The organism is Psychrobacter sp. AOP7-C1-14 (assembly GCF_052376135.1).
Classification (GTDB): Bacteria; Pseudomonadota; Gammaproteobacteria; order Pseudomonadales; family Moraxellaceae; genus Psychrobacter.
Genome location: NZ_JBQSVH010000001.1, coordinates 57,672 through 173,014 on the forward strand (window position 1 = coordinate 57,672; position 115,343 = coordinate 173,014).

General features: G+C 42.8%; 95 protein-coding genes (2 of these 95 cut by a window edge). 46 read left to right on the top strand and 49 right to left on the bottom strand.

The annotated features are described in order from the left end of the window. Together ACT3QN_RS00235 and ACT3QN_RS00240 are read left to right on the top strand one after the other, a co-directional pair. Nucleotides 1–159, top strand: the final stretch of a protein-coding gene (locus ACT3QN_RS00235; protein ID WP_444522034.1) for a translocation protein TolB. 1,134 nt of this gene lie to the left of the window's left edge; 159 of the gene's 1,293 nt are visible here — the last part of the coding sequence; its start codon lies off the left edge, out of view; it ends in the stop codon at nucleotides 157–159. Between the two features lie 502 nt (nucleotides 160–661). Beyond that, on the top strand, nucleotides 662–2,068 hold the full coding sequence (locus tag ACT3QN_RS00240) for a nucleobase:cation symporter-2 family protein (RefSeq protein WP_444522033.1): 1,407 nt from the start codon (nucleotides 662–664) through the stop codon (nucleotides 2,066–2,068). 150 nt (nucleotides 2,069–2,218) lie between these two features. Here the strand turns inward: ACT3QN_RS00240 and ACT3QN_RS00245 are convergent, their stop codons facing one another. Then, on the bottom strand, nucleotides 2,219–2,881 hold the full coding sequence (locus ACT3QN_RS00245; protein WP_444522032.1) for a TetR/AcrR family transcriptional regulator: 663 nt from the start codon (nucleotides 2,879–2,881) through the stop codon (nucleotides 2,219–2,221). 525 nt (nucleotides 2,882–3,406) lie between these two features. Here ACT3QN_RS00245 and uraD point away from each other — a divergent pair. From uraD to ACT3QN_RS00280, 7 genes are all read left to right on the top strand, one after another. Beyond that, nucleotides 3,407–3,928: a 2-oxo-4-hydroxy-4-carboxy-5-ureidoimidazoline decarboxylase gene (uraD, locus tag ACT3QN_RS00250; protein ID WP_444522031.1), complete on the top strand. Its 522-nt coding sequence runs from the start codon at nucleotides 3,407–3,409 to the stop codon at nucleotides 3,926–3,928. A 77-nt stretch (nucleotides 3,929–4,005) separates the two neighbouring features. Then, nucleotides 4,006–4,374 carry a hydroxyisourate hydrolase gene (gene uraH / locus ACT3QN_RS00255; protein ID WP_444519694.1) on the top strand — a complete coding sequence of 123 codons (369 nt, stop codon included), beginning with the start codon at nucleotides 4,006–4,008 and terminating at the stop codon, nucleotides 4,372–4,374. A 111-nt stretch (nucleotides 4,375–4,485) separates the two neighbouring features. Continuing rightward, a complete protein-coding gene (locus tag ACT3QN_RS00260) occupies nucleotides 4,486–5,820 on the top strand; it encodes a urate hydroxylase PuuD (RefSeq protein WP_444522030.1) in 1,335 nt (444 codons plus the stop codon). Between the two features lie 82 nt (nucleotides 5,821–5,902). After that, nucleotides 5,903–6,883 carry an allantoinase PuuE gene (gene puuE / locus ACT3QN_RS00265; RefSeq protein ID WP_444522029.1) on the top strand — a complete coding sequence of 327 codons (981 nt, stop codon included), beginning with the start codon at nucleotides 5,903–5,905 and terminating at the stop codon, nucleotides 6,881–6,883. Between the two features lie 149 nt (nucleotides 6,884–7,032). Then, on the top strand, nucleotides 7,033–8,115 hold the full coding sequence (gene alc / locus ACT3QN_RS00270) for an allantoicase (protein WP_444522131.1): 1,083 nt from the start codon (nucleotides 7,033–7,035) through the stop codon (nucleotides 8,113–8,115). Continuing rightward, on the top strand, nucleotides 8,115–8,645 hold the full coding sequence (locus tag ACT3QN_RS00275) for an ureidoglycolate lyase (protein WP_444522028.1): 531 nt from the start codon (nucleotides 8,115–8,117) through the stop codon (nucleotides 8,643–8,645). Before alc ends, ACT3QN_RS00275 begins: the two co-directional genes overlap by 1 nt. Nucleotides 8,646–9,109: 464 nt before the next feature. Continuing rightward, nucleotides 9,110–9,898: a DUF5020 family protein gene (locus ACT3QN_RS00280; RefSeq protein WP_444528709.1), complete on the top strand. Its 789-nt coding sequence runs from the start codon at nucleotides 9,110–9,112 to the stop codon at nucleotides 9,896–9,898. A 131-nt stretch (nucleotides 9,899–10,029) separates the two neighbouring features. On the opposite strand, the gene guaD is transcribed toward ACT3QN_RS00280, so the two are convergent. The 5 genes from guaD to ACT3QN_RS00305 all read right to left on the bottom strand — a co-directional run bounded on the left by guaD (nucleotide 10,030) and on the right by ACT3QN_RS00305 (nucleotide 18,421). Beyond that, the gene (guaD, locus tag ACT3QN_RS00285) at nucleotides 10,030–11,442 is read right to left on the bottom strand and encodes a guanine deaminase (RefSeq protein ID WP_444522026.1); all 1,413 of its coding nucleotides are present in this window, start codon (nucleotides 11,440–11,442) and stop codon (nucleotides 10,030–10,032) included. A gap of 82 nt (nucleotides 11,443–11,524) precedes the next feature. After that, nucleotides 11,525–12,496, bottom strand: a complete 972-nt coding sequence (locus tag ACT3QN_RS00290) for an XdhC family protein (RefSeq protein WP_444522025.1) — start codon at nucleotides 12,494–12,496, stop codon at nucleotides 11,525–11,527. Beyond that, nucleotides 12,489–15,062, bottom strand: a complete 2,574-nt coding sequence (gene xdhB, locus ACT3QN_RS00295; RefSeq protein WP_444522024.1) for a xanthine dehydrogenase molybdopterin binding subunit — start codon at nucleotides 15,060–15,062, stop codon at nucleotides 12,489–12,491. Before xdhB ends, ACT3QN_RS00290 begins: the two co-directional genes overlap by 8 nt. A 78-nt stretch (nucleotides 15,063–15,140) precedes the next feature. Then, the gene (locus ACT3QN_RS00300) at nucleotides 15,141–16,856 is read right to left on the bottom strand and encodes a xanthine dehydrogenase small subunit (RefSeq protein WP_444522023.1); all 1,716 of its coding nucleotides are present in this window, start codon (nucleotides 16,854–16,856) and stop codon (nucleotides 15,141–15,143) included. A gap of 947 nt (nucleotides 16,857–17,803) precedes the next feature. Then, nucleotides 17,804–18,421 carry a flavodoxin family protein gene (locus tag ACT3QN_RS00305; RefSeq protein ID WP_444522022.1) on the bottom strand — a complete coding sequence of 206 codons (618 nt, stop codon included), beginning with the start codon at nucleotides 18,419–18,421 and terminating at the stop codon, nucleotides 17,804–17,806. Nucleotides 18,422–19,118: 697 nt separating this feature from the next. Between ACT3QN_RS00305 and ACT3QN_RS00310 the strand changes: the two genes are divergently transcribed. Continuing rightward, a complete protein-coding gene (locus ACT3QN_RS00310; protein WP_444522021.1) occupies nucleotides 19,119–20,375 on the top strand; it encodes a YeeE/YedE family protein in 1,257 nt (418 codons plus the stop codon). 218 nt (nucleotides 20,376–20,593) lie between these two features. Here ACT3QN_RS00310 and ACT3QN_RS00315 read toward each other — a convergent pair whose 3' ends face one another. After that, nucleotides 20,594–21,472, bottom strand: a complete 879-nt coding sequence (locus tag ACT3QN_RS00315; protein WP_444522020.1) for a polyphenol oxidase family protein — start codon at nucleotides 21,470–21,472, stop codon at nucleotides 20,594–20,596. A 40-nt stretch (nucleotides 21,473–21,512) separates the two neighbouring features. Further along, complete coding sequence (locus tag ACT3QN_RS00320; protein WP_444522019.1) at nucleotides 21,513–22,748, bottom strand: RluA family pseudouridine synthase; 1,236 nt, start codon at nucleotides 22,746–22,748, stop codon at nucleotides 21,513–21,515. 756 nt (nucleotides 22,749–23,504) lie between these two features. On the opposite strand from ACT3QN_RS00320, the gene ACT3QN_RS00325 reads away from it, so the two are divergent. From ACT3QN_RS00325 to yfaE, 14 genes are all read left to right on the top strand, one after another. Further along, on the top strand, nucleotides 23,505–24,692 hold the full coding sequence (locus tag ACT3QN_RS00325) for an outer membrane protein assembly factor BamD (RefSeq protein ID WP_444522018.1): 1,188 nt from the start codon (nucleotides 23,505–23,507) through the stop codon (nucleotides 24,690–24,692). Between the two features lie 138 nt (nucleotides 24,693–24,830). After that, a complete protein-coding gene (locus ACT3QN_RS00330; RefSeq protein WP_444522017.1) occupies nucleotides 24,831–27,023 on the top strand; it encodes a DNA primase in 2,193 nt (730 codons plus the stop codon). A gap of 520 nt (nucleotides 27,024–27,543) precedes the next feature. Next, nucleotides 27,544–29,469: an RNA polymerase sigma factor RpoD gene (gene rpoD, locus ACT3QN_RS00335; RefSeq protein ID WP_444522016.1), complete on the top strand. Its 1,926-nt coding sequence runs from the start codon at nucleotides 27,544–27,546 to the stop codon at nucleotides 29,467–29,469. A 341-nt stretch (nucleotides 29,470–29,810) separates the two neighbouring features. Next, complete coding sequence (locus ACT3QN_RS00340; RefSeq protein WP_444519678.1) at nucleotides 29,811–30,254, top strand: MarR family winged helix-turn-helix transcriptional regulator; 444 nt, start codon at nucleotides 29,811–29,813, stop codon at nucleotides 30,252–30,254. 16 nt (nucleotides 30,255–30,270) lie between these two features. Further along, nucleotides 30,271–31,065: a siderophore-interacting protein gene (locus ACT3QN_RS00345; RefSeq protein WP_444522015.1), complete on the top strand. Its 795-nt coding sequence runs from the start codon at nucleotides 30,271–30,273 to the stop codon at nucleotides 31,063–31,065. A 33-nt stretch (nucleotides 31,066–31,098) separates the two neighbouring features. After that, a complete protein-coding gene (locus ACT3QN_RS00350) occupies nucleotides 31,099–31,599 on the top strand; it encodes a DUF2798 domain-containing protein (protein WP_444522014.1) in 501 nt (166 codons plus the stop codon). Between the two features lie 540 nt (nucleotides 31,600–32,139). After that, on the top strand, nucleotides 32,140–32,448 hold the full coding sequence (locus ACT3QN_RS00355) for an ArsR/SmtB family transcription factor (RefSeq protein ID WP_444519675.1): 309 nt from the start codon (nucleotides 32,140–32,142) through the stop codon (nucleotides 32,446–32,448). A 325-nt stretch (nucleotides 32,449–32,773) separates the two neighbouring features. After that, complete coding sequence (locus ACT3QN_RS00360; RefSeq protein WP_444528710.1) at nucleotides 32,774–33,700, top strand: bestrophin family protein; 927 nt, start codon at nucleotides 32,774–32,776, stop codon at nucleotides 33,698–33,700. 271 nt (nucleotides 33,701–33,971) lie between these two features. Then, nucleotides 33,972–34,262: a YbeD family protein gene (locus ACT3QN_RS00365; RefSeq protein WP_444519844.1), complete on the top strand. Its 291-nt coding sequence runs from the start codon at nucleotides 33,972–33,974 to the stop codon at nucleotides 34,260–34,262. A gap of 502 nt (nucleotides 34,263–34,764) precedes the next feature. Continuing rightward, nucleotides 34,765–37,041, top strand: a complete 2,277-nt coding sequence (nrdA, locus tag ACT3QN_RS00370; protein WP_444522012.1) for a class 1a ribonucleoside-diphosphate reductase subunit alpha — start codon at nucleotides 34,765–34,767, stop codon at nucleotides 37,039–37,041. A 131-nt stretch (nucleotides 37,042–37,172) separates the two neighbouring features. After that, nucleotides 37,173–38,693, top strand: coding sequence for an RNA-directed DNA polymerase (locus ACT3QN_RS00375; protein WP_444522011.1), 1,521 nt, complete (start codon nucleotides 37,173–37,175; stop codon nucleotides 38,691–38,693). A 336-nt stretch (nucleotides 38,694–39,029) separates the two neighbouring features. After that, nucleotides 39,030–39,401, top strand: a complete 372-nt coding sequence (locus tag ACT3QN_RS00380; protein WP_444522010.1) for a hypothetical protein — start codon at nucleotides 39,030–39,032, stop codon at nucleotides 39,399–39,401. Between the two features lie 96 nt (nucleotides 39,402–39,497). Further along, nucleotides 39,498–40,631, top strand: a complete 1,134-nt coding sequence (nrdB, locus tag ACT3QN_RS00385) for a class Ia ribonucleoside-diphosphate reductase subunit beta (RefSeq protein WP_444528711.1) — start codon at nucleotides 39,498–39,500, stop codon at nucleotides 40,629–40,631. 109 nt (nucleotides 40,632–40,740) lie between these two features. Then, nucleotides 40,741–41,010, top strand: coding sequence for a class I ribonucleotide reductase maintenance protein YfaE (gene yfaE, locus ACT3QN_RS00390; protein ID WP_444519667.1), 270 nt, complete (start codon nucleotides 40,741–40,743; stop codon nucleotides 41,008–41,010). Between the two features lie 168 nt (nucleotides 41,011–41,178). On the opposite strand, the gene ACT3QN_RS00395 is transcribed toward yfaE, so the two are convergent. Continuing rightward, the gene (locus ACT3QN_RS00395) at nucleotides 41,179–42,504 is read right to left on the bottom strand and encodes a S1C family serine protease (RefSeq protein ID WP_444522008.1); all 1,326 of its coding nucleotides are present in this window, start codon (nucleotides 42,502–42,504) and stop codon (nucleotides 41,179–41,181) included. A 347-nt stretch (nucleotides 42,505–42,851) separates the two neighbouring features. Between ACT3QN_RS00395 and ACT3QN_RS00400 the strand changes: the two genes are divergently transcribed. Together ACT3QN_RS00400 and ACT3QN_RS00405 are read left to right on the top strand one after the other, a co-directional pair. Beyond that, nucleotides 42,852–43,676 carry a Nif3-like dinuclear metal center hexameric protein gene (locus tag ACT3QN_RS00400; protein ID WP_444522007.1) on the top strand — a complete coding sequence of 275 codons (825 nt, stop codon included), beginning with the start codon at nucleotides 42,852–42,854 and terminating at the stop codon, nucleotides 43,674–43,676. A gap of 1,099 nt (nucleotides 43,677–44,775) precedes the next feature. After that, nucleotides 44,776–45,984: a transglycosylase SLT domain-containing protein gene (locus tag ACT3QN_RS00405; protein ID WP_444522006.1), complete on the top strand. Its 1,209-nt coding sequence runs from the start codon at nucleotides 44,776–44,778 to the stop codon at nucleotides 45,982–45,984. Nucleotides 45,985–46,139: 155 nt separating this feature from the next. Here ACT3QN_RS00405 and ACT3QN_RS00410 read toward each other — a convergent pair whose 3' ends face one another. From ACT3QN_RS00410 to ACT3QN_RS00420, 3 genes are all read right to left on the bottom strand, one after another. Further along, a complete protein-coding gene (locus ACT3QN_RS00410; RefSeq protein ID WP_444528712.1) occupies nucleotides 46,140–49,124 on the bottom strand; it encodes a LysM peptidoglycan-binding domain-containing protein in 2,985 nt (994 codons plus the stop codon). 244 nt (nucleotides 49,125–49,368) lie between these two features. Beyond that, a complete protein-coding gene (locus ACT3QN_RS00415; protein ID WP_444522004.1) occupies nucleotides 49,369–49,863 on the bottom strand; it encodes a hypothetical protein in 495 nt (164 codons plus the stop codon). Nucleotides 49,864–50,147: 284 nt separating this feature from the next. After that, a complete protein-coding gene (locus tag ACT3QN_RS00420; protein ID WP_444522003.1) occupies nucleotides 50,148–51,158 on the bottom strand; it encodes a CNNM domain-containing protein in 1,011 nt (336 codons plus the stop codon). On the opposite strand from ACT3QN_RS00420, the gene ACT3QN_RS00425 reads away from it, so the two are divergent. The 7 genes from ACT3QN_RS00425 to ACT3QN_RS00455 all read left to right on the top strand — a co-directional run bounded on the left by ACT3QN_RS00425 (nucleotide 51,157) and on the right by ACT3QN_RS00455 (nucleotide 58,705). Next, complete coding sequence (locus tag ACT3QN_RS00425) at nucleotides 51,157–51,354, top strand: hypothetical protein (RefSeq protein WP_444522002.1); 198 nt, start codon at nucleotides 51,157–51,159, stop codon at nucleotides 51,352–51,354. The two genes, ACT3QN_RS00420 and ACT3QN_RS00425, sit on opposite strands and share 2 nt — an antisense overlap. A 637-nt stretch (nucleotides 51,355–51,991) precedes the next feature. Next, complete coding sequence (yajC, locus tag ACT3QN_RS00430) at nucleotides 51,992–52,321, top strand: preprotein translocase subunit YajC (RefSeq protein WP_057759529.1); 330 nt, start codon at nucleotides 51,992–51,994, stop codon at nucleotides 52,319–52,321. 370 nt (nucleotides 52,322–52,691) lie between these two features. Then, nucleotides 52,692–54,569, top strand: a complete 1,878-nt coding sequence (gene secD, locus ACT3QN_RS00435) for a protein translocase subunit SecD (RefSeq protein ID WP_444519659.1) — start codon at nucleotides 52,692–52,694, stop codon at nucleotides 54,567–54,569. A gap of 9 nt (nucleotides 54,570–54,578) precedes the next feature. Next, the gene (gene secF, locus ACT3QN_RS00440; protein ID WP_444522001.1) at nucleotides 54,579–55,841 is read left to right on the top strand and encodes a protein translocase subunit SecF; all 1,263 of its coding nucleotides are present in this window, start codon (nucleotides 54,579–54,581) and stop codon (nucleotides 55,839–55,841) included. 231 nt (nucleotides 55,842–56,072) lie between these two features. Next, nucleotides 56,073–57,476, top strand: coding sequence for an MATE family efflux transporter (locus ACT3QN_RS00445; RefSeq protein ID WP_444522000.1), 1,404 nt, complete (start codon nucleotides 56,073–56,075; stop codon nucleotides 57,474–57,476). Between the two features lie 148 nt (nucleotides 57,477–57,624). After that, the gene (locus ACT3QN_RS00450; protein ID WP_444521999.1) at nucleotides 57,625–58,353 is read left to right on the top strand and encodes an AzlC family ABC transporter permease; all 729 of its coding nucleotides are present in this window, start codon (nucleotides 57,625–57,627) and stop codon (nucleotides 58,351–58,353) included. Beyond that, nucleotides 58,346–58,705, top strand: a complete 360-nt coding sequence (locus ACT3QN_RS00455; RefSeq protein WP_444521998.1) for an AzlD domain-containing protein — start codon at nucleotides 58,346–58,348, stop codon at nucleotides 58,703–58,705. The genes ACT3QN_RS00450 and ACT3QN_RS00455 overlap by 8 nt, the downstream gene beginning before the upstream one ends. 119 nt (nucleotides 58,706–58,824) lie before the next feature. Here ACT3QN_RS00455 and purF read toward each other — a convergent pair whose 3' ends face one another. The 11 genes from purF to ACT3QN_RS00510 form a co-directional block, all read right to left on the bottom strand. After that, entirely contained in the window at nucleotides 58,825–60,360 is a 1,536-nt protein-coding gene (gene purF, locus ACT3QN_RS00460) for an amidophosphoribosyltransferase (protein WP_444519654.1), read from the bottom strand. 236 nt (nucleotides 60,361–60,596) lie between these two features. Next, nucleotides 60,597–61,094: a CvpA family protein gene (locus tag ACT3QN_RS00465; protein ID WP_444521997.1), complete on the bottom strand. Its 498-nt coding sequence runs from the start codon at nucleotides 61,092–61,094 to the stop codon at nucleotides 60,597–60,599. 30 nt (nucleotides 61,095–61,124) lie between these two features. After that, nucleotides 61,125–62,159 (bottom strand): quinone-dependent dihydroorotate dehydrogenase, encoded by a 1,035-nt coding sequence (locus ACT3QN_RS00470; RefSeq protein ID WP_444521996.1) that lies wholly within the window; start codon nucleotides 62,157–62,159, stop codon nucleotides 61,125–61,127. A 215-nt stretch (nucleotides 62,160–62,374) separates the two neighbouring features. After that, the gene (locus ACT3QN_RS00475) at nucleotides 62,375–62,788 is read right to left on the bottom strand and encodes a DUF4870 family protein (protein ID WP_444521995.1); all 414 of its coding nucleotides are present in this window, start codon (nucleotides 62,786–62,788) and stop codon (nucleotides 62,375–62,377) included. A gap of 190 nt (nucleotides 62,789–62,978) precedes the next feature. Further along, nucleotides 62,979–63,551 carry a type II secretion system protein GspM gene (gene gspM, locus ACT3QN_RS00480; protein ID WP_444521994.1) on the bottom strand — a complete coding sequence of 191 codons (573 nt, stop codon included), beginning with the start codon at nucleotides 63,549–63,551 and terminating at the stop codon, nucleotides 62,979–62,981. Nucleotides 63,552–63,583: 32 nt separating this feature from the next. After that, entirely contained in the window at nucleotides 63,584–64,855 is a 1,272-nt protein-coding gene (gene gspL / locus ACT3QN_RS00485; RefSeq protein ID WP_444521993.1) for a type II secretion system protein GspL, read from the bottom strand. A 46-nt stretch (nucleotides 64,856–64,901) separates the two neighbouring features. Then, complete coding sequence (gene sixA / locus ACT3QN_RS00490; protein WP_444521992.1) at nucleotides 64,902–65,360, bottom strand: phosphohistidine phosphatase SixA; 459 nt, start codon at nucleotides 65,358–65,360, stop codon at nucleotides 64,902–64,904. Between the two features lie 56 nt (nucleotides 65,361–65,416). Next, a complete protein-coding gene (locus ACT3QN_RS00495) occupies nucleotides 65,417–66,709 on the bottom strand; it encodes an NAD(P)H-dependent glycerol-3-phosphate dehydrogenase (RefSeq protein ID WP_444521991.1) in 1,293 nt (430 codons plus the stop codon). A gap of 126 nt (nucleotides 66,710–66,835) precedes the next feature. Beyond that, nucleotides 66,836–67,495, bottom strand: coding sequence for a nitroreductase family protein (locus ACT3QN_RS00500; RefSeq protein WP_444521990.1), 660 nt, complete (start codon nucleotides 67,493–67,495; stop codon nucleotides 66,836–66,838). A 121-nt stretch (nucleotides 67,496–67,616) separates the two neighbouring features. Beyond that, complete coding sequence (zapE, locus tag ACT3QN_RS00505; RefSeq protein ID WP_444521989.1) at nucleotides 67,617–68,717, bottom strand: cell division protein ZapE; 1,101 nt, start codon at nucleotides 68,715–68,717, stop codon at nucleotides 67,617–67,619. A 122-nt stretch (nucleotides 68,718–68,839) separates the two neighbouring features. Further along, nucleotides 68,840–69,499 (bottom strand): alpha/beta hydrolase, encoded by a 660-nt coding sequence (locus ACT3QN_RS00510; protein ID WP_444521988.1) that lies wholly within the window; start codon nucleotides 69,497–69,499, stop codon nucleotides 68,840–68,842. 302 nt (nucleotides 69,500–69,801) lie between these two features. On the opposite strand from ACT3QN_RS00510, the gene ACT3QN_RS00515 reads away from it, so the two are divergent. From ACT3QN_RS00515 to xseB, 3 genes are all read left to right on the top strand, one after another. Continuing rightward, entirely contained in the window at nucleotides 69,802–70,170 is a 369-nt protein-coding gene (locus ACT3QN_RS00515; protein ID WP_444521987.1) for a hypothetical protein, read from the top strand. A gap of 223 nt (nucleotides 70,171–70,393) precedes the next feature. Beyond that, a complete protein-coding gene (gene xseA, locus ACT3QN_RS00520; RefSeq protein WP_444521986.1) occupies nucleotides 70,394–71,926 on the top strand; it encodes an exodeoxyribonuclease VII large subunit in 1,533 nt (510 codons plus the stop codon). A 55-nt stretch (nucleotides 71,927–71,981) separates the two neighbouring features. Beyond that, the gene (gene xseB / locus ACT3QN_RS00525; RefSeq protein WP_444521985.1) at nucleotides 71,982–72,227 is read left to right on the top strand and encodes an exodeoxyribonuclease VII small subunit; all 246 of its coding nucleotides are present in this window, start codon (nucleotides 71,982–71,984) and stop codon (nucleotides 72,225–72,227) included. 85 nt (nucleotides 72,228–72,312) lie between these two features. On the opposite strand, the gene pncB is transcribed toward xseB, so the two are convergent. The 4 genes from pncB to ACT3QN_RS00545 form a co-directional block, all read right to left on the bottom strand. Next, on the bottom strand, nucleotides 72,313–73,539 hold the full coding sequence (pncB, locus tag ACT3QN_RS00530; protein WP_444521984.1) for a nicotinate phosphoribosyltransferase: 1,227 nt from the start codon (nucleotides 73,537–73,539) through the stop codon (nucleotides 72,313–72,315). Between the two features lie 272 nt (nucleotides 73,540–73,811). Next, nucleotides 73,812–74,723 (bottom strand): ATP-binding cassette domain-containing protein, encoded by a 912-nt coding sequence (locus ACT3QN_RS00535; protein WP_444522130.1) that lies wholly within the window; start codon nucleotides 74,721–74,723, stop codon nucleotides 73,812–73,814. 88 nt (nucleotides 74,724–74,811) lie between these two features. Further along, nucleotides 74,812–76,740: a glycine betaine ABC transporter substrate-binding protein gene (locus tag ACT3QN_RS00540; RefSeq protein ID WP_444521983.1), complete on the bottom strand. Its 1,929-nt coding sequence runs from the start codon at nucleotides 76,738–76,740 to the stop codon at nucleotides 74,812–74,814. Nucleotides 76,741–77,181: 441 nt separating this feature from the next. Further along, a complete protein-coding gene (locus ACT3QN_RS00545) occupies nucleotides 77,182–78,666 on the bottom strand; it encodes a coniferyl aldehyde dehydrogenase (RefSeq protein WP_444521982.1) in 1,485 nt (494 codons plus the stop codon). Nucleotides 78,667–79,062: 396 nt separating this feature from the next. Between ACT3QN_RS00545 and lipB the strand changes: the two genes are divergently transcribed. The 3 genes from lipB (at nucleotide 79,063) to ACT3QN_RS00560 (ending at nucleotide 81,229) form a co-directional block, all read left to right on the top strand. Then, nucleotides 79,063–79,881 carry a lipoyl(octanoyl) transferase LipB gene (gene lipB / locus ACT3QN_RS00550; protein ID WP_444521981.1) on the top strand — a complete coding sequence of 273 codons (819 nt, stop codon included), beginning with the start codon at nucleotides 79,063–79,065 and terminating at the stop codon, nucleotides 79,879–79,881. Nucleotides 79,882–80,075: 194 nt separating this feature from the next. Further along, entirely contained in the window at nucleotides 80,076–80,606 is a 531-nt protein-coding gene (locus tag ACT3QN_RS00555) for an inorganic diphosphatase (protein ID WP_290177799.1), read from the top strand. A gap of 158 nt (nucleotides 80,607–80,764) precedes the next feature. Beyond that, entirely contained in the window at nucleotides 80,765–81,229 is a 465-nt protein-coding gene (locus ACT3QN_RS00560) for a hypothetical protein (RefSeq protein ID WP_444521980.1), read from the top strand. A 172-nt stretch (nucleotides 81,230–81,401) separates the two neighbouring features. Here ACT3QN_RS00560 and ACT3QN_RS00565 read toward each other — a convergent pair whose 3' ends face one another. From ACT3QN_RS00565 to ACT3QN_RS00585, 5 genes are all read right to left on the bottom strand, one after another. Beyond that, complete coding sequence (locus tag ACT3QN_RS00565; protein ID WP_444521979.1) at nucleotides 81,402–82,217, bottom strand: sulfite exporter TauE/SafE family protein; 816 nt, start codon at nucleotides 82,215–82,217, stop codon at nucleotides 81,402–81,404. 68 nt (nucleotides 82,218–82,285) lie between these two features. Next, the gene (locus ACT3QN_RS00570) at nucleotides 82,286–82,789 is read right to left on the bottom strand and encodes a flavin reductase (RefSeq protein ID WP_444521978.1); all 504 of its coding nucleotides are present in this window, start codon (nucleotides 82,787–82,789) and stop codon (nucleotides 82,286–82,288) included. Nucleotides 82,790–82,998: 209 nt separating this feature from the next. Then, nucleotides 82,999–84,030, bottom strand: a complete 1,032-nt coding sequence (locus ACT3QN_RS00575; RefSeq protein WP_444521977.1) for a methionine synthase — start codon at nucleotides 84,028–84,030, stop codon at nucleotides 82,999–83,001. A 28-nt stretch (nucleotides 84,031–84,058) separates the two neighbouring features. Then, a complete protein-coding gene (locus ACT3QN_RS00580; protein ID WP_444521976.1) occupies nucleotides 84,059–85,081 on the bottom strand; it encodes a DUF1852 domain-containing protein in 1,023 nt (340 codons plus the stop codon). A gap of 311 nt (nucleotides 85,082–85,392) precedes the next feature. Then, nucleotides 85,393–86,280: an SDR family NAD(P)-dependent oxidoreductase gene (locus ACT3QN_RS00585; RefSeq protein ID WP_444521975.1), complete on the bottom strand. Its 888-nt coding sequence runs from the start codon at nucleotides 86,278–86,280 to the stop codon at nucleotides 85,393–85,395. A gap of 206 nt (nucleotides 86,281–86,486) precedes the next feature. Between ACT3QN_RS00585 and ACT3QN_RS00590 the strand changes: the two genes are divergently transcribed. Further along, complete coding sequence (locus tag ACT3QN_RS00590) at nucleotides 86,487–86,846, top strand: DUF1622 domain-containing protein (protein ID WP_444521974.1); 360 nt, start codon at nucleotides 86,487–86,489, stop codon at nucleotides 86,844–86,846. 26 nt (nucleotides 86,847–86,872) lie between these two features. Here the strand turns inward: ACT3QN_RS00590 and dusB are convergent, their stop codons facing one another. From dusB to ACT3QN_RS00605, 3 genes are all read right to left on the bottom strand, one after another. Beyond that, complete coding sequence (gene dusB / locus ACT3QN_RS00595) at nucleotides 86,873–87,904, bottom strand: tRNA dihydrouridine synthase DusB (RefSeq protein ID WP_444521973.1); 1,032 nt, start codon at nucleotides 87,902–87,904, stop codon at nucleotides 86,873–86,875. Between the two features lie 120 nt (nucleotides 87,905–88,024). Beyond that, nucleotides 88,025–90,070, bottom strand: a complete 2,046-nt coding sequence (locus ACT3QN_RS00600) for a BCCT family transporter (protein WP_444521972.1) — start codon at nucleotides 90,068–90,070, stop codon at nucleotides 88,025–88,027. A 330-nt stretch (nucleotides 90,071–90,400) separates the two neighbouring features. Continuing rightward, a complete protein-coding gene (locus tag ACT3QN_RS00605) occupies nucleotides 90,401–90,844 on the bottom strand; it encodes an HIT family protein (RefSeq protein ID WP_444528713.1) in 444 nt (147 codons plus the stop codon). Nucleotides 90,845–91,077: 233 nt separating this feature from the next. On the opposite strand from ACT3QN_RS00605, the gene ACT3QN_RS00610 reads away from it, so the two are divergent. From ACT3QN_RS00610 to ACT3QN_RS00620, 3 genes are all read left to right on the top strand, one after another. Next, nucleotides 91,078–91,929: a hypothetical protein gene (locus tag ACT3QN_RS00610; RefSeq protein WP_444521970.1), complete on the top strand. Its 852-nt coding sequence runs from the start codon at nucleotides 91,078–91,080 to the stop codon at nucleotides 91,927–91,929. Nucleotides 91,930–92,135: 206 nt separating this feature from the next. Beyond that, nucleotides 92,136–94,022, top strand: coding sequence for a dihydroxy-acid dehydratase (gene ilvD / locus ACT3QN_RS00615; protein WP_444521969.1), 1,887 nt, complete (start codon nucleotides 92,136–92,138; stop codon nucleotides 94,020–94,022). A 245-nt stretch (nucleotides 94,023–94,267) separates the two neighbouring features. After that, nucleotides 94,268–95,515: a cation:proton antiporter gene (locus ACT3QN_RS00620; RefSeq protein WP_444521968.1), complete on the top strand. Its 1,248-nt coding sequence runs from the start codon at nucleotides 94,268–94,270 to the stop codon at nucleotides 95,513–95,515. A gap of 54 nt (nucleotides 95,516–95,569) precedes the next feature. Here ACT3QN_RS00620 and ACT3QN_RS00625 read toward each other — a convergent pair whose 3' ends face one another. From ACT3QN_RS00625 to ACT3QN_RS00640, 4 genes are all read right to left on the bottom strand, one after another. Further along, complete coding sequence (locus tag ACT3QN_RS00625) at nucleotides 95,570–96,994, bottom strand: serine hydrolase domain-containing protein (protein ID WP_444521967.1); 1,425 nt, start codon at nucleotides 96,992–96,994, stop codon at nucleotides 95,570–95,572. A 206-nt stretch (nucleotides 96,995–97,200) separates the two neighbouring features. Beyond that, the gene (locus ACT3QN_RS00630; RefSeq protein ID WP_444521966.1) at nucleotides 97,201–97,764 is read right to left on the bottom strand and encodes a beta-lactamase hydrolase domain-containing protein; all 564 of its coding nucleotides are present in this window, start codon (nucleotides 97,762–97,764) and stop codon (nucleotides 97,201–97,203) included. Nucleotides 97,765–97,823: 59 nt separating this feature from the next. Beyond that, entirely contained in the window at nucleotides 97,824–98,741 is a 918-nt protein-coding gene (locus ACT3QN_RS00635; RefSeq protein ID WP_444521965.1) for a MaoC family dehydratase, read from the bottom strand. Nucleotides 98,742–99,066: 325 nt separating this feature from the next. Further along, nucleotides 99,067–100,467, bottom strand: coding sequence for a 3-oxoacyl-ACP reductase (locus tag ACT3QN_RS00640; RefSeq protein ID WP_444521964.1), 1,401 nt, complete (start codon nucleotides 100,465–100,467; stop codon nucleotides 99,067–99,069). Nucleotides 100,468–101,012: 545 nt separating this feature from the next. Here ACT3QN_RS00640 and ACT3QN_RS00645 point away from each other — a divergent pair. Together ACT3QN_RS00645 and ppk2 are read left to right on the top strand one after the other, a co-directional pair. Further along, a complete protein-coding gene (locus tag ACT3QN_RS00645; RefSeq protein ID WP_444521963.1) occupies nucleotides 101,013–102,470 on the top strand; it encodes an acetyl-CoA C-acetyltransferase in 1,458 nt (485 codons plus the stop codon). Nucleotides 102,471–102,729: 259 nt separating this feature from the next. Continuing rightward, on the top strand, nucleotides 102,730–103,743 hold the full coding sequence (gene ppk2 / locus ACT3QN_RS00650; protein WP_444521962.1) for a polyphosphate kinase 2: 1,014 nt from the start codon (nucleotides 102,730–102,732) through the stop codon (nucleotides 103,741–103,743). A gap of 153 nt (nucleotides 103,744–103,896) precedes the next feature. On the opposite strand, the gene ACT3QN_RS00655 is transcribed toward ppk2, so the two are convergent. The 10 genes from ACT3QN_RS00655 to rsmG all read right to left on the bottom strand — a co-directional run bounded on the left by ACT3QN_RS00655 (nucleotide 103,897) and on the right by rsmG (nucleotide 113,879). After that, nucleotides 103,897–104,244, bottom strand: a complete 348-nt coding sequence (locus ACT3QN_RS00655; RefSeq protein ID WP_444521961.1) for a PilZ domain-containing protein — start codon at nucleotides 104,242–104,244, stop codon at nucleotides 103,897–103,899. Nucleotides 104,245–104,355: 111 nt separating this feature from the next. Continuing rightward, nucleotides 104,356–105,486 (bottom strand): DNA polymerase III subunit delta', encoded by a 1,131-nt coding sequence (locus ACT3QN_RS00660; protein WP_444521960.1) that lies wholly within the window; start codon nucleotides 105,484–105,486, stop codon nucleotides 104,356–104,358. A 104-nt stretch (nucleotides 105,487–105,590) separates the two neighbouring features. Continuing rightward, nucleotides 105,591–106,403, bottom strand: coding sequence for a 3-deoxy-manno-octulosonate cytidylyltransferase (gene kdsB, locus ACT3QN_RS00665; protein ID WP_444521959.1), 813 nt, complete (start codon nucleotides 106,401–106,403; stop codon nucleotides 105,591–105,593). A 49-nt stretch (nucleotides 106,404–106,452) separates the two neighbouring features. Then, on the bottom strand, nucleotides 106,453–107,583 hold the full coding sequence (gene lpxK / locus ACT3QN_RS00670; protein ID WP_444521958.1) for a tetraacyldisaccharide 4'-kinase: 1,131 nt from the start codon (nucleotides 107,581–107,583) through the stop codon (nucleotides 106,453–106,455). Nucleotides 107,584–107,649: 66 nt separating this feature from the next. After that, nucleotides 107,650–109,437 carry a lipid A export permease/ATP-binding protein MsbA gene (gene msbA / locus ACT3QN_RS00675; protein WP_444521957.1) on the bottom strand — a complete coding sequence of 596 codons (1,788 nt, stop codon included), beginning with the start codon at nucleotides 109,435–109,437 and terminating at the stop codon, nucleotides 107,650–107,652. A gap of 75 nt (nucleotides 109,438–109,512) precedes the next feature. Next, nucleotides 109,513–109,944, bottom strand: coding sequence for an ExbD/TolR family protein (locus tag ACT3QN_RS00680; protein WP_057759437.1), 432 nt, complete (start codon nucleotides 109,942–109,944; stop codon nucleotides 109,513–109,515). A gap of 64 nt (nucleotides 109,945–110,008) precedes the next feature. After that, nucleotides 110,009–110,734, bottom strand: a complete 726-nt coding sequence (locus ACT3QN_RS00685) for a MotA/TolQ/ExbB proton channel family protein (protein WP_444521956.1) — start codon at nucleotides 110,732–110,734, stop codon at nucleotides 110,009–110,011. Nucleotides 110,735–110,834: 100 nt separating this feature from the next. Next, entirely contained in the window at nucleotides 110,835–111,986 is a 1,152-nt protein-coding gene (locus ACT3QN_RS00690) for a ParB/RepB/Spo0J family partition protein (protein ID WP_444521955.1), read from the bottom strand. Nucleotides 111,987–112,144: 158 nt separating this feature from the next. Next, a complete protein-coding gene (locus ACT3QN_RS00695; RefSeq protein ID WP_444521954.1) occupies nucleotides 112,145–112,924 on the bottom strand; it encodes a ParA family protein in 780 nt (259 codons plus the stop codon). A 238-nt stretch (nucleotides 112,925–113,162) separates the two neighbouring features. Further along, complete coding sequence (gene rsmG / locus ACT3QN_RS00700) at nucleotides 113,163–113,879, bottom strand: 16S rRNA (guanine(527)-N(7))-methyltransferase RsmG (protein WP_444521953.1); 717 nt, start codon at nucleotides 113,877–113,879, stop codon at nucleotides 113,163–113,165. A 357-nt stretch (nucleotides 113,880–114,236) separates the two neighbouring features. Here rsmG and ACT3QN_RS00705 point away from each other — a divergent pair, with 357 nt between their 5' ends. Then, nucleotides 114,237–115,343 carry the 5' end (the start) of an AAA family ATPase gene (locus ACT3QN_RS00705; protein WP_444521952.1) on the top strand. It continues 1,734 nt past the right edge of the window, so 1,107 of the gene's 2,841 nt are visible here — the first part of the coding sequence; its start codon is at nucleotides 114,237–114,239; its stop codon lies beyond the right edge, outside the window.

The following is a 115,343-nucleotide window of genomic DNA, read 5'->3' on the forward strand; positions in this document are numbered from 1 at the left end:
GCACCAAGCTTCTCGCCAAACGATAAACGCGTCGTCTACGCATCGACTCAAGGCGGCAAAGGCGTGCTGACCATCAGGTCTCTCAATGGTGGCGAGGCGTTTGGTAAGTCAGGACAAGGCGTTATTCGCTCACCAGTATGGTCATCAAGCCCCAAATAATCTGTCATCTATTAACGTAGCCATCTTGGATGTCATGCAACAGGTATCAACTGTTAAACAAACGTTAGAAAGCCCCAACCATATTCATTATGATTGGGGCTTCTTTATGATAAAAAATAACGATTAAAGTAATAGTACAGCTTGACGCTGATTCACTTTCAATATGTGACTCCTTTCGTTTTTGACCATTCAATGTTACTTAACTCCTCCTAGTTCGTAACAAACCTGTAAACTCACTAGTACCAAAAAAAACATTGCAATGTCTTGTATTTTACATATACCCTAAATAGACCTGACTAATTGGTCAGGTTGTACAAAAATTAGCCAACATATATTAGCTATTTTATTGTTCATCTTACAGACGGATGCTTACCCTCTATTGTCTACATCGATAAAGCAGCAAGTCAAGGGTTGAGTTGAAACCTTTATCTCGTGATTTACCACATTGTCTGATATTTACAGTTAAGCGGGTGCTAAGCAGTTATTTTAGGAGGAAACCACCATGAGTGAAAACGTTCCAGAGAATACCGATTTACTGTATAGACTGCACGACCGTCCCACCCCCATTAAAGCATTTTTAGGTGCTATACAGCACGTACTTGCAGCATTTGTAGGTATCATCACCCCTTCTCTTATCATAGGTGGCACATTAGGTTTAGGCGAGCATATTCCCTATCTTCTCAGTATGTCATTGATAGTATCTGGCGTTGCAACCTTTATTCAGACTCGTAAAGTAGGCCCTGTTGGCTCCGGTCTCATGGCATTGCAAGGCACTAGCTTTGGGTTTTTAGCAGCGGTACTGACAGCAGGTTTTGTGGTAAAAAACCGCGGTGGTAGTCCTGAGGAGATCCTATCCGTTATCTTTGGCGTTTCATTTCTCGGAGCATTTGTTGAGATATTTTTAAGTCAGTTTATTACCAAACTCAAATCTTTTATGAGCCCAATTGTTACAGGCTGCGTGATTGTCACAATTGGTTTGTCATTAACTAAGGTAGGTTTGACTGACTTAGCTGGCGGATTTGGTGCTGAAGATTTTGGTAGTATTCCAAATTTATTGTTAGGCGGTAGTGTGCTGATCAGTGTCATACTTATCAGTATTATCAATAATAAAGTTATTCGCTCAAGCGCTATCTTTATTGGTTTGATGTTTGGTCTTGTCGTTGCCGTACTTATGGGACGTATCGACTTTTCGTTGGTTTCTGAAGCGGCTTTTTTCACGGTGCCGATCCCCTTTAAGTATGGCTTTGGTTTTGATTGGCAAGCTTTTATTCCTATTGCCTTTATGTACATTATTACCAGTATTGAAACCTCAGGCGATTTGACGGCTACCTCAATGATATCGGGTGAACCAATTAAAGGCCCTATCTATGAAAAGCGGATCAAAGGCGGCGTACTAGGAGATGGTGTTAACTCTCTGATTGCTGCAGTATTTAACACCTTCCCTGTGACTACTTTTAGCCAAAACAACGGTGTGATCCAAATGACGGGGATTGCCAGTCGCTACGTGGGATTCTATGTTGGTGGTCTTCTCTGCCTGATGGGACTGTTCCCTGTTCTTGGTGCTGTTTTTACGCAACTTCCTAAGCCTGTCGTTGGTGGCGTGACGCTATTGATGTTTGCGACTGTAGCAACTGCTGGTATTCGTATTTTATCTACCGTACAGTTTACTCATCGTAACGTCTTAATCATCGCCACCTCACTAGGTCTGGCAACGGGTATCGCCTTTGTTCCTGACGTGCTGTCTCAAACGCCGCAGTTTTTTCAAAATATCTTTGGTTCAGCGGTAACGATGGCAGGGATTGTGGCCATCACGCTTGATATGATTTTACCCAAAAATTACGGCGCTGAGTTCGATACCAAAGCGAAGCATACTGAAGACGGCTTAGAATCAACGCAAGAAGTGGCTTAATACTAAGCGCAAGCTAAGGCTGAATATATCGAAGGATTTAGCCATAAATGAGGTGCGATAGATGCACAGGTAGGAACAGTCTATGCACCTCGCCTATTAAACACTTCGCGTATTAAATAGGCGTCTTGTCCACTAGGTACCTTGTCATCGTTAAAGGCCACAGCCTTTTAGAATAAAAGGCACTAGAAAGTCTGCTGCACGCGCTTCATCTTCTGCGTCATATGCTGTCTTATCCATCAATCCAACAATTTCAATCTCAAATTCAGCATAACGCTGGGTAGTCGCCCAAATCAAAATCAGTAGCTGTAGAGGATCCGTAATCCCAATTTTACCTTGCTTGTGCCACTCTTTCATTACCTGTGCTTTATCGTGTACCCACTCCTTCATTGTTGTGGACATAAATTCATGTAAATGCGGTGCACCACCGATAACCTCAATGGCAAACAGTTTATGACGACTTGGATTGACAAAAGCTTGATGTAGCTTGGTACGGACAAATTTTTCGATGACTGTTTTTGGGTCGCTATCTACTGTCATGGTTACTAATCCTTCGTTCCATTCTTGAATGATAGAGCGCAGCACTGCCATGTAGAGATTCTTTTTGTTTTTAAAATAATAGTGAACATTGGCTTTAGGTAAGCCTGCTCTGTCGGCAATACCCTGCATCGTAGCGCCGCGATAGCTTTGGAGCACGAACTCTTCTTCAGCTGCCGCTAAGATAAGCGCTTGATTCTGTGCGCGAATGGCTTGTTGGCTACGGTGCGAGGGTGTATCAGTCACTAAGGCATCTTCCTTTTTATTGTTTTGAGTCATAACAGTGGTATCTCACTCTAAGGGGCAGGTTCGACAAAATAGTCACTATATTTCGCTGTGTATTCTTATATAAATACATAGATTTAATCAGCATAACCTGTGGAATAAAAATATTTCGCATAAAACAGTTGACCAACTAGTCAGGTTTTAGCAGAATGGGAACTGTAAATCAATCATGCCGTCATTAATCATTTCTTGTCAGACATTTTAGACGGCTAAAATATCAGTGTTTCTTTAGCAAATCTGTTTCATATTGTCAGTTCACTATGATCTGAAATTACACAAAGCGTATACAAATACTAATTCGGTCTGACTACGAACACATAGATTATCGGCTCTTCATTTTAAGCAAATTAATAGTTGTTGGCTTAATCAAATAAGCCAAAGCACCGAAGCAACCTTTGCTTATCAAGATTGCTGCATATACTTATCGGTTTATGCAAATGATCGTAAGGTATAAACCTTTATCAAATACTTATCGCCCAATGCGAATAATGGGCTGCCATATCAGAAAAGGATGTCATTGTGAGCTTAACCTTAGCGCAATTCAACACTCTACCTCAAGAAGAAGCCGTCACCTATCTGTTGACCTGCTGCACCAGTACCCAATGGGCACAAAATCTTGCCAATACCCGCCCCTTTGCAGACTTGGATGCACTACTAGAAAGTAGCGACGCTATCTGGCACAAGGTACAAAATGACGAGGCTAACTTATTAGAAGCCTTTGATGGGCATCCGCAAATCGGCAATGTGGCATCGCTAAAAGAAAAATATCGCAACACACAAAGTAGCGCTGCACATGAACAATCAGGCGCTAACGATGCAGCAGATGAAGTCCTCGAAGCACTTGCCAGAGGCAATCAAGATTATCTTGATAAATTTGGTTTTATTTTTATTGTCTTCGCGACAGGTAAAAGCGCACAGCAAATGCTCGACCTGCTATTAGCGCGCCTACCTAATGGTCGTGCCATTGAACTAGCAAATGCAGCTACTGAGCAAAATAAAATCACGCGTTTGCGTTTAAACAAACTGCTAGGTAGTGCTTAGACGATTAAATAATAGTCGCAGAGTTAGACTAGTATTTTTACTCGATTTATATTTTTCACAAATTCAAAGGAAGCATTATGTCTGCCACCCTATCATCACATATCTTAGACACTCATCTTGGTAAACCTGCCGCTGATATCGCCGTTACCTTACACCGAGTACAAGACAACGGTGTTAGCAAGCTATTGGCACATGGGACAACCAATAGTGATGGCCGCGTCACACCAGACGCTTGGCAGTTTGATACAGCCATCGATAGCACAGAGCGTCAGCTAAATGTTGGTCGCTATACCGTGACGTTCGATACTCAATCTTATTTTGATGCGCAGCAGCTGACAGCATTTTATCCGCAAGTGGTTATCGACTTTGTGGTAAATGATGCCAGTCATTATCACGTGCCGCTCCTGCTTAGTGCACACGGTTATAGCACTTATCGCGGATCGTAAGTTTGGGGCTGTTTAGCTATCTGCTTTGTTATTAGTTTTCAAGAAATGCTATCAAAAGAAATTACCAAGACATTTTATTAAGACATTGTCATATTAAAGGACATTTATTACATGGGCGCCTATCTTCTCGAATGGTTAAGTTTATTTTTCCGCTGGTTTCATGTTATCGCTGGGGTGGCATGGATTGGTGCATCATTTTATTTTGTGTGGCTGGATCTAAGCCTACGCAAGCCGCCGCAGTGGAAAACAGACAAAGGCATATCAGGCGATCTTTGGGCTGTCCATGGTGGTGGGTTTTATGAAATTGCCAAATACAAGCTAGAGCCAGAGGAGATGCCAAAGACGCTACATTGGTTTAAGTGGGAAGCTTATACTACTTGGCTGACGGGTGCGGCGATGATGTCTATCGTCTATTATGCCAATGCAACTGCCTACTTGATAGACCCAAGCAAAGTGCCTTTTACCAGTATTGGTGCCATTGCCACCAGCTTGCTCTTCTTGTTCGGCAGTTACTTTATTTATGAAGTTATCGTACGCAGTCACTTGGGTAAAAACGCCTTTATCTTTAGTACGCTGATTTTTATCTTACTGGTCATCGCGAGCTGGGGCTCTTACCAGTTATTTAGTGATCGCGCCTCGTTCATTCATATCGGTGCTATCTTAGGCACGGTGATGGTGGGTAACGTATTCTTCGGTATTATGCCAGCTCAGCGCGCACTCGTTGACTGTGTACGGCGCGGCGAAAAACCAGGCAAGGAAGTGGCTGAATTGGCATTACAAGCCAAGAACCGCTCACTGATGAATAACTATTTTACCCTACCGCTCATCTTTACCATGATCAGCAACCATTATCCAATGATGTATGCTCATGAAAAAGGTTGGTTGGTATTGGTCTTCGTCGGTATCATCACTGCGACTGTGCGTCATTATTTTAACCAAAAGCATTTAGGTCATAAAAAACCACGCTACTTGGTTATTCCAGCCGTATTAACCGTATTACTGATTATTTGGATGCGTCCTGAGCCAATTGAACCAGTGCCTGCTACTGCTTCAGTAGCACCTACCACGAATAAGAGCACGCCACCAGCTACAAGCGCGTCTACCGACTCAAGCACTGACACCACTGCGAATGCTAATAGCAATTCTAATAACAGTGCTAACAACGATGCAACTACTGCTGAAGCCTTACCAGTAAGCGCATCAGCAGATGACGCTATGATGGATGTCGTGCATACGCGCTGTAGCACTTGCCATGCGGTTCAGCCAACACAACAAGGCTTTGCCGCGCCGCCAGCAGGTATTATTTTGCAGACGCCAGAAGACTTAAAAATACATAAAGCTAAAATCGTCACTGCCGTACAGACTGGCTATATGCCGCTTGGTAATATTACTCAGTTGTCGGACGCAGAACGCCAACAGCTCGTGGCCTATGCCTCATCACTTTAATTGGCGATTAGAAAACAACTGTCATTTATGAGTAATATTCATATGAATATTTAAGGCTCTAAGCGATATAGGAACATAAATAATGAGCAAAAAAATTACCAGTGACTTTGATATAAGTACGTACCCGCGCGACCTAAAAGGCTATGCTGGCAACCCACCAAAAGCAAACTGGCCAGGTGGCGCAAAAATTGCTGTACAGTTTGTATTGAATATTGAAGAAGGTGCAGAAAATAGCGTTATTCATGGTGATGGACAATCAGAGCGTTTCTTATCTGATATTTTAGGCACACCAGAATTTAACAACCGTCACCAATCTATTGAGTCTGCTTTTGAGTACGGTAGCCGTGTTGGTGTGTGGCGTGTGTTAGATGTGTTTAAAGAATACGGCGTTCCCATTACCACATTTACCTGTGCGGCGGCGGCTGAAAAGACTCCGCATATCATCGAGCGTGTATTAGAAGATGGTCATGAGATTGCCAGTCATGGTCTACGTTGGATCACCTATCAGGATATGTACCGTGAGACAGAGCGCGAGCATATTCGCTGTGCTACCCAAATATTTAAACGTATGCTAGGCGGACAACCTCTTGGTTGGTATACAGGACGTGATAGTCCAAATACTCGTGAACTGGTCGCTGAACAAGGTGGATATACTTATGACTCTGACTCGTATGGTGATGAATTACCATATTGGCTCAATGTAAAAGTCCAAGATGGCAATATGATCACGCGCAAACCGCATTTAGTCATACCTTATAGTTTAGAGACCAATGACATGCGTTTTTCTTCTAGCCCAGGGTTCACCCATGCTGAACCGTTTTATCAATATCTCAAAGACAGCTTTGACACCTTGTACGAAGAAGGCGCGCATACTCCTAAAATGCTGACCATCGGCTTGCATTGCCGCATTATCGGGCGCGCAGGACGTATCAAAGCGCTAAAGCAATTTTTGCAATATATCACCAGTAAGCCTGATGTATGGATATGCCGCCGTGACGATATCGCCAAGCACTGGTACGAAAACCACCCTGCTACGTTAGACAACACTGCTAACTGGATGTAAGATGATGTATCGTCCTGATACTCATTCTACTTAACTGAGCGAATGCTAATTAGTATGAATTCATAAATAAAATAAGCCATACGTTATTAACAAACACTATCACTAAAAAAGGAATCATTGTGAGTCAAAACACTTCAGAAGTTGGACAAATTATCTCAGCAAATAATCTACCTGATACCCTGCCGACATTTACCAAAAAATCAAACGTCGCTGACAGTCGCTTGGGGGCAAAATCACTATTCGCTACCGATGATTTCTTTGCAGATAAAAGCCGTATTCTAAATCCTGATGCACCTATCTTTGTCGTGGGTAAATTTGACAACAATGGTAAATGGATGGACGGTTGGGAAACACGTCGTAAACGTCATTTGGGTTACGATTACTTGGTTATCCAACTTGCACGCCCAACCAAAATAGCCGGTCTCGATATTGACACCAGTCACTTTACGGGCAATTTTCCCTCTTCTGCCAGTGTCGACGCATTATACGCGCCCGAGCTGCTGCAGCAAAATGAAGCTGAGCTTTCTACTCTAAACAGAGAAGGCTGGGATGGTAAAAACTGGCAGGCGCTAGTGGGTATGACTCCGCTACAGGGTCACAATCATGAGCTGATCGAAATTGATAATGAGCAAACGGTAACCCATATTCGTTTGAATATTTATCCAGATGGCGGCGTTGCCCGATTACGTGTCTATGGTGACATTCAACTTGATGCTAGTCTGAACAAACAGGGCGAGATGTTAGATCTAGCAGGTGCATTAAACGGTGGCCGTGCGATTGCTAGTAACGATGCGCATTTCGGTGCTGCTAGTAACTTACTGCTACCGACTAAAGCACCTAATATGGGCGATGGTTGGGAGACTCGTCGTCGCCGTGAACCAGGTAACGATTGGAGCATTATTGCGCTAGGCCAAGCAGGTATCGTTGATTCTATCGAGATAGATACTGCTCATTTCAAAGGCAATTATCCTGATAAAGTTTCGATTCAAGCCGTCTATTCACCAAATACACCAGAGCAAACTTTAGTAACTCAGAGTATGTTTTGGGAGACCTTGCTTGAGCCACAAAAGACCAATGCTGATGACGTTCATCACTTTGGTAAAGACAAGCTTCAACTTGATAAACCCATTACTCACATTCGGGTCAATATCTTCCCAGATGGCGGTATCAGCCGTGTACGCGTGTATGGCAAGGTAGCTGAGGTTGATACTGATACTGACGAGGCAAAATAATGAGTGTCATCCTAACGGCTACGCCCTTGACCAAGGCTAATTTTGCACCATACGGCTCGGTCATCGAGCGGTATGATACCTCTGAGCAAACCGCTGACAATACTTATGAGATCAATAATGGCTACGCGGTTCGCCATCATGCACTTGCCGAAAGCAAGCTTGATGGTGGCTCAGTTGGTATGAGTATTTTTCGAGCCAAAAAACGTAATAATCCTATCGCTCTCTCCGTCATGGAATACCATCCGCTTGGAACACAGGCGTTTGTATCGATGGAAGGTCAGGATTATATCGTTGTCGTTGCTAAAGCTGGCACGCCGCCGAAAACCCCTAACGATCTAGAGGTTTTTTATGCCACGTCTCATCAAGGCGTACAGTATGATGCCAACGTTTGGCACCATCCACTTTTAGCCCTTGGGCGCGATAGTGACTTTTTAGTGATTGACCGTATCAATGGCGAGGGAAACAATTGCCATGAGATAGATATCACAGCCTGGGATGTTTTTATTAAGTTAGAAGAAGAAAGCAGCTAACCTGTTGCATTAAATAAAGTCTATTATACGAACTTAAAGCCAGCTAATAAGAATTAGCTGGCTTTTTTATAATGACTGAACTTCTAAGCCTAATTCAAAGACGCTGCTATAGAGCCCAAGTTGGGGCATACAGATGTCTATTTTGGTGCTTTTACGACTCATTCGCTCATTTGTTAGCACTGTCTTCTGAATACTTTCAGAGTTAAGAAAATTAGGCGTAAGATTTGAGCAGATTTAGGGAGTATTTTGTCTATTTTATACATCAATCATAGTGAAAATCAGTAAATGCTAGAGAGCATAGCTTTTGTAGGTTCGTGGCACGATTATTGAATACTATTTAGTAGTAAGTATAAAAACGCTATTCGTCAATGTCTACTCGAAAAACAGAACTAACCAATAGCATGCTTATTACAAAGAGGTACTTAAGATAATTCAGATTCAATGGTATATAAAGGAGTCACATTTTGTATTTTGATTTACGAACCAGCCTACTCTCTAACTCACCTAGCCGAAAGCAAACCTTCCTCAAACCGTTGTCAGTGATGACAGTTGCTATCGCCGCTTTCGGTAGCATGTCTAGTATCCATGCTGAGACGTTTTTTACTGACACAAGTATTTCCGTGCTTTATGGCAGTGATTATGAACTCGTAGAAGACGGAGAGCTGACGACCGCTACATTAGAACATGTGTCTGCGCACGACTGGGGCGGTGTGTTCTTCTTCGTTGATCGTAACCAAGGTGCTAATGATATTGAAAACAATAGATTTAGAGAAACTTACGGTGAGCTGTCTCCTACACTCAAAATGGCAACTTTTGATAATAGCTTTATTAAGCAAGTTAATTTAGCTGCTACTTATGAATTTGGCTCAAACAGTACTGGCTTTGACCAAGACAACTATTTGGTTGGTATTGGTGCCGATCTGAATGTACCTATTCCAGGAACGAAATTTGCGTCGGCTACTCTATATCACGCCTTTAATGATAATACTGACGATGATCAACAAATCACCTTAACCTATGGTTGGGAGCGCAATAATTTCGTAGTAGATGGCTTTATTGACTATTCATTTAATAATGATGATATTGAAGATAATATTCATATCAACCCACAAATTAAATACAACTTACAAGAAGTGCTCGGTATTGATAACCGTTTAGAAGTCGGTATGGAGTATAGTTATTGGAAAAATAAATACGATGTTGATGGCGTAAATCAAAACTCTCCTAGTGCATTGGTAAAATTCCATTTTTAATATATAACAGAAATTAACAATCAAAACCTCTGTTCCTGTTGGATAGAAGCAGAGGTTCGTTTATATCTAAAAGAAGCGTCACTTGCTATTAATGTAGTTGATGTGATTACAGCACTGATAGATTTTCCTATTTATGCTGATAAAGTAGATTTGCAATATCGATTCACGCCTGCGATGACTGTTTGATTAATGACTCTATCATCGCCCAACATCATCAATACAAACAGCTGCTCTTCAAGTGTCTTAGTCTGTGCCATGCGTCGCTCAAGCAATTCAGTTGCCTCCATATCGATGACCACAAAATCTGCTTCTTTATTTGTCATAAAGTTACCAATTTTATTGTCCAATAATAGTGACTGTGCATTACCCAACGTAATTTGGTATAGCCCTTGATGAGCAGATAGCTGATTGTTTTGCAGTTGTTGGATTTTGTAGGCTTCTGACAAAGTCGTCAGCATTGATAGACTCGTCCCTGCCCCGACATCAGTAGCGATACTGACACCGGTATAACTCAACGTCTTGGGTAAATCGAACAACCCACTACCCAAAAACAGATTAGACGTTGGACAATGTGATATCTGTGTACCAGTCGCACGTAGGCGCTCGTACTCTGATGTCTCAAGATAGATTCCATGCGCCAAAGTCGTACGACGACCTAGCAGTCCCATATCGTCATAGACATCCAAGTAGCCTTTATGATTAGGATAAAGCTGTTTTACAAAGGCAATCTCATCACGGTTTTCTGCTAGATGCGTCTGCAAATAAACACTTTCATAACTAGCATACAGCTCACCTGCCATTTGTAGTTGCTTGGGTGTCGAGGTAATAGCAAAGCGCGGTGTGATGGCAACATGTTGGCGTCCTCGCTCATGCCAGTTAACGATAATATTTTGGGTATCCCGAATACTTTGTTCAGCAGGCACGCACAGCTGCGCAGGTGCATTTTGGTCCATCAGCACATTGCCCGTGATCATACGGGTATTTAGCTTATGACTTTCCGTAAAAAACGCGTCTGCCGATAACGGATGACTGGTAGAGAACACCATGGCACTTGTCGTACCATTAGCCAGCAGTTGGTTTAAAAAGAACTTAGCCGTATCGTGCGCCACTTTTGGATCACCAAAATTGGCTTCAGTGACAAAGGTATAATTATTAAGCCAATCAAGTAATTGCTCACCGTAAGCGGCGATCATATCTATTTGTGGATAATGTACATGCGTATCGATAAAACCTGGCATAATCAACTTATCGCGATAGACATGTATTTTGACTGCTGGCTGGCCTACTTGCTCAGCTGTCTTAGCATACTTTGTAAGTATGGTCTCACTATGACCATACTCTACGACGCACCCTGTCACATCATCTACGACAAGCGCACCATCAGCGATATATTCAGGATAGACCCCTACACCTTCAACCACTGGTAGCAAACCTATATTCTGCTCAATCGTTGGCGTCTGTAAACGAGTAAAAGTTGTACGCTCAGCACGATCACTTTCGGTCAGATAATGCAGCAGTCGTGCTTGATAGATATGTATGGTCATTCGTAGATTCCATAATGGTTTGATAGTACTGAGCGCTTTAATGACTTAATGAAAAGTATAAAATTTATATGAAGTAAGCCGTTCAAGAAATAGCTTGATGATATTGCTGTAAGAGCTGTGCCACGATAGAAACCGCCACCGCCATTGGTTCTTTGCCACCAATTTGTTGTCCAATAGGCATGACCAACTGATTCACCAGTTGGTCACTGTAGCCACGCTGAACCAAACGATCTCTAAAACGCTTGGCTTTGGTTGCCGAGGCAATGCAACCTACGTAAGGTGCTGTGACATCTGAGCATTTATCATGAGATGATGTGGTGTCAGAAATAGTATCTAATGCCGCCCGCACTAGCTCAAAATCCACACTATGGTCATGAGTCATAACCAGAATGAAGCGCTGACCACCTTGCACGATAAATGGGCGCACAAAATCTACAGGCTCATCATCGATATGCGGGCGAATATGTGCCGGCAAATTATAACGTTTGGATTGCTTAGTATTAGATTCATCAACTAAATAACGCTCAAACATCTCTGGGCGACTGTCTACCCAATCTACCTGACATGGCAGCTCAGCAAGAATAGTCATGAGTGCTGAGGCCACATGTCCTGCCCCAAATACCAGCACTGACATCGGCGGTGTTACATTAAAGCACTCGAACATAACAGTTACGCTACCGCCGCAGCACTGTGCCAATTTTGCGCCTAGCGGGTAGTGCTTGGTATAGACCGCATCACGGCGCACCGCTTTAGAGGATGCTGCCGTGCTGTCGCCATCAATTTCAGAAACTTTTGGTTTAACTTCTTTTGAGACAGTTGCTGCAATTTCACCATTCAATAGCTGCCGTGCCGTATTGATAACGTCGTGCTCTAAACCGCCGCCGCCCAGCGTATCCACGATACTATCTTGCGTAACGATCATCTTCGCCTGTAGCGCTCGAGGAGCAGACCCATTCACAGCTACGACCGTTGCCAACACATGAGCGATACCTCGCTGCTGATATCGCGCTAGACCTTCATACCAAACAACTGGTGGTGCTAATAAATCACTCACTGTGTGCAGGACCTCTTGCCCCTGCTACATTTGGGTGCTCTATCGCATCTGGCTGCTCATCGGTCTGTTTACCTTCTACTTCTTTTGGGTCGATATCTTTAGCATGGCGCACGTCTTGCGGCATTACTTTGTCATTGTAGAGAGTACCATTTTCTTCTACACCTTCGACAAGGCTATCAACCGTATCCTTGTCTGCTTTTGTCTCTAGATCCCATGAGGTACCTTGCATATGCATTACAGCTTTTAGCACAGCTTCTGGCGTCGCAGGCATGGTCAGTTCTGGATTCTTTTTATAATCACCAAGGCTGGCGATCGCATTGTTGAGAGCACACCAAACGCTGGCTGCTAGCATAAACGGCGGCTCACCCACGGCTTTAGAGTTATAAATGGTTTGTTCTTCGTTTTTGCGATCGTACAATTTGACATTCCACTGTTTAGGCAAGTCATGCGCAGTTGGAATTTTATAATTGGCAGGGCTATCAGAGGCGAGCTTACCTTTATCATTCCAGATCAACTCTTCTGCCGTGAGCCAACCCATACCTTGCACAAAACCACCTTCAATCTGACCGATATCAATAGCCGGATTAATTGACTGCCCTGCATCATGTAGCACATCACAGCGCAATACTTTGTACTCACCTGTCAACGTATCAATCTCAACCTCAGCACAGGCAGCACCTAATGCATAGTAAAAGAATGGACGTCCCCATGCTTTAGAGCGATCATAAAATATTTTTGGCGTTTTGTAGTAGCCAGTAGAAGACAAGCTGATACGGTTCTGGTATGACAGTTGAATCATTTCCGCAAAGGTCAGCGTTTCTTTATCACCGATGTAGACATGGTTATTTTCAAAACGTATGTCTGCTTGCGCCACGTCAAAATGCTCAGCCGCAAATTCAACGATGCGCGCTTTGATGCTTAAGCAAGCGTTCTGCGCCGCCTTACCATTAATATCTGTACCTGATGATGCGGCAGTTGGTGAAGTGTTAGGCACTTTATCTGTGCGCGTCGCTGATACTTTTACCGTATCCAAATCCACATCGAACTCGTTGGCGACAATCTGGGCGATTTTGATATACAGCCCTTGCCCCATCTCTGTACCACCATGATTGAGGTGGATACTACCATCGGTATAAATATGTACCAATGCACCTGCCTGATTAAGCGTTTGCACCGTAAATGAAATACCGAATTTTACTGGCGTTAAAGCAAGACCTAAGCGTTTATCACTGCCTTTAGCAGCAGCTTGTTTGTTGGCTTGTAGGATTCGTTGACGACGATTGTCGTAATCGCAATCGTCTGCCAATTTGCCCATAATGGCCGCCAAATCAAAATGCTCGATAGTTTGACCGTAATGGGTGCTTTGACCATCTTGATATAAGTTTGCTAAACGTACTTGCAGCGGGTCCTGCCCTAAGGCATAGGCAATATGATCCATCATATATTCAGCAGTCATTAGACCTTGTGGACCACCAAACCCTCGATAAGCAGTATTGGATACCGTATGTGTCTTACAACGATGACCTGCTACGTGGGCCGCTGGATAATAGTAGGCATTGTCACAATGGAACATCGCGCGATCAACGATGGCGTCAGACAAATCTGGCGCATAACCACACAAGCCAGCCAGTTGCATATCAACGCCTAATATACGGCCAGACTCATCCAAACCGACTTCGTAGCGGTTGGCAAACTCATGACGCTTACCTGTCACGACCATATCGTCTTGTCGATCTAAGCGCATGCTGACAGGGACGTTATACTTTTTAGCGATAATACCGCATAGACATGCCCAAGCAGCAGCTTGTGTCTCTTTACCACCAAAGCCGCCACCCATACGGCGTACAACTGTGTTTACCGCGTGAAATGGTAAGTCGGTAACCTCGGCGACCAGTTGCTGTACTTCGCTTGGGTGCTGTGAAGAGGTATACACTTCTAGCCCGCCATCGTCACAAGGCACCACATAAGATACTTGGCCTTCGAGATAAAAGTGCTCCTGCCCGCGCATATGAATATGACCTTCAATGCGAATCGGCGAGTTCTCAAGCGCAGTCGCAGCATCCCCACGCTTCATAAAATGACTCGGACGCACAAAAAACTCTTGCTCTAATGCTTTATCAATACTAAGTACTGCTGGCAATGGCTCATATTCTACCACTACCTTAGTGGCAGCTTTTTTAGCAGCACGATGACTGCGCGCCACTACCACAAATAGCGTCTGTCCCACATACTCTGTGATTTCATCCACCATCAGTGGCTCACCATCAAACACCGCACCGATATCCGTCTGCGCAGGCAAGTCTTTGAAGCTTAAAACATCGATTACCCCATCCGCATCTCTGACAGCGCTTAAATCCATACTCAATATACGTGCATGGGCGTGGCTACTCTTGCCCACTGCCAGATGTAGTGTGCCTTGTGGTTTTGCAATATCATCCACATAAGTCGCCGTCCCCATTACTTGGCTGATCGCACTATCATGCTTAGCCGAGGTGCCAATTTTATTTTTTGGCGGACGTACGCGGCGAATACTATAACTGTCAAATAAGGACGAATGATGGCTCATAATGGGTCTCTTTGATTGATGCTTTTTTATTTTTGGCAAATATAAGAATTAGGCAGTATTGGCAAACAACGCTACTAGTTAAGCGGTCTCGGTCGGTCTACCTGCTACCAACTGCTTACCGCACTTCACCAGTAAACGCCGTACCACATGTGAGCGATATTCACGGCTGGCTCTGACATCAGTCATAGGCGTAACATCTGCAGACAAGACTTGTGCTGCCTTCTCAAAACTTGCAACTTCAGCCGATTGTCCAATGAGCGCTTGCTGACACCTTACAGCTAATAATGGTATGGCAGCCATGCCGCCAAGCCCAAGTTTTGCACCTTCTATCGTCATACCATCTGCTGACACATCAATTCGCGCAGCCAATAGACACGCTGAGATATCATCCTCATAGCGCTTGCTAATTTTATGAATAAATAAGTGCTGGCTGTCTTGCATCAAAGGAATATGGATAGCGACCACATAACTGCCTGCTTGCAATTTGGTCTTTTTATAATCTAAGAAAAATTCTGATAAAGGTATGATCTCATCCGTATAAATAATAGCGCCGCTATTATTTGAATCACTACTTGATTTTTCACAATTAGGCGCGCAATGACGCAGATGAATTGACGCATCTAATGCCAATAAAATCGGTGGCAAGTCACCAATCGGCGACGCGTTGGCTATATTGCCGCCAATGGTGCCCATATTACGGATTTGCGGAGAGGCAATGCGCTCAAAAACTTGCGCAAAGCTTGGAAAATACTGCTCAAGCACAGGCAACATCTGCTGATAGCTCATGCCAGCACCTAGTATTAGTGACTGGCTAGAGAACTGATCGTTATCCGCCTCTGCATTGCTCGAGTCAGAATTTGTGTCAAGTAGCGACCATGACTTTAGTGTCTCAACACCTGAAAGCTGGATAATAACCTCATGATCAACCAAATGCTGGGTTACGCTCAATCCCAAATCTGTACCGCCTGCCCAAATCGTTGCTTGTGGATTGGCTGCTAAGACTTGATTCAGCTCATCTAATGTTTTAGGCATATACAACTGTCGCCCAGCATCATTGAGTGCAGGTGTAATAGCTTTCGGTTCTTGATTTTGTAATTCGGTTGGCTCGTTGTTAGAAACTACTGACTTCTCTGTACTGCCCATTGCATCTGTCGCTAGACTGATAGTTAGGTCTTTCACCGCTGACTGCTCTGCTTCTCTCTGCTGACCGATATCGCTCATCAGTAGACCAGCTTCGATAATAGGCCTATATCCTGTGCAGCGACATAGGTTGCCAGATATCGACGCAACCACTTCATCATAGCTTAATTGCTTGGCATCGCTCCAACTCGCTGCATTTTTACTTACCTGTATACGGTTATTTTCGTAAACGCAGGCAAGTGACATCACAAACCCAGGCGTACAAAAACCGCACTGTGACCCATGACAGTCAACCATCGCTTGCTGCGCTGGATGAAGTAGTGCACGGTCTGGATGATTTTCAGGGTTATCTGCCAAGTAAGAGGCTGTCATCAGATGGTGACCATCCATAAGTGACACTAGCGTAATGCAGGAGTTAATCGTATAGAACGAAGGCGTCGCATTTTTTTCATCACCATTTTCAGTATTAAGCACTTGCTGGCTAGTATTAGGCAGACGCTGGACCATCACAGTACAAGCACCGCAATCACCACTACCACAGCCTTCCTTAGTATCCGTTTGGCCTTCATGCAATCGTAAATACTCAAGCACCGTCGTATTAGGGTTAAGTTGGGTTAACTCATGGCGTTTCCCATTTAAGTAAAAACTAATCATAGCAAGACTCGGCTAAAATAAAATAATAAAGATAAGCTTAATGCTTAAGGAATTTGGTGGCTTAAATGCTGAACGTAAGCGCTTGGTTTGTATCATGTTGCAACCGTTTAAGTACGGCTCTACTGCTTTATCACTGCTAAGGTATGTGCGGCTTTGCTTACTAGCACATTCTTATTATGCAAGAGGGTCGAATCGGGTAAAGCTCACTCTCTATACCAGATATAATTGGTTGCAAACATTAGCGTTCATCGAACAATTTTGTTAGAAAACTCGTACGTTAGGATACTTGACTATTTGGTCAGCTTTCAACATATTATCACTATTCTTATTTATAACACAACCCGTTAAAATGCCTATAGATACTATCTCACCGTTGGCTGATAATTGGTGGATAACTCAAACATAAGAAAATAGCTATACGTTTTGTAGGCTTTATTGATAGTCAGGCTACTCAATATCAGATGCTGTTTTTATAAATATTTTAAATTTAATATATGGTAAATAAAATTAGGTATTAGATAATTTGTACGACAAACAGTGAGATAACGTGCGTAAAAACAGCATCAAATACATATATCCTTTTTAAACTGCTATAGTCAGATGATTTTATATATAATGTCTGAAAATAAGCCTGACTTTTCACTGCTATGCTTCTGATGATGGGTAGTTGTGACATGTCGTTGGGCCAAAATCGTTTTTGAGATATTACTATGAAGTCATTAGCGCTTACCTATTTGCTAGTAGCAACGATGCTATTAGGGGGCTGTCAATCGTTTCAATTTGTTGACAACCCTATTCCCGTAAACCCTGCTCCTACCAAGATTGTTGCTCAATAAACAGAGCTTTGGGCTTAACTGACTGATCGCTCAATACAAATTGCCATAAAAAAAGCAGACATCGATAATGTCTGCTTTTTCGTTTAATTACTCTGTTGGCTCTAGCTGTATTTAGCGCTTAGTATCAGCTGGTTGATGCTTAATAATCGTTTTGGCCAGATGATCGCCAAACCAAATAGCAGTATCAATATCACCAGAACCCGGTGTCTCTTCAGGTGGTCCATCAAGCGACTGAGTCATTAGACCTAAAAAGCTAGAGAGACGGTTCAAATCATGAGCCTCATGACCTGTCGGCATCAATGGCAGACCAATCCAATTCATACCATGCTGCATGGCATATAAAGAAATCTGCTGCAATACGGCAAGTTTATCACCACTCAGGCCGCCCGAATTGGCAAAAGCGGCTGCCCATTTACCTTCCCATTTGCGATGATACCAACGCTTAGATGTCTCATCCATAAACGTTTTAAATTCAGCCGTCACACTACCCATATATACGGCACTACCGAAAACCAGCAAATCTGCCTGATCTAAATAATCCCAATCAACCTCATACACATCGACAGCCTTAGCTTGCGCTTCTGGCAGCTGCTGATGCGCACCTTGTACTATCGCCTCAGCGACACGCTTGGTATGCCCATAATTACTATGGAAGATAACAGCAATTGAAACATTAGGCGTGTTGTCAGTAGATATCGAGGTGTCAGACGATTTAACAGGTGTATTCATACATACTCTAATAATAAATAATTGGTTGAATAATAAAACTTATAAGATACTTGATACTTAGCCACAATCTACAGCTAGTGACTCTATTTTCATCAATAAGTACTTGGCGATAGCTTAAATTCTCGAATTGTCAGGAACTATACTAGAATCAAGCAAAGTACTTCTAAGTCAATCTAATTGGCGAAATATCAATGATAAGGAAGCAAAAATATAATCTCTGTAGGACAGCGTATACATACCAGTATATATGCGATGAACTTCATTGAATTCAAGTCTATTGTATCAGACGTATTTTTCTTTTTAAGTTATTAATTAAAGTCTATCTAACAAAAGCACACATACTATTAAACTATTTTGTATAAATAGGTAGTTCCTATTAAACACTCAAGTAGCAAGAATTATCCTTCAATGATTTATAAATCTATAATTATCAGAACTATAAGTAGCTGTTAGTATCAGGTAACATATACATCAGTTCACTTATTCCATATAATCATATAATAATTCTATTTTTTCTAATCTCATTGTGTTTACATTAATGGCAATAGGATTATGATGTACGTTTCTTACTGCTTAACCATATTAGTCGAATTAGCAGAAGTATAGTTTTTACCTCGGCAAACCTGTGTAACCATACCCATATAAATTCTTATAAAAATGATATCTGATAACATCATCGGATAAGGAAGCTATTACCTTGACTACTACTCTCGTTCAACCTGTAAACGATACAAAAGATCCTATTATCAGAGATGATCTCGCATTAGATGCGCCTCAGAAACCCTTGATTATGGGAGGCGGCATCGTAGGAGTAATAGTGCTAGCGTATCTATTAGCCACTCAGCATATCTCTCAATCACTGTTACTTTGCATAGGTCTATTGTTAGGCTATACCCTGTTTCATGCCCGTTTTGGTTTTACGTCTGCCTTTAGACGTATGATGTCCGTGGGTAACGGTCAGGCAATGCGCTCCCATATGTTAATGCTAGCAGTTGCTGTCACGCTGTTTGCACCAATCCTTGCTTATGGCACGACGCTATTTGGCGGTCCTGTCGCAGGTTACGTTGCACCATTAGGAGTCAGTCTGGTCGTAGGCGCATTTGTATTCGGTATCGGTATGCAACTCGGTGGTGGCTGTGCCTCTGGTACGCTCTACGCGGTAGGCGGTGGACGTTCTGTTATGTTCATTACCTTTATTTTCTTCATAGTAGGCGCCACGATTGGTGCTTACCACTTGCCATTCTGGACAGAAGAGATGCCCGCTTATGCGCCTTTCTCTTTAGCAACCTCTACAGGGCTGGGTTATACAGGTGCATGGCTGGTGTCGCTTGCGATATTCGGCGCCATTGCATTGGTAACATTAGTTGTTGAGAAAAAAAGAAACGCACCTAAAATGGCGCCAGTGCCTTCTGAGTCTGGCTGGAAACGAATCTTTCGTGGTTCTTGGCCACTATTTGCTGCCGCAATCGTCTTGGCGTTACTTAACGGTCTGACATTACTCACACGTGGGCAACCATGGGGCATTACGTCGGCATTTACATTGTGGGGCTCTAAAATTGCAAGCGGCTTTGGCATGGACGTGGCTAGCTGGGGCTATTGGCAAGGCGCCAATGCAGCAGCGCTTGAAGCTTCTGTATTTGCAGATTCGACCACTGTATTGAATATCGGTATCATCATTGGCGCATTTATCGCCTCTGCTGCTGGTGGTTTGTTCAAATTTACTAAGATTACTGCAGGTAACTTTGCAGCATCAGTCATTGGCGGATTGATGATGGGATATGGTGCCCGTCTAGCATTTGGTTGTAATATCGGCGCTTACTTTGGTGGTATTGCTTCTTTTAGCTTACATGGCTATATTTGGGGCATACTGGCAATGGCAGGTACGTTCTTGGCACTGTATTTACGTCCTATATTTGGCTTATCAGTGCCAAAATCTAGCGACTCCGTTTGTTAATACAGACCTTGGGTTAGTACAGATTTAGCTCTCAAATAAAAAAACAGCAGAATAATCTGCTGTTTTTTTATTGTTTATCACTTCGTTTCCATCACTCATTATTATATAGTCAAAGAAATCTAAAACAGCTACAAGGCAGCCGACCGTAGATTGTACATATAGTACATCTAGGGAGGGTAACACCGTAGCGGTTTAGTAGTTCGCTGACTATAAAGCTGCTAACGACGAACGATGACCAGTGCCATCCGACCTGTGGAAGGTTGCTGCATATGAGTCTGGCGACGATACGAGTAATAGTGTGTATCTGCATAGCTACAGTCAACAGGTAAATTATTCATAACTGTAACCCCAGTAGCTTCTAACTGCATGGCAGCCAGCTTCGGTAAATCCAGCTTTATTTTGTCATCATGAGACGGTATAGAAAATAGCGACACAAAGTCATCGATATGTGGCTGTGGCAACGTCTGATTGGCTATACACCCAGCCAATAGCTTATCGCGAACGTCTGTGTTTACTTCATAGTTTTCCTGACTGATACACACTCCTATCCAAGCTTGAATAGGGCCTGAATCGGTAAATCGGTTGACAGTTTCTTGTATGATACCGCAGGCCAATCCTTGCCAGCCTGCATGAATCGCTGCGATTTTGCCACTGGTGGGCTGATATAAAACGACAGGTACACAATCTGCCGTCATGATTGCTAGACCGCGACCATTTTGTTGACTGACCATCGCATCAGCAGACACTGGCGCCATATTCAGCGTAGTAGCATCGACATCATGAATGTTTTTACCATGAACCTGACTGACCCAATGCAAACGATTGATAGCTGCATGCTGCTCGCTTTGTGCAGACTCATCTACTAGCTGCTCATTAATAGCAGCCAATAGACTCATACGGTTATCTAACACTTTCGGTGCATTATCATTGACATGGAGGCCTAGATTTAGCTCACCGTAATTTGACTGACCCTCAAACCCTGTACGCTGGTTTTTGGTAGCAGAATCATCAATATCATCATGCGTAAAAGCGGCCGTCTGAAAAATAGCCACATCATCAATTTTCGCAATCATTGTCATCGGGAACGTATTCATCATGGCTGCTCGATCTAACCTCTCATCTAGTAAACGTTAGCGTTTACTCTTCATAATAACCGTCGCTTAGCACTTCCATGAGTTTTTGCATATCTTCAGGTAGTGGCGTCGTGACTTCAATGTCCTCCCCTGTCGTCGGATGCACGAACCCTAGTGTATAGGCGTGCAATGCTTGGCGCGGAAAATTATTAATAGCTTGGCGCTGGGCTTCTGTCAATCCAGAGCGCAACTGACGACGGCCGCCATAGACGCGGTCACCGACTAATGGATAAGTAACATGACTTAGATGCACGCGAATTTGATGCGTACGTCCAGTCTCAAGCCCGACATCTAATAGGCAGTAATTTTCGTTTAATGGTGTGACATTTAGCAGATGCGTTACTGCTTCGCGACCGGCAGTCATCACCGTCATCTTAGTACGCTGGTTACGGTGGCGGCCAATCGGCGCGTCAATACGACGATGACGAGATAAGCTTGCCTGATCCCCTGCAACCACACACTTATAGTGACGATAAACAGACTTGTCTTTTAGCTGCTCCATCAATGCCATCTGAGCAGGTTTGGTTTTACCAATCAGTAGCAATCCAGAGGTGTCTTTATCAATACGGTGCACAAGACCTGCACGCGGTAAATGATGCTGCTGAGGATAATGGTATAACAATGCATTGACCAAAGTACCGTTTTGATTACCAGCGCCAGGATGAACCACCATACCGACAGGTTTATTGATTACCAATACATCATCATCCTCATAGACGACATCGATATCTATGTTTTCTGGCTGGTCTTCGCCATGCTGCTGTAACGTCGTTGATAGATGCAATACATCATCTGCTTTGACACGGACTTTTGGTTTTTGAACACTACCGTTGTAGAGCAAACTGCCGTCAGTAATCCAGTTCTGGAGTTGCACACGCGAAAAGTCTGAAAACGCTTGTGAGGCGACCTTATCAATACGCAGACCAGCCTGATCTTCTGTGACAACATGCGTCATTTCTACAATCACTGGTACAGCTTGACCCGCTACTGGCGCTTCATCGTCGTCACCGTCCATATCGCTGTCATCAATATCATTATCATCAATGTCGCTATCGTTCAGATCATTACCATCATCGATGAGCATCTCTTCATTATCAAGAGCATCATTATGCGCTTGCTCAGTTGTTATTGTTTGACTATCAGGTAGCTCATTATTGTTCAAAACATCATTTGGCATTGGTGACTCTTGTGCTGATGAATCAGTATCTAGCGATTGATTCGGTGATAAATGGGTAGTCATGGCATCATTATTCATAGCGGATTGGTATATTGATACATGGCAAAGTCCCTGACAGTATTCTGTGAGGTGACTTCGAAAATAGTATGATAAATAGCAGTATAAAAAATTGTCGTTTTTTGATTATAGTTTTTTGCCTACAAATGGTAGATAACAACCTTCAAGGTACAAAAAAGCGGAGACAATACCGCTCTAGTGTATCATGCCGCGCGCATAAGCCCTATAGAAGTGCGTTCTATATATTGATATTTGAGCATAACTTTGGGCGGTAAGACGCATCACTTAACTCTCTAGAACATGACATTGCTGTAATTTACTGTATATTTACTCATGCTAGCGACATTCGATATCGCTCGCAACAGCCGCTCATGTTAAACTGCCTATACAATATAGATGGCGAAAAAATAGACGTAGCAAATGTTATTCTATAAAGTATAGCCATATTTTGCTGTATGCTATGGCACTGTATACGAATGCCGTATTTAGATACAGTATGAAAATAGCACTGGAGTTTGTTGGCCGTATTTGCATTCAAACCGTTTGACTATGGTTAAATGCATGTAGTCTATGACTGGCTTATTATAAAAGCGCTATGTATCAAACCCAATCTATCAGTACAATACGTCATAACAAAAACTGCATTCGATAAAAAATTTTTGCTTGTGGATCGCTGACTATTTAGCGTCATTTTTTATCACTAACCTTTTATATAGCATGATAGCGCTGCTGCTATTATGCGCCTTGTGTCGGAGAAGAAGTATGCAAGCTGTTGGCAATACGTTTATCAAACTGTCCTCAATAACTCTACTAGCGCTTAGCGTCAATCTAGTGGGTTGCCAGACTTTTAAAAACCTAACTGGCGCCGAAGAGGGTGAGGCAATAGAAACAGCTGAAAAATCAGAGCAAGGATATTATAACGAGGCTGTCGACCAGATTGACAAAGGTCATTATATCCAAGGTATTGAAGAGCTGACCAATCTACGTACATTCTACCCGACAGGACAATACGCTGAGCAAGCTTTGCTTGACATGATGTATGCGCAGTACGAAGGCGGCAAATACGAGATGGCGGCGACAAGTGCTGAGCAGTTCATCCGTCTCTACCCGTCTAACCCACAAGTCAGTTACGCCTACTATGTACGCGGCGTCGCCAATATGGAAGGCTCATCTGAGAGCCTAAAACTATTTAAGCTTAACCAAGCTGAGCGTGATACTGCATATTTGCGTATTGCCTTTGCCAATTTCCAAGAACTTATCAATAAATATCCAAATAGCCCTTATGCACCTGATGCTGCTCAGCGTATGACGTTCATCTACAATCAGTTTGCTGAGAGCGAAATGAGCGCAGCCAATTGGTATATCGAGCGTGAAGCGTATGTAGCAGCGGTTAACCGTGCTAAATGGGTTTTCCAGTACTATCCGCTTAGTGAGTCAACGCCAGATGCGCTTGCAGTATTGGCTTATAGCCATGAAAAACTTGGTCTAACCGATTTGGCAAATGAGTACAAAACGCTGTTGCAGATCAACTACCCAGAAATGCTGACCAGCAATGGTAGTGTGAAGTTAAGCACCAAACGTGATCGTACTTGGCTTAATAAAATTACCTTTGGCAAACTTGGTCGTTCGAACACGACTGACAAATCAGTCGCATCTGGCGAGTATAATGGTGCAACCAAGACGCAGATGATTCGTAATGCAGCCCAGTTAAGACTAGCAGGGACAAACACGACGTCTGCCAATACTCCAGTCGCTAACGCCCCAGTAGCAAATAATGCTGCTACGGGAAATGGTGTTAGCTTAGGCTTAGGTCTGCCTGAAGCCTCAGCTGAGCGTGTGACCAGTCAATCAAGCACTGGCTCAACTGCAAGAGAAGCCAACGTCGATCCACAAAACACCAATCCAGTCAGACGTACTACCCTTCCTAACGATGATGTAGATAGTGAATAATTAGACAGTACTAATCGAGTAAAATAACACAGTCTGCTCTATCAATAATAAGGTCAACATTATGTTGGCCTTATTTTTCTAGCAGTATATTATTAGCTTTGCCCCAACATAATCGACCTATGGTAAACTGTTTTTTGTATGAGCATTCCTAACCATATTCTTGACCAATTAAATAGCCAAGCTGACCTGATCAGCATCATTGGCAAACATACGACGCTAAAACGCGCTGGTAGCGAATATAAAGGCTGCTGCCCTTTTCACGGTGAAAAATCGCCTTCTTTTTATGTCAATCCACAAAAAAATATTTACCACTGCTTTGGTTGTAGCGTGGGTGGCAATGCCATCAGCTTTCTGCGTGACTATGAGAATTTAACGTTCATTGAGGCGGTTAATGAACTATCAAAACAAACAGGCATCGAAGTACCAAAAGAAGAACAGCAAAACGTTAGTTATCAACGTCGCGCACCCAAACCTATGACTCCACCTGTACAAAATGTGCCTAGCCCAACGCTAGAACATAGTAGAGTCAATCAAGGCAACATACATAAAGGCAACCATCAAGACAATGGCGCTCAAAGTGCCCAAAATTACATAGACCAGCCAAGTCATGATGATAATCAGGGCTACGAGAATTTTCCGCCATTAGAGGCATATGATTCAGCGGCCTACGCGATGGATGCTTACCCTTCAGAAGCCTATTCCTCAGACTATTCAGCGATCCACGCAGATGACAGCGGCTACCCGCCAGCATGGCTAACCGATACGGATACCAACGCTGGTATGCATGATGCTCATGGTATTGAGCAAAGCGATGATAAAGATGGCAATCTATATGAGTTACTAGAGCAAATTCAGCAGTTTTATCAGCATAACTTGACCACGCATCCCCATGCCAAACATTACTTTTTATCACGCGGTATCACTGAAGATATCTTTGAGACTTTTGGTCTTGGCTACGCACCATTTGGCTGGCAACATCTTGAGCATCAATTCCCGCAGGATATTGAAGGACTAAAAGCTTTAGGACTGGTACGTCAATCAGAGTCTGGACGTGACTACGACCTATTGCGCGACCGAGTCATCTTTCCAATTCGTGATAACCAAGGCCGCACTATCGGTTTTGGTGGTCGAGCCCTCGATGACGAAGTAAAGCCTAAATATATCAACTCCTCAGACTCGCCCGTCTTTCATAAGCAGCATGTACTGTATGGCTATTATGAATCGCGTCAGCAGCGCGCCGACAGCTGGCTGGTGGTCGAAGGCTATATGGATGTGATCGCTCTTTATCAAGCAGGTATCTATGGGGCAATCGCCTCGATGGGTACAGCGATTAATGAGAGCCAAATATCACGATTACTGACACTTAACCCGACACTCACTTTGAGCTTTGATGGGGATAGTGCGGGACAAAAAGCCGCTTGGCGTACGCTCGAAGTGGCTCTGCCTGTATTGGCCGATGATAAAGAGCTGCGGTTTTTAACGCTACCTAACAATCATGATCCTGATACTTTTATTAAGAGTCAGGGTAGCGATGCCATGCGTGAGCAAATCGCTAATGCCATGCCGCTATCACAGTATATCTTTGCGTATTTGAGTGATCGTTATGACATGAGTCTGGCTGAAGGCAAAGCCAAACTTATGTCCCAAGTGCGCTCATTGACGACTGCCCTTCCCAAAGGCAGTAGCTTTCGCTATTTGCTCAACAATGACGTTTATCAAAAGCTGGGTGGCAGGCGCAGTCAAAATGTCGAGGCTAAAGACGCGCTGCTAGATTTTGATGGTGATATGACCATCAGTCAGCAATTGCAGCTTTGCTTTTTGTTTCAGCCTCGAACGTTAATCGACGACCCTATTGAGTCGATTTGGCAACAGTCAGGGATTAATGGCTTACACCTGCCTACTCATATTAAACAAAAAGCATCGCCTGATACTCTGCGCCCTCTTGCTTGGGAAGACTTGCAAGATGCGGCGCTGCTAGACATCGTAAGCACCATCAAGCTCTGTCTTAATTACCTACCAAAAGATGTTAACGCAGCGGCACATTTCATCTTATCGAATGTAAAACCTGCGACCCAAGATATGCTCAGCCGTAATTGGGGCGGATTTTATAAAGCATTAACCGCACGCAATATTTTGGGACTTGATGGCTTAATTGAAGAGTTAGTTAGTCAATTGCTTGAGCGCAATATGAAGAAAAAAATACAAGAATTGATACAGAATCCTGATCATATTAAGCTTGCGATAGTTCGTAAACAAACTCAATTATTAAATGATTGGCTGCGAGCGCAGCAGGCAGAGCAATCGGCACAAATGGTCACTGTGCAATCTTAATTTTTAATTTCAAATGTTGACCCTTTAAAAGTCTAGCAGCTGCCCCCACTATTAATGATTATGCCCAGTAGCATGAGTCACTCTCAAATCATTTGACTGATGGCAGATAATCAGTAAAAAATGGTTGATAGCTATCACTAGCTCGTGCTTGACGACTGTGGTCTGTGTTAAACTGTGCCGCTGTATATTGACAGCACTGCTTGGTGAATGATGGTGAGCATGCATCGTTAAGCACAAATTTTAGGTATTATTTTTACGTATCAATTTTTAGATACTATTTTAAGTATTAAATTCTTTTAAGTACTATATTGAAATTTAAGTTTTTTAGCTTTTCTAATTTTTAGCTGTTTTTCAGCATTGTTATTGTAGTGTTTTGAGCCTTTATTCATATCCACTCATTTTTGATATTATTGACAACCTCTACGCCATATTTTGATCAATCGACTGATAAGATCAACGCACCCAGCCAGCGATAGCGAGTCACAATATAAAAATGTCCGATGCAAGTAAGCGAGTATTTATGAACGATAAGTCAGTTTCCAAGTCCACATCTCAACTGGCCACCTTAATCCAAATGGGCAAAGAGCAAGGGTATCTTACCTATGCTGAGGTGAATGACCAGCTGCCCGACTCTATTACCGAAAGCGATCAGATCGAAGACATTGTGCAAATGCTGACCGATGTTGGTATCAAAATCTTTGAGGCAGCTCCTGATGCCGACGACATCTTGATGAACGATGACTCAAGTGATGACGATATGGCAGCAGACGAAGCAGCGGCAGTACTTGCCTCTGTTGAAACCGAGCCTGGTCGTACTACTGACCCTGTACGTATGTATATGCGTGAAATGGGTACGGTTGATCTACTGACCCGCGAAGGTGAGATTTACATTGCTAAACGTATCGAAGAAGGTATTCGTGATGTGCAGCATGCCATGTCTTACTGGCCTGGTACTGTACAGTTCGTTCTTGATGAATATCAAAAAGTACAAGATGGCGAAAAAAAGCTGTCTGATGTCATCACTGGTTTCTTAGATCCTGAAACCGAAGAAGACAAAATCGCTGCCCAAGAAGCGAAAGAGGCAGCAAGAGAAGAACGTGAACGTCTCAAAGAAGAAAAAGAAAACCCACCGGTTGTCAAAGCAAAAGTCAATGCTAAAGCAGCGCTCGAAGATGACGACGAAGATGACGACGCAGACGATGTTGAAGAAGAAGCTGAAGAAGAAACCAGCGGTCTCGATCCAGAAGAAGTTCGTTTACGTCTAGAAGAAATCGAACATCTATTTATCAAAGCTAAGCAAGCATTGCTAGACTATGGTCGTGGTAGTGTACAAGCGGATACAGCGTATGCCCTACTTGCTGAACGCTTTATGATGCTAAAATTGAACAATCGCTTGTCAGACCAAGTTATGGCCATCATGCATGATGTCTATGACGACGTACGTAAGCAAGAACGCCAAATCATGCGTTTGGTGATTCGCCGTGGTCGTATGCCGCGTGAAGAGTTCCGTAAGACCTTCCCAAGCAATGAAACCAACGTGGATTGGTTGATTGAACGCATCAAAGGCAAGCCTGCATTTGCTGGTACGCTAGAGAAAGTTACTGATGACGTTATCTTATTACAACGTCGTATCCGTGATTATGAGCAGCAGCTCGACATGAAAATCCACGACATGAAAGACGTGGCACGCCGTATGGCTGTCGGTGAAGCAAAAGCTCGCCGCGCGAAAAAAGAAATGGTTGAAGCTAACCTACGTCTGGTTATCTCTATCGCCAAAAAATATACCAACCGTGGCCTACAGTTCTTGGATCTAATCCAAGAAGGTAACATCGGTCTGATGAAAGCGGTTGATAAGTTTGAATATCGCCGTGGTTATAAATTCTCAACCTATGCAACATGGTGGATTCGTCAGGCGATTACCCGTTCTATCGCTGACCAAGCGCGTACCATTCGTATCCCTGTCCATATGATTGAGACAATCAATAAGATAAACCGTGTCTCACGTCAGTTGCTACAAGAAATGGGGCGCGAGCCAACGCCTGAGGAATTAGGCGAACGCTTAGAAATGGACGAAGTCAAGGTCCGTAAAGTGCTTAAGATTGCTAAAGAACCAATCTCTATGGAAACCCCTATCGGTGATGACGAAGACTCGCACCTAGGTGATTTCATCGAAGATGGTACGATCTCAAGCCCTGTCGATGATGCAACGTCTGCTGGCCTTCAAGAAGCCACTCGCGACGTACTGGGCAACCTGACTGAGCGTGAAGCACGTGTACTGAAAATGCGTTTCGGTATCGATATGCCAACAGACCATACGTTGGAAGAAGTCGGGAAGCAGTTCGATGTAACGCGTGAGCGTATCCGTCAGATCGAAGCAAAAGCACTGCGTAAGTTACGTCACCCATCACGTTCTGAGCACTTGCGTTCTTTCCTTGAAAATGACTAAATCTGGAAGAAGCTATTAGGTCTAGATATTAGGCTACAAATAATTGCTAATAATGAAAAAGCTGAGTCTATCTCAGCTTTTTTTGTGCTTGCTTCTTAATCCTAAAATTTATTAATCACATCTTTTTCTAATTACAAAGCTTCTTAAGCATAAAGCTTTCTAGCCATAAAATCCCTTGAGCCAAAAGCTTTTTGTTCAATGTGCTCCCTGTTTTCTTTACCTTCTCTCATTTAATACTATTTAACTATAGATAGGATCCTTTTCTCAAAAACTACTTTGTAGTTGACACTATCAACCTTATTCTATATAGTTGCTTCAATCAACTATATCTAAGAGTTTTTATGTCTAATAATTCATTGAGCGAAACACTACATCAGTTAATGCATACCTATACCAACTTGCTGCTAGAAGGCATTCGCCAACAGGGTGTTGAGTTGTCCGTGACCAATATCAGAACCTTAAAAGGCGTCTGCTATAACCCAAATAGTACTGCGCTATCTATCTCTAAACACATGCAGCGAGACAAAGCGCAAATCACCCGTGCCTTAAATGACCTTTTGGCGGCTGAGCTAATCTTGAAGACAGATAATCCACTTGATGGTCGCAGCCAATTACTACAGCTGACCCCTAAAGGTGAAGAAGTTATGACAAAGCTTGATGCAGCAGAAGAGTGGACAAGACAGCAATTAACAAAAGATTTGAGCCTCGTAGAGCTTGCGCTGTTTTTCCGTGTCAGTCGCACCATGATAGACAACGTTAGCAACAGCAAGACTACCGATAAATAAATAAGGACAGATCCATATGAATAACACAACAAATCAAAAACCAGTACGCGAAATTATGACCGTTGCTCACAAACAAATGATTACTCCGCACTACATCCGTATATACCTCACAGGCCAAGCAGATACTATTGCCAATATTGCGACCATGACTGTTGGCGCAAACAATAAAGTGCTTATCCCTGTCAATAAAGCTCAGTCAATTGACCTAAATGACAATACTACTTTCGTTGTCCGCACTTATACTCATCGCGGCGCTGATATAGCAAAGCAACAGATCTGGATTGATTTTGTCGCTCATGGTGACGAGGCACCCGCTTCAGGCTGGGCCACTCATGCTGAAGTTGGCGACGAGATTGGTGTCTTAATGAAGCCTAAAACCAAAGCCCTTTGTCCTAATGCAGATAACTTTCTACTGATTGGCGATGCCACAGCGATACCAGTGCTCGGCTCAATACTAGAAACCTTGCCTGCCAGTTCGACTGGACAATGCATCATCGAAGTACACGGTGCAGAAGATGAACAAGAGCTGTCGACAGCAGCCAATATCACCATGACATGGTTACATAACCCAGATCCAATGCAAGGCAGCCAATTAATCGACATAGTAAAATCTCTCGATTTACCAACTGCAGAGCAGAGCCGTTTTGCTTATATCGCTAGCGAATTCTCATCTGTCAAAGCCCTTCGTCATTACCTAAAAGTCGAGCAACAGTGGTCTAAGGATGAGTTATATGCCTTTTCTTATTGGAAAGCAGGTGTTGCAGAAGACCAGTCTGTAAGCGATCGACAGGCAGAAAAAAACACCGACTAACTAATCGCTCTTTATGATGATAGGAAAATAACTATGATGGCAAATTCCGAAACTCTGCTTATTGATGACGTTAAGAATGATGGCACTAAAAAAACACCGTTGCTCTACAAAGTGTTATTAATACTTGCCTTAATGACTGTCATAGGTGGTTTCTTAACAGGTGTTATGACCTATATGAATGTCGGATACTCCGATACATTTTTTATAGACTGGTCTAGATCGCTACTGGTGGCGTATGCGATCATGCCGATTGGCTTCTTACTGATGGGTCTGGTCACAAAATTTATTAATCACAAGCTACCTAATACCAAAGCGTACAAGCGCAATCTCATCACAGGTATATTGATGGCTTGTATAATGGAGTCTATGTTGGCCTTTAGTACTGCCTCAAAGACGATTGGTTTTGCTAATCAAACGGCATTTTTAAACGGTTGGTTAGAAGGGTTTCTAGTTGCATTACCAGTAGGATTGGCGTTAATGGTCATTGTCTCTATGACTATTAAACCAAAGATTGAGGCCTTTCTAAAAAGCTGAAATATCACGACCATGTTTATTAAATTTTTAGCACTCTACCGCGACGCTAACCATATTAATAAAAAAGCTTAATAAAATTGAAGAACGTAAAACAGCAAGGGCGTGTTGAATATTCAACACGCCCTTGTCATATCAGAAGCTTTCTCATACCATATTACTGCTCGGGATGTTGAGAATAACGTTTATTTAATAAGCAGGCCTTAACAACGTTTAATGTTAAATTCGACTTGAAACAGACTGCTTTACCAATCACATATTGATATTATTCGACAATATTCCGATGACTAGACAGTACAACTGCCATAATTAAGCTAATTTTGACTGTATAATCTACTGTCATATAAAAGTATAGTTCAGGAATGACCGATGTTTGCGCGCGGTGTCCTAACAGTAGTCATTTATTTTTATAAAATCAATGTATTAACACTATATAGACCTTACACTGCTTTCTTGTTTAGCACCATAATGAGCAAGCTAAGCACCTAGTGCTTATCTCTGACAGTTGTTGATTATTAACTAGGTATCGATATCAAATATTTTATGAATACAGAAAACATAATATCTGCACTTAACAACCCTATGCGTCGTCAAATCATAAAATGGTTGAAAGACAGATCAAATTTTCCAGCCTCATTACCAGAGCATGCTGATTTGGATGGTGTATGCGTCAGCTACATTCAAGAAAAGTCAGGACTGTCACAATCAACCATTTCAAACTATATGGGTGTGTTGAAAAAAGCAGGATTGGTTACTTCTGAACGCCATGGACAATGGACTTTTTATCAGCGTCACGAAGCCAATATCAAAGCCTTTCTTAACGAAGTTGAAAAAGAACTGCTAAAGCTTTAAAAATTTCTAATCATCTTTAGATTACTTCACTTTGCTATAACACATCTAAATATCTCAATATAACGATTAATTTCTTCAGTACCACGTCATCCAAACTGATGAAACTCTTTCTAGCTACCCCTTCCTTTTGACAACCTATTACTTTCTACTTCTTGCCAAGAATTTAACTATTTTGGCTATCCTTATTATCCAGCTTGAGTTATTACCCTATCCTTCTGTTTGAATAAATTTATAGACTTTTAGGCTTTACAGATTTCAATTCTATATTAGAATCATACCCTACAAATAATAGTGTATTTACACACAGCGTCGCTAGGGAACTCGCATGATTGTCCGGCAAACCCCAAACACCCTTAAGATATTTCTTACCCTACGCGGGTCAGTCATTCCGAAAGTCTATCCGCAAATTTTACTCATCGCTATTCTTAGTACAGTCATAACGGTTGTACAACATTGGCTCCCTGACTCTTTTCCTTATTATGGTATGGCGCCTTTTACCTTATTAGGGATTGCACTGTCGTTGTTTTTGGGGTTTCGGAATAATGCCAGCTACCAACGTTGGTGGGAGGCACGCGGACTATGGGGGCAATTGGTTTATGATTCTCGTAGCTTTACTCGTCAAGTGCTGTCTTTTGTAGACGATGATACTGAAGCTGGACGTGACGCTCAGCGCTCGATGATTCATCTGAACATTGCCTTTGCTCACGCTGTGCGCCACAGACTACGCGGTACCTCACCTTGGGAAGATGTCGAACCTTTTGTCGCAGCGACCCATCATGACAGTATGCGTCAAGCGAGAAACCTACCTGACTATCTAATGCGCCTGTTAGGTAAGCAGCTCGGTGATGTACGTCGTCAACAGTTGTCGTCGGAGCTGATGGTACAAAACATGGACGAGCGCTTGACGTCTATGACGATTGTCTTGGCAGCTTGCGAACGTATTCATTATACGCCACTGCCGTTTGCTTACATGCTATTGGTGCATCGTACGACTTACCTGTATTGCATTACCTTGCCTTTTGGTCTGGTGGCCTCGCTCGGTTGGGCAACGCCCCTCATTTGCGCTGTCATTGCGTATACCTTTTTCGGTTTAGACGCCCTTAGTGAAGAGCTAGAAGAGCCATTTGGTTTTGCGTCTAATCAGCTGCCACTGATGGCACTATCACGCACGATTGAAATCAACTTATTAGACGCTATGGGAGAGACGGACATCCCGCCTGAGATTGCACCTATCAACAGTTATTTACAGTAGCTGTTTGCGACAGAGAATGATAATAAGGGGCGAACCTTTCTGATCGAAGTCATTGCCGTATTCCAGCATTGCACTTGAATAATAAGGTCAGCACCACTATAAATAGCCAATAAATCTCTTAATTTAATAGCTAAATCTTAATAAAAGCGAGGCTCATATCATGAGTGATGATTCAAAAGACAACAACGATAACGTCGACAAAAGCGCAAATAGCCCAACCAGTAATAAACCTTCAGTTAAAGTCACTGACCTGACGCCAAATAGAGGTGCATTGGTAGGTAAAAAGACCGACATTCAAAACCCAGAGCTTTGGGAGTTCCCGATGAACTACCCTCTCAGCATCATCGGCCATGAAGGCGAGCGTGAGGGTTTGCTTAATGAGATAAAGCTCATCTTGGGTAGCCAGTTCCCTGACTTTGATTTGGCATCAATCGAAGTTAAACCCTCTAAAACGGGTCGTTTTCACTCGGCACGGGTCAATTTATACCTAACGGCTGCTGAGCAAGTGAATACGCTTTATGCCTCACTGGATAATGCAAAAACGGTTCGTATCGTTTTATAAGTCACATAGAACACTTTAACGACTTTTTAGTCCAAATCGTCACTCATTAGTAGTAACATATGGGTGGCGATTTTTTGTGGTTTGATGTACAATCTGCGCCCGCATTATTGCCGCCATGACTCCCATTATCAGCCGACAATAACCGAGAGAATGAAAAGCAAATCGTCACGAAATTTTTACAAAAATTTTATTATTGACCTCATTTGCGTCTAACCCTTATCCCATCGTCCTTTGCCAAAATTTGGACCGTCTACAACCTTGTAGCAACATAGTTTTATTCTAAAATCAATATAGTATTTTCAAAATTTTCCCGCTATATTGTGCCTACCAATTAACAAACACGCTATATGTAGTACTCAGTGATTTTAACCGTCACTATGAGTAGTGGTAGCCCTTTGTCCAAAAAACGACCTATCACAACCCAACATAATAGCGTTATAAAGAATGTCTGCCGCCCACTCGGCGCGTAGCATCACAATAAGCAATCAAAATAGAGGCCAGCATGACACATATTGACAAAATCCAAGTAACCAAACGTGATGGACGTTTAGAGCCTATTGATTTAGACAAAATTCACAAGGTGATAGCGTGGGCCGCAGATGGCTTGGAAAATGTGTCTGTATCACAAGTCGAGCTAAAGTCGCACATCCAATTCTATGAAGGTATCAAGACTCGTGACATTCACGAAACCATCATCAAATCTGCCGCCGACCTAATCTCTGAAACCACGCCTGATTATCAATATCTAGCCGCACGCTTGGCTATCTTCCATCTGCGTAAGATTGCTTACAACCGATTCACTCCGCCGCATCTGTATGATCATGTCAAAACGTTAACTGACTCTGGTAAGTACGATCAGCACATTTTAGCTGACTACAGCCGTGCTGAATTTGATGAGCTAGAAGCATATCTTGATCACTGGCGCGATATGAATCTTGCTTATGCCGCTGTTGAGCAAATGGCTGGTAAATATCTCGTACAAGATCGCGTAAGCAAGACTGTCTACGAGAGTCCGCAGTTCTTGTACATGCTGGTCGGTATGTGCTTGTTTAGCCAATATGACAAATCAGATCGTCTTGATTTCGTCAAACGCTTCTATGATGCAACCTCACAATTCAAAATCTCACTACCAACGCCTATCATGGCAGGTGTGCGTACCCCATCGCGTCAGTTTAGCTCGTGCGTATTGATCGAATGTGGTGATAGCCTAGACTCTATCAACGCGACCACCAGCGCCATCGTACGCTATGTGTCTCAGCGTGCTGGTATCGGCATCAACGCAGGTCGTATCCGTGCCCTAGGTAGCCCTATCCGTGGCGGTGAAGCACAGCATACTGGCTGTATCCCATTCTATAAACTGTTCCAAACTGCGGTTAAATGCTGCTCACAAGGTGGCGTACGTGGCGGTGCTGCGACCCTATTCTACCCATTATGGCATTTGGAAGTTGAGTCATTACTGGTACTGAAAAACAACCGCGGCGTCGAAGACAACCGTGTCCGTCATATGGACTACGGCGTACAGTTGAATAAAACAATGTACACGCGCCTAATCAAGGGGCAAGACATCTCTCTATTCTCACCAGGTGACACGCCAGGTTTGTATGATGCATTCTTTGAAGATCAAGACAAATTCGAAGAGTTATATACCAAGTACGAAAACGACCCTAACGTACGTAGCCGTCAAATCCCAGCAGCTGATTTGTTCAGCCTAATGATGCAAGAGCGCGCCAGTACGGGTCGTATCTATATCCAAAACGTCGATCATTGCAACACGCATAGCCCATTTGACGCGGCAGTTGCGCCGATTCGCCAGTCAAACCTCTGTATGGAAATCGCCCTACCGACCAAGCCACTTGATAACATCAATGACGAAGCAGGCGAAATCGCGCTTTGTACGCTATCAGCGGTCAACTTGGGTAAAGTTGAAGACGTTAGCGACATCGAAGAGCCAGCCGAGCTAATCGTCCGTGCGCTGGATGCCCTGCTCGACTATCAAGACTATCCAGTAAAAGCAGCTCAAAATGGCAGTATGCGTCGCCGTACGCTTGGTGTGGGTGTGATCAACTATGCTTACTACTTAGCTAAGAATGGCGCACGCTACTCAGACGACTCAGCATTGGGTCTGACCCATCAAACGTTTGAAGCACTACAGTACTATCTATTAAAAGCGTCAAACAAATTGGCAAAAGAGCAAGGCGCGTGCCCTGCGTTCAATGAAACCACCTACTCACAAGGTATCTTGCCGATTGATACGTATAAAGCCGACTTGGACAAAATCTGCCAAGAGCCGCTACATCTCGATTGGGAAACGCTACGTGGCGAGATCACTGAGCACGGTCTACGAAACTCTACCCTAACTGCATTGATGCCATCTGAGACCTCAAGCCAGATCGCCAACGCGACCAACGGTATCGAGCCACCACGTGGTCTGGTCTCTATCAAAGCGTCAAAAGACGGCATCTTAAAGCAAGTTGTGCCTGAGATTGATAAGCTAAAAGATCAGTACGAGTTACTATGGCAAATGCCAAACAATGACGGTTACCTAAAGCTGGTCGCTATCATGCAAAAATTCGTCGATCAAAGTATCTCTGCCAATACCAACTACGATCCCGTTCGTTATGCTGGTGGCCGTGTACCGATGAAAATACTGCTTAAAGACTTGCTAAACGCTTATAAGATGGGTGTAAAAACGTTGTACTACCATAACACTCGTGATGGTGCGAACGATGCCCAAGCGGATATGGAAGATGATTGTGCTGGCGGTGCATGTAAGATTTAAGTTTGAAAAAGAAGCTCTTTAAATAGAATTTCTGATGGATGGCGGGTTTGGCTTTTGGGTTAAGCCCGCTGTTTACTTATTGTAGTCTTGTCTATTTCATATCATTAGTAACAATATCAGAGACATATCAAATGAGCTTGCTATCTGATCAATCTTTAGAATTCGCCAGGGAACATATAGAGAAATATTATGATTCTGACTTTTTTCCAAAACTAGAAGAATATGAAGCTTTATGGCATTCATGGGACGAAGTAAAAAAAGAGTTAACGTCTACCAATATTAAAAGCATGTCTTTTAATAGTCCTACGACATCTACTTCGACCAAGCCTAAAGGTGGATTCCGTGTAGTTCAACAGCTAGACGCAATAGAAACTTTAATATATATAAGTTTAGCCTATACAGTGGCAGAAGCTATTGAGAATAAGAGAGTTCCAAAAGAATCTAAAGTAGCTTGTTCATATAGAATAGAAATTAAAAATGGTAGTTTTTTTTCGAATGGCAATGGATTTCAGGAATATATAGATAAATCTCAAAGTTTAGCTTCTGAGTTTGATTATGTTCTTTATACTGATATAACAGACTTTTATAATCAAATCTATCTCCATAGACTGTGTAACGCTATTTCTTATGCTGATCATACTTTAGAAAAAGTGGCTGACGATGTTGAGTACTTTTTATCTACCTTGAATGGGAAAACCTCTCAGGGTATCCCCGTAGGCCCTGCTGCCAGTGTACTGATGGCTGAAGCCATTTTGCTAGATATAGATGAATATCTAATTGACCAAAATATTAAACATACAAGATATGTAGATGACTATAGAATATTCTCAAATACTAAAGAAAAACTTACCTCGGTATTAGAAAGTTTAACGCTGTATCTTTACAAGAGCCATAGGTTGACCATAGCTACTGATAAAACAGGTATTATGGAAAGTAAAGAGTATATTAACAAAGTTATGTTCAATAGTTATGAAATTGAAAAGCAAGAAATTATAAGAAAAATTGAAGTATTCAATCCTTATTCTGAGCAGTTTGAAGAAATGGATAATCCGTTTCTAGACGAAAACCACTCTTTTGAAGAGCAAATCGACTTGGTTTCTCAAAGAATACTAGATAATGAGCATCTGGACTTAGGAATAGCTAGATACTTTATTAGAAAGTCAAAGAAACATAAAATAGAAAAATCAGCACAGGTTATCTTTGATAATTTCAATTTATTTCTACCTGTAGTGAATGACGTTTTTCTATATCTAGACAAAGTAAGTGATACTAACTTCATTGACAAGTGGAAGAATGAAATCATAGAGTTGTCAACTTCGTCATTTATGCAGCGAAATCTTGTAAAAACATGGTTCGAGTGGTACATATCTCGAAATATAGAAATCCTTAAGATACCACAAATTGAGGTTTTTGTATTTGCAAGCACTAGCATCAATTGTCAATCGAAAGCAGCTATAAAACTAAATAAATTATCATGGATAAGAAGTAAAAAGGACGAAATACAAAATTTTAATAATAAGGAAAAACTAGCTGTTATTAGAGCGGCACAAATCCTACCTAAAGATGAGAGAAAACACTGGCTAAGTTTTATACAGAAAAACTCATCTTCATCTATTGAGAAATGGGTAGCAAAATGGGTGAAAGACATTTGATAGATAATTTAAGTTGTAGGGTGCCCCCCCCAACGCACCAATGATATGGAAACTGTGTTTCAAGGTGCGCGAAGCGTACCCTACAAATTAAGCTCAAACGAAAAAGCCGTTAAGAAAAAAGAAAGCCGCCCTAACAAGGCTTTTTAGCCCCGACTATAGCGGTATCCTGCTGACGACGATGGCGATGCAGGCTGTGGCTGAACGCAGTATCGAGGCAACAGGAATGCGGTCAGACACGATAGACTGCACGCCAGCGGCAAAGCAGATACAAGCGGTAGGCGAGATTGGCTACTATTATCATTAAAACCTAGACAGAACTAAAACGACGGAGGTCATGTGCAATATACCGCAATCATCAAAGACGGTGGTTTGTTTATCCCAAATGTATTTTCAGACCTAAACGATGGTGGCTCGCATATCGTACAAGTCGAGGTTGATATTGCAGCGGTGCGTCAGCAGTTAGGTGCAGATGAAGCACCAAAGCCAGCCGTCACCAAAAAAAGCGTAGCAAAAGCAGCCAAAAAACCAGCATCAAGAGCGGCTAAAAAAGACACAAAAATAGCAGCGGAAGAGTCTGATGTGAGCACCCTACGTAAAAGCGCACTTGATGAGTTAGAAGCACTCGATGATAGTGAGCTGAGCGAGATATTTAAAGCCTATATGAACGATGGACAAGAGTCGTCACAGATATCGCTAGAGAACCTCTAAGCTAAAAAGCTATAAACCAAAATGTGTTATCGCATCAAATCAAAACCAGTCAAACCCATATAAATTAATAACCGTATCAATTATAAAGGCAGTCCCATGACTTACTCGATTTTTTCTCAAACGCCAAACAATGCGCTAAAAGAGCCGATGTTCTTTGGTCAGCCAGTCAACGTGGCACGCTATGACCAACAAAAGCACCCTATCTTTGAGCTATTGATTGAAAAGCAGCTGTCGTTCTTTTGGCGTCCAGAAGAAGTTGATGTATCAAAGGATCGTATCGACTTTAGCAATCTGTCCTCGCATGAGCAGCATATATTTTTGAGCAACCTCAAGTACCAGACCCTACTCGACTCTATCCAAGGTCGTAGTCCAAACGTGGTGCTACTGCCGCTGGTGTCTATCCCTGAGCTTGAGACGTGGATTGAGACATGGTCGTTCTCTGAGACCATTCACTCGCGCAGCTATACGCATATCATTCGTAATATCGTCAATGACCCAAATATTATCTTTGATGACATTATGCAAAACGAGCACATCTTAGGCCGTGCCTCTGATATCGCCCAGTACTATGATGAGCTGTACCGTAGCTCACAGTTATACAGCCTGTACGGTCCAGGTACGCACAACGTCAATGGCGAGCAAGTGACCGTTGATTTGAGATCATTGAAAAAGCAGATGTATCTGTGCATTATGGCGGTCAACGTCTTAGAAGCCATTCGTTTCTATGTGTCGTTTGCTTGCTCGTTTGCTTTTGCTGAGCGTAAACTGATGGAAGGTAATGCTAAAATCATTAAGCTAATCGCGCGTGATGAAGCGCTACATTTGACGGGTACACAGCACATGCTGAACCTCATGCGTAATGGTCGTGACGATCCTGAGATGGTCGAGATTGCCGAAGGGTGTTATGAAGAAAGCATCGAAATCTTCCGCAAGGCTGCTGAGCAAGAAAAAGAATGGGCAGGTTATCTGTTCAAAGACGGCTCAATGATCGGTCTAAACAAAGACATCCTTTGCCAATATATTGAGTACATCACCAACTTACGTATGGAGACCGTCGGCTTGCCAGCGGCGTTCCCGAACTCAAAATCAAACCCAATACCGTGGATCAATACGTGGTTATCTTCTGACAATGTACAAGTTGCACCACAAGAGACAGAGATTAGCTCGTACTTGGTTGGTCAGATTGACTCTGATCTATCAGACAGTGACTTTGACGATTTTGAACTGTAAAGGCTTGGGCTATAAGAGTAAGGCTTGAGCTATAAGAGCTTTGAACTGTAGTCCTTTTACGCTTTAATCGTAATAATAGCAAAGACGACATCTCTCAATAGGATGAATTATGACGTGGGTAATGACTAGTAAACAGCAATTCTACTTGCATGATGATGAAAGTCTGCTTGATGGTCTGCTGCGTACTGGACATGATGTCAATTATCAATGCCGCGAAGGCTACTGTGGTAGCTGCCGAGTTAAACGTATCGCCAGCTCGCATACGGTCGATTATCCGTTTGATCCACTGGCGATGATTGAAGACGATGAAATATTGCCTTGCTGCTGCCGTGTGCAAGGGGTTATTCATATCAATCATGACCCAATTGAAAAATCCTAGTGAAATAATAGAGGCAAAACACTAAGCTTACGACAATTAGCTTTACAGAAATCAGCTTTGCTAAAACTTACTCCGATAAAAAGCGCGCTCCTTTAGATAAGGAGCGCGCTTTTTTATACTATCGATTAAATCAATGTGCTAACGGATAGCACATATTATCAAAACATCCTACTGTGCCGTAGCATCCTGCTCAAACAGTTTCATCAGCTCTTCACGCATACGATCACGCTCTGCTTTTGACATCATCGGCGTTTCTTCATCGCTTTGAATATTTGGCTGATTCATCCCGCCCATGCTTTCATTTTGCAGTACGACAGGACGTTCAATCGGCTCTTGTGCTGGACGCTCTTCTAGGGTGATTTTTACTTGGGCATTTTGACCTTGACGCAATATTTGCGCATCTAGCTCAGTATTTGGCGGCTTACGAGCCACATACTGAATCAAGGTATTGGCGTCTGTCATTTCGACATCATCAATAGTCAGTACGATATCACCAACACGTAGACCACTTTTTGCTGCTGGGCTGCCATCAATAACGTTTAGCACTTCTACGCCTGTTGAGGTCTCAAGCTGCGTTGGGTCACGTAGCTGTGACTGGATTTCGATACCTAACCAGCCACGACTGACACGGCCATCTTTAATAAGTGCATTCATCACTTGCTCAACCAGTGCTGTTGGAATCGCAAAGCCAATACCCATCGAGCCACCAGAACGCGAGAATATGACGGTGTTGATACCGACCAGCTCACCACGAGCATCAACCAGTGCGCCGCCTGAGTTACCTGGGTTGATCGCCGCATCCGTTTGAATAAAGTCTTCAAACTTATTAACACCCAGTCCAGTACGTCCAGTCGCTGAGATAATCCCCTGTGTCACTGTCTGACCCACACCGAACGGATTACCAATCGCTAGTGCCAAATCACCCACACGAATCGGATCTTCGCGGAATCCAAGTGGCGTCAATCCTGTCATATCGACCTTGATCACGGCTAAGTCACTATCAGGATCTGTACCGATGATTCTGGCACGGTTTTTACGACCATCATTGAACGCGACTGTGATTTCATCTGCTTTTTCGATGACGTGGGCATTGGTCACGATATAGCCGTCTTCTGATACGATGACCCCTGAGCCTAAGTTTGTATTGCCCTGCTCTTGTGATGGACCACCATGAAACTCAAAGAAACGACGTAGTACAGGATCATCCATATAAGGATGCTCTGTCATCGTTTGGGTTGTGTAGATATTGACCACAGATTGCGATGCGCGTGCCACTGCATCATGATAAGAAGATATCGGCTCTGGCGTGTCCGATACTGTCTCAGACGCTTGCTGCTCCTCAGGCGGAGTTCTTGGTGGCTCCCATGTAGCCTCCGACGTCGACTTCATACTCGTGAACAACCAGATAAACGCTGCCAATACTATCAGCAATAAGACCCAAGGTAACCATTTTAATAAAGACGTCTTGTTATTGGTGTTCCGGGATGACGACATACACAACCTCTATAAATTTAATGCAAACGGACAATGAAAAACGACATGAGGTAATGCTAGCGGCTTAGCTAGTATTGAGCCACTCATAGGGTGGTCAAGTGCTCTATAGCTAGACATACTCACAAGTATAAATTATAACCGCAATACCATTAAATAGTAACGTATCGTGTACCATTTCAGTTATCCAGCTTGTCTGCTTGCTTACAACGGCATGTTAAAATAACTTTTATAAAGCTAGAATCTTAAAATCAGCTACTCTCAAATACGATAGATAATACATAATTCTTGCTGACTCAATCCACAACACTCTATTACGACATATATTTTATTGACGATAGGAAAACATAATGACTGCAAATAATACGGCAGCTGACTCTACCAATCAGAGCATCAGTGCACAGACATTGACACAATTCTGTGACGACTATTTATCAGCCAGTGCTTTTAAAGACTACGCACCAAATGGCCTACAAGTCGATGGTGGGCGACCGATTCAACGTATTGTCACTGGCGTAACGGCTTGTGAAGCCTTAATCGATGCTGCCATCGCTGACAATGCCGATGCAATTATGGTGCATCATGGCTATTTTTGGAAAGGTGAACCTGCCACGCTCACTGGTATGAAAGGTCGACGCGTGCGAAAACTGATGCAACACGGTATCTCTATGATTGGCTATCACCTACCACTCGATGCTCACCCTATCTCTGGTAATAATGCAAAACTTGCTGATATGTTAGACCTGACGATCACTGGTGCGCTCTATCCTACCGAGTCACACCCTGTAGGCAATATCGCCACTTGTACACCGCAAAGTGCTGATGCCCTCATTACCACCATTACTCAGGCATTAGGGCGCACACCATTACATATTGCAGCTGATTATTATGCAGACGCCTCTGCCCAAACAGATGCTAGGCTAATAGAACGTGTGGGGATATGTACAGGCGGTGCGCAGGATATGATTGAGCAAGCTGCTACTATGGGCTGTGATGCATTTATCTCTGGTGAGATATCTGAGCGTACCACGCATAGCGCACGTGAGCTTGGTATTGACTATTTTGCTTGTGGTCACCATGCGACAGAGCGTGGCGGTATTCAAGCGTTAGGAGAGATAGTCGCTCAAAAATTTGGTTTACCAGTTACCTTTATTGATATCGAGAATCCAGCATAAATCATGCTGCTGATAAGGTTGTTGTTTATATAGTGACGGGTTATAGAGCGATAGGTTATAGACAGGTTTTTTGTTGCAGAGGAAAACAGTTCAAAAACCAAACTAGACTTAATAGCAGCTGTAATTATCTTATAAGTATAAAGTCTATTATTGCTTCTATATAGGCTTTATTATTCTATTTCTGATTATTACGTACTAAATACCTGAAAAATTATCCGTTTATAGCTTAATTGTTAAGTTTTATCGCTTTTTTCTTAACTCCACTTGAATAATGCAATAAGTAACCGCATATTACAACCCGTAAGACAGTAAGTTTTGTCATGAAACTTCCCATTATTACAGCTTCCGGTTATGGCACTAAAATGACGCTGGTAGTTGTTTAAGGTTTTATCATGCTATATCAGCGATAAGACTTTAAACCGCTACCCATTAAGATACTATGTTTGCACTATAAACGTTAGCAGCATGGTATTTTTTTATTTTTAGTGTCGCGATGACGGTATGACATAGTCAGTTTGATAAGCAGCTATATGTTATCAATTTTGGTTGCTCATTTCTCCTCATCGCTGGACAATTAACTTTAATAGCCAGCTACCCTATTACTAGTAATTTAATATTAGTGATTCAAAGGTTAGCCAGCCATCAAAGTTAGCATAGTTAAAATAGATGAATGTACTTGCCTGATTGGCAAAACTTTACATCAATGTTTCAAACTATGTCTTTGTCTCAATAACTTAATCATGACCTTACCTATGTTTGATGTATAGTTGTTTGGCCACTAGCCATATTTAGTTATCGATGAAGGAATCATCTGATGTATATCCTTCGCGTCGTTATGCGTTCAGTATTTTAAACCAGTACTTACGAATACTGTTTATAACGCTTTATGACATATCGATAGCTGGCTGACGACAAACTATCCCACTAACTCTTAGAGAGAGTACGCTAGTGGCGCTATAGTCAAACAAGATAGAGCGGCATTTATCCTATTAAAAATGCCACTCTATTTAAAATACGATATCGATATATATCAATATTATGCATATATATTTGTACGTGTTTTTGCGGTAAGAAGGATGGCTAAAATCAGGAGACATCCATGCAGCGTATTACTTATCGTGTAAAAGTATCTGCGCAAGGGGCCAAACGCCGTATTTCTTATTTACTGCGTCCATCTAAACGCCTACTAAACACCAAAAGTAACATCGTTTCATCCTTTACCCCTACTGCGTCTAATCGTTTTGCCAGAACCAAGAAGCTCGCACAAATCTCAAGCATAGCCCTACTCTCTTTACCCGCTGAGAGTTTGACGACCATAAATACACCGGTACCAGCCTATGACAATGTCATGCTGGAAAACACCTTGACCATTGCTGCGGTGCCAGGCGATAGCACTTACTTTGCAACCGATGGCTTCCAACACGGTTTTGGTTTTGATCTGGTGCGCACGTATGCCGACGAGCTTGGTGTCGATATCAATCTAAAAGCCTATGCCAGTGAAGAAGCAGCGTTAAAAGCATTAAGAACAGGCAATGCTGATATGGCGCTGACTACGGCTAGCACTAAGTTAAAAAGCCAGCTAAATCTATCATCTATCAATGTCAGCTGTGGTTATGATTCTAGTCTGACTAAGAACGGTCTACATCCCAAGGTAAGTTGGTCGTTTAGCTCGTCTAATGACCCATTATCAAGAAAGGCCAGTTACTTTTTGTGCGATAGCATCAAGCTGCAAAATACACAAAAACTCGCTGCATTCTACAATCAAAACTTGCTAAAAGATGCCTATAGTCAGGATCATTTTCAGAGAACGTTGACAGAAAAACTACCTGACTATCAGTCTTCGTTTGAAGAGCAAGCACGCAATTACAATCACGACTGGGAACTACTGGTCGCGATGGGCTATCAAGAATCACATCTTGATGCCAACGCTGTGTCGCCGACCGGCGTACGCGGATTGATGATGCTGACCAACAACACCGCAAAAGCGATGGGTGTCTCAGATCGCGTTGACCCCTATCAAAGTATTGGCGGTGGCGCACGTTATTTAGAGCAAGTGAAAGCAGATTTTGCTGATGTACCAAAAACTGACCGTATCTGGTTTGCCCTTGCAGGTTATAACATGGGTCCCAATGCGGTAAAAAGAATCCAACGCGAACTACGAGATCAAGGTATCGACGATAAGAGCTGGGCGAACGTCTATGCTTATTTAGCAGACAATAGAGCATCGAATAGCCGCTATGGTCAAGCCATGCACTATGTCAGTAATATCAGAAGCTATCTTGAGACTATTAAAACTCAGACTGTCTAATTTACAGATAGTAATAGACGGCTTGTGAGCTGACTTATTACAGTTAGTTATTCTCATTAAATGAAAAAAGCTGCTCTTATAAAGAGCAGCTTTTTTGTGTGATACGATTGATTTAGTACTACCTACTTAAGCGTCATTCGACAATAAAATACTAATTAACGATTAGGTACGGTTAAACGTTGACCACGCTGTAACATAGTATTGGCCGCGATATTATTCATATCAGCTAGCTCTTGCGTTGAGACACCATATTTACGGGCCAGACCAATCAAACTATCACCCGAGCCAACCGTATAGCTTACTGTGGCTTTTGGCACTTTTAGTGTTTGCCCGCGTTGTAACTGAGCATTAGTCGCTAGATCATTGGTTGCTGCCAAGTCTGCTACCGATACGCCAAACCGACGTGCTAAAGCAATGAGGCCATCACCAGATTTCACCTTGTAACTTTCGGTGTTACTCAGTTTTGTTCCGCTACTTGCTGAGCTACTACTGCTACTAGCAGAACTGCTGCTTTGACTGCTAGTAGATGTACTTGCGACGCTGCCACTAGCAGGGATAGTGATAGTACGACCCAATATAAGATTAGAGTTGGTATTCAGGTTATTTGCTGACGCCAAATCACTTAAGCCAATATTGTAGCGTCTGGCGACACCCGTTAGCGTATCACCTGATTTTACCTTGTAACTGACCGCTTTATCATTTAACTGCCGGTCGACCAACTCTTTAGAAGCAGGAACTTTAATCGTTTGACCACGTTGTAGGCGAGCTTTTGCATCAAAATTGCTGTTTACCGCAGCCAGTTCAGTTGCGCTAACTCCGATGCTGTTAGCAATTCCAATCAGTGTATCACCTGATTGTACTTTATAACTGGTAGTGGCCACTGAGCTTGAGCTACTACTATTGTTAGCACCTGTAGTATTTACAGCATAAAAATCAACACTGGCTGGTACTTTAAGCGTTTGACCAACATAGAGCGAACTTTTGGTATTGATACCGTTGAGACTGGCTAAAGTATCTGTCGACACATTGAATTGACGTGCTAATGCAATCAGTCCATCCCCTGCTTTTACTCTATAGCTCTTAGTCGTGGTGCTTGACTTACTCGGCTTGGTAGAAGGTGCTGCCGGCGTGGTTTTAGGTGCGGTGACTTTACCTGGTATGAGCCATAGTTTTTGACCTCTTAATAGATCAGCGCGGCTACTGAGGTTGTTATAGCTGGCTAGCTGGGTAACTGACAAACCAAAACGATTTGCTGTACCGATAAGGGTATCACCACTTTTTACGACGTAACTGTCAGGCTGACTAGCAGCTGCGTTGTTAGCAGTACTTAATGGTTCAATGGTCTTAGCATCGTATAAGTACAGCGTACTACCAGATAGCAGGTTGGCACTGGCATCTATTTGGTTCCATTCTGCGATATCACGCCAGCTAACCCCTGCTCGGCTCGCAATGTTAGAAAGCGTATCACCACGTTTTACTGTATAGGTAGTACGAGTGCCTTGTGGCTTTGGCTTACTTACCGTATTTTTGGCAAAACTAAGTTTTTTCTCTTCACCACTTGCTTCTAAGATAGACTGCTGCGTCTGTACGGCTGATAAATTGATGTTACCGTCAGCATTGATGACATTGGTCTCAGAAGTACTTCTACGGATCTGACTCGCAATGAAATCACGCTCTTCCTTGCTAAGTGGTGGTTCTTGGACAATCGTATTGTTCTGAGTAATCTGAGCGGACGTCGTCGGTAGACTGTTACTGCTCTTAAGCTCAGCATTGATTTTATTAGTTTCTGCAGTGGTCAGTGGTGGCTCTATACGAGCTGAGGAATTACCACTACCTACAGAGCTGCTTGATGTGGCAGACGGTGAAATATAGCTGGTTGTCTGCTGAGGTACGCTAGCGCTAGCGGCATAGTCAGCCAATGCACTACCAGTAGACGGTAGCGATGAGGCACTATATGGTTTGTTATTGTAGCTTGGCGTGGTCGCTGTCGTACTTGAGCTGTCTGTATTAGTCGATGCAAGTACATTGCCTGTACCATTGCCTCTGAGCCCACTTAATTTAGCATCAGTATTGAGACTAACATCGTTTGGAATAATGACACGCTGCGGACCCGAAGAATCAACACGGCCTGAGGTCAGTGCAGTGTTTAAACGCTCTAGCTCATCGTAGCTAACGCCAGTCAACTGCGACACTTCAGACAAGCTCACACCATAATTAACAGGTACACTACGGAAATGCTGACGGTTAGCGATAGCGGGTAGATACACACCATACTGTTCAGGCTTGGCAACGATTTCGGCAACAGCTAAGAAACGCGGTACATAGTTCATCGTTTCAGTAGGCAGTTGAAGCGACCAATAATCTGTTGGTAGTCCGCGCGCTGCATTGGCATCAATTGCTTTTTGTACACGGCCAGGCCCAGCATTGTAAGCAGCCAATGCTAGCTCCCAACTACCAAACTGGTTGTGCAACGCTGTCAAGAAGTCATAGGCAGCACGTGTCGACTCGATAACATCACGGCGACCATCATAAGTGCTGCTTTGGTTCAAACCATAAATACGGCCCGTGCTTGGGATAAACTGCCATAAGCCTGCGGCTGCCGCACTACTAGTACCGCTAGGATCGTAAGAGCTCTCGATAACTGGCAATAAGGCCAGCTCTGTCGGAATGTTGCGACGCTCCGCTTCCCTTACCGTATGATAGATATAGCGACTGGCACGCGCAGTTAGACGATTTAGATAATCCTGTCTACTGGTAAACCAGCTTTTTTGGCCTTCAATACGCTGATTATAGATTGGCTTGCCACCATTCATGCGATAGCCTGCGCGCAAACGGTTCCACAAATCACCATACTGCTGAATGACAAGCTTATTACCTTCTACCATTGTCATATCAGTGGCTTCTAACAGGTCAGCCAACTCATCTAAACTCTCTGCGTCCAAAAACGCCGTTGAGTAGTCTGCACTACCTGTATTTGTCCCTTGGTTGGTAGGGCTTTTAGTGATGACAGATGAGCTATTGGCCGCACCGTTGTTTTTTACTGCTGATGTATTGCTACACGCACTAATCAGTAAAGTGGATACCGCAAGCGTCAATGGCAACGCAATAAATGAGCGAGAATGTGATAGCACAGTAGACATGGTATTGGAAGCTTCCTAACGACAGAAATTAATAAAATAAAGTTGATGGATAGTATAGTACGCAATATAAAGTAAAAACTAGCCTAATATAAAAGATAATAATAGACGCTCAAGTAGCCTATAAAACTAAGTAATGACTGCTTAGCTAACTAAACATTTTTATGAGTCAAAGTCACAGCTAGCTTAATCAGCTATTGTCTATACTAACAATAGCGTTGCCTTGCCCTAAATAGTCAATAATGACTTAGTTGATAGCCACCTGTGATACTGCTCGCAACAGCACTGCATTACCAGTAGACAAGGTCAAAGTCACACGAGATGTAGTGACAAACGATACCTGCTGACCATTTTTTACCCAGCTCTCATTGGTCGTCACATTAGCTTTTGCTTGTGAACCAGTAATTACCACGTTTTCTACCGAAATGTCATAGCGATAATTAGACGTGTCATTCCAGCTGTTTTGGAGCAGCCTTAGATACGCATCTTTATCTAAACTAGTAGACTTACCTTTTCTAGATAAAGAAATAAGCGCGTCATCCGATACTAGGCGTGATACCTGATTGATGCTTTGACTATTCGCTGATGCTTTCATTGCTGCAGCATAGTTCTGTACCAAATCCTCGGTCATGGTAGCCGCTTGTGCATTGATACTAATGGTGCTGGCTACTGCTACAATTGCAGTGATGCTGGCACTTTTCACCAATAAAGCTAATAACCCATTTCCCAATAATTTTTTCATGATAATCCTTAGCGATATTTTTTTTCGTTAGTGTCATATATTGACGATTAACGCTCTTTTATCATTTATTTTGGCAGTGTATCTGTATAGATATATCTATATTAGTGTACTCATATCATATGCCGAGCCTATCATCGAATTCTCACAGTCATGTGACACCCTGTGTAATTATTGCGAATGAAAAACAGGCTATCAACTCAAATATTCTTGAGGACTTATGTTGAAAACCCTAGCTCAAATGATTATGTCTAAACTACCAATATCATCATTTAAGCTCAGTTTCGTTAGAGCTTAGCATCATTGTTGCTGTCTTCATACCGCTCATCATCGCTGAGTTTCATGCCTAAGCGCTCTACCCGTCTATCCATCATCTGGCGAGCTAATGCTTGCATATCCTCAACGCGATCTATTTCATCAACAATTTCAAGACCCAATAATGTCTCAAATACATCTTCTAAAGTTACAAGTCCTTTGACTTCACCATACTCACCAACTGTAATCGCAATATGAATGCGATTTTTTAACATCAGTTCTAACAAATCAAATAGCTTCATTTTAGAGAAGACAAAAGTGATGTCTCGCTGAAACTGTGTCAACGGTTTATGCATAGCATGGTTGACTTTCGCCAGTAACATGTCCGTTTTTAGGACAAAACCTGTAATATTATCCAAGTCACCATCATAGATTGGTAAGCGAGAAAACGTCAGTTTTGGACGATCAACCAATAGCTCGGCAACCGTCTTATTTTCTTCAAATGCGAGCATTACTGAACGCGGTGTCATGATATCTTCGACTTTAATAGCACCAAATGCAAGCAAGTTGCGAATGATACGCGACTCTAACGGGTCAATTTGGCCTGACTCTTCACCGATACTAGCAAGAGCTGCAAATTCGCGACGGCTAAACGTCTGCGGTTCTTTACCGCGTACCAATAACTTCGTCAGACGCTCTGAGAACCAAATTAATGGGTATAGAATCATGATAATGCCGCGAACAAAGTAAGCAACCAAGCCGCTTAACTGACGCCAGTACAATGTACCCAGTGTTTTTGGAATAATCTCAGACATGAACAAGATAGCAAGCGTCATCAGAGCAGAAAACAGACCAAACCAAGCGCTACCAAATACGATCGTAGCCTGCGCACCAGCACCAATAGAGCCGAGTGTATGGGCAACCGTATTCAACGTTAAAATAGCAGCTAGTGACTGATCAATATTGTCTACTTTAAGGCTTTTGAGCATTTCTGCTTTTTTGGGATTACTTTCTTGCACATCCGCAATAAATGATGGTGTCATGCTCAGCAAAACAGATTCTGCTAATGAGCAAACAAAAGAGACACCAATAGCGAGTAAGACAAAAAAGATTAATAGAGAAATGCTCAGCGCAGTTGGGGCTGCCGCAGCGGTAGATGTTGATACAGCACCCGCTGCCCACACTGTCTGCGGTAGCATGAAAATTGCTAATACAGAAAATGCCGAAAAAGAAGTATAACCAAATCGAGAACTAGTAGTCATTCTCGGGGGAGGCTCTGCAGATGCGTCTTTACGATGAGCGCGCGGACGACATAAACGAGGTACAAACATAAAAGTGGTGAACAAGTTAGGTAACCTAAAAAGAGGAAAAGGAAGATAATATAATAAGTGATTCGTATCAATTTTCAGAGTACTATTATTAAAGTAATAGAAGGCAACTGTCTACCGTACAAATCGTTAATCAAAGCTGATTTAGTAACTATTTCAAGGTCATACTATGCTTCAAAAAGCCGTATTACGCTTCAATATATAGTATCTTAAATGCAGGCAATCATTGCCATTTGATAGTAGCATTGATGATACCATTTCACAATAAGTCGCCATTTTTAAGTTTTTGTTTTTTGATGACTTTTATTGCCCTACTATTAATGGTTGTACGATTACATCTTTACTAGCCTATTCTTTATGCTTACCTAATCTGAACTTTTGCGTTAGGGTTTGAATATAGTAAAAAAATGTTGTCCTATCCGTTGGCTGATAGTATGCCTTATACTAAGAAAAACACGCTCAGCCTATGATTAACAGTTACCAAGACTGGGATTTTTTGTTACTATGCGTCTAATTTTATTATTGTCCATGACTTACTGAGAGATATTATGAGCTTATTTATTCAAGCTGCCCATGCTGCACCAGAGACTGCAGGTGCTGCAGGTCTATTCGGTCAGATTTTACTACCCGTTGCATTTTTTGCGATTTTTTACTTCTTGGTTATTCGCCCGCAGTCTAAGCGTACTAAGGAACATCGTGCCATGGTTAACGCATTAACTGTTGGTAGTGAAATCATTTTTGCTGGTGGCTTAATGGGCCGTATTAAAGCGATCGAAGGCGATTATGCCGTTGTGAGTCTAAACAACAATACTGACGTGAAAGTACAACGTGCTTCTGTTATTTCAGTATTGCCTGCTGGCACGATCGAAAGCGTCTAATTAGAATGTTCACTGGTTTTTACTAGTGATCATTCAATAGTTGTCGCATTACTGAATGTAATGACTAAAAAATGACCGTATATGATTTACGGTCATTTTTCGCTATTAACACAGTAAGGTATAATTATTATATAAATTAGGCTTACTGTTTAGGTGTTTTATTTTTATCTAATATAGACTGTAGTGACCAGATAAAGAAACATCTATATTATTTGCTTTACTATTTTATGCGTTACTATCATCGCGGATGATCGCAATGGTGCATGATGACGGCTGCTGAACATAGCACTCGACCGTTGCTATCGCTAACTTCCCATCTGCTAACTTGTGGCCTATGTCGCCAGTCGTTTATCAACTTAAAGAAGTGATTATGCAATATCCCGCTTGGAAATACTTACTAATTGCCGTCGTGCTGCTCGTTGCCGGTTTATATGCTGCCCCCAACCTTTACCCTGACGAACCTGCTGTGCAAATTACAAGCGCAGCAGCAGGGACTCAGCTATCTGAAGGTATCTTAACCGAGTCTCAAAGCTTACTTGAAGAGGCAGGTCTAGATAACCACGATGGTACGTTTGAAGGCAACAGCGCGCTGGTACGTCTCAACAACCCAGTCGACCAGTTAAAGGCGCAGGAAGTGCTACGTCAAAACTTGGGCGAAGACTATGTCGTTGCCCTCAACCTAGCACAGACTACCCCGCAGTGGCTACGTGATATCGGTGCAAGACCGATGAAGCTTGGTCTTGATTTACGTGGTGGTGTACGTTTTGTACTCGAAGTCGATATGGACAAGGCGCTTGAACAGCGTTTGACCAGTGCGAGTCGCGATATGCGACGTGAGCTACGTGCTGAGCGAGTAGCAATCAAAGGCATCAAAACCGAAGATCGCGGCGTGGTATTGCATTTTGCCGATACTGATACTCGTAACCGTGCACAAAATGTATTACAAGGCTCGATGAGCAATACATTTAACTTGCAGTCTTCTATTGATGATCAAGGCCCTGCATTGGTCTTATCGTATAACGACGCGACACTTGACGAAATCAATAGCTACGCGGTCAACCAGAACTTGACGACTCTACGTAACCGTATTGCTGAGCTGGGTGTGACTGAAGCTTTGGTACAGTCGCAAGGCGCTAGCCGTATCGTCGTTGAACTACCTGGTGTGCAAGATACTGCTGAAGCAAAGCGTGTCCTTGGTCGTACTGCAAACCTTGAGTTCCGTATGGTGGCAGAAGATGCCGATACCTATACAGGCGGTATACCTCCAGCGGGTACAGAGGCATTCCCATTCGAAACACTTGATGGCCCGCCTGTATTGTTAGATCGTCAGGCGATCGTCACAGGGGACAAAGTAACCAACGCGCAAACTGGCTTAGATGAAAGTGGTCTACCAGAAGTAAGTATTACCTTGGATAGTGCTGGCGGCAAGCTCATGCAGAACGCCACTCGTACAGCGGTTGGTCAACAGATGGCTGTATTATTCATTGAAAACAAGCAAAGAATTACTTACGAAGAAGATCCAGCAACTGGTGAGACGACTGAAGTACGTACACCTTATGCTGAAACCAAAGTCATTAACCGTGCCAACATTCAAGCAGTATTGGGATCATCATTCCGTATTACTGGTTTAGATAGTAGTGCTGAAGCAGCTGAGCTTGCGCTCTTGCTACGCTCAGGCGCTCTTGCTGCACCAATGTATTTCGTAGAAGAACGTACTATTGGTCCATCACTCGGTCAAGAAAACATCGATAAAGGATTGTTCTCTACGCAGGTTGGCTATTTGTTAGTCTTCGCGTTTATGATTATCTTCTATCGCTTATTTGGTGTCATTGCCAACGTCGCGCTAGCCGTCAACGTTATTATTATCATTTCAATCATGTCAATCTTGGGTTCATCACTTACCCTACCTGGTATCGCAGGTATCGTTTTGACCATCGGTATGGCGGTTGATGCCAACGTACTGATCTTTGAGCGAATACGAGAGGAGATTGCAAATGGTGTACGGCCGAAGTCAGCCATCGTGGCAGGTTTTGATCGCGCATTTAGCAGTATTTTTGATGCCAACATTACTACCTTATTGGTCGCGTTTATCCTATTTGCGATTGGTACTGGTCCGATTAAAGGCTTCGCGATTACGCTAGCTATTGGTATTGTCAGCTCACTATTCACCGCAATTTTGGTGACACGTGCACTGGTACAAATTGCTTATGGTAAGCGTAAATCCATCAAAAGTCTGAGCATCGGTTAGGAGAACACTATGGCGATCGATAACAACAACCCTTTAGAACAGCAGAATAATCCTGATCGAAATGGCTCAAACGGTGAGACGACCAATGCAAGTACGCGTCGCCGTAATAAACCGCGTCGTGATGGTAAAGGTAGCAATACCAAAAGCAACAACCCTACTAGCGCAAAATCAGGAAAAAACCCTAGTCGTCGCGGCGGTAAAGGTCAAAAGGCTAAAGATAATCAAGCGCTCTCTACAGCAGTCAATTCTAACCTAGTAACTGGCGATGCTGAAGATGATGCAGCAGCCGTCGCTGAAGGTGGCATTAAAGCTGTTGGTAGCCAACGTATCATTCCATTTATGAAGATAGAAAAGCCAATGGCACTACTGTCTTTATTTATGGTTATTGGTAGTATCATTGCTATCGCCGTAAATGGCCTGAACCTAGGTCTTGACTTTACTGGCGGTGTATCAGCTGATGTGCGTTACGAGCAGCCTGTTGAGCAAGTTGCTGTTGTGCAAGCACTGGCAGACAATGGCTTCGATGATGCGGTTGTACAGTACCTAGGTACGCGTGAAGAGCTATTGGTACGTCTACCCCCTCAGTCTGATAATGTTGATGGCTTGAGCGCGAACCTGACACAGGCTTTAGCATTACCAGAGAATACAGCTGACATCAGTAACGTCAATATCATTGGTAGCCAAGTTGGTAATGAGGTTTATCTAAACTCAGTCATGGCATTGGCATTAGCACTAGCTTGTATGCTTGGTTATGTTGCTCTACGCTTCCAGTTCAAACTGTCTCTTGGTGCCGTACTATCACTATTCCATGATGCCGTCGTAACCATCGGTGTTTTTGCGTTATTCGGCTTTCCATTTGACTTAACGGTATTGGCAGCGGTATTGGCATTGATTGGTTATTCGTTGAACGATACGATTGTTGTGTATGACCGTATTCGCGAAAACTTCCGCCGTGTCCGTGGTATTACGCCTGAGCAAACGATTGATTTGTCATTGACCGAGACGCTACGCCGTACGATTATGACCATCTCGACTGTCCTATTGGTTGTATTAGCCATGTTATTCTTAGGCGGTGAAGGACTATACTGGTTCTCAGTGGCTCTATTTATTGGTTTACTTGCGGGTACTTACTCATCGACTTATATCGCCAGCTCGATTCCATTACGTATGGGGCTTTCGCGCGATGACTTTATCGTAAAAGTAAAACCAGAGTTTGAAGAAGAGATTGTTACTTTTAATGATCCAAAAATGTCTGAACAAGACAATATTTAGTAAGGTATATTAAATGGATTGATATACTGAAATATCGTGTTATTAATCTTTGTATAACTACTAAGTGAACAGCTACAATGTTTGAATAAGAGCACCTGACTCATGAGTAATGAGCCTAGGTGCTTTTGTCTTTATAGCTGTTTTGTCTCTTATGTTAAATGTACTGTCTTACAAGTTTATTATCATTTAACGAACTTACCTCTTTATCGCCCACGTATAAATGAGCCACTCATGTCAGCTAATTCTACAACTTCTTACGCGATGCCACCTATTGACACAAGTTATAAGCGTATTGTGGCGATTGCATTGCCTGTGCTACTAGCCAATTTGGCCATGCCACTGCAAAGTGTCATTGATACGGCAATTGTAGGTAACATGAATGATACCGCTAAACTTGCCGGCATGGGTCTAGCTATACAACTGCTGTCGCTATTACTTGTCAGCTTTAACTTTTTGCAGTACGCGTCATCTGGGCTCGCCGCCCAGGCACTGGGACAACTGGCTAGTAATAACAACACATCAGCCGTATCAGCACCTACGCCTTTGCTGTCTATCTTACAACGCGCTTTGTTATTGGCGTTTGCTATTGGAGCAATATTACTAATAGCAAAGCCATGGCTAATTGATTTTGGCTTACAAGCACTGTCAGCCAACCCTGAGAGTGGACGCGCTGCAAAAATCTATTTAGATGTGCGCTTTTGGGGCGTAATCGCAGAGCTGATGAACTTTGCATTTATTGGTTGGTTTGCAGGACAAGGTAAGACCCGTTATATGCTCTACCAGCAGGGTTTTATTGCTGTGCTTAATATCGTACTGACTTTGTTTTTTGTATTTGTTATGCAGATGGGATTGGCTGGAGTGGCATTGGGAACAACTATTGCATTTTGGTTTGGAATACTGATGGCATTATGGTTGAGCCGCCAACACCTAAAAATATCGTGGACTGTATTATTTAAGACGGATCGACAGTACTTCACAAAAGAGAAAATGCTTAGGCTATTCTCATTAAACAAAGATATCTTTGTACGTACTCTTATTTTAACGCTAAGCTTTGCTTGGATTACTCGACTGTCAGCCCAAAGCGGTGACGTTATACTGGCAGCCAATGCTATTTTGTTACAAGTACTAAGTATATCTGCCTTTGCTCTGGATGGCGTTGCTGTGTCCGCTGAGACATTGAGCGGACAATCTGCAGGACGACGTGATTGGCCGCGTTTTCGTATTATTGTGAAACGTACAGGCGTGGTCAGCTATGGCCTTGCTATCATGTTGAGCGCCATTTGGTGGCTTGCAATGCCCACATATTTAGGATTCATGACTAATATTGAGCCAGTATTTGCCCTCGCCTATGACTACCATTTGTACGCCGTATTACTACCCCTTGTTGGCGTTGGTGCATATTGGCTGGATGGGATATTTTTTGGCTTGACGGCTGGTAGTGTGATTCGTAATGCGGCGCTGATACTGGCTGCTATTTTCTTTCCATTAAGCTGGTTGCTCTATCAGCAATGGGATATGACTGGTATTTGGCTAAGTGTTTGGTGTTTATTACTATTGAGACTAATCATATTAGGTGGGTTTTTGTACCGAGCCAATATAACTGGCAGTTATGAAAAACTACAACCTGAAGCTTAGTTGATTTTATACTACGTCTGTTCTATCGATTTTCGATAAATCACTTTTACTAAGGTCATTTTTTACTTTTGCAGCAATACAGTTTGAATCAATAATTTTTAAATCTATAGATTGATAACAATACCATAAGAAAAATTTAGGATGTCATGTGAATACTCATTCAAATGAATTAAGTCATCAGCGTGAAAACCGCTACCGCTGGGCTGAGGGCTTTAAGAAAAGCTTGCCAGTTGCTATGGGATATTTACCTGCCGGTATTGCCTTTGGTGTGCTCGCACAAGTGGCTGGTGTCCCTGTATGGGCAACGATTATGCTCAGCATTGTCCTGTATGCTGGTGCTGCTCAGTATGCTTGTCTGCCGATGCTAAGCGCTGGTCTACCGATTGGCAATATGGCCACCAATATTGCCGCGATTAATCTGCGCCATGTATTCTACGGTATGCCGTTATTGCAGTATCTACCAAAAAACAAACTGGCCAAGACCTATTGTCTGTTTGCATTAACTGACGAGACTTTTTCGATCATGACAAGCTTGCCTAATGAGTCGCGACGAGCGCTTATACTACCTATCAGTCTATTTAACCAAAGCTGGTGGGTACTTGCGAGTACGGTTGGCGTAATTATTGGCAGTACGCTTAGTGACTTGGTGCCAAATTTAGATTTTGCTTTAGTATGTCTATTTGCAATTCTCGCTTATGAGCAATTTCAAAGTATCAAACGCTACTTCCCAATTGGTATTGCAGTGCTTGGTTTAATCATTGCTTCGCTATTTACCAGCGACTGGTTGCTACTAATAGCCATCACTATCTGTATGTTCATGATTTTAGTACGTGGGTTTTGGATAGAACGTCAAAAGACGGGAGAATCTTATGAGTAGTAGTTATCTTATTTTTGCTACGCTTGCCATGGCAGCAGTGACCTTTATCACTCGTGCCTTACCTGCACTGATACCTAAAAAGCTACTAGACACACCTTGGCTACATCGGTTGAACGAGAGCTTACCGTTGTCCGTGATGGTACTGCTTATTTTGACGAGTCTTTCCTATCAAGACGTATCGACGACTGTCACTTTGAATGACACCGAACTGCACCTATTGATGGCACAGGTTGGCGCGCTTATTTTGGTGTTATTTACCTACCATATTAGCCGTCAGCTTTTAGTCAGTATGGTTGTCGGCATTGCAGCTATCAATGGTCTATTTTGGTTATTTAGCAGGTTCTTAGGTTAAAACTACTTCGCTCACTTATATAAACATTAGTACCTTTAGCTATATTTCAAACATAAAAAAGCTAGATTCCATGCAGAATCTAGCTTTTTCTTATTTTAGAATAATGTCTTTAATACGACTTAAAGCTCTTCTACACCCATCATATCCACTGGAGTATCAGCCACTATTTGTACGCCTTTCTTACCAGTTTTGGCGGTGTCGTTACGCTGCTCTTGCAGGTGATCAAGATACGCTTCATTGATTTGGCCAGTGATATAGCAGCCGTTAAATACCGCACAATCAAAACCTTCCACTCGGCTGTGTTTGGTATCTTTTACTGCATCGATCAAATCATCCAAATCTTGGAAAATCAGACGATCTGCACCGATGATATCACGTACTTCCTCAACACTATTACCTGAAGCGATAAGCTCGCTACGTACTGGCATATCAATGCCGTATACATTTGGAAATTTCACTGGTGGCGCAGCACTGGCAAAAAATACTTTATTAGCACCGGCATCTCGTGCCATTTGAATGATTTCATGACAAGTTGTACCACGAACGATAGAATCATCAACCAATAGTACGTTTTTACCTTTGAATTCTAATGGCACAGCGCTGAGTTTCTGGCGAACTGATTTTTTGCGCTGCTGCTGACCTGGCATAATAAACGTACGACCGATGTAGCGGTTTTTCATAAAACCTTCACGGTATTTGACGTTCATTTTTAGCGCCAGCTCCATCGCTGAAGTACGCGACGTATCTGGAATTGGAATGACCACGTCGATATCATGGTTCTCGCCCCACTCAGCAAGAATTTTGTCTGCCAGCTTTTCACCCATACGTAAGCGTGCTTTATAAACTGAGATGTTGTCTATAATCGAGTCTGGACGAGCAAAGTAAACATACTCAAAGATACAAGGCGTGTATTCTTTTGGCTCTACGCACTGATGCGTATGCAGTTTATGGTTCAAGTCGATAAAAATTGCTTCGCCTGGTTTTACATCACGAACGATAGTAAAGCCAGAACCTGTCAATGCAACTGATTCAGAGGCAACCATATATTCAGTACCGCCATTCGGTGCCATACGCTTACCGAAGATAAGTGGGCGAATACCGTTTGGATCGCGGAATGCCAGCAAGCCATGACCAGTAATCAGTGCGACTACACCATAAGCACCTTCACAGCGTCTATAAACAGCTTTTACTGCTTCAAAGATATCATCAGCGGTTGGATGGGTTTTGCCTAGATTCTGCATCTCATGAGCTAGTACGTTCAAAAGCACTTCAGAATCTGAATCAGTATTAAGGTGGCGACGATCTTCGATATACAAAGATTTGGCCAGACTCTCAGCATTGGTCAAGTTACCATTATGTGCAAGGGTAATACCATAAGGTGAGTTGACATAAAATGGCTGAGCTTCAGCACTGCTAGACGTACCAGCTGTTGGATAACGCACATGACCGATACCGAACTTACCAACCAGTTTCATCATATGACGATTCATAAATACGTCACGTACCATGCCATTTTCTTTACGTAGATAGAGTCGCCCATCTTGCAAAGTAACAATACCTGCTGCATCTTGCCCGCGATGCTGTAGCATCGTCAAACCGTCATAAAGAATCTGATTGACTGGTTCGTGAGCTGCAACTCCAATGACTCCACACATAATAGCTATATCCTATTTTAACTCATACATTAGTACGACAATAACGGCAAACTTCACGACAGTATGTTGCTAAAACTACTCACTGCCGCCCGCCGCTAACCTGATGATGTTGTAAGAAACTTAACGAGATTTTTCGATAATCTGTTCGTGATTATCAGTGACACGTGCAAATATTTAGAAGTATAAAAAGAAGTAAAATATTGAACACTTAGATAGCATAATAGGCAACCGTAAAATTACGACTGATTGACCTGATCCCACGCCATACCCAACACTTCTGTTACTAAAGCCTTGCCCATCGGTGCATATGGCATCAGCTCAGGCGCCAACACTGAGGTCTGCCATTGCGGCATCTGTACCAGCAATGGCGCACTGACGCTCAGTACAACTAAGACCATCAGTACGTTTTTGGCAGCGCCCAGTACGCCGCCTGCCATTTTATCCAAGATGCCCAAGCGTAAAGTTTTAAGTATGCCTGATATCACGAAAGCCATCAGGTGCATGATTGCCAGTATCACAATCACTACCAATAAAAAGGCCATCGCCATTTGCAGCACAGGGCTTTGTACGATGTCAGCTAATTGAGGCGACACTACTCCTGCGAGGCTAGTAGCAGCAATCAGGGCAATAAACCAACCTACCAAGCCTATTGCTGTTTTAATCAATCCCAGTTGAAAGCCACGCCACAAACCAATCAAGACAACAATAGCAATCACAATATCTAAACCACTCATGCTTTACGCCTTATTATCTTGTTCATTGGATTAGCTTTCCATGGCATCGTAATAGCCACCGATTGCCTGAATGCAAGACTGTACCAGCCCAGGACCACGATAGATAAGCCCCGTATAGAGCTGTACCATATCTGCACCTGCTTCGATTTTTTTAACAGCTTTGGTACCACTATCGATACCACCCACACCTATCAAAGCGACTTTACCATCTAGCTGATCAGAGAACTGTTGTAAAATCTGGGTACTAATATGGCTTACAGGACGACCTGACAGACCACCCATTTGATCACCATCACGCAAATCTTCGACACCTACGCGGCTCAATGTCGTATTGGTCGCAATCAAACCATCAATTTCAAAATCTATTAATTGCTGCGAGATATAATCAACTTGTAATGGTTCTAAGTCTGGAGCCACTTTAAGCACCAATGGAACATAAAAACCATATTCGGTAGCTAACTGGCTGTGGCGGTTTTTAATCGTATCCATCAGTTGAGTCAATGCTTCACCACTTTGTAGGTCACGTAGGTTTTTGGTATTTGGCGATGAGATATTGACCGTGATGTACGAGGCATGCGGATACACACGCTCCAAGCAATACACATAATCATCAGCGGCTTGCTCTACCGGCGTGTCGGCGTTTTTGCCAATATTGATACCGATATTGCCTTTATACTTACAGCGTTTGACATTCTCAATCAGATAATCGACGCCTTCATTGTTAAAACCCATACGATTAATAATCGCGTCTGCTTGCTTGATTCTAAACAGTCTTGGCTTGTCATTGCCTACTTGCGGTCTTGGCGTGACTGTACCTACTTCTATGAAACCAAATCCCAGCTCAGCCAGCGCGTCAATATAATCGCCGTTTTTGTCTAGACCTGCTGCCAGACCGACTGGATTAGAAAACTGCAGACCCATACAGTCTGTCGGTTGCATTGACTGACCATACGCCAAGCCTAAAACACGTGCTTTATGCGCTTTATCCAATAAAGATAGCGTCATCTCATGGGCGTGTTCGGGATCCATATTAAATAAAAAAGGACGAAGTAAGGCATAAGACATAGTGATGGCAGACCCTGCTTGGAAGCAATAGTGAATAAAAAATGCGAATGAAATCGAGCGCAGCGATTATATCAGCTTAACAGAAATAAGAGCAAAGTTTCAGTCGCTAAATTTCTACATTTGAGCGGTAACCAATGCTGGTGAGTCTCTTATGAATAACGATAAACGACCAGCGTTTAGACTAAAGCATTAACCTAAAAGATCTTGATAAGCACTTATGGTACTGGACGTCCGTCAGTCAATGCAATCCACCCACGTATAATTCGATATAAATGCCAGATAAAAGTAAAGGTCATAATGAGCAAACCAAGTCCAGCCAACAATATCGAGCCAATAGCGATATTGCCACTGTCTGCTAATACGCTAACGCCAAAGCCGCCTAGTGCAAAAGTAATCAGGATAATGCCAATAACAAACCAAACAACACTGTACCAAAAAGTCTTAATTTGCCAATCAAAATGCGTGGCCAACCACGAACCACTAGCATCATGGCGCTTGGCATAGTTCATGACAATCGGCACAACCCATAATAGACCAGCGGTAAAATAGCTGATCACATATAAAAAATAGGTAATGTGGTTATAAGTGATTAAAGAACGGCGCTTATCGTTGCTGATACTGTCACGCATTATGTGAGGTTTTCCTTACTGGTAATATTTTTGTTCAATAGATATATGATTAACTGTTTAATGGAGCCAGATAAATCGCTTTTCAATGATACCAACGATCAAGCATTATTTTGCTGTCGAGTAACGAGTGTCGCGTACTAAGCACACAGTGATACAAGTATTCAAAATTTCTATCGCAGCCTGAGACATTTTAGGGAGTGACCGTTGCTTGCACCTGAATAGATTTGTTGGTCGTGTCTTGTTGCATAGACAGCTGTGTGAATTGCCAGCCTTGCTGTTCAAGCTTACCCAGCGCAGTGCTAACGACCGCTTGACTAGGATGCGTAAAGCTCAATTGCACTGCATCGCCAGTCGCAACCACCTGAGCATCTGCTATACCCGAGGTATTGAGCAGCGCATTGATACGACTAGCAGGCGGCATATCAGCCTCTCCAGTAGTATTGTTGTTACTAGTATTTAATGCACTACTATCAATGTCGCCTGCTTGCGCACGCAACCAAAAATAATCCGCCACTTGCTCCTGATAGTCATTCTTACTATCGCTCGCTGCTTGATGAACACTATAGCCACCATAGCCGCCGATAAACAACAGTAAAAATACAGACAATATAGCTAGTGCTAGCTGATCACGTGGAGGCAATGCTTGCCAGCGTGTCGTCAATACATCTTGATAACTGTTCATACGCTCTGAGAATACTTGAGCCTTAGTGTTGGTTGCAGAGACAGCTGCATTACGTTTGGTACGGCGCTGTAATCGTTTCATTTTTTGACCTTTATTACCAATACCTTGATGAGTTACGACGCTGCCGCATTATTTGCAATGTCACTGCTTTCTGCAATATTGTTTTCTATCACTTTGACAGTCACCTGACCACTAAACTGACCTTGCTCGTTACTATTGACTTGCGCAAGTTTGGCATTTAAGCCTTGTGCTACCAGTGTGCTTGTGAATTTATCAAGACTACCGCGATCTGGAGCAATCAAGGTAAAACTAAGCGCTGATGGTTGCATGACTAGTGACTGTGCATGCATTGAGGACTGCTTAATTAATGGTGATATTCGTGACAGTGCCTCCATATGTGGTGCAGGCGCTTGGCTATCGCTACGCAGTTTTGGTTGCAGCTGTACTTGCAGTTTAGTGCGTGTACTCAGTGGTTCATCGGCGAACCAAGACTGATACTGTGCTGCAATTGCAGTTTTGGTTGTGGCGGTCGCCTCATTGTACTTGTACCATTGCACACCGTCGGTTGCCATTTGCAGCACTAACGCCGATAGCGCAACCATCATCGCCACCCGTAGGTATGGTGATAATTGTGAATCAGTAGATTTAATAAAGAAATTAAGCGCGTGACGTTCGGGATTGTCAATTGGCTTAGGTACTGTAGGCAGAGTCGTCAGCAATAGCTGATGTTCGGCAATTAATGCTTTAGTTTTCGCCATTAAATCCATTGACGATAGGGAATCTGGTGAGTCAACCGATGTGTCAATAGGTGCCTCAATAGACGGCTGCACCATTACCTCACTCAAATGCGGGAAACGTTCAAAGATTAACGGCAAATAACTGACAGCCATTCCCTGATGCAATGATTGGCACAGCAGCATAGTTTGCGAATCTTGATAAAGGGTTATTTGCTGACCTGCGCCCTCTTCTGGCGGTGGCAACAATAAAAAATCTGGCAGTAACGCTACCATATTCATACCGGCTAGCTGCGCGCTTTGTTGCCACGATTCGATATCGTTTTGTGCCAGCGCATACAGTTGCGTTATATCAGTATGGCTCAATTGGCGAATAGTCAATTGCTCAACAGGCGTTAGTGAGGTTTCTTCAAATAAGTATTGCTTGCCACTATTACCGAGCTGCTTAAGTTGAGCAGTGTTGAGCGCCGTGTCCACTTGCAATGCATGACCTGAGGGAAAATATAGACAAAGCGCCTTTTGGCTATTGGACTTATAGTTACCATAGATCGTTTGCAGCTGTTGCCAACCATCAACCAATTGCCATTGCTGTACGTCTTCGTGCCAGACAGCTAGCGGGCTATGCTGCGCTCGTAACCAAACATGTAACACTAAACGTGTCCTCAATTATTGCTGCGGTCATCAAAATATTAGAAATCTAGTAAGGCTGCTCAGGAACAAAACGATCAACTTCCGTTGCCATACCAGTCATCACAAACTCCATATCAAATACTCTAGCCTCTGCTAAAGAGAAGGACTCAGGATAATCGCCTGTAAGCAATCCCGCGATATAAGCGACGATAGACATATGACAAACAACAACCAAACATTCAGCTTCAATATTGCCAATATCTATTAAAGCTTGGCGAGCATCGTCAGAGGGTGTGATATTATCCTGCACAGATGAGACTACATGCGGCGCTCGTGACTGGAGCGCAGATAGTGTCTGCTGCGCTCTAGTATAAGGGCTGACCAAAAAACGATCTGGTCTATAATGCGTAGTCACATACTCTGCTGTTAGTGCTGCTTGCTGCTGACCAAAATCCGTCAGCTGACGTGCGCTATCTGGACGTGTCTCGTCTTCTGCTTGACCATGTCGTACTAATATAATTTTCATAACCTTCCTTGGAGCGCTAAGTTCGACTCTCGCAATACTGATTTTTGTGATGTATCTTACTCATCAGTATCGTCATCTTTGCTATTGGTATTACTGCCAGAGGTTTTCATATGAGCGGTAAGTGCTGCATTGCTATGATCATGCGCCATGACAAACTCAACATCACTACGGAATCCTGCTTCCATCAAATGTAACGCAACGCCTAGAGCAGCCTTGTCTTCATAAATGACTGCATAGAGCGCATGAGTGATTGGCATATAGATACCAGCTTTGGTCGCCTTTTCATGTACTTGCTGAATGGTATTCACCCCTTCAGCGGTCTGACCAAGTTTTTTAACCGCTGTATCAATACTCATACCGCGACCGAGCATATTGCCGATACGGTAGTTACGACTTAGCTCTGAGCTACAAGTGGCGTACAAGTCGCCTACTCCAGATAAGCCTAAGAAAGTAAGCGGATTGGCACCTTCTTCAACGCCAAAACGACTCATTTCTGCCAAAGCACGAGTAAGTATCATCGCCTTGGTATTCTCACCTACTTCATAAGCGGCTGCCATACCCATGGCGATTGCATAGATATTTTTTAGCGCCCCACCAAGCTCAACGCCACGCACATCATCACTAGCAAATACTCTGAAAAAGGCACTGTGTAATGCTGCTTGTACGGCATGACGTAGTGGTTCTGACTCACTTGCAATAACCGTAGCAGACGGCATATTTTTCATGATTTCTATAGCAAGGTTCGGCCCAGACATGACACCAAAATTCACTTCTGGCAATACTTCTTTGATAATGTCACTCATCATCGCAAAAGTGTCTTTTTCCATACCTTTGGTCAACGACACAATGGACTGACCACTGATAAAAGGCGCGATGCTTTTTAGCGTTTCGCGAAAAGCCAAACCTGGCACAGCGATAAAAATAATGTCTTTATCTTTGACGCTAGCCGCCAAATCATGGCTGTATTTCAGTCTATCATCAAGCTTATAGCCTGGTAGGTACTTTTTATTGGTCTGTGTTTTCGCCATTGCTTTTACAGTACGTTTATTACGTACCCACAGCGTGGTATCACAGCCATTACGTGCAGCTAAATTTGCCATTGCAGTACCGAAACTACCGCCACCTAAAAACGCTAAACGCAGCTTAGTCGGATTGCTATGAATGTCCGCCATATCTTTTGCCACAGCTGACTCGACAGGGTTAGGGTTTGACTTCTTACGGCCGAGACCTGACTTGGTTGCGCGCTCAAAGATACCTGCAAGCATACCATTCTGTTTTTCAGACGACTCTTTGTCCGTCTCATTGTTAGCACTGCTGTTGCTTTTATTACTATTGTTGGGGCTTGTCATGTTCTTTTATCCGTGTTGACTGACGTATTATCAATAGAATATATAGTATTCAGTTACTGGCTTTACTCTTTTTGAATTACAACTTTGTGAAATTATAATTTTATAAATAGACAGTACTGAGCTACATTACGACTCGAAGCGAACTAACGGTTCGATATCGATAGGTTTGCGTTTGGATTCATCCTTGGGACTTGTGCCAGTATAAACAAAAGCGGTCACATAATCATCTGCGCCTACGCCAAAATACGCTTTTACCGCAGGCTCATTACATAACAGCCCAGTGCGCCAAACGGTACTAAACCCTTGAGCCTTTAATGCCAAGATTAAATTTTGCACAGCAGCGCCCGCACTTAGCATCTGCTCAAAAGGTGGTACTTTCTTGTGTTCTTGCATTTGAGTCACGGCCGTTATGATTAGCGGCGCTCGCAGTGGCATATTTTGAGTTTTCATGATGGTTTTCTCAGACAACGCTTCGCCATCTTGTAGCGCTTTTGCTTGGGCAGCTTCGAGCAAGGCATGGCCTAACTCATGGCGCGCCTCACCTTGCGTCACGATAAAGCGCCATGGACGCAATTTTTTATGATCTGGTGCAGTTGCCGCACATTCAATGGCAGATTCAATCTGCGCACGTGTCGGTGCTGGCTCATCTAGATTGCCCATACTGCGTCTTGAATTTATCCAGCCTATCAGCTCATCACTGGTAGATGAGATATCATTCGCTACTACGTTCTTCACAGACAGTTTGTTGTCTTCTATTTCTTTGTTTTCATTGTCGGCTGTAGTCATTGTTTTATCCTTATTTATTATTATCTGTCACTACTTATTATTTATAATATTATTTTCTTATTTTTTAACGGATGTAGAGCAGTTGAGAGCTACACACAGGCAGCCTCAACTCAGCAATAAACTACGCAACATCTTCGACTCGATGATCCATGCGTAGATAGTCTTCTGACTGCATCTCAAGCAGACGTGAGCGAGTACGTTCAATCTCAAACGCCAGCTTCTCTCCTTGATACAAGTCTAGAATCGGCTGCTCTGCTCGTACCAATAGTTTTACACGGCGATCATAAAATTCATCGACGAGATAAATAAAACGGCGCGTTGGATCACGCAAGTCGTCATCTAGCGCTGGCACAGAGTCAACTAAAACGGTGCTAAATCGTTTAGCAAGCTCAATGAAATCAGCGGCTGAACGCGGCGCCATACAGAGATGACGGAAGTCACAGAATAAGATATCTTCGGTACAAGCGTTGATTTTCACTTCTCGTCCATTGATAGTAATGGGCTCTTTACTGATTTTCTGATTATTCGACAAGCTCGCAAAACGGTTGGCCAACCAATGATAGTTCGCCTTAGTAAGTGGCGCTTCGTATAGCTCAGCTTGCTGCAATACGCGCAGACGATAATCAATTCCAGAGTCGATATTCATTACCGTCGTATGACTTTCAACTTCCGCAATAGCAGGCATAAAACGGTCACGATGTAAGCCGTCTTTATACAGTCCAGCTGGCTCAATATTAGAGGTGGCAACCAAAGTAATACCACGGTTGAACAGCATAGTGAACAAATCGCCCAATATCATGGCATCAGAGACGTTCGAAACGAAAAACTCATCGAAACAGATGATGACCGCTTCTTTATAAATAATATCAGCAACTTTCTCTAACGGGTCGCTCTCACCTTGCAGCTTGTTGAGCTCTCTATGGACACGCTGCATAAAGTGATGGAAATGCAGACGCATTTTACGCTCGATGGTCAACGAGTCATAAAACATGTCCATCATCCATGTTTTACCACGGCCGACACCGCCCCACATATAAAGACCTGTTGGAGCGGTAGGTTTTGATTTTAAAAAGCCAAAAAAGCCTTTCTTTTGCGGTGCGCTATTGATGAGCTGATGGTATATCTCATCAAGATAGCTCATGGCCTGAAATTGCTGCTCATCCCGAGTAAACTCATCTGTACTGACGGCTTTCTCGTAACGTTGCAATGGAGATAAACTCATAATACGACTCATCGTTGAATTAAATAAATATCAAAGTAATAGGGCAATTTAGCATAACGCTATCAAGCCATGCTAAACCATATCAAAACGAAAACTATCAAGCTAGGTTAGCTATGAATAACTTAGCTATCCTGCCCAAAGCTATGCTTGTCTAATAAACCTTTGAGCTCTGATAAGCGACCATGGAAAAAATGACCAGCGCCGTCAACTACGCTGACTTCTATACCCAATCGGTCTGCAAATGCTTGCATATTGTCAGGTTCAATCACCTCGTCCACATTGCCATAAATCTCAAAGGTTCTATCCGAAGGCAAACTAATATCAGTACTGTCATTTTTCTCGACTGAGGGTGCAATCAGAGCTATTCTCGCTACTTCAAAGTCACCCAATCCCCATATATGTGAGGCTTCCAGCACTTGCTCGGCCACGCGTGCAGTGACATAGCCACCAAAAGAAAAACCACCCAACCATAGCTTTCGAGCATTGGTTTGTTCAGCAATCCATTGTAGCACGGTCATTGCATCGACCACTTCACCTTCCGCGTAATCATGCTCGCCTGTCGATTGTCCAACGCCGCGAAAGTTAAAGCGCACCACATGCATACCATTGTCGCGAGCAAAGCGATACATGGTGGTAACCACTTTGTTATTCATCGTACCATCAAACAACGGATTAGGATGGCACAGCAGCGCCACAGTGTCTGTATTTGGATCATTAGGATTGTCATTTTGCCACAGTGCGTCAACCTCGAGCACACCAGCAGGAGCAGGAATCAATTGCATAGTATTACTTATTAATAAAAAATGAATGGCTCAATTATCCTAGATACAATTTATATTTCAAGTGATTTGCTGTGTACGGATGCGACTTGTTTTGTTTTTGGTCAATAAAGGTTGCCTGCATTTTTGAAATATTACTGTTCTTGAGGCTTTAAAATGGTTTATATCTATTACAAGATTCATTGGCAATATACCCGCAATACAGCACACAATAACGCTCTAGACATTCAACAGCTAGATAAGCTACTTTCATAAAGCTTTGCCTATTGCTAAGACGTTCTGTTTATATAAATCAGGAGTTGTTTATGAATACTTTTAATAAAACTGCCAGTTTGACGGCAACGTTAGTGGCTGCACTTGCTTTGAGCGCCTGTCAAAGCACGCCTTCTTCACCAGTGATCCAGCGTGCCAACTCTATCTACGAGACAACTGGTATCGCCGAGACCAAAGTCAAAGCACAGCAAAATGCGATCGATAGTGCTCAAAAGACTTGTCGAAGCAAGCAAGTGATCATCGTTGATGACAACACAAAATACAATGGTATCTTGAACGAACGCACTGGCCGTATGGTTGGCCAAGTAGGTGCTGTTGTTGGCTCAATCTTCGGCACAGGTACACCAGATTTGTCACGTGGCGATGATTATGAATACAACATTAACTTCCGTTGCCAATAACAACAACTGCCTGTAGATGAAACTAGGCTAACAATCCGTTCGCTAACAAACGACATACCATACCCACTCATCAAGTAGCCAACAAACTGCGATATAGATAATATATCAATCAAAGCTTGTTGGCTTCGCTTTTTGTACTTTCCTTTTTGAGTTAAACTATGCGCTATCGTATTCAGCACATCTTCGTCAGTTTTTATATTTTCATTATCTTTGGTCTAATATTATGCGCAAACCCAATCTTTCAAATATTAAACAGGCCAAAGTATTAACACCTGCCAAAGATTTGGAAACTCTAGAGGCTGAACTCGCTGAGCAAGAAGACCATTTAGAGGATACGGTCCTACGTCTAAGCGATTATTTATCAGCGGTTGAGATGGTCATCAAACAAACTTTTGACCACCGTGTATGGGTAAAGGCTGAAATCCGTAATCTGTCGAGTAAAGGTGGTCACTACTACTTTGAACTGGCAGAAAAAGACGACGATGGCAAAGTAGTCGCCAGTTGTCGTGGCAATCTCTGGCGCTTTAAAGCTGCTCGTGTATTAGCCAAGTTTGAACGCGCGACCGGTATGCCGCTTGAGCGTGACTTGACCGTACTCCTCAAAGTATCGGCAGGGTTCCATACCCAGTACGGTTTTTCAATCACCATTGAAGATATCGACCCCAGCTATACGCTAGGCGATTTGGCACGGCAATATGCAGAAATGGTCGACCGCTTAACAGGTGAGGGGCTATTACATCTTAATCAACAGCTACCTGCCCCTTTTGATATTGAGCATGTGCTGGTCATCGCCCCTGAAAAGGCAGCTGGATTGGGTGATTTTCAAGCCGATGCCGATCGCTTAGCCAGTACAGGTGCCTGTCACTTCCACTATCATAATGCGACTTTTCAGGGTAATCATGCGCCCGCTGAAATCCGCCAAGCCATCGTTAGCGCCCAGCAGCAGTTTTACGATGCTTATCAGCGTCTACCAGACTTGTTGGTTATTATTCGTGGCGGCGGTGCGGTTGGTGATTTGGCTTATCTCAATGATTATGAGTTGGCAGCTTTGGTTGCTGAGCAGCCCGTCCCTGTCTGGGTGGGTATCGGTCACGAGCGTGACAAAGTCATCTTAGATGAAGTGGCGCATACCAGCTTTGACACACCCTCAAAGGTGATTGCTGCTATCCATAGTCATTTGGCTCAGCTCGTCACTCAGACGCTACAATATCAAGCACAAATCAAGCAAGCGGCTCAGCGTCAACTAAATATTGCTGAGCAACAAACCGCACGCCAGTTGAGCCAAATACAGTCGCAAACGATTGGACAACTCACCGCTCTACGAAAAGACAGTGATTATGCATGGCGTAGTATTCAACAAAGTGCCCAGCGTCAAGTAAAGCAAGCAGGCAGATTGACGGCTGAGCGATACACGCAAACGCAAACCTTAGCGCATCAACAACTCGCAAAAGCCGCTACCAATAGCAAAAGTTATCAAGCGTCAATCATGCAAAACGCGCAGCAGCAAATTGTGCAAGCACAGCGTGATAGCGAACATCTACGTGATATTGTACTATTACATCGACCGTCTCGCGTGCTCAAGCAAGGTTACACCATGCTCACAGATGCTCAAAACAAGCAGACACTCACCAGTAGCACTCAACTGTCTGCTGAACAAACCGTCAATATCATTTTAAAAGACGGCAACGCAAAAGCGCAGATTATCGATGTCAATACGAATCAAAAAGCGCCGGAAAACTCAGACACTCTAACTTAACCACATAATAATATATAACGATTACTTATCTTACTTTTAAAAATTAGGAAGCTTTATGACTACCCCTACTCGCCGCCGCAAAAAAGCCACCCCAAAAACCTTTAAGGCGGCTTATGATATCTTAAAAACCAATGCGGCTGAATTACAGCAACAAGACGAACCTGACATTGATAATTTAATGACAACGGTTGAAGAGTCGATTGCCGCTTATCGTGTTTGCGAAACTCGTATCAATGCTGTACAGCAAGCATTGGATGCAGCCTTTGCCGAAGAAAAATCTACCAGCAGTATTGATAGTTAAATAGAAAACAGCCACTAGATAGCAGCTGATTAGTCAAACCAAGCACATCAATCTCATTTGGCAACGCAACAGTTTGATATTCGGTTTACTCTGGTTCGTCTACCTCAAAGACTTGGCGCAGATAGGCAAGATACGTGTCGTTATTGATCATGGTCTTGCCTGGGCTATCAGACAGCTTGGCAACTGGCTGACCATTGCACTCTATCAATTTGAGCACGATATTAATCGGCGTAATGCCCATATCATTGGTCAAATTGGTACCAATACCAAAGCTGGTTCTAATGCGACCTTTAAAGTATTGATGCAGCTCCCACGCCTTTTCTAAATTTAACCCATCACTAAAGGTCAAAATCTTTGTCTTTGGGTCTATTTTTAGCTTTTCATAATGGGCAATCGCCTTATCACCCCAGATATATGGGTCGCCGCTATCATGACGCAGACCGTCGAATAGCTTGGCAAAATACAAGTCAAAATCACGCAAAAAAGCATCCATGCCGACTACATCTGTTAATGCAATACCCAAGTCGCCACGATACTCATGCACCCACGCTTCAAGCGCGGCCTTTTGTGAGTCACGTAGGCGCACATCTAATGCCTGAAATGCCTGCATAAACTCATGCGCCATAGTGCCTATTGGCGTCATTCCTAATTGCTTGGCCAAATAAACGTTTGATGTACCACCGACTATCTTTGGCTCGGATTTATGTAGTGTCTCCACTACATGTGCTTGCCAGCATCGACTAAAGCGCCTACGCGTACCAAAATCAGCGACGATAAATGGCGGCGTATCCTGACCGTACCTAGTCTGCTCTTCGGCATACTGATGCAATAGCGCCACTTTTTCATCAAGACGACGTTGTCCTTCTTCAATCACGCTATCATTAGAGAGCGCATTAAAATACAGCTCATTAACGATAGCCAGTACAAATACTTCAAAGAACATCGCTTGAATCATCGGCCCTTCGATATCAATAAATAAGCGACCTTTATCGTCTGTACTTACCGTAATAAAACGGCGTTTTAATTTAAATAGCTCTAGATAGTCCACAAAATCTGAGCGAATAAAGCGTAGGCTACGTAGGTATTCTAGCTCATCTGGCAAAAAGCGTAATTCGCATAAGCTGTCTAGTTGCTGCTCTAGATCTTTTTGGATGTCAGACAATGGATAGGCTGCATCTTTATTATTGCGGCAGCGAAAACGGTAAACACCGTGTGTTTGTGGGAACTGATGTAGCATGGCTTGTAACATCGTAAATTTGTACAAATCATTATCAAGCAATGAAGTAATAATAGGTGCATAAGAAACAGTCATGCTATGGCCTTAAAAGTGCAAAAATAAAAAACAAACGTCATTTGATAGACAAAGCGACATCATATATGAACGACAAACAATACACGCTTATTCATTGTGAGCCATCGATAAATCGTTCAGTATAACGAAGTTTGATATTTATTTCAGAGTTCACTTTTGGTTGTAGCAAAACGATAGTAAAAAGCCAGTAAAATGATTGCGATTACTTACGCCTTCATAAAGATATCACACAAGTTACTCTAGAAGATCTATTCGTAGGTGGTCATCAAGGCTTACGCTTTTGCGCTCATAAACTGCTCGACATAATCATCAGCAGGATTATGTCGCAACTCGCTCGGCGTACCCGTTTGTATGAGTCGACCACCATTTAGCATACTGATACGCTGACCTACTTTGACTGCTTCATCAATATCATGAGTGATAAACACAATGGTTTTGTTCAATCGCTCTTGTAATTCAAGTAGCTGGTCTTGCAACTGGGCACGAATGAGCGGATCAAGTGCAGAGAACGCTTCATCCATTAGCAGAATTGGATTGTCCGTCGCTAAGGCACGAGCTAGACCAACGCGCTGCTGCATACCGCCTGAGAGCTCATCAGGGTAGCTGTTTTCCAGATTTAATAGCCCCACTTCATTAAGCCAATGTCGAGCTGTTTCATGTCGCTCATTTACACTCATTTTTCGGACACGCAGACCGTATGCGACATTTTGTATAACCGTCATATGTGGCACTAGGCCAAAATGCTGAAAAACCATACTGACTGTCTGCTGACGATACTGCTGTAACTGCTTGTCGTTAAGCTCTAAGATATTAATAGCTGTAGAAGAGCTTTTTTCTACTACCGTACTGACATTATCTGTCGCTAATTGCCTATCAGTTGTGGTATGAGTCGCACGGTCTCTATTCAGAGCAGTATCTACCCATATCTCGCCACTGGTTGGATCAATCAAGCGGTTAATATGGCGTATCAGCGTTGATTTTCCGGAGCCTGACAGTCCCATAATGCAATGCAACTCACCTGCCTTGATATCTAGATTGATATCATAGAGACCAACTGAATAGCCCGTTTGCTCTTTTACCTTAATGCTATCCATACCCTCAGCCAGTAATGCCAATGCAGACTGTGCTTGCGTACTACTGGCATTATAAATCTTACTGATATTTTTTAATTGGATATGATTCATCATTGCTCTCATTATTCACGTGGTTTTTATTATTATGACGGTGGTCGATTACCATGGATTCAGTCGCATGCCATCAAAAAATAAACTTCTATCCAATCGGACGTCTACCTGCTTCGATGGTTTTTTGACGAGTACGCTTACCCTGACCAAATGCTTGCGTGATACGGTCGATGATAATGGCAATGATAACGATAGCCGTACCTGCTTGTAAGCCTTGACCGATATTGAGCGTTTGGATAGATTGCAATACGTCTTCCCCAAGCCCAGGAGCACCAATCATTGAGGCCAATACCACCATAGCCAGCGACATCATCACGGCCTGATTGATACCTGCCATAATACTGGGCAATGCTTGTGGTAGTTTAATCCAAACGAGTAACTGTAGATGAGTACTACCAAAAGAGCGTCCTGCCTCAACCATTTCATGGTTAACTTGCGCAATCCCTAATGCTGTCAAACGAATCAAGGGTGGCAACGCATAAATGACGGTTGCAAATAACGCAGGCACTTTACCAATACCAAACAGCATCAGCACTGGTATGAGATAGACGAAACTCGGCATCGTCTGCATGACATCTAGCACTGGCGTCACTAGCTTACGTAGTAGCTTGCTACCTGACATAGCGATACCAATAGGAATACCAATCACTACCGTAACCAGTACCGATACGATAAGCAGCGCTAAAGTATCGATCAGTGCGCCCCATAATCCAAAAGCACCTATCAAAAACAATCCTGCGCCACATGCCAGCGCAAACCAAATTTTTCGGACACCAAACCAACCAAGCACGGTCACAAATGCAATAATAAGCCAAGGTGGAACAACGGTTAATAACCGCTCAATAGGTAGTAGCAGATAAGTAAGGGCTATCGTACTAATAGTACGGAATACATCGCCATAGTTTTGAACGACGCTTGCTAAAGCATTATTGAGTGGTGTCTCAAGCGACCATGAAGGAAAGCTTGATGATAGCGCTGACTGATTGGTGTTTGATGCAGCTGTCTCTGTATCGATAGCACCCGTTGAACTAAGGCCTAACTTAGTAGATAGATTAGTCGCTGCTTCATCGGATAACCACGCTTGCCAAACGTCTGGGTTTTCACGTAAAAACACCAGGGCTTGCTCGTCGCCAGTGCGTTTACTTTCGCTCATTTCCAAGATAGCACTATTTAGCTCATTAGAGGTAAATTGCACTTTTTCAAAGACAGCTGCTAATTCAGGGTTGGATTCGATAAATGGCGTAGAAACGGCAATACCTAATGGTGATACGGGAAATCCTGACACACAGTCCATCTTACCATCGGCGAGCAGTAAGTTTTGCCAACATTCATCCTCATGAGCTGGAAACTCTAGTGGCGCAAGGTCATATTTTGCCATTAGCCCAGTGGGTTGCCAGTAGTAGAACAGCAGTGGCTTATGCTGTTCAAAAGCGGAAGCGATTTCAGCATCGAGAGCAGCACCCGTACCAGGATGTGCGTTGTTAAAGAGATTGTCTAAACCAGTAGTTTTTAGCAAACGTGTGTTGAAAATCTCACAAGTCCAACCAGAGGGACAGTTCATAAAGCGTGATTTACTAGGATCTTCAGGGTCTTTAAATAGCTCAGTATATTTAGGTAAATCTTGATAGCTGCGCAGTCCTGGGTTCTCTTCCAAGACGTACCTTGGAACATACCATCCTTGGGTTGCACCGCCTTTTAGCGTATCGCCAATGACAGCCACTTTATTTTGCTCAATGGCCTTTTCCATGATTGGCGAACGTCCAATCCACTGCTCCCCGATGACCTGAATATCGTTCTGTGATAACGCGGTATCAAGTGCAGGACCGGCTCCTGGTACTTCTTCTACCGTACAGCCGTACCCATCTTCTACTATATATTTGAGCACACCGGAAGTAAATTGCCCACTCTCCCAAGTTAGTGCCCCAAATTTAATCGGCGACTCACACGCGGCAGAAGCCGATACAGGCATTAGTAATGCGCTCATACACAGTAAGCTTAAAGCAATCCATTGGCGCATACGCTTTCCTATTATCATGTTGTATCGGTATAAAATTACTGTTGAAACAATAGAACTAAAGAAAAACGGCTAAATGTCGATAGATGATATTACCAATGCTATCTATGAACCATTCAGCTACTATCTACTGTTGTTTGGACTTACTACAAAGTGTAACGACTTCTAGAAGTGATGACAAATGCTTATTTGTCGACCAATGCACTGGATAAATTTGCGACAATCTTGATACCACTCTTATGGTAAGTCGCTCTGAATTTTAGAGATCCATATTTAAGCAATCAATGTTTTAGACAAAAAAATAGCACCTATCTGGATGGGTGCTATTGGTTATGATATCGATTGACAAAGGTCACTACTCACCTTTGTAACTACAATAAACGTCTACTTCAAGAATGTTTATTTCAAAAAAAATTCTTTTAAGAGCGGTTATTTTAAAAATCATTATTTTAAGAATAATGCCATCGCCTTTTTAAACAATCCACCATAAGGCGGCAACAATAAATTTAGACCATTAAGTTTGGTTTGTACAAATACTGGCTTCATATGGCTGAGGCGTTCAAAGCCAGCCTTACCATGATAGGCACCTGTACCAGAGTCACCCACACCACCAAATGGCAAGTCGTGCTGAGCAACATGTATCAAAACTTCGTTGATACAAAGACCACCCGAGACCGTATTTTTGCGCACGTTTTCGATACTGCTATAGTTATCACTAAATATATATAGCGCCAATGGCCTTGGGCGCGAATTCACAAAGTAAATGGCATCATCAAGCGTCTCATAATGCATCAGCGGCAAAATCGGAGCAAAAATCTCGTTTTGCATGAGTTCACTATCAGGCGCAGGCTCGCTGACGATGACTGGTGGCATGAGACGGGTCTTTATATTGGCCTCGGCGGTAGTTAGCGCATGCATCTCACCATCTGTTAAAGCATCTAAATAGTCTTTTACCCGTTTAAACTGATCACTGTTAATGATGCGAGAATAGTCTGGATTTTCTTCAATATTAGGATAGTGTTTGGTCATCCACTCTTTTGCCAGCTGAATGAATTGATCATGATACTGACGCTGAATCAAGACATAATCTGGCGCAATACATGTCTGTCCAGCATTTAGCGTCTTACCCATCATTACTCGATTGACAACAGATTCTAGATTGGCATCATCTAGTACAATCACTGGTGATTTACCGCCAAGCTCAAGCGTCACTGGTGTCAAATTAGGCGCTGCTGCTGCCATCACCTTTTTGCCTACCGCAGTCGATCCTGTATATAGCAGATGATCAAACGGTAATTCACTAAAGGCGGCGGCAATTTTAACTTCACCGAGCACCACACAAATCATATCTGGTGAGAAATAACGAGCAACGGTATCAGCGAATGCCTGAGCAAATTGCGGTGCAGCCTCACTCATCTTGACCATGATTCTGTTACCCGCAGTCAGCGCGTCAATCATTGGTCCAATTGCCAAATACAGGGGATAATTCCAAGGCACCATAATACCGACCACACCCAATGGCTGTGGTTGAATTTCATTATGGGCTGGCATATATAATGCTGAAATAGGCGCACGATGTGTTTTCATCCACTTTTTGCCGTGTTTCTTGGCGTGGCTAATACCAGTAAAGCTAGGAAACAGCTCAGCAAACTGAGTCTCTGACTGACTACGATAGCCAAAGTCTGCGCTAATGGCTTTTGCAAAGCTTTCTTGATTATCACTCAGCATTACTTCGAGATTGTCTAGTTGCGTTGCACGAGTGCCCCAATCATTGATTGGTTGCGTACGACTTAATATCTGCAAGCGCAAAAACTGTGCTTTCATCTCATCGATAGTCGTTGCCGTACTTAGTGCTTCAGGCACACGCTGCAGCTCAAAACCTGTATCGGTCACTGCCTTCTCATGGGCGCTTTGGTTACTATCTGTCATTTGCCTTCCTTGTCATAGTCATAAGGTTTGTAGTCACTGCACTATATTTGGTTAGAAGCTCTATCTGTTTAGTCGGGTGCGCTCGTTGATAACCTGCTCTGACCATACATTTTCATCATATTCCATTTACCATACTTTAATGTAGCGCATCGACTGAGCAATGAACAGTACCTTTGGTCAACTAGTGCGTTTGTACTAGTAGCACCGCTATGAGTCACTTGGCGCTGTTATATACCTGTTATTTCATCGCCTATTGCCAAGCTATGTGTTATTAGCATTTACACCACTTGCAGACATTACGACAGTATATATCTTTGGGCGATAGTCGCCAAAACTGCTACACTACCGATGCGCATTATTTATTTTCAACTTGATAATAATAAGACAGATACTCTCATGCAAAATGACACACAACTCCTTAATGATACGCTTGTCAGAAAATCTCTCTCAGCGGCCGATTATGTCCCTACTCTCGATGCGATGCTGGCACGCACCCTCGAACGTATCGATCTAAAAAAACAACAAGGGCTGCGTACGCCTGATGAATTATGGATTGTCGATCATAACGATGTCTACACGCTTGGACAGGCAGGTAAAGAAGAACACATATTACAGCGTACTGACACGCCTATCATCAAGACCGATCGCGGTGGTCAGGTGACATGGCATGGTCATGGACAGTTAGTGATCTATTGGTTGTTTGATTTGGACAGTCTCAAATGGAGTGTGCGCAATCTCGTCTCTCACGCTGAGCAAGCGATCGAAGACGTCATCAATGACTGTTTGTGTAGCTCACCATCTAACAGTGATAATATCAGTGCACATGCGCGCCGTGATGCCCCTGGTGTCTATCTGTATGCCGATAATGCTGCAACAGACGACAGCACCACTATAGATAATAAATCTTTTGATAATAAGATTATGCTTGGAAAAATGGCCTCGCTAGGCTTCAAGATTAAGCATGGCTTTAGCTATCATGGTATTGCCATTAATTTAAATTGTGATTTATCTTCATTTAACGCCATCAATCCTTGTGGTTATGCAGGCATGCAAATGCTACGGCTGTCTGACTTTGTTAATATGCAAACAGAAGCACAAACCGAACAGCACACGAGTAATTCATTCAGCTATGAGGCAGTCACTCAAAAACTTATTGATAATATCGCCAAGCGCCATGCTGGACTGATTGAGTTACGAGCAATCGCACCCAAGTGAGTTTTGAGCCTATCTCTGCATAATCTTTTTTTGCATAATATCTTGCACGCTTAGACTTAAGCATTAAGAGAAAATTCATTACAAACTTGTTATAATCGCATGCAGTACAAATCGGACACAGCAACTATTCTTACTGTATCCCTAGCACGGCCCCTTATTCAAACATTTAAAACAAAAGCAAATCGGAGCATTTTATGGCAGATTTTAATAAAATTTTGGACGCAGGCGACGTAGATGGCGGCATCATCAACGTAGTAGTAGAAATCCCAGCTGGTAGCAGCCATAAAATTGAGTGGAATCGCGAATTAGCAGTATTTGAGCTTGACCGTATTGACCCACAGATTTTTGCCAAGCCTTGTAACTATGGTTTCATCCCACAAACACTTGACGAAGATGGCGATGAGCTTGACGTATTGCTATTGACTGAACAGCCACTACCGACTGGCATTTTCTTAAAAGCCAAAGTTATCGGTGTAATGAAGTTTGTTGATGATGGCGAAGTAGATGACAAAATCGTTGTTGTTCCTGCTGACGATCGCGACACAGGTAATGCTTATAATAGCTTAGAAGACCTACCAAAACAGTTAATCAATCAACTAGAGTTCCATTTCAGTCATTACAAAGACCTGAAAAAAGCTGGTACTACGGTTGTTGAATCTTGGGGTGACGTGAGCGAAGCCAAAGAAGTTATCAAAGAATCTATCCAACGTTGGAAAGATCTATAATTTATTAAATATTGGCAGAAATGCTGATAAAGATAAATAATAAAATACCGCCGTCACAATAGTGGCCGCGGTATTTTTTTGCTTGAACATCGCTTATCTAACATGGTTATAATAAGCATACTACTCATTCAAACTTATATGCCGTAATAAGGACAGTCATGTTTAACCCCGACCCTAGCGAAAAATCGGTCAATACAAAGTTGCCAAAAGACGTCATTATGATGATCGAAAAAAATAACCTCGTAATGGCTATTAAAACTTTGTCGGCAGACGAAAACATCAGCATGGATGAAGCCAAAAGCAGAATTGATGCTTATGAAACCCAGCTAAAGGTAAAGCAACAACAAAAACTCAATACGATCGCTAGCAAACAAGGTATTCCGAATGGCGCCATCAGTTTTGATAGAGAGCAAGAGGAAGATGAACCTGGGCCACTGGTAAAAAATCGCGTTAAGACTACCAAGAAAAACCAAGGTTTTAAGGGATTGCAAGATGGTGTCGACAATCAGCTAAATGATTTAGGCTATAAGAAATCTCTACTACCTTATTGGCTAAAACGACTGCTCGTGATTGCTCTCTTGATGATAGGGATGTTTTGGATATTGTGGCGAGTGTTTGGTTAAGCGAGTTAGCTAAATAAACGACTGAATAAACATATTTTTATAGATCTGCATACCGACTAGCGACAACTTAAGAATATAGCCAGTCAGTACGCTGGTCGATATACTAATCCAACCTCCTCACCTGAAATCTTTGACAGCATCCATTAATCTCAAATCAATTATAGCAAGTCACTTATACCAATCCTTTATATAGGAAGTAAAACCCGACGACAGTCAGTAACACCGCAAAACATTTTTTTAATAGCTGCGGTGATAATATATGAGCCACTTTCGCCCCTATCTTTGCAGTAAAAAAGCTCATGATACTAATGCCCAAAAAGGCATAGATGTGAACAAAACCAATTGTATTGGGCACATCTACTTGCTGCTTCATCCCAAAAAACATAAACCCTAATGCACCAGCAATCGCGATGGGTAGACCACAAGCGGCCGACGTACCAACCGCTTTTTGCATCACCACACCGTAGCGCGTGAGATAAGGTACGGTTAAGCTACCACCGCCGATGCCAAAAATGGCAGAAGCAATACCGATAACCCCACCTGCTGCCAGTTGCTTAGACTTTGAGGGTAATGCTGCGTGAGCGTTATTGACGCTGCTGGTTGTTTTCTTTTTGCCACCCCTAAACATTTTAAAGGCCACCCAAAGCAAAAACACACCGACGATGAGCTGAAGATATAACCCAGATATCTGCCCTGCTATCCCTGCTCCTAAAAAGCACCCTATCGCTAAACCAGGTGCTAGGTTTTTGAAGACAGGCCACATGACTGCGCCTTTTTTATTGTGCGCCATTAACGAGCTAATAGACGTCACAATAATAGTCGCAAGTGACGTACCTAACGCCAAATGCATGATATTGTCAGGACTATAACCCATCTGAGTAAAGACAATAAACAATAGTGGCACGATGATGGTTCCACCGCCCACACCAAAAAGCCCCGCAGCAAATCCTGCGAGGGCACCTATGACTAAAAAAATGATTAATTCCACGGGATAGTTACTTCTCAGATTGACGATGAATAGTTTGATGACCATTCGATAATGGCCGGATGATTGACTTAAGCGATATCCACTTGACCCACTCGAGAGTAAGCACGATTAAAGTAAACCAAGCTTTCTTCTTGTCCGTCTGATTGCTCAGATTTTTTGATGGCGACTACTCGGCACATAAACACACTGTGCGTGCCTACTTTCTGAATTTGCTCAATCTCACAGTCGAAACTGACCAATGCATCTTCTAGAATAGGAGAACCTGTTACTAACTGAGACCAAGCACCTTGTTTGAAGCGCTCTTCTGAATGTAATTTTGAGGCAAAAGCGTTAGAGACGGGTTCATGATGAGCGCCCAACACATTGACACACAATGTTTTATTTTCAACAAAATACGCATGCGACCGAGAGGTCTGGTTCATACAGACGAGCAAAGTTGGCGGTGTATCTGTGACACTGCATACTGCCGATGCTGTAAACCCATGAACGCCAGAGACACCTTCTGTGGTGACAACATTGACCGCAGTCGTTAACAAAGACATGGCATCTCTAAAATCGGTTGCTTCAATCATATCTTTAATCATTACTGAAATCCTGTGAAACGTTAAAAAATTGTGCTTCAATTTTAGTTTTGCAAAGGGAGATTCTGTAAATAGAATCTCCTCAACGACTGAACTTTAATAAGCATCATTCAAGTTAAAATTCTAGCCTACAAAATTTACCAGAGTTACCAATACCAAAGCCACCAATGCCAAATTTATATCAGTTTGTTTGATAAGCTCTACGCAGTCAGCTCTTGACGAACGATCTGTGCGCCTGCACCTAATGCCGCAAGCTTGCCACGAGCCACTTGGCGTGACAACGGTGCCATGCCGCAATTGGTGGCAGGATACAGCTTGTCAGCATCAACAAATTGTAATGCTTTACGTAGTGTGTTGGCCACTTCTTCTGGTGTCTCAATGGTATTGGTTGCCACATCAATGGCACCAACCATTACTTTTTTACCGCGAATCAATTCAATCAAATCCATTGGCACATGTGAGTTTTGACATTCAAGTGAGACAATATCAATCTTAGACTGTTGCAGCTGAGGAAAGGCCTTTTCATATTGACGCCATTCTGAACCCAGTGTCTTTTTCCAGTTATTATTGGCTTCGATACCATAACCGTAGCAAATATGTACTGCTGTTTCGCACTTTAGACCTTCAATAGCACGCTCTAAAGTAGCAATACCCCAGTCATTCACATCATCAAAGAACACATTAAATGCTGGTTCATCGAATTGGATAATATCAACACCAGTAGCCTCTAGCTCTTTTGCTTCTTGATTCAGGATTTTAGCAAATTCCCAAGCCAGTTTCTCACGACTTTTATAATGATCATCATACAGTGTATCAATCATCGTCATCGGCCCTGGCAAGGCCCATTTGATTGGCTGATTGGTCTGCTGACGTAAAAACTTGGCATCTTCTACAAATACTGGCTTTTGACGGCTCACCGCACCGACCACTGATGGCACACTCGCATCATAGCGATCGCGGATTTTGACCGTCTCACGATTTTCAAAATCAACACCATCGAGATGTTCGATAAACGTGGTCACGAAATGCTGACGAGTCTGCTCGCCATCGCTGACGATATCAATACCTGCATGTACTTGTTCTTGAAGAGACAAACGCAATGCATCTTGTTTGGCTTCAATCAACTGCTCGCCTTCTAAAGCCCAAGGTGACCAAATTTTTTCAGGTTCTGCCAGCCAAGACGGTTTCGGTAAGCTGCCAGCGGTTGATGTTGGTAATAATAGTTTTGTCATGGTTGTTTATCTTCTCTCGTGTGCTCGGTTAAGCAGCATATTTATTATTGGTTTGTTTTTTATCCGCTTGACTCTCAACGGTATAGCTTGCAGCCCATTCTTCAAGAATATCTTGGTATGGCTTGATAAATGTTTCTTCTGTAAACTTACCTTGTGTCACCGCCATTTGACTACGTTCGGCGCGGTCATAGACAACTTGGGTCAATGAATAGTCTTGATACTTTAGACTTGGTTGATACACTTGACCAGCATTTGAATTAGCATTGTAAATCTCAGGACGGTAGATTTTCTGGAAGGTTTCCATCGTACTAATCGCACTGATAAGCTCAAGATCGGTGTAATCACTTAGTAAATCACCTGCGAAATAAAAGGCTAATGGCGCAGCACTACCTTCAGGCTTGAAATAGCGTACGACTAAGCCCATTTTATAAAAATAGTCATCAGTTAATGAGTATTCGTCTTGCTTGTATTCAACACCCAATACAGGATGCTGGTTGGTAGTACGGTAGTAGGTTTTGCTGGTTGACACGCTCAGGCAAATCACTGGTTTTTTATTAAATTGCGCTTTGTATGCTTCTGAGTTTAATAAATATTGAAACAGTTTGCCGTGTAGCTCACCAAAATTATCTGGTGTTATTGACGCTAAGTTTTTGTCACGATGCTCTGGTAATACAATACTGAAATCATAATCACGCACGTAAGATGAGAAACTATTACCAATCATACCGTCGATACGCTTGTTTTCTTTATGATCTACAATTGTGGTTTTTAGCGTTTCGATAATAGGAAACGTATGACCATTGCCTTCAACATCCATATCGACAGAAATAATATCTACTTCAACAGAATAGCGGTCTGCTGTTGGGTTGTCCCAATGCGCCAATGCGTTAAAGCGGTTGTCTATCATTCTTAGCGTTTTGCGCAAGTTCTCCTGACGGTGCTCGCCGCGAGCCAAATTTGCGAAGTTAGTTGTCAAACGCGTGCTATCTGCAGGCTGATAGTTTTCGTCAAAACGAATGTGCTTGATTGAACAATTGAATTCTTTACTCATGGTGATTTGCTACCTTAATTATCTGAGATAAAATCAAATTTGTGTATGAGGTGAATCATACCGAAATCTAAACATGAATAAAAACGATACAATTTAAACATAAGATGAATTAAATTCATCTTAATAGAGGTACGGATAGAAACAGAATTGTATGGCGGAAGTCTTGAAGATTTATTTATTGAATAACTAATCATGTTCACTATACGTAACGAAGCAGTCTCTTATGCTGCTTGATGATATTTTTAGAGCATAAAAAAAAGGACACCGTAGTATCCTTATTATTCGAATTTGGTGCTGATAATAAACCTACTTTAATGATGCTCACCAGGAAGAATTTTAGCAAAAACACGCTGGGCAAAATTAGGTTTGCTATCAGTCGTTTGCGCAGCAGTTGAACTTGGAAAAATGCGATAGCCAATGGACTGCACGCCAACGTTGAAGGCGGGTACCAGCGAGTAAGTCGCCGATGCAAATTTACCCATATTACTAGCAATGCTATTCGGCTTGTGAACGATGGCTTTCGCTACCATCATTGCAGCGTCATCAGGCATCAATGCTGGCATATATCGATATAGTTTGGTTGGCGCAATCATTGGGGTGCGTACGAGTGGCATAAAAATATTGGTCACTTTGATATTATCGCCTTTGACTTCGGCAGCCAAACAGCGACTAAATGCATCCAAAGCTGCCTTTGATGCGACATATGCTGAAAATCGAGGGCTGTTTGCCAACACACCAATTGAAGATATATTCACGATTTGACCGGTTTGACGCCCAATCATAGTTGGCAAAAAACCAAGAACAATTTTGACCGCGCCAAAATAATTAATCTCCATGGTACGTTCAAAATCATGGAAACGGTTAACCGATTCATGTACTGAACGGCGAATCGAACGACCTGCATTGTTGACCAATACATCAACATGCTTAAAATCAGCCAGAATTTTTTCGCTGGTTTTTTCAATCTCATCCATATTGGTAAGGTCGCATGGATAGTAACTGGCCGCACCGCCAAGTGTTTCAATATTTTCTTTGACCATTTTTAACTTATCTGCAGTACGAGCCAGCAAAATAACATGCGCGCCGCACTCACTGAGCAAAAAAGCCGTACGCTCGCCGATACCACTTGAAGCGCCTGTAATGATAATATTTTTGCCTTTGACCGCTTTAGTGATTACTTTTTTCGAGAGACTGGCCATAAAAAGTCCTTTTTGTTTATTCTATCGTTATTAGTATTTGGTTATAGCATAGCAAAAAAACGTAGTATGGAGTGAACAAAACCATGGTAGGCGTGAGTTAACGGGACCTTTGTGAAAGTTCCTAGTCGTCATAAAGGCTTATGAATACAGTTTTAGTTTATGGCCAAATGCTATACTTTTTTGGTCAATTACGAGGAGTACCTGCTTTGATAGACACACTAACTCACTACATCGACTTAATTGCCAAAATTATCGAAGTCATTGGCGTACTTATTATGTTTTTTGGGCTATTTCTTGCTTTATATAAAGCCTTGCGAGCATCGGGTCATTTCAACAATGACACCTATATTGAGATCAGACAGACCGTAGGTAAGTCTATCTTGTTGGGTTTAGAAGTGCTGATTGCCGCTGATATCGTAGCTACAGTCGTCACTGAGCCATCGCTACGTAGCGTATTAGTGCTAGGTTTTATCGTACTGATTCGAACCTTTTTGAGCTTATCGCTACAAGTTGAACTAGAAGGCCGATTCCCTTGGCAGAATAAAAAATCGGCGTCTGATAAATAGTCTGACACATAAGACTTAAGCGATTACTATTCGTGTGCCTGCAAAAAAGTCTCGACTACTTTAAATTGTCCAGCGGTACTTTCTTCGCCATACATCGCCTGTCTAAAGGCGTTAGAGTTTGGAATACCTGTCGTATACCATGCAATATGTTTACGAGCGATACGGCAGCCTGAATACTCCCCATAAAAATCATAAAGCTCTTGTAAATGAGCAAGTACTATCTCTTTTATCTCACTAACACTTGGGGCTTCTAAGCACTCTCCAGTACGCAAAAAATGCTCAATATCACGAAATATCCATGGTTGTCCTTGTGCAGCCCGTCCAATCATCACCGCATCACAGCCTGTCATCTCATAGACGTGTTGGGCTTTTTGTGCGCTATCGATATCACCGTTGGCAATGACAGGAATACTGATACTTTCTTTGACTTCACGTATTAGCTCATAACGCGCATTACCTGTATACATGTCCTCGCGCGTACGTCCATGAATAGCAATCGCTGCAATACCTGCTTGCTCAGCACGGCGCGCCACACGCAAGATGTTTTCACGACCGTTTTCAAAGCCTAAACGTGTCTTTAGCGTGACAGGGGCATCTACCGCATTGACCGTTGCATCTAGCAAACGCGCGACCAAATCTTCATCTTGCAATAACGCAGAACCTGCTAGCTTACGACAAACCTTTTTGGCCGGACAGCCCATATTGATATCGATAATCTGTGCGCCGTTATCAATTTGATAACGGGCCGCTTCAGCCAGTTTATCAGGCTCTGCTCCTGCTATTTGTGCAGAAATAGGCGCAATTTCATTATCAAAATTGGCACGATACAAGGATTTTTTGCGCGCATAAAGAGCAGTATCAGCGATGATCATTTCACTGACCGCATGACCCGCGCCAAACGACTTACACAGTCGGCGAAAAGGGTTGTCTGTCACGCCTGCCATCGGAGCGACCATTAGACGGTTTTCAATCGTCAAGCCACCAATATTCAATGGCTGTAACAATGAATGGTTAGACGCTGGCAAAGACGTAGATACAACAGAAAAATCATTGGACATAAAAAACGGCTTGATTTGTAAGAAAAACAAGCCGTTATTCTAAGGAATCCTGTATTTATTGCAAGTTATTCATGTGAATAGCTTGCAATAATCATACTCGTTTTAGATACATTCAGTCCATTATTTATCAAGCACACTATCCTGCTCTAGCGTGATGTCATCATCATGCTCTTGCATGCGCCACGGTAGGCTATCAGGCGATACATTGAGGAAATGTAAATACTTCTCGAACTGATCAATAATGTCATTAATCACTGATTCTGATTTATAGCCATATAAATCATATGTTTGACCACCACGGCGTAGATACACTTCAGCTCGATGATGATGCTCTTGCGGCAAGGTATCTACGGTTTCTTCAGTATAATAGTCGGGCGCCTCATGCTCAGATAGGCGCACTTCATACCAAAACTCGACATCGTCACCACGTTGTAACTCGAGTACAGCACGGTTGTTGACCGCATCATAATTAACCTCAGTCGTCCAACCAGTTTCTGCAAATTTAGACGACACTTCCATCATCGATGGCATAACTACTTCTTTAATGTAACTCAATACCTTTTCAGGTGTCGGCTTGTCAGTCATATAATCGATACGCTCACGCCACGCTGATGGTTTGAGTAGATGCGGAGGCAATTTGTTGTTTTGATCAAGGCTCTGATTACGATGTCCTTCGATACGCAGCGCACGCCACATGCCAAACATTGAAATAAGAATAATAATGGCAAAAGGTAGCGCACTGACAATAGCTGCCGTTTGTAGCGCCGTTAGACCACCTGCAATGAGTAGTACCGCAGCTACAGCCCCTTCGGTCACTACCCAAAAGCTACGCTGCCACCATGGCGTATCACTACGACCGCCAGCCGCTAGCGAGTCGATCACCAATGAGCCAGAATCCGATGACGTCACAAAAAAGGTGATAATCAATAAAATGGTCAATGACGACACAAACTCAGTAAACGGTAGGTTTTCCAATAGTTTAAATAAAGCAATTGCTTGGTTGTTTTGTACTTCGCTGATTAACGAGGTATAACCGTCGACCATAATCATATGTAGCGCAGTATCACCAAACACCGAAAACCAGAAGAACGTGAAGAAAGTTGGTACAAGCATCACACCCAGTACGAACTCACGAATGGTACGGCCACGGCTAATTTTGGCAATAAACAGACCTACAAAAGGTGCCCATGCGATGGTCCATGCAAAAATAAACAAGGTCCAGCTACCGATCCAATTGCTGTTTTCGTACGCCTGTAAGCTAAAGGTGCGCTCAACGATATTACCCAAATAGCTACCTGTATTTTCCATAAAGGCATTTAAGATAAAAATAGTCGGACCAACAACAAATACGAACACCATCAACGCAGTTGCCAATAGCATATTTAGAATAGACAAGCGTTTAACACCCTTATCCATACCTGCTAACACCGATACCAGTGCTGCGGCTGTCACCAATGCAATAGCAATCACCTGTACAGTCGTATTCATCGGAATAATATCTGGCAATAGGTAATTTAGTCCCGCGTTAATTTGCGACACTGATAAACCAAGACTGGTAGCAATACCAAACATCGTGCCCAATATTGCAAACACATCGACCGTATGACCTATAGGGCCATGAATCTTGTCACCGATAATTGGATACAGCGTTGAGCGTATTGATAGCGGTAAACCATGTCGGAAAGCAAAATATGCCAACGATAAACCCACTACGCCATAAATCGCCCAAATATGAAAACCCCAGTGGAAATACGCAATTCGCATCGCCTCTTTTGCCGCGGCAATAGTTTGTGGTTCCGACATTGGCGGACTGGAAAAATGCATGACTGGTTCCGCTACACCATAAAACAGTAGCGCAATCCCGTAGCCTGCCGAAAATAACATAGCAAACCATTCGAGGAACTTATATTCCGCCTCGGCATGGTCAGGGCCCAGCTTAATACTGCCATAAGACGAAAATGCCAATACGATGATGAACATCAAAAATAATGCCACGGCCAACATATAAAACCAGCCGAATGTCTCTGTTGTGAAGGCAAGCACATCATTGAATAGCGCACCAGCTGCTTCAGGGTTGATTGCGGTACCAATGACCAACAGCATCATGATAATAGCTGCTGGTACAAATACCGGCAATAAAATAGTCGAACGAGGTAATTTACTCATGAAAGATAATATCCTCAAAAATTAGCAATGCCTTGTTATAAAAAATTATCGATTGGGGCAAAGATTAGAAAATGTGTGTGAACGTTTATAATAACTATCACACTCTTTGCTAAAACCCTAGTTAAGCGTTAAGTTAGTAACATGAATTTAAATAATGTTACATTATTCTTACTAAGGAAATAAAAAAGGCAGCTTGCTAGCTGCCTTCTGATTGTATATGTTCTATATTTCCATAATAAGAAAATAGTAAATAAACTAAAGTTGATAGACGTACTATCGTTTCTAGATGTAGGTATCTCTCTCTATTCGGTTCAAAAATACTCTATTTAGTTATTGAGCATCGATTGCTGCTACCAGTCGTTGTGCAATATCTACAAGCTCACCTTGATCAGCTTGTGTGACGGCATGGCGTCCTAACTCATGAATGCTTGAAGGGATCAGATGTATATGATAGTGAAACACAGTTTGCCCTGCTTGTGCCCCATTCAACTGCATTTGAATCACCCCTTCACGCTCAAATACTTTACGCTGTGCCTGCATGACTTTTTTGGACGTCATTAGTACCGCCGCAGCATATTCTGGTTCAAGGTCTTCCAAATCAAAGGCTTTTTGTTTAGGTATCACTAGTACATGGCCTTCAGCCTGCGGCATAATGTCCATAAAGGCGAGCGTTTTATCATCTTCATATACCTTATGATATGGAATATCGCCCTCTAGCATTTTGGCAAAAATATTATTGTCATCATAGGTGGTTTGTTGATTAGCTTCAGTCATTATTTTTTCCTTTAAGAGTTTTATTATTAGCCAATTAATAGCTCAATAGCTATCCAAAATAGATAAAAGCGTCTGTCATATAGTGGACGAAATATAAGTTTAGTACAAGTCAGTACGACAATCGAATTTGAAAAATATCAAGCCATATTCCAACTATGCTAGCTCACTATTTTATTGGCGGGCCATACCCTTAAAATGTTATATTAACCCTCTATTTTAATAACGCTATGTTTATGGATTTGCCTACTTTGCCAACCAATACATCAGATAACTCAAATAGCTTAAACAACTTAGATAGCTCAAATAACAGCACTGACGCTGTACTCGATGACGCAGTCCAAGTTTCTAGAGAGAATACCTCTGTGTCTGACAGCATTGCTTCAGAACACTCCGACTCAGTACAATCTAATCTTAAGTCTGAAAATATGACTCAAACCATCGATCCAAACGCGATCATATTAGCAGAAGCATTGACTGATAAAACCATCAGCTGGCAGATACATAATTGCAAAATTATCAAAAAAACTGTCACCCAAGACTTGCCACTATCTTTTCTGTATCACTATGACAGTTTAGATGATTCGATCAAGCAAACGCACTCTCTTACTCCTGAACTGCTGCTTAAATTTAATACGCCTATGTCAGCTCATGAGGCAGCTCAATTAATTGGTATTGATAAGGAGCTATTGACCAGTCCTTGGCATGTAAAAATTATCGGCTCGTTAGTGGTATTTAGTGAGGCATTGCAATTGGCGGTCAGGCTGCATTGGACCAATACAGGTAAGGAGACGCAGCAGGTATATACCAAAGATGCTGCGGATGCGATTACGGCAGCGTTCAAAGACTGGCAGTTTTTTGGTCGCGTAGACGTCCTCTACAAAAATAATAAGCAGACATTAATCAGCGTTGACGAGCAAAACCTCAATACGCAAGCATTATCTGCCGAATCACTGTTGACGATTGAGGCTAGTAGCGATTATCAGCAACTACAGGCTACCCATGCGCTCGCAACCATTGTGAAATTAGAAGCAGACAAGACCGATCTTCCTTGGTTTGAGAAAGCCATATTAGAACGTATCGAATAGACGTTTTGAATACCTGCTTTTTCGATCATTGCTTGTGATTATTAATTCACTGTTATTAGCATATTGTTTTTAGTTATTCATATCTAATGGTATGGTAACGAATTAGTATTATTCACTAGTACTCACTCTCTATAAAAAGCACACTATCCCTATTAGAACTGAGGGTGCACATTTTAACAACCCCGCCTATTTGTAAGGAATATCACATGGATTATCGCTCAAAAACCTCTACCGGCGGTCGTAATATGGCAGGCGCGCGCGCATTATGGCGTGCAACCGGCATGACTGACGGCGACTTTGGTAAGCCAATCATTGCGATTGCTAACTCTTTTACCCAGTTTGTACCTGGTCATGTGCATCTAAAAGACCTTGGACAACTGGTCGCACGCGAGATTGAGCAAGCAGGCGGCGTTGCAAAAGAGTTCAATACTATTGCGGTCGACGATGGCATTGCGATGGGCCATAGCGGTATGTTGTACTCGCTACCAAGTCGTGATTTGATCGCTGACTCTGTCGAGTATATGGTGAATGCTCACTGTGCAGATGCGCTAGTATGTATTTCTAACTGTGACAAAATCACTCCAGGTATGTTGATGGCCGCAATGCGCCTTAATGTTCCAGTGGTATTTATCTCAGGTGGTCCAATGGAAGCGGGCAAAATTCTAGCCAGTACTGTTGGTAAGAGCCATAATACCGATGGTAGTGATAGTAGTGCTGTTCGCAAACTTGACCTTGTCGATGCGATGATGGACGCCGCAGATGATAGTATCAGTGATGAAGACGTCGCCGCTATCGAAGCTTCAGCCTGCCCTACTTGCGGGTCGTGCTCCGGTATGTTCACTGCCAACTCAATGAACTGCTTGACAGAAGCTTTGGGCTTAGCCCTACCAGGTAATGGCTCACTATTAGCCACTCATTCATTGCGTCGCGAGCTATTCTTAGAAGCTGGTCGTACCATCGTATCACTTGCCAAGCGTCGCTATGAGCAAGATGATGATTCTGTACTACCACGTTCTATCGCTACCAAAGCCGCTTTTGAAAATGCCATGAGCTTAGATATCGCTATGGGCGGCTCAACCAATACTATTTTGCATCTACTTGCTGCTGCCAACGAAGCAGAGATCGACTTTAAGATGGCTGATATCGACCGTTTAAGTCGCGGTGTACCTTGTCTTGCAAAAGTAGCGCCTGCCTCACAGAAGTATCATATGGAAGATGTGCATCGTGCTGGCGGTGTCTTTGCATTGTTGGCTGAGCTCAACCGTGCTGAGTTATTAAAAACTGATGTACCGACCATCCATAGTGCAACGATGAAAGAAGCGATTGAGAAATGGGATATCATGAACCCTGACAATCATGAAGCACGTGCGCGCTTCCTTGCAGCACCTGGTGGTATACGTACCACAGAAGCATTTTCACAGTCACAAGAGTGGGCCAACCTCGACGTCAACCGTGAATCAGGATGTATCCGTAGTGCGAAACATGCCTACTCTACAGACGGCGGCTTAGCCGTACTATATGGCAATATTGCCGAGCGTGGCTGTGTGGTCAAAACCGCAGGCGTCGACGAAAGCATCTTAACCTTTACTGGTCGCGCACGTCTATTTGAATCACAAGACGATGCTGTTGCTGCGATATTGGCCGATCAGATCGTTGCAGGCGATGTGGTCATCATCCGTTACGAAGGCCCTAAAGGTGGCCCTGGTATGCAAGAAATGCTATATCCAACGACGTATCTAAAGTCGAAAGGATTGGGTAAAGAATGCGCATTGCTCACCGATGGTCGTTTCTCTGGTGGTACATCAGGCCTGTCAATTGGACATGCCAGTCCAGAAGCTGCTGAAGGCGGTGCCATCGGCCTAGTTGAAGAAGGCGATACCATTCATATCGACATTCCTAATCGCACCATTAACATGCAAGTCAGTGATGCAGACTTAGCTGCGCGCCGCGAAGCTATGGAAGCACGTGGACGTGATGCGTGGAAACCTGTCAGCCGTGAGCGTTATGTCACGCCAGCATTGCGTGCTTATGCCGCGATGACTACCAGTGCCGATACTGGCGCCATACGTGATGTGAGTCAAGTTGAGCGCTAAGCTGTAATACCTAAATTCCCAAAAAATACTGGTAAAACTATATAGAGCCTGCGCAATGCAGGCTTTTTTTCACTAAAAAACAACGCAGCTGTCATTTTGATAACTATTTTTTGCGGTAATTATTTTATTTTGGCGTCATGATAAAAGATATCGATGGCTAAATTTATCTACAATTATTAATTGTCATCGGTATTTAGAATCACCTTTTAAAAAACCCCTTAAAACATAATGACGTGCGTGACCTTATGATCGAAAAATATAATTTATTTTTATTAATCTGCGGGATTGCCTTTTTGCTAGGGGCATTATTTCCTGTTATTTTTAAGCGCACCTCTATTTCATTACCGATGCTTCAAGTCAGCTTTGGCCTAATAATGGGCTACTGGTGGACGTCTTTATCTTTTTTAGACCCACTTGATAACGGCTTACTCATCGAAAAGTTGACTGAAATTATCGTATTGGTCTCATTGGTTGGTGCTGGTATTAAAATTGACACGGACCTGTCTTGGCGATTATGGCGACCGACCGTAAGACTACTACTTATCACCATGCCGATTGGTATTTTTGCGATGGCAGTCTTGGGTTATTACGCCTTTGGTTTGACATTGGGCGCTGCTATTTTGTTGGGTGCGGTACTAGCACCAACCGACCCTGTCTTAGCTTCTAGCATACAAGTCGGGCCTCCCAATACAGGTGGTGAAGACACACCGCGCTTTACCTTAACGTCAGAGGCCGGATTGAACGATGGTCTGGCTTTTCCGTTTGTATATCTAGCAATTAAGATCGCAGAAGCGTTCAGTGAAGGCAAAGCCTTTACCTATGAGATGCTATGGTCGTGGTTCACTCATGACGTTTTGTGGAAAATTGGCGCAGGCGTCGTGGTAGGTGTATTGGTTGGTAAAGTATTAGCCAAAGTGGTTTTTTCTAAACATACCCGTGAGACAACTATCTCGCAAGGTTATGTGGTTATTGCGTTGACACTACTAGCATATGGTCTTGCCGAATATGTACACAGTTATGGCTTTATCGCTGTGTTTGTGGCTGCATTTGCGTTTCGTCGCTCAGAGTGTGAGCACACTTATCACCAAAAACTGCATGATTTCGCTGAACAGTCAGAAGGCTTGCTGATGTCGTTAGTATTGGTTATTTTCGGCATGTTCCTTGGTCAAGGGTTGCAAGCAGACATAGAGCTGACATGGCGTGTCTATATCGTTAGTTTTACCTTTCTACTACTTATACGTCCGATCGGTGGATTTATTGCCTTATCAGGATTGAACCTGCCTCGTACCGAAAAATATGCGATATCGGCTTTGGGTATTCGCGGTATTGGCACTTTGTACTACTTGTCTTACGCTCTCAATCAAGGGTTTTTTGCTGATGAAGATGCGCTTAAACTATGGATTGTTTGTTCGATTGTCATTCTAACCTCTATCTTTATCCATGGTCTAAGCGCTTCGAGATTGCTCAAAATGACACCAAATAAGCAGCATTAGAATTAATGCTGCTTATATTTGAAAAAAATCAATTCGCGATTAAAACTGGCATTATTAAAGTATCTCTTCTACCCAGCTCAAGATCGCCTCTGTCAATGCAAACTGACGAACGTCATTGAGCATAGTGGTATCAAAATTATGGATAAAAGCAAATGATAGTTGGCGCTTAGGATCGCACCAAGCGACCGAGCCGTTATATCCTATATGCCCAAACCCTGATAGTGCTGGGCTCATTCTCTTATCCGTATCGTCTTTTTTGGCATGTAAGCTAAATAATCTATGGTAGCCTAATCGCCATTTCATAGCCGCTGGCATAACCGCATCTAAACCCTCAACTTGCGGAGTAGCTAACTGCTCAAAAGTGGCACTATCAATCAGTGTTTTTCCTTGCCATACACCACCATTGGCTAGCATTGCATAGATTGTTGCCAGTGCCTTAGCGGAAGCGACACCATTTGCCGCTGGAATGACAGCCTGTAGAGTCTGACGGTTGTGGTAATCAAGCGCTTGCTTGCCAGCAGGTATCAGCGCCGCCTTATAGTTTTTTAGATTAAGCTGACTGGTATTAAAATATAAGCTATTGATACGCGCCGTATTTAAGATAGGTTGTACGTTATCATTGTCAGAGCTATCTAGCTTTCCATCAAGGCTACTCTGTGTCTCAGCTGCACGATTGTCACTTAGCATTTTCTGTTGCCAGCAATGGTAACTGGGTAAGCTTGCATAAGTACGTAAGGTTTCCTGAGAGTCCACTTTCAAGGTTGGTTTTTGGCGTCTCGACTTCAATTGAGAGCTCGTATCTTCTGACTCCTCGAAATCTTTGGCCAATTTTGCCACCTGATCTACTTTACTATCTGGCACACCAAAGTAGCAGCTGTCGGCAATCCCTAAAGGCTCAGTTAGGTACTGGCTCAGTGCTTCAGCGAATGATAGATTCGTGACCGCCTCTAATACGCCGCCTAATACCCAGCCATAGACCAATGCACTATAAGCGCTGTCGTATTTGATAGCATCTTCAGGAGAAGTGATGGGCATCGATGCAATATGGCGTAGCATCGTATCCCAATCGAGTACCGTTTCACTATCGACATCAATACTTTGAATTGAAAATAAATTAGCCTGATGTGACATGATTTGTCGTAAGGTGATTTTGTCTTTGCCGTTTGCAGCGAACTCTGGCCAGTAATGTGCAATAGGTTTGTCATATTCAAGCAGCTGCTGCGAAACAAGCACATGAACCAACGTTGCCAACACCCCTTTACCAGTAGAAAAATTAATGGCCAACGTATCAGGCTGCCACGGCACATCAGAACGCGCCATACCTGTACCGGCTTGTGCTATACACTGGCCTGCCTGATACACTACTACAGCCCCACCAGCGGGTGCGTCATCAAGCTGTAAATCTGTCAGTAATTGCTGTAAGTTTTTCTGAATATCCATATTCGTAGTTGTATTAGGATGTTCTGTATTATGATCCATTATTACCTTGCTCCAGTGATATAAACTATTCTACTTTTGAAATGAGTTGTTCTTAGACTATATAAAATATTTGGACCAGTATAAATGAATTTTGAACCAATAAAAAAGGCCACCTATTGGTCGCCTTTTTTATTATTTATTTAGATAATATTTTGAGATATTGCTAGCATCTAAAACAGTACTAGTGTTCAATATAACAAACCTGATTAACGCGGTACTAGCAAACGGTTATGAACTTCTTGTTCAAGCTTAGCCAAACCATGACTGCGTCCACGTTCCATCGCTGTATCCATCTTACGTCCACGTAACCATCCTGCCCGCAGCGCAATTGCAGCTCCTACCCTGTTACCAGACCCACAGTGCATCGCGACTTTTTTGCCGTGATGTTGACGTAACACATTATCAAACGCCAATATCTTAAGCTGCTTTAGCTCTTTAGCACCGCTGATAGGCAGGTGTTCATAATACATACCTGCTTGCTCAACTACTGACGCCTCATCAAAGCTTAACTCGTCATCAGGCTGCAAATTAATAACCAACTCGACGCCCGCTTTCGCTAAAGCAACGACCTTCTCGTTATTTAATGCGCCGCAAACAATAGTATTTGCGTCTGGACGGAAATAAGGCTCAAAGATAGCAGCTAAATCAATGCCATTATCGGCACTGATATGAGTGTTAGCGCCGCTATCGTTAGCAGCGACCGTATCCAAGCTATCTGTTTTGTCTGCGTCTATCGCGTTTTCTTCTGAAGGCATGTTTTGTGAAGTCATAATAATAAATATGTACGTTAAATATGGCTGTTAGAGTAGAAGTTTTATGATGCTATATACTACTTGCTGTCGCTCTTTAGTGTTACCACTCCCGCTAGATGCGGTTTATTGTTTTTAGAGCTATACAGTCCGAACTCACAAGTATCGTCTATGTTTGTAAGCTGGGCTACTGGCTCAGCAATCAACTCTACTTCGGCTGGCAAGAAGATAGGTAATTTAAATGAGACGTCAATCGTGTAAGCGTCAGGCAGGTCACCCATCAGGGCAAGGCACTTCGCTTTTGACCACATACCGTGTGCAATCGCTTTTGGGAAACCAAATGCACGTGCTGATAGCGGATGTAAATGAATCAAATTAAAATCACCTGAAACAAAGGCATAACGACGACCAATATCTTCTGGCACTTCAAAAATACTATGAGTACCTTCTTCATTTACTTCTAGCTTAACCACTGCTGGACGCGGTGTACTTTTTTTATCTTTGCTGCTACTAGGCTTTTTGCTACGTGATAAATAAGTTGACGTCCCTTCCCAAATAATCTCATCTTCTGATTTTACGATAGTCACAAAATCAAACTGCTGACCTTGGGCATGATCGCGTAAATTATCAAAAGTGACCGACATTGCTACCGTTTCACGCTCACCGATCGGACGATACTGGGTTACGCTATTGTCGACGTGAACAAGACCTAACATGGCAAACGGAAATGGCTCTTTGACCATCATATTCATCTGCAACGTTTGTGACAATACCGAAAAGTAAGTTGCTGGTACTTTACCATCATCAGCAAAACCGCAAATGTTGCGATAGTCGTCTAGGTTTTCTTGATCGATATGCAAGTCATCTACATAGTAAGTAGATTGTGGTAATTGATCTCTACTGACCTTATCAGCATTTCCAATTGGTAATAAGCTTTTAACAATATTGGCGTAAGTGGTGTGCGCCTTTGGCAACGCATCATAATGTTTGTCTGACATAAGTACTTCCTAAGTGTGGCTTGAACAAGTTCTTTAACGTATATAAAGACAATCTGCAGTCATTGACTAAAGCCTACTATTAAATCATCTAATAAGCATTAAATTTAATCAACCTCATGAGTATCCTTAACAGCAAAAAATAGTTTGGCTATTGGTTCTTGTGTTTTTACCATAAAAAAGCCACCCTTGGGCAGCTTTATTACACTATATAAGAGATTATTTCGTAAGCATATGTGATACAAACGAGAAATAATAGGTCATATCATACAACTGCTTTCTCTATCTGCACCTTATTTTCTCACACATGCCTACTTATTAATCAACATTATGCACCAAGTAAACTTTGACCACAGACGCGAACCGTGTTGCCATTTAGACCACCAGACGCAGGTGAGGCAAACCATGCGATAGTCTCAGCCACATCTACTGGCAAGCCGCCTTGGCTCATTGAGTTCATGCGGCGACCAGCTTCACGAATAGCAAATGGAATGGCTTCTGTCATTTGTGTTTCGATGAAACCAGGAGCGACTGCATTGATCGTCATGCCCTTAGCATTGTCTTCTAATTGTTTGGCAGTTGCATTAACCAAACCAATGACACCTGCTTTAGAAGTGGCATAGTTGGTCTGACCCATATTACCCGCAATACCTGAAATTGACGACACACATACGATACGTGCATTTTCTTTTAATACGTCATTATCCAGCAAATAGCGATTCAATCTAGCGATACTACCTAAGTTAATATCGATAACCATGTTCCACTTTTTCTCATCCATCTTAGCCAACGTCTTATCACGAGTCACGCCAGCGTTATGAATAATTGAATCTAGGCCGCCACGCTTCTGGGCAGCATCAGCAATTTCTGCACCAGCGTCTTCACTAGTAATATCTACGGTCAAAGCCGAACCGCTGATTTCGCTAGCAACTTTCTGTAGGTCAGCTTGCTGCTGCGGTACGTCAAGACAGATCACATGCGCCCCTTCACGAGCCAATACACGAGCGATTGCTTCACCAATACCGCGACTTGCGCCAGTCACCAGCATAGTCTTACCGCCCAAAGGCTGGTTCCAGTCAACATCAACTGAACTGCCTTTGCTGACACGTACTACTTGTCCTGATACATAAGCTGAACGAGCTGAGGTGAAAAAGCGTAGGGTTGAATCTAGGTTTTGCTCTGAGCCTTCTTCAACATAAACTAGCTGTGCTGTGATACCGCGCTTAAACTCTTTACCCACTGATTTCACAAAACCTTCAAGCGAGCGCTGAGCCATTGCTGCTTCAATATCAGTGATATTCTCTGGCGTACGACCAACCACAACCACACGGCCTGATTTTTCTACGCGGCGTGCAACTGTGTGGAAAAACTCATAAAGTTCGTTTAGCTGTTCAGCATTGCTGATATTGCTGGCATCAAACAATAATACTTTGAATTGATCGTCGCCGCCCGTGTTGGCTTTTGCTTCTACGCCTGCATCAGCAAGTGCGTCTTTGATGTCATCGCTGCTATTTACATATACTTCAGCATGGACATCTGACAGAATGCGTGCAACAGACTCGCTGACACTTTTATCATCGCCAGTAGCACGTCCAACCAATACACTACCGCGCACCAAACGCTCACCGCTTTCAAAACGATCAAGCGTCGTTGGCATTGGTAAGCCTAAATTTTTTGCTACTTTTTTGCCAATAGAAGATTGAACAAAATCACCATAACGGTCTGACATAATATAGTCCTTATAATTAATGATTCGTATAATAATAAAAAATGCAATGGATCTATTATATAGAGACATTGACATCGTAATTATTTAAATTTAGTAAATCGCCTCAAAACTAGCCTAACTATACACTTCCCTTATAAACAAGTCCAAAAACAGACAATGTCTACAACAATCTGTAAACAAGTCAGTATACAAGCCAGTCGCTTTTAGCAACGTTAAGCGCCACTATAACATGTTAAAATCCGACCTATAAGTTATGGCATACTTAATTATTGATAACAATATATTATCAAAAATACTGCTATGCAATGCTAACATTTCTTACTAGCCAGTCTATTAGAACGATGCACTATGGTCATCAATCTACTACTGACCTTATATAAGCGTCACATAGTTTGCTAAAGAGATACATTAAGTGCATAAAAACGCCTTATGAGAAACAGCTGCATTGCGTAATAAATGATAATATTTGCTTGTATAAAAGAATTTAATCATTTTTTATTATTACCTCTCAATTTTTTCTACCCATACTTTTTAAGGATAATATTATGAGTAACAAAAACAATCATCCAGATAGCCCTGTTGTTGAAAGTACGGTTGTTAAAGCGACGGATACAAAGTCTGATACGGCAAAAAAAGAAACAGCTGTCGACGAAAAAGTAGAAACTACTGCTGCTAAGAAACCTGCTTCAAATAACAAAACTAGCGCAACTAAGCCTGCTTCAAACCTGAATCGTGTTGCTATTTTGGGTGGTAACCGCATTCCATTCGCACGTTCAAACGGATCATACGCTGATGTTAGCAACACAGACATGCTGACGGCCGCTTTAGACGGTTTGGTTGAGCGTTATAACCTACAAGGCGAAACAGTAGGCGAAGTGGTATCTGGCGCAGTCATGAAACTTAGCCGTGATATCAACCTTACTCGTGAAGCTGCGTTGAATACTGCGCTAAACCCACATACGCCAACGTATGATATCGCACAAGCTTGTGGTACTGGTCTGCAAGCAACATTTGCTTCTGCTAACAAGATTGCACTTGGTCTAATTGATTCAGCAATCACTGGTGGTGTAGATACTACGTCTGACGCCCCTATCGCTGTCGGCGATGGCCTACGCAAAGTACTGATCAAACTTGGTGCAGCAAAGGACAATAAACAACGTCTAAAAGCACTCATGGGCCTAAATCCAAAAGACTTAATCGATTCACCACAAAACGGTGAGCCACGTACTGGTCTATCAATGGGCGATCATCAGGCGATTACTACACTTGAATGGAATATCAGTCGTAAAGATCAAGATGAGCTTGCTTTTAACAGTCATCAAAATCTAGCACGCGCTTACGACGAAGGGTTCTTTGACGACTTGATCACACCATACAAAGGCCTGACTCGTGATAATAATTTGCGTCCAGATACTACATTAGAAAAGCTGGGTAAATTAAAACCAGTATTTGGTAAAAAGAATGCCAACCCAACGATGACTGCGGCCAACTCTACACCGCTTACTGACGGTGCTTCTTGTGTACTATTAGGTACTGATGAGTGGGCAAAAGAGCACGGTCTAAAGCCACTTGCTTATATTGTTCATCAAGAAACCGCAGCGGTAGACTTCATCGGTAAGTCTGGCACCACAGAAGGCTTACTAATGGCGCCAGCTTATGCGGTACCACGCATGCTTGAGCGCGCTGGTCTGACTCTACAAGATTTTGACTTCTATGAGATTCACGAAGCCTTTGCCTCACAAGTACTATCAACTCTAGCTGCTTGGGAAGATGAGAAGTTTTGTGAAGAGCGTCTAGGCTTAGATGCACCGCTAGGTTCTATTGATCGTAGCAAGCTAAACGTAAACGGTTCATCACTAGCAGCAGGTCATCCATTTGCAGCAACTGGTGGTCGTATTTTAGCGACTGCTGCTAAACTATTGGATCAAAAAGGTTCAGGCCGTGCACTTATCTCTATCTGCGCAGCCGGTGGTCAAGGTGTAACTTGTATCCTAGAAAAATAAGCTGATAGCTTACATAACTAGGCATTAATTTTTTTAGACTTTTACGGCACCCTCTAATTACGCATTAGAGGGTGCTTTTTTATGTCACGACTGTGGCGATTTTACATTGGTACTAACTAGTGTTTTGACCGTACTACACGCACTAAAAATACTCAAAAACACAATAATAAAACGTGACCAATCGATAGCTTGAGAAATAGATATGCTAAAGTAAAGAGAGGTAATAATAAAACAATAACGATATTCATGAGGAGCTTCTATGAGTAAGATCCCGTCAGCCATCGAACCCACACCGTTAACACCGCAAGAGCAACAAGAGCTTAGTTCAACTGAACAAACCAGCTTTGTCGCTCGTATGGATAAAGAAATATTTAATGATGAATTGCATCGTAAGATGCGAGAAGACCTGATCGATACTTATGATGAAGAGCTAGAGAACGAGATAGATGATTACGTACGTGATTTCCGTTTTGATGGACGCGAGATGAGCGAACAAGAAAGATTAAATCGGCGCACCTACTTTCAAGAGTTAGTAAGATTACAGCGCGAGCTTATCAAGCTGCAAGACTGGGTAGTTGCACGTGGTGAACGTATCGTTGTGATATTTGAGGGTCGTGACTCTGCTGGTAAAGGCGGCGCTATTAAGCGCATCACCCAACGATTAAACCCACGCGTATGCAGAGTGGCTGCCCTACCTGCTCCCACCGAGCGCGAGCAAACCCAGTGGTACTTTCAACGTTACGTGGCGCACTTGCCAGCAGCAGGTGAAATCGTACTGTTTGACCGTAGCTGGTACAACCGCGGAGGCGTTGAGCGAGTTATGGGCTTTTGCACTGACGCGCAATATGAGGAGTTTTTTCAATCGGTACCAGAATTTGAGCGCATGCTAGTACGCTCAGGAATTCGTTTGGTAAAGTACTGGTTTTCTATTACTGACGATGAGCAACATTCGCGCTTTATGAGCCGTATTCACGATCCATTAAAACAGTGGAAGCTCTCACCGATGGACTTACAATCACGGCGGCGCTGGGAAGATTATACCAAGGCGAAAGAAACCATGTTTGAGCGTACCCATATACCTGAGGCACCATGGTGGGTTGTTGAAGGCAATAATAAAAAACGTGCGCGACTAAATTGTATCGCTCACCTACTTGACCAAATTCCCTATAAAGAAGTCCCTCGCGATGAAGTTGAACTACCAGAGCGTAAACGCGACGATGAGTACTATCGCGAACCTATCCCCGATGATATGTATGTACCGCCTCGCTATTAAAATACTAGCGCCTACTACTATAAAAAATTAAGTAAACTAGATCTAAAAAGCAGCCTCACTAAGCAATAAGGCTGCTTTTTTATATTAATAACTTAAAAACCACAGTCAAAGTCATTAAAGATACAGATGTGGTTTCTAGATACTACCTAGATATTACATAGTATAAGTCGATTGCAAGCTATCAATTTTTCCAGCTAACAAACGCTCAACTTCATTCTTAATTCTCTGACCAGAGACATCACTACCAATTTGCACAGCAAACCCTGCTGGGCGAATGCCTTGAGTCTTAGAGTTAATCCAAACAACCTTGCCATTCATTGGTAGACGTTCACTAGAGTTGGGTAGCGTGATAGCAATAAACACTTCATCACCCAATTGCTGAGGTTTATCGGACGGTACAAATAAAGCACCATTACTGACAAATGACAAATAGCTGGCATACAATATTTCGATAGTTTCATAATGACAGGTTAAAATCCCGCCACGTCCTGGCATTGCCATAGTCAGCTTCCTTTATCAACTGAGTCTAATGTATTTGTATAAATAACTGATAGCATATAGATAAAAATGATGGCAGATTTTCGAACACTAATTAAGCGTTAAAGCACGGCTCTATAAGCTTGCCAACTCTTGCATTAGCTTATCATAGGCAAATTTTTCTTGCACATTTTGTTGCAGTTCGATTTTGGTCTGCTGTATGCTATTGGCAAAAGCCGCTAACCTGCCATCAGTAGGTTGATAAGCAGCCAATATCGTCGATAGACTGACATCCTTTTGTAGCTCACTGATCCCCAAACAGACACGGCGTATATCAAGGAGCATCAGCTCAGACAGTTGTATAAATTCTTTGATATCGAGCTGTCCCTGCCAATAATCACTTGCCGCCACACCACTACGTTTACCACTACGTAGTGCCTGCCACGTGGTCAGCCATAGGCTACGCTTGCTATACCATGGTGCTTGCGCTAAGGTTATAGCAGCTAACGGCGCACCATTGGCCAATTGTAGTAACTGCTTAATTTCAGCGGTGCCAACAGCTTCACGGTTAATCGTATGACCTAACGTCTGCGTCACATAGTCAATAGCAACAGTTGGCTCAATTGTCTGTAATGCCAATTGTTGTACACGACTTTTAATGGTTGGTAGTAGCTGAGCAGGCGTATCACTAATCAAAAACAGATGCACCTGTGCTTGCGGCTCTTCCAATGTTTTAAGCAGTGCATTAGCAGCAGCTACCGTCATTTGCTCGGCGTGATCTAACACACAGATACGTATCCCATTCCCGCCTTGATAAATAAAAGGCTGCAAGGCACGAATATCATCTATTTTGATTTTAAGAGCACTATTACTAGTGGTTTTGGCACTTTTTTTATCTTTTGCGCTACTTGATTTGTTTTGAGGCGTATCGCTATCCGTACTGGTCGGCATACTAATGAATGGCAATACTTGCAAGCTCGGATGAGTTCCCGATTTAAGCCACTGACAGCTCTCACACACTCCGCAAGCACCTAGCGGATGTGCACCTCGCTCACGGCATAATAACCAGGCGACCAATCTCCATACAAAGGCGCGTTTGCCCATACCTTGCATACCAGCCGCGAGCAATGCATGCGGCAAAGACTGCTGCTTAAGTACTCGCTCGGTCAACTGCAACCACAATACTTTTTGCCATGGTAATAGTGGCCCAAAATACATACGGTCTGTGTTATCTAGTGCGTCCATATTTCCTGTCAGATTATTCATGGTTATGGCTTTATCACATTGATTAGGTATTTCAGGTATATCCACGACAACGATACTTTAGAGTTGTAGGAAACTTAGAATCGTACGCAACTTTGCTAAGATTATTACTTATTAGGATTTTGAAAGTTATCTAAGCTCATCGCGTTTAGACGGTCTAAATCTTCTTGTGTGTCGACACCAGCTGGTAACTGACAGGCAGCTTCTGCGATAGCGATATGCTGACCATTTTCTAAAACACGCAACTGCTCTAGACTCTCGAGTGTCTCAAGTGGGGTTTGTGGCCAGTCTACGAACTGCTGCAACAGACTGACACGATAAGCGTATAAACCCAAATGGCGATAGGCGTTATTTGGTAATTGCATCTGATTATTATCAGCTAATACCACATCACGATCACAAGGAATTGGAGCGCGGCTGAAATACAGCGCACGCTGTAAGTTGTCAGCATATTGACTAACTACTTTTACTACCGATGGTCGCTGGAACGTATCATAATCATTGATAGGCTCACACAGTGTGGCCATCACGCTATCCTCGTCCGCTAACAAAAGCGCCTGTACTTGCTCCAAAAGCAACGGCGGTACAAGAGGTTCATCTCCTTGCATATTCACCACGATATCATGGTCAGCCCAGCCTTTAATAGCTGCTACTTCTGCCAGGCGATCTGTACCTGACGCATGCTCGCTACTGGTCATAACGACATCAAAGCCTGCATCAGTACAAACTTTTGCAATTTGCTCATCATCGGTCGCTATACACATATCATCAGCAAAAATAGCGGTTTGCGCTTTTTCTGCTACCCAAAGTATCATCGGCTTACCATGAATATTTAGCAATGGCTTACCAGGTAGTCGTGTACTCTTAAAACGTGCAGGAATCACGATATGAGTTTTGGCGGGTGTGGTAGCAAACGACATGGTATGTTCCTATCAAAATTATAAGGCGATTTAAAATATTAGTGGTTATCTATAATGAGGCTGACTTATTCATATCATGGTCGATACAAATCCCTAGCGCCTTTAGTTGCTCATCTAGATTATTGTAATTATTCTCAGATAGGATAGCCGTTACCGGTAATACCCACAGTCTACTGACAAGCTCTACATACTGTTCACTGAGTACTTGTGTCGCTGTATAGTCTGCCAATAATGCTCTAATTTTCACCGCGTCTTTACTGGTCACGATGATAGGATGACCACCATACTGCAAAAGCTCAGCTAAACTAAAATCATAATGGTCAGGATATGGATGCCCTATGACCTCAAAACCAATAGATTCCAAAGTATCAAAAAACCGCTGTGGATAACCGATACCACTAACAGCATGGACTCGGCTATTATTAGCAGGTTTAATATTATTTGATTGAGCATCGTTCGATGTAGGGGTCCATAAACGTTGTAACTCATCAGCTTGTAAGTGCATGGTCAAACGATCAGCAGACTGTATCTTATTACCACTTATAGAAGTCCGAGTTAAATCTGTATCTGGTTTTTCATGATAAATAACATTTGCACCCTCTAATCGTGACAGTGGCTCACGTAAAAACCCTGTTGGTAGTAGTTGTTCATTACCAAACCCACGGGCGGCATCTACCACAATCCATTCGATATCCCGCTCAAGTGCATAGTGCTGCAAACCATCATCCGCAATCACCAATTGCAAATCGGGCTCTGCATGTAACAGAGTAGCAATCGCTTGCTGGCGATTGGGGCACACTGCCATAGCAGCGCCTGTCATATGAGCTATCAGGCACGGCTCATCTCCTACGACATAGGGTAAACTGGTGGTACTAACCAATGCAGGCATTTGACTCGTATCACCACCATACCCGCGACTGATAATCCCTACTTTAACGTCTTTTTTTTGTAGATAAGTAACCAGAGCAATAATCAGCGGCGTCTTACCGCTGCCGCCCACACTGATATTACCAATAACCATCACAGGAATAGGTGCTCGATAGCTCGATAACAGTCCAATTTTAAAAGCTTGACGACGCAGCATGGTGATAAAACCGTACAACCAACTGATAGGTAGCAACAACCACAACCAAACAGCTTGACGTTGCCATGCGCGGGTAATTGTGGTTTCAATACTCATTAATCAATATCGCTTATCTTATTGGTTCATCGCTACGTAAAAATTGGCTGAAAACTTCTAAACTGACTACTCAAAATCTCGAGCATACATTTGCGCATAGTGACCTTGCAGCTGCATTAGCTCATCATGCGTTCCCAACTCAACAATCTGTCCGCCATCCATCACAGCAATACGGTCAGCTGATTCGATAGTTGTCAATCGATGAGCAATGACCAATGTGGTGCGGTCTTTCATCACATTATCGAGCGCTTGCTGAATATAGTACTCTGATTCGTTATCAAGCGCACTGGTAGCCTCATCTAAAATGAGAATCGGTGCATCTTTTAGTAACGCCCGAGCAATAGATAGTCGCTGTCGCTGACCGCCCGATAGTTGTAATCCTTCAGCACCAATTTCACTCTGATAGCTGTTTGGCATTTTCATAATAAAATCATGAGCGAAGGCGTCTTTTGCTGCTTGCTCCACCTCAGCTTGAGTCTTGTCAGCTAAACCGCCGTAAGCAATATTATTAAATACAGTGGTGTTAAACAGTACGACTTGCTGGTTCACCATCGCAATCTGGGCACGTAGACTCTTTAACTTAATATCTTCAATCGGCATACCATCTAATGTGATTTGTCCTGAAGACGTCTCTAGAGTACGTGTTAATAAATTGACTAATGACGATTTTCCCGCGCCACTTCGCCCCACCAGTGCAACTGTCTCGCCTGCTTTAATATTCAAGGTAAAGTCACGTAGAGCAACTGTCGAGTCTGGATATACCAAGCTAATATTATCTAACGACATTTGCCCTGATAGTGCTTTACTAATCGTACCTGTATCTTCTTCTTCTGGTTCATCAAGTAACGCAAAAATTGACTCGCCAGCAGCCAGACCTTTTTGCAGCTTCTGATTGATATCAGTCAGTGAACGTACTGGCTTACTCAATAAACCTGCTGCTGCAATATAAGAGATAAACTCACCTGCTGAAATATCATTTATCACTGCAGGTCTCAGTGCAAGCCAGATGACTACTGCCATCGCCATCGCCATTAATAGCTGTACGGCTGGGGTATTAATACTATTGGTAACAACCACCTTCATACCTTGGCGTAAGTTTTTCTTTGATGTTTTATCAAAACGTGCTGACTCGTATGATTGTCCACCGTAGTTTTTAACTACTTGATAGCCACCGATGACTTCATTGGTAATATGACTGACACTACCCATCGTCTCTTGAATACCTTTAGAAAGCTTAAGATAGCGCTTTGACGCAATGCGAATTAACCATAGTATCGGAGGCAATACAACAAATAGAATAAGCGTTAGCCGCCAATTGCTATAAAACAAAAAACCAATCAATGCAACAACGGTCAAGCCATCACGTAGCAAGGTTTTCATTGAGTCGGTGCTGGCAGCTGTGACCTGCTCAACATCAAATATCAATTTTGATGAAATCGTACCTGCTGGATTGGCCAAATAAAACGAGCTCGGTAAGCGCAGTAATTTGTTAAAAACTTCTACGCGTAGTTCATAGACCAAATTGCGTGAGACCAATGCAGAATAGTAGTTACCCAAAAAGCTACCGACCCCGCGCACAAAGAATAGCAATATAATCAGTAGCGGAAACAGAGCTTGTTTGCTTTGATCATTCTGATTGATAGCATCTGTAATATATTGCAGAAGCTTGGCAGTCCAAATCTCTGTCCCTGCATTAATCGCAAAACCTAAAGCGGTCAATAGTAGCGCCCACCAATAAGGTTTCAAATACCTTAATAAGCGTAGTAACGTTTTACTCTTAGGCGTAACGGGCGATACTGCTGATGCGCTTTTAGCAGAAGATTTTTTAGAGTCAGGTAAATAAGCTTGGCTCATAAAAGCCTCAATTTGGGTATCGTGGTATGAATGGACTGTGTGTCACACAGTTTTATAGTGGTGAGACTGTATATATTACTGCGGTAAAGTTTGGCCAAGTGGTACCACTGTACTGATGTTTAAGTTTAAAAATCCGAGCTTTCCGGCGATATCCATCACTCGTACCACAGACTGATGGGTCGCGTTGGCATCCGCTGCAATAACAAATAACATATCGCGATTGCTGCCCGCCTCTTGCTGCAACATACTGGTTAGTTCAGCCTCATTACTACTAGCAAGTGTAATACCATTAACCAAATAACTGCCATCTTCTTGCACAGCTACTTCGATACTATTGTTTTGCTCTGTCAGCGCAACACCTTCCGCTTCAGGAAGGATAATATTTAAACGACTAAAATGATTGAATGAGGTAGCAAGTAATAAAAATACAATCAAAAACAGTAAACAATCAATCATCGGTGTTAGATTAATTTCAAGCGGTTCAACCGTTGGTTTTCTAAAACGCATATCAATCTCTTTAATTCAGCTACCATTTATAGGCTCAAGACTTCTATCTTTAAAACCGCATTTACTATACTGCCGCGATATTAGTTTTATCTGAACTTAACTCTCTAAATGAACGGTCTTGTACAAGACTATCTTCTATTACCATATGACTAGACGATGGAGATGCCTGAGTGCTAGCAAACAACTGATAATCGTACAATTCTTGGATCATAAGCCCTGCTTGAGTCTCAAACTGAGCATTAATATCAATGATACGGCGCTGAAAATAACGATAAGCAACAAGCGCAGGGATAGCAACAATCATACCAGCAGCTGTGGTAATTAAGGCTTGTGACACACCAGCGGCCAGCATCGTTGGATCCTGCATTGCTCCATCGGTAATCGCCAGGAATGAAGAAATAATACCTAATACCGTACCTAATAAGCCAAGTAACGGGGCAATCGCACCGATAGTACCTAGCATATTGATATTCTTTTCTAGCTGATGAACTTGTACACTGGCACGATTTTGCATGTGCATCGTCATCGACTCTAGCCCATATTCACGATAGAGCAAACCCGTTGCCAAGATATCACCAAGCGCAGTCTTTTCTTTTACATTCATTAACTGCGTGCGGCCAATATCGCCATTTTCACGTAAACGAGTTATTAGCTGTTCGCGCAACCTGTTAGGAGCGACTTTGTTAAATTGTAGCGTATGACTACGCTCGATGATGATGACTAATGCCAATATAGAACAGACAACGATAGGTGTCATCAGCCAGCCACCTGCTTTTACCAACTCCCACATACTCACTCTCTTCCATATTTTTGCAAAAACAATCACTACAAATTAGTTACTACAGTGGCGATTTAGCATCTGAATAGCTACAACTAACTCACTAACGTTATTAAGCCTGAGCTTCTATGTGTTTAATCAAAGCCGCCAGCTGATCTTGATTGTGGAAAAATATCTCAACACTACCTTGACCATCTTTTTTGTGTTTTAGTTTGACTTCAGCACCGAGCATGTCTGTCAATCTTTGGGTCAAGCGCTCGGCATCACGAGACTGCGCTTGTTCAGCACGATTGATTTTGGGCGCTGGCTGCAAGATTGATTTAACCAATTTCTCAGCTTCTCGCACGGTCATACCGCCATCGATAATCTTTTGCGCGATGATAGGTTGTTGTTCAGACGATAGTGCCAAAAGCGTACGAGCATGCCCCATATCTAGCGCACTATTGGCTAAATGATCTTTCACTGTATCATGCAGCTGATTTAAACGAAGCAAATTTGATACCGTCGTACGTGCCTTGCCAACGACTTCGGCGATCATGGCGTGACTCATACCAAACTCAGTATGAAAACGCTGCAACGCTGCTGCTTGCTCAATCACTGATAAATCTTCACGCTGAATATTTTCAATCAACGCCAGTGCAATTGCCAACTCGTCAGATAAAGCACGCTCAATCGCGGGGATAACCGCTTTTCCAGCCATTTTTGCTGCGCGCCAGCGGCGTTCACCAGCGATAATTTCGTGAGTAACAAATGCTTCACTCTTGTCTTCATTTGCCAATAGCGGGCGGATAACGATAGGTTGCATCACGCCATGCTGCTCGATAGAAGACGCTAACTCTGCAAGTGCCGTTTCGCTCATATCCCTGCGAGGTTGGTATTTACCCGCTTGCAACAGTGTCACATCAATCTGTACAAGGCTAATCTGGTCTTCGGTAGCACTCGTATCTGTACTATTGCCACGCGATTTGTTGAGCGTCGCTTTGCTAGTAGCACGAGATGAACGTGGCGCGCGAGCGCTATTTTCACTAGTAGCATCGTTGTCAGTAGTCTTTGCAGTTGATTTTTTACTGGCTTTTGTCGGGCTAGCATCAGGTGCTATATCTACCGACACAGTATCTACAGGCTCATTGATATCTGGCGCAGCACTATCACGCACAGTCATATCGTCTTGCAAGGCAGAGGCGGTAATTTGCTTTTCTTTTTTGATTGACCCTAATAAGGCATCTAAGCCCCGATTAGCAGCCAACCCTCTTTTCTTCGCCATGATTACCTATCCTCTAACGCTAAAATAAAAGCCAATTAATTACTGATACGGCTTACTAAATACAATATTAAGTGCTCTATATTTATACTGTTCATTCATTATCGTGACCAGTGACGCTCTTTATCTAAAAATCCTTTGTGAGAGATTTTAGCTAAAAGCTAGCTACTTTGCTTCATCACTTCAGCGGCCAGCTTTTGATACGCGCGTGCACCTTTTGACCACCTCTCATACGCAATAACTGGCAAGCCATGCGCAGGTGCTTCTGCTAAACGAATGTTTCTTGGAATATGTGTCTTATACATGATATCGCCAAAATGTGCTTCTAGCTCAGCAGACACATCACGGGTAAGCGTGTTACGCGCATCAAATAGCGTTCTAACCACACCACGAATATATAGTTTAGGATTTAATTCTGTTAGACGTTCAATCGTTTGTGATAAGTCAGCTAGCCCTTCTAGTGCATAGTACTCACACTGCATAGGGATAATCACACTATCTGTAGCAACCAACGCATTAATCGTCAGCAGATTCAAACTAGGTGCACAATCGATAATCACATAATCATATGGCTGTTTTTGCGTAGATACCTGATCGTTCACTAGTTCAGCCATCGCAGTTTTGAATAGCTCATGACTGTCCGTCTTGCTCATCAATGTAATGTCCATACCAGCCAAATCGCGATTGGCACCGATAACATCGAATCCTGCGGGGCTAGTGACAATTACTTCAGACAATGCCACGCCATCCAGCAAAACGTCCGCTATGGTAAGTTCTAGCTCGTTTTTATCAACACCTGTACCACTGGTCGCATTACCTTGTGGGTCTAAGTCAATCAGCAGTACGTGCTTGCGTTTAGCAGCCAAGCTGGCGGTCAAATTTACTGCCGTTGTGGTTTTACCCACACCGCCTTTTTGATTCGCAATTGCTATGATTTCCATACACTCACTCAATTTTATTAGGGACTATTACTTTTGACTCGGTTGGTACGATTATTTTTATTTAATCTTATACAGCTGCACTCACTCAGCATTTAAAAACAAGCAGGTTATGGTCTAAAACGCTCAGTTTGCAGTCGAGCATTTTAAATGCTTTTAAATACTATGTCATTTAGATACAGACGTAAACTGTGTTTCACAAAAAACAGCGACTGTTTCATGACTGCGAAGTATTCATGGCTTAACTATCTTTAGCAGACATTTCGATTAAGTGACGGCTGTCATGCAAACGTGGCACCGTCAGTTTAATGGTTTTGATATGCCAATCGCTATCGAGTGCTCGCAGCTCTTCTTCACTCGGCGCTTTGCCTTTCATAGCACATAAGAAACCACTATCTGCTAATCTTGGCTGCGCTACTTCTACAAAATCTATCAAACTGGCAAACGCTCTTGATGTCACCACAGCATAGCTTGCTTCGTGCGCTTCAATACGCGACGCGATTGGCTGCATATTACTCAAGCCAAGCTCGCTGCTGATTTGCTTAATAAAACGAATTTTCTTCTGATTGCTATCAAGCGCAGTACACTGACGCTCAGGCTGACAAATGGCAATAATAACTGCCGGCAACCCTGCTCCCGTGCCGATATCTAACAACGATCCAGCAGGCAAATGCGTTATAATAGACAGACAATCTATCACATGCTTGATCAGCGCTTCTTCTGGATCAGTGATGGCGGTCAGATTATACGCTTTATTCCATAATAAAAGCTGGTCTAAGTATAATAATAACGTGCGCTGCTGTGTTTCACTTAACGATAGACTTAGCTCATTTATCGCTTGCGCCAAGATATTGGCTAGCTTTGGCAATTGTGAACCAAGCTTTACGAAACCAGTCGGATCAATATTGATATTACCCATGCTAGCAGACAATGAAGAGTTTTTAGCGGAAGCTGACATACAACGAGTTATCCAGTTTTGACTTGTGAACCGTTTATTTTATCATGCAGTCTGCCCATTGAATAGTTGCAGATTGCGCCAATGTGGGACATCTTATACTATCTACGCTTATTATGAGGCGTTATTCTGTTCTGATTACATCCAATTCTCTGATTAAGTCATTTGTTTTTTACCAGTTTTACTCAATCATTTTTCTAAATATGATACAAAACTGCGCTTAATGACTTCGCTAATAGATGACTATATCTTGTAAGATGTCATGATTGATTATAAAAAACTCAGAATATGCATGACCAGAAAGAACCGACCATCTTTTATATTCCTTTAATACTTTTTAAAATGATTTTCCAAACGCCTATGACAGAACAACCCTATACACCTCTATCGCAAGTATCAAAAGACGCTAACAATATGGCACTCCCAACTACCGACTCAAAAAACACTAAGCAAACAGCACCTGATACCCCAAACCCTATTTTCATAGAAGTTCAGCAAAATTGTCGCATTTCAGCTGAGCAATTAAAACGCTATAGCGACCCTGATGATCTGCCTACAGACACCCGTACTGCGCCTGACTTAGATGTTAGCTTCGGTCAACAACGTGCGCTTAAAGCATTACATACAGCGCTGGATATTAAAGCCAGTGGCTATCATGTGTTTGCCGCAGGTGAAAACGGCTTGGGCAAGCGGACTGTCATTAGTCGTCTATTAGCGCGTATTGCCGCTGATGCCCCGACGCCAGATGATTGGGTATACGTGCATAATTTCACTGATCCACGTACACCTTTGGCACTGCGTTTACCAGCTGGGCAAGCCTCGCTATTACAACAGCAGGTTAATAACTTATGGCAGCAAGCGAAAAAACGTTTAAGCCAACGCTTTCGTAGTGATCAATACCAAAGTAAAATCGAAGCCATCAAAAACAGTACTCATCAAAAAGAAAGTCATGCCTATGACGCACTTAATGCTGAAGGTAAACAGTATGACCTAGCATTAACGTTTCGCTCGTTCGATAATAAAGCAGTATTTGTTCACCCTAGTCAATTGCCTACAGAAAGCAATAGCGATGATAACGAGCAAATAAAAATACCTAGCAATCGTAAAGATTCAGAAAAGCTCGATGGTAGCGAAAAAGCCAACATTTTGAGCGACGAAAATAATGATCGTAAGGAAAATAAAGACTCTACATATGGTAATAATGAATATGAAGCTGAACTAAATAACTTCGTGCAAAAGAACCATATGCAAAAGCGCCTAAGTCAATTGACCATCGCTTTAGAACAACTAGAAGACGAAGCCAACGATGAGATCGAGTCGCTACATCGTAGTATTGCCCAACGTGCTCTACAGCCGTTATTTACCCCTATTTATGAGCAATTTGCGACTCATCCACTTGTCGTAGCATATCTTAAGGCTGTATTCGATGATATGGTCACGCACGTAGAGCGTATCGTCAATGGCGAT

What these genes read in the sequence shown, in the direction of transcription:
- ACT3QN_RS00240 (WP_444522033.1), top strand. Translation starts at nt 662, where the DNA reads ATGAGTGAAAACGTTCCAGAGAATACCGATTTACTGTATAGACTGCAC.
- ACT3QN_RS00245 (WP_444522032.1), bottom strand. Translation starts at nt 2,881, where the DNA reads ATGACTCAAAACAATAAAAAGGAAGATGCCTTAGTGACTGATACACCC.
- uraH (WP_444519694.1), top strand. Translation starts at nt 4,006, where the DNA reads ATGTCTGCCACCCTATCATCACATATCTTAGACACTCATCTTGGTAAA.
- ACT3QN_RS00260 (WP_444522030.1), top strand. Translation starts at nt 4,486, where the DNA reads ATGGGCGCCTATCTTCTCGAATGGTTAAGTTTATTTTTCCGCTGGTTT.
- puuE (WP_444522029.1), top strand. Translation starts at nt 5,903, where the DNA reads ATGAGCAAAAAAATTACCAGTGACTTTGATATAAGTACGTACCCGCGC.
- ACT3QN_RS00275 (WP_444522028.1), top strand. Translation starts at nt 8,115, where the DNA reads ATGAGTGTCATCCTAACGGCTACGCCCTTGACCAAGGCTAATTTTGCA.
- guaD (WP_444522026.1), bottom strand. Translation starts at nt 11,442, where the DNA reads ATGACCATACATATCTATCAAGCACGACTGCTGCATTATCTGACCGAA.
- xdhB (WP_444522024.1), bottom strand. Translation starts at nt 15,062, where the DNA reads ATGAGCCATCATTCGTCCTTATTTGACAGTTATAGTATTCGCCGCGTA.
- ACT3QN_RS00300 (WP_444522023.1), bottom strand. Translation starts at nt 16,856, where the DNA reads ATGATTAGTTTTTACTTAAATGGGAAACGCCATGAGTTAACCCAACTT.
- ACT3QN_RS00305 (WP_444522022.1), bottom strand. Translation starts at nt 18,421, where the DNA reads ATGAATACACCTGTTAAATCGTCTGACACCTCGATATCTACTGACAAC.
- ACT3QN_RS00315 (WP_444522020.1), bottom strand. Translation starts at nt 21,472, where the DNA reads ATGATGAATACGTTCCCGATGACAATGATTGCGAAAATTGATGATGTG.
- ACT3QN_RS00320 (WP_444522019.1), bottom strand. Translation starts at nt 22,748, where the DNA reads ATGACTACCCATTTATCACCGAATCAATCGCTAGATACTGATTCATCA.
- ACT3QN_RS00325 (WP_444522018.1), top strand. Translation starts at nt 23,505, where the DNA reads ATGCAAGCTGTTGGCAATACGTTTATCAAACTGTCCTCAATAACTCTA.
- ACT3QN_RS00330 (WP_444522017.1), top strand. Translation starts at nt 24,831, where the DNA reads ATGAGCATTCCTAACCATATTCTTGACCAATTAAATAGCCAAGCTGAC.
- rpoD (WP_444522016.1), top strand. Translation starts at nt 27,544, where the DNA reads ATGAACGATAAGTCAGTTTCCAAGTCCACATCTCAACTGGCCACCTTA.
- ACT3QN_RS00340 (WP_444519678.1), top strand. Translation starts at nt 29,811, where the DNA reads ATGTCTAATAATTCATTGAGCGAAACACTACATCAGTTAATGCATACC.
- ACT3QN_RS00345 (WP_444522015.1), top strand. Translation starts at nt 30,271, where the DNA reads ATGAATAACACAACAAATCAAAAACCAGTACGCGAAATTATGACCGTT.
- ACT3QN_RS00350 (WP_444522014.1), top strand. Translation starts at nt 31,099, where the DNA reads ATGATGGCAAATTCCGAAACTCTGCTTATTGATGACGTTAAGAATGAT.
- ACT3QN_RS00355 (WP_444519675.1), top strand. Translation starts at nt 32,140, where the DNA reads ATGAATACAGAAAACATAATATCTGCACTTAACAACCCTATGCGTCGT.
- ACT3QN_RS00360 (WP_444528710.1), top strand. Translation starts at nt 32,774, where the DNA reads ATGATTGTCCGGCAAACCCCAAACACCCTTAAGATATTTCTTACCCTA.
- nrdA (WP_444522012.1), top strand. Translation starts at nt 34,765, where the DNA reads ATGACACATATTGACAAAATCCAAGTAACCAAACGTGATGGACGTTTA.
- ACT3QN_RS00375 (WP_444522011.1), top strand. Translation starts at nt 37,173, where the DNA reads ATGAGCTTGCTATCTGATCAATCTTTAGAATTCGCCAGGGAACATATA.
- nrdB (WP_444528711.1), top strand. Translation starts at nt 39,498, where the DNA reads ATGACTTACTCGATTTTTTCTCAAACGCCAAACAATGCGCTAAAAGAG.
- yfaE (WP_444519667.1), top strand. Translation starts at nt 40,741, where the DNA reads ATGACGTGGGTAATGACTAGTAAACAGCAATTCTACTTGCATGATGAT.
- ACT3QN_RS00395 (WP_444522008.1), bottom strand. Translation starts at nt 42,504, where the DNA reads ATGTCGTCATCCCGGAACACCAATAACAAGACGTCTTTATTAAAATGG.
- ACT3QN_RS00400 (WP_444522007.1), top strand. Translation starts at nt 42,852, where the DNA reads ATGACTGCAAATAATACGGCAGCTGACTCTACCAATCAGAGCATCAGT.
- ACT3QN_RS00405 (WP_444522006.1), top strand. Translation starts at nt 44,776, where the DNA reads ATGCAGCGTATTACTTATCGTGTAAAAGTATCTGCGCAAGGGGCCAAA.
- ACT3QN_RS00410 (WP_444528712.1), bottom strand. Translation starts at nt 49,124, where the DNA reads ATGTCTACTGTGCTATCACATTCTCGCTCATTTATTGCGTTGCCATTG.
- ACT3QN_RS00415 (WP_444522004.1), bottom strand. Translation starts at nt 49,863, where the DNA reads ATGAAAAAATTATTGGGAAATGGGTTATTAGCTTTATTGGTGAAAAGT.
- ACT3QN_RS00425 (WP_444522002.1), top strand. Translation starts at nt 51,157, where the DNA reads ATGCTCAGCAAAACAGATTCTGCTAATGAGCAAACAAAAGAGACACCA.
- ACT3QN_RS00420 (WP_444522003.1), bottom strand. Translation starts at nt 51,158, where the DNA reads ATGACACCATCATTTATTGCGGATGTGCAAGAAAGTAATCCCAAAAAA.
- yajC (WP_057759529.1), top strand. Translation starts at nt 51,992, where the DNA reads ATGAGCTTATTTATTCAAGCTGCCCATGCTGCACCAGAGACTGCAGGT.
- secD (WP_444519659.1), top strand. Translation starts at nt 52,692, where the DNA reads ATGCAATATCCCGCTTGGAAATACTTACTAATTGCCGTCGTGCTGCTC.
- secF (WP_444522001.1), top strand. Translation starts at nt 54,579, where the DNA reads ATGGCGATCGATAACAACAACCCTTTAGAACAGCAGAATAATCCTGAT.
- ACT3QN_RS00445 (WP_444522000.1), top strand. Translation starts at nt 56,073, where the DNA reads ATGTCAGCTAATTCTACAACTTCTTACGCGATGCCACCTATTGACACA.
- ACT3QN_RS00455 (WP_444521998.1), top strand. Translation starts at nt 58,346, where the DNA reads ATGAGTAGTAGTTATCTTATTTTTGCTACGCTTGCCATGGCAGCAGTG.
- purF (WP_444519654.1), bottom strand. Translation starts at nt 60,360, where the DNA reads ATGTGTGGAGTCATTGGAGTTGCAGCTCACGAACCAGTCAATCAGATT.
- ACT3QN_RS00465 (WP_444521997.1), bottom strand. Translation starts at nt 61,094, where the DNA reads ATGAGTGGTTTAGATATTGTGATTGCTATTGTTGTCTTGATTGGTTTG.
- ACT3QN_RS00470 (WP_444521996.1), bottom strand. Translation starts at nt 62,159, where the DNA reads ATGTCTTATGCCTTACTTCGTCCTTTTTTATTTAATATGGATCCCGAA.
- ACT3QN_RS00475 (WP_444521995.1), bottom strand. Translation starts at nt 62,788, where the DNA reads ATGCGTGACAGTATCAGCAACGATAAGCGCCGTTCTTTAATCACTTAT.
- gspM (WP_444521994.1), bottom strand. Translation starts at nt 63,551, where the DNA reads ATGAAACGATTACAGCGCCGTACCAAACGTAATGCAGCTGTCTCTGCA.
- sixA (WP_444521992.1), bottom strand. Translation starts at nt 65,360, where the DNA reads ATGAAAATTATATTAGTACGACATGGTCAAGCAGAAGACGAGACACGT.
- ACT3QN_RS00495 (WP_444521991.1), bottom strand. Translation starts at nt 66,709, where the DNA reads ATGACAAGCCCCAACAATAGTAATAAAAGCAACAGCAGTGCTAACAAT.
- ACT3QN_RS00500 (WP_444521990.1), bottom strand. Translation starts at nt 67,495, where the DNA reads ATGACTACAGCCGACAATGAAAACAAAGAAATAGAAGACAACAAACTG.
- zapE (WP_444521989.1), bottom strand. Translation starts at nt 68,717, where the DNA reads ATGAGTTTATCTCCATTGCAACGTTACGAGAAAGCCGTCAGTACAGAT.
- ACT3QN_RS00510 (WP_444521988.1), bottom strand. Translation starts at nt 69,499, where the DNA reads ATGCAATTGATTCCTGCTCCTGCTGGTGTGCTCGAGGTTGACGCACTG.
- ACT3QN_RS00515 (WP_444521987.1), top strand. Translation starts at nt 69,802, where the DNA reads ATGAATACTTTTAATAAAACTGCCAGTTTGACGGCAACGTTAGTGGCT.
- xseA (WP_444521986.1), top strand. Translation starts at nt 70,394, where the DNA reads ATGCGCAAACCCAATCTTTCAAATATTAAACAGGCCAAAGTATTAACA.
- xseB (WP_444521985.1), top strand. Translation starts at nt 71,982, where the DNA reads ATGACTACCCCTACTCGCCGCCGCAAAAAAGCCACCCCAAAAACCTTT.
- pncB (WP_444521984.1), bottom strand. Translation starts at nt 73,539, where the DNA reads ATGACTGTTTCTTATGCACCTATTATTACTTCATTGCTTGATAATGAT.
- ACT3QN_RS00535 (WP_444522130.1), bottom strand. Translation starts at nt 74,723, where the DNA reads ATGAATCATATCCAATTAAAAAATATCAGTAAGATTTATAATGCCAGT.
- ACT3QN_RS00540 (WP_444521983.1), bottom strand. Translation starts at nt 76,740, where the DNA reads ATGCGCCAATGGATTGCTTTAAGCTTACTGTGTATGAGCGCATTACTA.
- ACT3QN_RS00545 (WP_444521982.1), bottom strand. Translation starts at nt 78,666, where the DNA reads ATGACAGATAGTAACCAAAGCGCCCATGAGAAGGCAGTGACCGATACA.
- lipB (WP_444521981.1), top strand. Translation starts at nt 79,063, where the DNA reads ATGCAAAATGACACACAACTCCTTAATGATACGCTTGTCAGAAAATCT.
- ACT3QN_RS00555 (WP_290177799.1), top strand. Translation starts at nt 80,076, where the DNA reads ATGGCAGATTTTAATAAAATTTTGGACGCAGGCGACGTAGATGGCGGC.
- ACT3QN_RS00560 (WP_444521980.1), top strand. Translation starts at nt 80,765, where the DNA reads ATGTTTAACCCCGACCCTAGCGAAAAATCGGTCAATACAAAGTTGCCA.
- ACT3QN_RS00570 (WP_444521978.1), bottom strand. Translation starts at nt 82,789, where the DNA reads ATGATTGAAGCAACCGATTTTAGAGATGCCATGTCTTTGTTAACGACT.
- ACT3QN_RS00575 (WP_444521977.1), bottom strand. Translation starts at nt 84,030, where the DNA reads ATGACAAAACTATTATTACCAACATCAACCGCTGGCAGCTTACCGAAA.
- ACT3QN_RS00580 (WP_444521976.1), bottom strand. Translation starts at nt 85,081, where the DNA reads ATGAGTAAAGAATTCAATTGTTCAATCAAGCACATTCGTTTTGACGAA.
- ACT3QN_RS00585 (WP_444521975.1), bottom strand. Translation starts at nt 86,280, where the DNA reads ATGGCCAGTCTCTCGAAAAAAGTAATCACTAAAGCGGTCAAAGGCAAA.
- dusB (WP_444521973.1), bottom strand. Translation starts at nt 87,904, where the DNA reads ATGTCCAATGATTTTTCTGTTGTATCTACGTCTTTGCCAGCGTCTAAC.
- ACT3QN_RS00600 (WP_444521972.1), bottom strand. Translation starts at nt 90,070, where the DNA reads ATGAGTAAATTACCTCGTTCGACTATTTTATTGCCGGTATTTGTACCA.
- ACT3QN_RS00605 (WP_444528713.1), bottom strand. Translation starts at nt 90,844, where the DNA reads ATGACTGAAGCTAATCAACAAACCACCTATGATGACAATAATATTTTT.
- ACT3QN_RS00610 (WP_444521970.1), top strand. Translation starts at nt 91,078, where the DNA reads ATGGATTTGCCTACTTTGCCAACCAATACATCAGATAACTCAAATAGC.
- ilvD (WP_444521969.1), top strand. Translation starts at nt 92,136, where the DNA reads ATGGATTATCGCTCAAAAACCTCTACCGGCGGTCGTAATATGGCAGGC.
- ACT3QN_RS00620 (WP_444521968.1), top strand. Translation starts at nt 94,268, where the DNA reads ATGATCGAAAAATATAATTTATTTTTATTAATCTGCGGGATTGCCTTT.
- ACT3QN_RS00625 (WP_444521967.1), bottom strand. Translation starts at nt 96,994, where the DNA reads ATGGATCATAATACAGAACATCCTAATACAACTACGAATATGGATATT.
- ACT3QN_RS00630 (WP_444521966.1), bottom strand. Translation starts at nt 97,764, where the DNA reads ATGACTTCACAAAACATGCCTTCAGAAGAAAACGCGATAGACGCAGAC.
- ACT3QN_RS00635 (WP_444521965.1), bottom strand. Translation starts at nt 98,741, where the DNA reads ATGTCAGACAAACATTATGATGCGTTGCCAAAGGCGCACACCACTTAC.
- ACT3QN_RS00640 (WP_444521964.1), bottom strand. Translation starts at nt 100,467, where the DNA reads ATGTCAGACCGTTATGGTGATTTTGTTCAATCTTCTATTGGCAAAAAA.
- ACT3QN_RS00645 (WP_444521963.1), top strand. Translation starts at nt 101,013, where the DNA reads ATGAGTAACAAAAACAATCATCCAGATAGCCCTGTTGTTGAAAGTACG.
- ppk2 (WP_444521962.1), top strand. Translation starts at nt 102,730, where the DNA reads ATGAGTAAGATCCCGTCAGCCATCGAACCCACACCGTTAACACCGCAA.
- ACT3QN_RS00655 (WP_444521961.1), bottom strand. Translation starts at nt 104,244, where the DNA reads ATGGCAATGCCAGGACGTGGCGGGATTTTAACCTGTCATTATGAAACT.
- ACT3QN_RS00660 (WP_444521960.1), bottom strand. Translation starts at nt 105,486, where the DNA reads ATGAATAATCTGACAGGAAATATGGACGCACTAGATAACACAGACCGT.
- kdsB (WP_444521959.1), bottom strand. Translation starts at nt 106,403, where the DNA reads ATGTCGTTTGCTACCACACCCGCCAAAACTCATATCGTGATTCCTGCA.
- lpxK (WP_444521958.1), bottom strand. Translation starts at nt 107,583, where the DNA reads ATGAGTATTGAAACCACAATTACCCGCGCATGGCAACGTCAAGCTGTT.
- msbA (WP_444521957.1), bottom strand. Translation starts at nt 109,437, where the DNA reads ATGAGCCAAGCTTATTTACCTGACTCTAAAAAATCTTCTGCTAAAAGC.
- ACT3QN_RS00680 (WP_057759437.1), bottom strand. Translation starts at nt 109,944, where the DNA reads ATGCGTTTTAGAAAACCAACGGTTGAACCGCTTGAAATTAATCTAACA.
- ACT3QN_RS00685 (WP_444521956.1), bottom strand. Translation starts at nt 110,734, where the DNA reads ATGTGGGAGTTGGTAAAAGCAGGTGGCTGGCTGATGACACCTATCGTT.
- ACT3QN_RS00690 (WP_444521955.1), bottom strand. Translation starts at nt 111,986, where the DNA reads ATGGCGAAGAAAAGAGGGTTGGCTGCTAATCGGGGCTTAGATGCCTTA.
- ACT3QN_RS00695 (WP_444521954.1), bottom strand. Translation starts at nt 112,924, where the DNA reads ATGGAAATCATAGCAATTGCGAATCAAAAAGGCGGTGTGGGTAAAACC.
- rsmG (WP_444521953.1), bottom strand. Translation starts at nt 113,879, where the DNA reads ATGTCAGCTTCCGCTAAAAACTCTTCATTGTCTGCTAGCATGGGTAAT.